102 protein-coding genes, 4 tRNA genes, 2 rRNA genes and 1 pseudogene (1 of these 109 running past the window's edge) are annotated in these 114,071 nt (G+C 70.0%); 36 read left to right on the top strand and 73 right to left on the bottom strand.

Features of this window, described 5'->3' with window-relative positions:
- The 7 genes and pseudogenes from pglX to Q343_RS0111905 form a co-directional block, all read left to right on the top strand.
- On the top strand, positions 1-2,855 hold the 3' portion of the coding sequence (gene pglX, locus Q343_RS0111940) for a BREX-1 system adenine-specific DNA-methyltransferase PglX (RefSeq protein ID WP_029253806.1). 580 nt of this gene lie to the left of the window's left edge; the window shows 2,855 of its 3,435 coding nt (coding positions 581-3,435); its start codon lies beyond the left edge, outside the window; its stop codon occupies positions 2,853-2,855.
- The gene (gene pglZ, locus Q343_RS0111935; protein WP_029253805.1) at positions 2,848-5,340 is read left to right on the top strand and encodes a BREX-1 system phosphatase PglZ type A; all 2,493 of its coding nucleotides are present in this window, start codon (positions 2,848-2,850) and stop codon (positions 5,338-5,340) included. Before pglX ends, pglZ begins: the two co-directional genes overlap by 8 nt.
- A gap of 7 nt (positions 5,341-5,347) precedes the next feature.
- A complete protein-coding gene (gene brxL / locus Q343_RS0111930; protein ID WP_052367170.1) occupies positions 5,348-7,558 on the top strand; it encodes a BREX system Lon protease-like protein BrxL in 2,211 nt (736 codons plus the stop codon).
- Positions 7,555-8,673: a DUF262 domain-containing protein gene (locus Q343_RS14170; protein ID WP_052367169.1), complete on the top strand. Its 1,119-nt coding sequence runs from the start codon at positions 7,555-7,557 to the stop codon at positions 8,671-8,673. The genes brxL and Q343_RS14170 overlap by 4 nt, the downstream gene beginning before the upstream one ends.
- Entirely contained in the window at positions 8,670-9,167 is a 498-nt protein-coding gene (locus tag Q343_RS0111920) for a HEPN domain-containing protein (protein WP_345940103.1), read from the top strand. The genes Q343_RS14170 and Q343_RS0111920 overlap by 4 nt, the downstream gene beginning before the upstream one ends.
- 660 nt (positions 9,168-9,827) lie before the next feature.
- Positions 9,828-11,118: pseudogene (locus Q343_RS14165) on the top strand (IS256 family transposase).
- Positions 11,119-11,417: 299 nt separating this feature from the next.
- Positions 11,418-12,740: a hypothetical protein gene (locus Q343_RS0111905; protein ID WP_029253801.1), complete on the top strand. Its 1,323-nt coding sequence runs from the start codon at positions 11,418-11,420 to the stop codon at positions 12,738-12,740.
- 214 nt (positions 12,741-12,954) lie between these two features.
- On the opposite strand, the gene Q343_RS0111900 is transcribed toward Q343_RS0111905, so the two are convergent.
- The 18 genes from Q343_RS0111900 to Q343_RS0111810 form a co-directional block, all read right to left on the bottom strand.
- Positions 12,955-13,764: an ABC transporter ATP-binding protein gene (locus Q343_RS0111900; RefSeq protein ID WP_029253800.1), complete on the bottom strand. Its 810-nt coding sequence runs from the start codon at positions 13,762-13,764 to the stop codon at positions 12,955-12,957.
- Positions 13,761-14,822 (bottom strand): FecCD family ABC transporter permease, encoded by a 1,062-nt coding sequence (locus Q343_RS0111895; protein ID WP_029253799.1) that lies wholly within the window; start codon positions 14,820-14,822, stop codon positions 13,761-13,763. Before Q343_RS0111895 ends, Q343_RS0111900 begins: the two co-directional genes overlap by 4 nt.
- Complete coding sequence (locus Q343_RS0111890; RefSeq protein ID WP_029253798.1) at positions 14,819-15,862, bottom strand: FecCD family ABC transporter permease; 1,044 nt, start codon at positions 15,860-15,862, stop codon at positions 14,819-14,821. Before Q343_RS0111890 ends, Q343_RS0111895 begins: the two co-directional genes overlap by 4 nt.
- Complete coding sequence (locus Q343_RS0111885) at positions 15,859-16,887, bottom strand: iron-siderophore ABC transporter substrate-binding protein (protein WP_029253797.1); 1,029 nt, start codon at positions 16,885-16,887, stop codon at positions 15,859-15,861. Before Q343_RS0111885 ends, Q343_RS0111890 begins: the two co-directional genes overlap by 4 nt.
- A gap of 122 nt (positions 16,888-17,009) precedes the next feature.
- A complete protein-coding gene (locus tag Q343_RS0111880; RefSeq protein WP_029253796.1) occupies positions 17,010-17,594 on the bottom strand; it encodes a YdeI/OmpD-associated family protein in 585 nt (194 codons plus the stop codon).
- Between the two features lie 246 nt (positions 17,595-17,840).
- A complete protein-coding gene (locus Q343_RS0111875) occupies positions 17,841-18,458 on the bottom strand; it encodes a GyrI-like domain-containing protein (RefSeq protein ID WP_029253795.1) in 618 nt (205 codons plus the stop codon).
- Positions 18,459-18,587: 129 nt separating this feature from the next.
- Positions 18,588-18,660, bottom strand: a tRNA-Ala gene (locus Q343_RS0111870).
- A 67-nt stretch (positions 18,661-18,727) separates the two neighbouring features.
- On the bottom strand, positions 18,728-19,414 hold the full coding sequence (locus Q343_RS0111865; RefSeq protein WP_029253794.1) for a histidine phosphatase family protein: 687 nt from the start codon (positions 19,412-19,414) through the stop codon (positions 18,728-18,730).
- Positions 19,411-19,845 carry a ribosome silencing factor gene (gene rsfS / locus Q343_RS0111860; protein ID WP_029253793.1) on the bottom strand — a complete coding sequence of 145 codons (435 nt, stop codon included), beginning with the start codon at positions 19,843-19,845 and terminating at the stop codon, positions 19,411-19,413. The genes Q343_RS0111865 and rsfS overlap by 4 nt, the downstream gene beginning before the upstream one ends.
- 16 nt (positions 19,846-19,861) lie before the next feature.
- On the bottom strand, positions 19,862-20,995 hold the full coding sequence (locus tag Q343_RS15210; RefSeq protein ID WP_155990735.1) for a hypothetical protein: 1,134 nt from the start codon (positions 20,993-20,995) through the stop codon (positions 19,862-19,864).
- Complete coding sequence (nadD, locus tag Q343_RS0111845; protein ID WP_029253790.1) at positions 20,988-21,590, bottom strand: nicotinate-nucleotide adenylyltransferase; 603 nt, start codon at positions 21,588-21,590, stop codon at positions 20,988-20,990. The genes Q343_RS15210 and nadD overlap by 8 nt, the downstream gene beginning before the upstream one ends.
- A 14-nt stretch (positions 21,591-21,604) precedes the next feature.
- Positions 21,605-21,760 carry a hypothetical protein gene (locus Q343_RS15305; RefSeq protein WP_172828958.1) on the bottom strand — a complete coding sequence of 52 codons (156 nt, stop codon included), beginning with the start codon at positions 21,758-21,760 and terminating at the stop codon, positions 21,605-21,607.
- Positions 21,761-21,853: 93 nt separating this feature from the next.
- Positions 21,854-23,194 carry a glutamate-5-semialdehyde dehydrogenase gene (locus Q343_RS0111835; RefSeq protein WP_081829804.1) on the bottom strand — a complete coding sequence of 447 codons (1,341 nt, stop codon included), beginning with the start codon at positions 23,192-23,194 and terminating at the stop codon, positions 21,854-21,856.
- Between the two features lie 60 nt (positions 23,195-23,254).
- Positions 23,255-24,361 carry a glutamate 5-kinase gene (gene proB / locus Q343_RS0111830; RefSeq protein ID WP_029253788.1) on the bottom strand — a complete coding sequence of 369 codons (1,107 nt, stop codon included), beginning with the start codon at positions 24,359-24,361 and terminating at the stop codon, positions 23,255-23,257.
- A 148-nt stretch (positions 24,362-24,509) separates the two neighbouring features.
- A complete protein-coding gene (gene obgE / locus Q343_RS0111825; protein WP_029253787.1) occupies positions 24,510-26,033 on the bottom strand; it encodes a GTPase ObgE in 1,524 nt (507 codons plus the stop codon).
- A 113-nt stretch (positions 26,034-26,146) separates the two neighbouring features.
- Complete coding sequence (gene rpmA / locus Q343_RS0111820) at positions 26,147-26,404, bottom strand: 50S ribosomal protein L27 (RefSeq protein ID WP_029253786.1); 258 nt, start codon at positions 26,402-26,404, stop codon at positions 26,147-26,149.
- Positions 26,405-26,460: 56 nt separating this feature from the next.
- Positions 26,461-26,781, bottom strand: a complete 321-nt coding sequence (rplU, locus tag Q343_RS0111815) for a 50S ribosomal protein L21 (protein ID WP_029253785.1) — start codon at positions 26,779-26,781, stop codon at positions 26,461-26,463.
- A 151-nt stretch (positions 26,782-26,932) separates the two neighbouring features.
- Positions 26,933-27,484 carry a TetR family transcriptional regulator gene (locus Q343_RS0111810; protein WP_052367167.1) on the bottom strand — a complete coding sequence of 184 codons (552 nt, stop codon included), beginning with the start codon at positions 27,482-27,484 and terminating at the stop codon, positions 26,933-26,935.
- A gap of 127 nt (positions 27,485-27,611) precedes the next feature.
- Between Q343_RS0111810 and Q343_RS0111805 the strand changes: the two genes are divergently transcribed.
- Positions 27,612-28,262: an NAD(P)H-dependent oxidoreductase gene (locus tag Q343_RS0111805; protein WP_052367166.1), complete on the top strand. Its 651-nt coding sequence runs from the start codon at positions 27,612-27,614 to the stop codon at positions 28,260-28,262.
- A 55-nt stretch (positions 28,263-28,317) separates the two neighbouring features.
- Here the strand turns inward: Q343_RS0111805 and Q343_RS14610 are convergent, their stop codons facing one another.
- Complete coding sequence (locus tag Q343_RS14610) at positions 28,318-31,845, bottom strand: Rne/Rng family ribonuclease (protein WP_248616825.1); 3,528 nt, start codon at positions 31,843-31,845, stop codon at positions 28,318-28,320.
- Positions 31,846-32,334: 489 nt separating this feature from the next.
- On the opposite strand from Q343_RS14610, the gene Q343_RS0111795 reads away from it, so the two are divergent.
- From Q343_RS0111795 to cydC, 4 genes are read left to right on the top strand one after another with little or no spacing between them, the layout of a single operon-like run.
- Entirely contained in the window at positions 32,335-33,831 is a 1,497-nt protein-coding gene (locus Q343_RS0111795; protein ID WP_029253781.1) for a cytochrome ubiquinol oxidase subunit I, read from the top strand.
- Positions 33,832-33,855: 24 nt separating this feature from the next.
- Positions 33,856-34,956 carry a cytochrome d ubiquinol oxidase subunit II gene (cydB, locus tag Q343_RS0111790; protein WP_052367165.1) on the top strand — a complete coding sequence of 367 codons (1,101 nt, stop codon included), beginning with the start codon at positions 33,856-33,858 and terminating at the stop codon, positions 34,954-34,956.
- Complete coding sequence (gene cydD / locus Q343_RS0111785) at positions 34,953-36,632, top strand: thiol reductant ABC exporter subunit CydD (protein WP_029253779.1); 1,680 nt, start codon at positions 34,953-34,955, stop codon at positions 36,630-36,632. The genes cydB and cydD overlap by 4 nt, the downstream gene beginning before the upstream one ends.
- The gene (cydC, locus tag Q343_RS0111780; protein WP_052367164.1) at positions 36,629-38,398 is read left to right on the top strand and encodes a thiol reductant ABC exporter subunit CydC; all 1,770 of its coding nucleotides are present in this window, start codon (positions 36,629-36,631) and stop codon (positions 38,396-38,398) included. The genes cydD and cydC overlap by 4 nt, the downstream gene beginning before the upstream one ends.
- A 10-nt stretch (positions 38,399-38,408) precedes the next feature.
- On the opposite strand, the gene mutM is transcribed toward cydC, so the two are convergent.
- The 9 genes from mutM to Q343_RS14605 all read right to left on the bottom strand — a co-directional run bounded on the left by mutM (position 38,409) and on the right by Q343_RS14605 (position 46,396).
- The gene (gene mutM / locus Q343_RS0111775) at positions 38,409-39,341 is read right to left on the bottom strand and encodes a bifunctional DNA-formamidopyrimidine glycosylase/DNA-(apurinic or apyrimidinic site) lyase (protein WP_029253777.1); all 933 of its coding nucleotides are present in this window, start codon (positions 39,339-39,341) and stop codon (positions 38,409-38,411) included.
- A 15-nt stretch (positions 39,342-39,356) separates the two neighbouring features.
- Complete coding sequence (gene rnc / locus Q343_RS0111770; protein ID WP_029253776.1) at positions 39,357-40,061, bottom strand: ribonuclease III; 705 nt, start codon at positions 40,059-40,061, stop codon at positions 39,357-39,359.
- Between the two features lie 5 nt (positions 40,062-40,066).
- Positions 40,067-40,261: a 50S ribosomal protein L32 gene (rpmF, locus tag Q343_RS0111765; protein WP_029253775.1), complete on the bottom strand. Its 195-nt coding sequence runs from the start codon at positions 40,259-40,261 to the stop codon at positions 40,067-40,069.
- A gap of 2 nt (positions 40,262-40,263) precedes the next feature.
- Positions 40,264-40,695 carry a YceD family protein gene (locus Q343_RS0111760; RefSeq protein WP_428829351.1) on the bottom strand — a complete coding sequence of 144 codons (432 nt, stop codon included), beginning with the start codon at positions 40,693-40,695 and terminating at the stop codon, positions 40,264-40,266.
- 278 nt (positions 40,696-40,973) lie between these two features.
- Positions 40,974-41,477, bottom strand: a complete 504-nt coding sequence (locus Q343_RS0111755; protein WP_052367163.1) for an ATP synthase subunit B family protein — start codon at positions 41,475-41,477, stop codon at positions 40,974-40,976.
- Positions 41,478-41,479: 2 nt separating this feature from the next.
- Entirely contained in the window at positions 41,480-41,974 is a 495-nt protein-coding gene (gene coaD, locus Q343_RS0111750) for a pantetheine-phosphate adenylyltransferase (protein ID WP_029253772.1), read from the bottom strand.
- Positions 41,975-42,024: 50 nt separating this feature from the next.
- The gene (rsmD, locus tag Q343_RS0111745) at positions 42,025-42,594 is read right to left on the bottom strand and encodes a 16S rRNA (guanine(966)-N(2))-methyltransferase RsmD (protein WP_029253771.1); all 570 of its coding nucleotides are present in this window, start codon (positions 42,592-42,594) and stop codon (positions 42,025-42,027) included.
- Positions 42,595-42,647: 53 nt separating this feature from the next.
- The gene (locus tag Q343_RS0111740) at positions 42,648-44,888 is read right to left on the bottom strand and encodes an ATP-dependent DNA helicase RecG (RefSeq protein WP_029253770.1); all 2,241 of its coding nucleotides are present in this window, start codon (positions 44,886-44,888) and stop codon (positions 42,648-42,650) included.
- Complete coding sequence (locus Q343_RS14605; RefSeq protein WP_162175486.1) at positions 44,885-46,396, bottom strand: DAK2 domain-containing protein; 1,512 nt, start codon at positions 46,394-46,396, stop codon at positions 44,885-44,887. The genes Q343_RS0111740 and Q343_RS14605 overlap by 4 nt, the downstream gene beginning before the upstream one ends.
- A gap of 206 nt (positions 46,397-46,602) precedes the next feature.
- On the opposite strand from Q343_RS14605, the gene rpmB reads away from it, so the two are divergent.
- A complete protein-coding gene (gene rpmB, locus Q343_RS0111730) occupies positions 46,603-46,794 on the top strand; it encodes a 50S ribosomal protein L28 (protein ID WP_029253768.1) in 192 nt (63 codons plus the stop codon).
- A 126-nt stretch (positions 46,795-46,920) separates the two neighbouring features.
- Positions 46,921-47,436, top strand: a complete 516-nt coding sequence (locus tag Q343_RS0111725; protein ID WP_029253767.1) for a GNAT family N-acetyltransferase — start codon at positions 46,921-46,923, stop codon at positions 47,434-47,436.
- A gap of 12 nt (positions 47,437-47,448) precedes the next feature.
- Here the strand turns inward: Q343_RS0111725 and Q343_RS0111720 are convergent, their stop codons facing one another.
- Positions 47,449-48,477, bottom strand: coding sequence for a thiamine-phosphate kinase (locus tag Q343_RS0111720; protein WP_081829812.1), 1,029 nt, complete (start codon positions 48,475-48,477; stop codon positions 47,449-47,451).
- Positions 48,478-48,533: 56 nt separating this feature from the next.
- Between Q343_RS0111720 and Q343_RS0111715 the strand changes: the two genes are divergently transcribed.
- On the top strand, positions 48,534-49,076 hold the full coding sequence (locus tag Q343_RS0111715; protein ID WP_029253765.1) for a DUF3515 family protein: 543 nt from the start codon (positions 48,534-48,536) through the stop codon (positions 49,074-49,076).
- Positions 49,077-49,090: 14 nt separating this feature from the next.
- Here the strand turns inward: Q343_RS0111715 and Q343_RS0111710 are convergent, their stop codons facing one another.
- Positions 49,091-50,221, bottom strand: coding sequence for a D-alanine--D-alanine ligase family protein (locus Q343_RS0111710; protein WP_029253764.1), 1,131 nt, complete (start codon positions 50,219-50,221; stop codon positions 49,091-49,093).
- Between the two features lie 82 nt (positions 50,222-50,303).
- Here Q343_RS0111710 and Q343_RS0111705 point away from each other — a divergent pair, with 82 nt between their 5' ends.
- Positions 50,304-51,479: a trans-sulfuration enzyme family protein gene (locus Q343_RS0111705; protein WP_043110038.1), complete on the top strand. Its 1,176-nt coding sequence runs from the start codon at positions 50,304-50,306 to the stop codon at positions 51,477-51,479.
- A 95-nt stretch (positions 51,480-51,574) separates the two neighbouring features.
- Complete coding sequence (locus Q343_RS0111700; protein ID WP_029253762.1) at positions 51,575-52,252, top strand: AMIN-like domain-containing (lipo)protein; 678 nt, start codon at positions 51,575-51,577, stop codon at positions 52,250-52,252.
- 7 nt (positions 52,253-52,259) lie between these two features.
- Here the strand turns inward: Q343_RS0111700 and Q343_RS0111695 are convergent, their stop codons facing one another.
- The 8 genes from Q343_RS0111695 to leuC form a co-directional block, all read right to left on the bottom strand.
- A complete protein-coding gene (locus Q343_RS0111695; RefSeq protein WP_029253761.1) occupies positions 52,260-53,276 on the bottom strand; it encodes an NAD(P)H-dependent glycerol-3-phosphate dehydrogenase in 1,017 nt (338 codons plus the stop codon).
- Entirely contained in the window at positions 53,273-53,995 is a 723-nt protein-coding gene (locus Q343_RS0111690) for a lysophospholipid acyltransferase family protein (protein WP_029253760.1), read from the bottom strand. The genes Q343_RS0111695 and Q343_RS0111690 overlap by 4 nt, the downstream gene beginning before the upstream one ends.
- 11 nt (positions 53,996-54,006) lie before the next feature.
- On the bottom strand, positions 54,007-55,329 hold the full coding sequence (murA, locus tag Q343_RS0111685) for a UDP-N-acetylglucosamine 1-carboxyvinyltransferase (protein ID WP_029253759.1): 1,323 nt from the start codon (positions 55,327-55,329) through the stop codon (positions 54,007-54,009).
- Positions 55,330-55,404: 75 nt separating this feature from the next.
- Positions 55,405-56,616, bottom strand: a complete 1,212-nt coding sequence (locus Q343_RS0111680) for a Dyp-type peroxidase (RefSeq protein WP_029253758.1) — start codon at positions 56,614-56,616, stop codon at positions 55,405-55,407.
- A complete protein-coding gene (locus Q343_RS0111675; RefSeq protein WP_043110037.1) occupies positions 56,613-57,233 on the bottom strand; it encodes a copper chaperone PCu(A)C in 621 nt (206 codons plus the stop codon). Before Q343_RS0111675 ends, Q343_RS0111680 begins: the two co-directional genes overlap by 4 nt.
- An 80-nt stretch (positions 57,234-57,313) precedes the next feature.
- Positions 57,314-57,916 (bottom strand): hypothetical protein, encoded by a 603-nt coding sequence (locus Q343_RS0111670; RefSeq protein ID WP_029253756.1) that lies wholly within the window; start codon positions 57,914-57,916, stop codon positions 57,314-57,316.
- Between the two features lie 120 nt (positions 57,917-58,036).
- Complete coding sequence (gene leuD / locus Q343_RS0111665; RefSeq protein WP_029253755.1) at positions 58,037-58,672, bottom strand: 3-isopropylmalate dehydratase small subunit; 636 nt, start codon at positions 58,670-58,672, stop codon at positions 58,037-58,039.
- Positions 58,673-58,718: 46 nt separating this feature from the next.
- Positions 58,719-60,200: a 3-isopropylmalate dehydratase large subunit gene (gene leuC, locus Q343_RS0111660; protein WP_029253754.1), complete on the bottom strand. Its 1,482-nt coding sequence runs from the start codon at positions 60,198-60,200 to the stop codon at positions 58,719-58,721.
- 131 nt (positions 60,201-60,331) lie between these two features.
- On the opposite strand from leuC, the gene Q343_RS0111655 reads away from it, so the two are divergent.
- The 3 genes from Q343_RS0111655 to Q343_RS0111645 all read left to right on the top strand — a co-directional run bounded on the left by Q343_RS0111655 (position 60,332) and on the right by Q343_RS0111645 (position 62,037).
- Complete coding sequence (locus tag Q343_RS0111655; protein WP_029253753.1) at positions 60,332-61,051, top strand: IclR family transcriptional regulator; 720 nt, start codon at positions 60,332-60,334, stop codon at positions 61,049-61,051.
- A 121-nt stretch (positions 61,052-61,172) separates the two neighbouring features.
- Complete coding sequence (locus tag Q343_RS15360) at positions 61,173-61,340, top strand: hypothetical protein (RefSeq protein WP_169738974.1); 168 nt, start codon at positions 61,173-61,175, stop codon at positions 61,338-61,340.
- A gap of 1 nt (position 61,341) precedes the next feature.
- Positions 61,342-62,037, top strand: a complete 696-nt coding sequence (locus tag Q343_RS0111645) for a PH domain-containing protein (protein ID WP_052367162.1) — start codon at positions 61,342-61,344, stop codon at positions 62,035-62,037.
- A gap of 320 nt (positions 62,038-62,357) precedes the next feature.
- Here the strand turns inward: Q343_RS0111645 and Q343_RS0111640 are convergent.
- The 4 genes from Q343_RS0111640 to Q343_RS0111625 form a co-directional block, all read right to left on the bottom strand.
- Positions 62,358-62,433 (bottom strand) — tRNA-Glu (locus tag Q343_RS0111640).
- A 50-nt stretch (positions 62,434-62,483) separates the two neighbouring features.
- Positions 62,484-62,556: transfer RNA gene (locus Q343_RS0111635), tRNA-Glu, on the bottom strand.
- Positions 62,557-62,636: 80 nt separating this feature from the next.
- A tRNA-Gln gene (locus Q343_RS0111630) sits at positions 62,637-62,708 on the bottom strand.
- Positions 62,709-62,854: 146 nt separating this feature from the next.
- On the bottom strand, positions 62,855-63,757 hold the full coding sequence (locus Q343_RS0111625; RefSeq protein ID WP_029253751.1) for a LysR family transcriptional regulator: 903 nt from the start codon (positions 63,755-63,757) through the stop codon (positions 62,855-62,857).
- Between the two features lie 69 nt (positions 63,758-63,826).
- Between Q343_RS0111625 and Q343_RS0111620 the strand changes: the two genes are divergently transcribed.
- Positions 63,827-64,918, top strand: coding sequence for a YeiH family protein (locus Q343_RS0111620; RefSeq protein ID WP_052367161.1), 1,092 nt, complete (start codon positions 63,827-63,829; stop codon positions 64,916-64,918).
- An 11-nt stretch (positions 64,919-64,929) separates the two neighbouring features.
- Here Q343_RS0111620 and Q343_RS0111615 read toward each other — a convergent pair whose 3' ends face one another.
- The gene (locus Q343_RS0111615; RefSeq protein ID WP_043110035.1) at positions 64,930-65,892 is read right to left on the bottom strand and encodes an aldo/keto reductase; all 963 of its coding nucleotides are present in this window, start codon (positions 65,890-65,892) and stop codon (positions 64,930-64,932) included.
- A gap of 185 nt (positions 65,893-66,077) precedes the next feature.
- Here Q343_RS0111615 and Q343_RS0111610 point away from each other — a divergent pair, with 185 nt between their 5' ends.
- Positions 66,078-69,116 carry a glycoside hydrolase family 9 protein gene (locus Q343_RS0111610; protein ID WP_155990734.1) on the top strand — a complete coding sequence of 1,013 codons (3,039 nt, stop codon included), beginning with the start codon at positions 66,078-66,080 and terminating at the stop codon, positions 69,114-69,116.
- Between the two features lie 6 nt (positions 69,117-69,122).
- Here the strand turns inward: Q343_RS0111610 and Q343_RS0111605 are convergent, their stop codons facing one another.
- Positions 69,123-69,875 carry an HAD family hydrolase gene (locus Q343_RS0111605; RefSeq protein WP_029253747.1) on the bottom strand — a complete coding sequence of 251 codons (753 nt, stop codon included), beginning with the start codon at positions 69,873-69,875 and terminating at the stop codon, positions 69,123-69,125.
- 7 nt (positions 69,876-69,882) lie between these two features.
- Complete coding sequence (gene gltX, locus Q343_RS0111600; RefSeq protein ID WP_029253746.1) at positions 69,883-71,379, bottom strand: glutamate--tRNA ligase; 1,497 nt, start codon at positions 71,377-71,379, stop codon at positions 69,883-69,885.
- Positions 71,380-71,466: 87 nt separating this feature from the next.
- Here gltX and Q343_RS0111595 point away from each other — a divergent pair, with 87 nt between their 5' ends.
- Positions 71,467-72,699, top strand: coding sequence for a hypothetical protein (locus tag Q343_RS0111595; protein WP_052367160.1), 1,233 nt, complete (start codon positions 71,467-71,469; stop codon positions 72,697-72,699).
- A gap of 65 nt (positions 72,700-72,764) precedes the next feature.
- Here the strand turns inward: Q343_RS0111595 and Q343_RS0111590 are convergent, their stop codons facing one another.
- Both Q343_RS0111590 and Q343_RS0111585 read right to left on the bottom strand, forming a co-directional pair.
- On the bottom strand, positions 72,765-73,544 hold the full coding sequence (locus Q343_RS0111590; protein ID WP_029253744.1) for a fumarylacetoacetate hydrolase family protein: 780 nt from the start codon (positions 73,542-73,544) through the stop codon (positions 72,765-72,767).
- Positions 73,545-73,579: 35 nt separating this feature from the next.
- Complete coding sequence (locus tag Q343_RS0111585) at positions 73,580-74,452, bottom strand: methyltransferase domain-containing protein (protein ID WP_029253743.1); 873 nt, start codon at positions 74,450-74,452, stop codon at positions 73,580-73,582.
- Between the two features lie 99 nt (positions 74,453-74,551).
- Between Q343_RS0111585 and Q343_RS0111580 the strand changes: the two genes are divergently transcribed.
- On the top strand, positions 74,552-75,565 hold the full coding sequence (locus tag Q343_RS0111580; RefSeq protein ID WP_052367159.1) for an aldo/keto reductase: 1,014 nt from the start codon (positions 74,552-74,554) through the stop codon (positions 75,563-75,565).
- Positions 75,566-75,574: 9 nt separating this feature from the next.
- On the opposite strand, the gene Q343_RS14130 is transcribed toward Q343_RS0111580, so the two are convergent.
- Positions 75,575-76,468, bottom strand: coding sequence for a DUF4190 domain-containing protein (locus Q343_RS14130; RefSeq protein ID WP_043110033.1), 894 nt, complete (start codon positions 76,466-76,468; stop codon positions 75,575-75,577).
- 202 nt (positions 76,469-76,670) lie between these two features.
- On the opposite strand from Q343_RS14130, the gene Q343_RS0111570 reads away from it, so the two are divergent.
- The 3 genes from Q343_RS0111570 to Q343_RS0111560 are packed head-to-tail and all read left to right on the top strand — an operon-like array spanning position 76,671 to position 78,767.
- On the top strand, positions 76,671-77,060 hold the full coding sequence (locus Q343_RS0111570; RefSeq protein ID WP_052367158.1) for a CHY zinc finger protein: 390 nt from the start codon (positions 76,671-76,673) through the stop codon (positions 77,058-77,060).
- Positions 77,036-77,944 carry a 3-methyladenine DNA glycosylase gene (locus tag Q343_RS0111565; protein WP_029253739.1) on the top strand — a complete coding sequence of 303 codons (909 nt, stop codon included), beginning with the start codon at positions 77,036-77,038 and terminating at the stop codon, positions 77,942-77,944. Before Q343_RS0111570 ends, Q343_RS0111565 begins: the two co-directional genes overlap by 25 nt.
- 22 nt (positions 77,945-77,966) lie before the next feature.
- Positions 77,967-78,767: an aminoglycoside 3'-phosphotransferase gene (locus tag Q343_RS0111560; RefSeq protein ID WP_029253738.1), complete on the top strand. Its 801-nt coding sequence runs from the start codon at positions 77,967-77,969 to the stop codon at positions 78,765-78,767.
- Here the strand turns inward: Q343_RS0111560 and Q343_RS0111555 are convergent.
- Positions 78,760-80,220, bottom strand: a complete 1,461-nt coding sequence (locus tag Q343_RS0111555) for an alanine/glycine:cation symporter family protein (RefSeq protein ID WP_029253737.1) — start codon at positions 80,218-80,220, stop codon at positions 78,760-78,762. The genes Q343_RS0111560 and Q343_RS0111555 overlap by 8 nt on opposite strands.
- A 126-nt stretch (positions 80,221-80,346) precedes the next feature.
- Here Q343_RS0111555 and Q343_RS0111550 point away from each other — a divergent pair, with 126 nt between their 5' ends.
- Both Q343_RS0111550 and ybaK read left to right on the top strand, forming a co-directional pair.
- Positions 80,347-83,010 (top strand): DEAD/DEAH box helicase, encoded by a 2,664-nt coding sequence (locus Q343_RS0111550; protein ID WP_029253736.1) that lies wholly within the window; start codon positions 80,347-80,349, stop codon positions 83,008-83,010.
- Positions 83,011-83,050: 40 nt separating this feature from the next.
- Positions 83,051-83,563: a Cys-tRNA(Pro) deacylase gene (gene ybaK, locus Q343_RS0111545; protein WP_029253735.1), complete on the top strand. Its 513-nt coding sequence runs from the start codon at positions 83,051-83,053 to the stop codon at positions 83,561-83,563.
- 40 nt (positions 83,564-83,603) lie between these two features.
- Here the strand turns inward: ybaK and Q343_RS0111540 are convergent, their stop codons facing one another.
- Entirely contained in the window at positions 83,604-84,044 is a 441-nt protein-coding gene (locus tag Q343_RS0111540; protein WP_052367157.1) for a YccF domain-containing protein, read from the bottom strand.
- Positions 84,045-84,053: 9 nt separating this feature from the next.
- Between Q343_RS0111540 and Q343_RS0111535 the strand changes: the two genes are divergently transcribed.
- Both Q343_RS0111535 and Q343_RS0111530 read left to right on the top strand, forming a co-directional pair.
- Positions 84,054-84,830 carry a YggS family pyridoxal phosphate-dependent enzyme gene (locus Q343_RS0111535; protein ID WP_052367181.1) on the top strand — a complete coding sequence of 259 codons (777 nt, stop codon included), beginning with the start codon at positions 84,054-84,056 and terminating at the stop codon, positions 84,828-84,830.
- On the top strand, positions 84,827-85,360 hold the full coding sequence (locus tag Q343_RS0111530) for a GNAT family N-acetyltransferase (RefSeq protein ID WP_043110032.1): 534 nt from the start codon (positions 84,827-84,829) through the stop codon (positions 85,358-85,360). The genes Q343_RS0111535 and Q343_RS0111530 overlap by 4 nt, the downstream gene beginning before the upstream one ends.
- A 91-nt stretch (positions 85,361-85,451) precedes the next feature.
- On the opposite strand, the gene Q343_RS15205 is transcribed toward Q343_RS0111530, so the two are convergent.
- A complete protein-coding gene (locus Q343_RS15205; protein WP_029253731.1) occupies positions 85,452-85,670 on the bottom strand; it encodes a hypothetical protein in 219 nt (72 codons plus the stop codon).
- Here Q343_RS15205 and Q343_RS14125 point away from each other — a divergent pair.
- Complete coding sequence (locus Q343_RS14125) at positions 85,648-86,196, top strand: GNAT family N-acetyltransferase (protein ID WP_081829798.1); 549 nt, start codon at positions 85,648-85,650, stop codon at positions 86,194-86,196. The genes Q343_RS15205 and Q343_RS14125 overlap by 23 nt on opposite strands.
- A gap of 91 nt (positions 86,197-86,287) precedes the next feature.
- Here the strand turns inward: Q343_RS14125 and lplAB are convergent, their stop codons facing one another.
- From lplAB to cimA, 3 genes are all read right to left on the bottom strand, one after another.
- On the bottom strand, positions 86,288-87,337 hold the full coding sequence (gene lplAB / locus Q343_RS0111515; protein WP_029253729.1) for a lipoate-protein ligase LplAB: 1,050 nt from the start codon (positions 87,335-87,337) through the stop codon (positions 86,288-86,290).
- Positions 87,338-87,407: 70 nt separating this feature from the next.
- Positions 87,408-88,118 (bottom strand): pentapeptide repeat-containing protein, encoded by a 711-nt coding sequence (locus Q343_RS14600; RefSeq protein WP_029253728.1) that lies wholly within the window; start codon positions 88,116-88,118, stop codon positions 87,408-87,410.
- 81 nt (positions 88,119-88,199) lie between these two features.
- Positions 88,200-89,807, bottom strand: coding sequence for a citramalate synthase (gene cimA, locus Q343_RS0111505; protein WP_029253727.1), 1,608 nt, complete (start codon positions 89,805-89,807; stop codon positions 88,200-88,202).
- Positions 89,808-90,181: 374 nt separating this feature from the next.
- Here cimA and Q343_RS0111500 point away from each other — a divergent pair, with 374 nt between their 5' ends.
- Positions 90,182-90,763, top strand: coding sequence for a DUF6069 family protein (locus tag Q343_RS0111500; protein ID WP_155990733.1), 582 nt, complete (start codon positions 90,182-90,184; stop codon positions 90,761-90,763).
- Positions 90,764-90,766: 3 nt separating this feature from the next.
- Here the strand turns inward: Q343_RS0111500 and Q343_RS0111495 are convergent, their stop codons facing one another.
- The gene (locus tag Q343_RS0111495) at positions 90,767-91,900 is read right to left on the bottom strand and encodes a branched-chain amino acid aminotransferase (protein ID WP_029253725.1); all 1,134 of its coding nucleotides are present in this window, start codon (positions 91,898-91,900) and stop codon (positions 90,767-90,769) included.
- Between the two features lie 153 nt (positions 91,901-92,053).
- Positions 92,054-93,097 carry a 3-isopropylmalate dehydrogenase gene (locus tag Q343_RS0111490; RefSeq protein ID WP_029253724.1) on the bottom strand — a complete coding sequence of 348 codons (1,044 nt, stop codon included), beginning with the start codon at positions 93,095-93,097 and terminating at the stop codon, positions 92,054-92,056.
- A gap of 256 nt (positions 93,098-93,353) precedes the next feature.
- Between Q343_RS0111490 and Q343_RS0111485 the strand changes: the two genes are divergently transcribed.
- Entirely contained in the window at positions 93,354-94,463 is a 1,110-nt protein-coding gene (locus Q343_RS0111485; RefSeq protein ID WP_052367153.1) for an ROK family transcriptional regulator, read from the top strand.
- Positions 94,464-94,501: 38 nt separating this feature from the next.
- Here Q343_RS0111485 and Q343_RS0111480 read toward each other — a convergent pair whose 3' ends face one another.
- The 10 genes from Q343_RS0111480 to Q343_RS0111435 all read right to left on the bottom strand — a co-directional run bounded on the left by Q343_RS0111480 (position 94,502) and on the right by Q343_RS0111435 (position 106,481).
- A complete protein-coding gene (locus tag Q343_RS0111480; protein ID WP_029253722.1) occupies positions 94,502-95,020 on the bottom strand; it encodes an ASCH domain-containing protein in 519 nt (172 codons plus the stop codon).
- Between the two features lie 69 nt (positions 95,021-95,089).
- A complete protein-coding gene (gene ilvC, locus Q343_RS0111475) occupies positions 95,090-96,118 on the bottom strand; it encodes a ketol-acid reductoisomerase (RefSeq protein ID WP_029253721.1) in 1,029 nt (342 codons plus the stop codon).
- 26 nt (positions 96,119-96,144) lie between these two features.
- Positions 96,145-96,666, bottom strand: a complete 522-nt coding sequence (gene ilvN, locus Q343_RS0111470) for an acetolactate synthase small subunit (protein WP_029253720.1) — start codon at positions 96,664-96,666, stop codon at positions 96,145-96,147.
- Between the two features lie 18 nt (positions 96,667-96,684).
- Positions 96,685-98,565 (bottom strand): acetolactate synthase large subunit, encoded by a 1,881-nt coding sequence (locus Q343_RS0111465; RefSeq protein WP_029253719.1) that lies wholly within the window; start codon positions 98,563-98,565, stop codon positions 96,685-96,687.
- A gap of 229 nt (positions 98,566-98,794) precedes the next feature.
- Positions 98,795-99,787 carry a hypothetical protein gene (locus Q343_RS0111460; protein ID WP_029253718.1) on the bottom strand — a complete coding sequence of 331 codons (993 nt, stop codon included), beginning with the start codon at positions 99,785-99,787 and terminating at the stop codon, positions 98,795-98,797.
- Entirely contained in the window at positions 99,784-100,752 is a 969-nt protein-coding gene (locus Q343_RS0111455) for an ABC transporter ATP-binding protein (RefSeq protein WP_043110031.1), read from the bottom strand. Before Q343_RS0111455 ends, Q343_RS0111460 begins: the two co-directional genes overlap by 4 nt.
- Positions 100,753-100,818: 66 nt before the next feature.
- Positions 100,819-101,184, bottom strand: coding sequence for a 4a-hydroxytetrahydrobiopterin dehydratase (locus tag Q343_RS0111450; RefSeq protein WP_052367180.1), 366 nt, complete (start codon positions 101,182-101,184; stop codon positions 100,819-100,821).
- Positions 101,185-101,225: 41 nt separating this feature from the next.
- Positions 101,226-102,956 (bottom strand): dihydroxy-acid dehydratase, encoded by a 1,731-nt coding sequence (ilvD, locus tag Q343_RS0111445; RefSeq protein ID WP_211249008.1) that lies wholly within the window; start codon positions 102,954-102,956, stop codon positions 101,226-101,228.
- Between the two features lie 37 nt (positions 102,957-102,993).
- Entirely contained in the window at positions 102,994-104,856 is a 1,863-nt protein-coding gene (ilvD, locus tag Q343_RS0111440; protein WP_029253714.1) for a dihydroxy-acid dehydratase, read from the bottom strand.
- Between the two features lie 83 nt (positions 104,857-104,939).
- Positions 104,940-106,481, bottom strand: coding sequence for a peptide MFS transporter (locus Q343_RS0111435; protein ID WP_052367179.1), 1,542 nt, complete (start codon positions 106,479-106,481; stop codon positions 104,940-104,942).
- A 100-nt stretch (positions 106,482-106,581) separates the two neighbouring features.
- Between Q343_RS0111435 and Q343_RS0111430 the strand changes: the two genes are divergently transcribed.
- A complete protein-coding gene (locus Q343_RS0111430; protein WP_029253712.1) occupies positions 106,582-107,976 on the top strand; it encodes a cryptochrome/photolyase family protein in 1,395 nt (464 codons plus the stop codon).
- Between the two features lie 21 nt (positions 107,977-107,997).
- Here Q343_RS0111430 and Q343_RS0111425 read toward each other — a convergent pair whose 3' ends face one another.
- The 4 genes from Q343_RS0111425 to gatC are packed head-to-tail and all read right to left on the bottom strand — an operon-like array spanning position 107,998 to position 111,901.
- Complete coding sequence (locus Q343_RS0111425) at positions 107,998-108,537, bottom strand: GNAT family N-acetyltransferase (protein WP_345940105.1); 540 nt, start codon at positions 108,535-108,537, stop codon at positions 107,998-108,000.
- A gap of 54 nt (positions 108,538-108,591) precedes the next feature.
- Positions 108,592-110,094, bottom strand: a complete 1,503-nt coding sequence (gene gatB, locus Q343_RS0111420) for an Asp-tRNA(Asn)/Glu-tRNA(Gln) amidotransferase subunit GatB (protein ID WP_029253710.1) — start codon at positions 110,092-110,094, stop codon at positions 108,592-108,594.
- Entirely contained in the window at positions 110,091-111,605 is a 1,515-nt protein-coding gene (gene gatA / locus Q343_RS0111415; RefSeq protein ID WP_029253709.1) for an Asp-tRNA(Asn)/Glu-tRNA(Gln) amidotransferase subunit GatA, read from the bottom strand. Before gatA ends, gatB begins: the two co-directional genes overlap by 4 nt.
- Entirely contained in the window at positions 111,605-111,901 is a 297-nt protein-coding gene (gene gatC / locus Q343_RS0111410; RefSeq protein WP_029253708.1) for an Asp-tRNA(Asn)/Glu-tRNA(Gln) amidotransferase subunit GatC, read from the bottom strand. Before gatC ends, gatA begins: the two co-directional genes overlap by 1 nt.
- An 85-nt stretch (positions 111,902-111,986) precedes the next feature.
- On the opposite strand from gatC, the gene Q343_RS14940 reads away from it, so the two are divergent.
- Positions 111,987-112,601 (top strand): hypothetical protein, encoded by a 615-nt coding sequence (locus Q343_RS14940; RefSeq protein WP_211249006.1) that lies wholly within the window; start codon positions 111,987-111,989, stop codon positions 112,599-112,601.
- On the opposite strand, the gene Q343_RS0111405 is transcribed toward Q343_RS14940, so the two are convergent.
- The 3 genes from Q343_RS0111405 to Q343_RS0111395 all read right to left on the bottom strand — a co-directional run.
- Complete coding sequence (locus Q343_RS0111405; RefSeq protein ID WP_052367152.1) at positions 112,491-113,456, bottom strand: DUF368 domain-containing protein; 966 nt, start codon at positions 113,454-113,456, stop codon at positions 112,491-112,493. The two genes, Q343_RS14940 and Q343_RS0111405, sit on opposite strands and share 111 nt — an antisense overlap.
- A gap of 121 nt (positions 113,457-113,577) precedes the next feature.
- Positions 113,578-113,694: ribosomal RNA gene (rrf, locus tag Q343_RS0111400) — 5S ribosomal RNA — on the bottom strand.
- A gap of 119 nt (positions 113,695-113,813) precedes the next feature.
- A 23S ribosomal RNA gene (locus Q343_RS0111395) occupies positions 113,814-114,071 on the bottom strand; the annotation flags it as partial.

Genomic DNA, 114,071 nt, shown 5'->3' with positions numbered 1-114,071 from the left:
TGCTCTCTGAAGAAGTGTGCCAGGACGTCGAGGTCATTGGCTGGCTTTACCAGTTCTACATTTCGGAGCGGAAAGACGAGGTGTTCGCCGGGTTCAAGAAGAACAAGAAGGCCGGCGCCGATGAGATCCCCGCCGCCACACAATTGTTCACCCCACACTGGATCGTCCGATACCTCGTTGAGAACTCCCTCGGTCGACTGTGGATGCTCAACCACCCCGAGTCCCGGCTCGTCGACCAGATGGACTACTACATCGCTCCGGTCGACGAGGAGCCCGATATTCTGGAGATCTCCACGCCAGAGGAGCTGAACGTGATCGACCCGGCGTGCGGGTCGGGCCACATGCTCACGTACGCCTTCGACCTCCTGTACGCGATCTATGAGGAGGAGGGATACACGCCGTCCGAGATCCCTAGCCTCATCCTCACGAACAACCTCTATGGCACCGAGATCGACCCGCGCGCCGGTGCGCTGGCTGCCTTCGCTTTGACGATGAAGGCCACCTCGAGGCGCAAGCGCTTCTTGAAGGACGCGGTCGAGCCGCACGTCTGCGTGATCGAGCCAGTTTCATTCAGCGCTGACGAACTGGACTTCCTTCTCAGCCTCGGTGGGGACCGTGGTGCAGAAGAAGCGTTCTGGAACCTGTTTTCTAAGGCAGACACCTGCGGGTCCTTGGTCAATCCGCCAACGGGGCAGGCGGACCGGCTTGCACGGCACCTTGGAGTACTCGGCGCCGGCGACGATCTCCTGCAATCGGACATTGTTGCACGAGCCAACCGAGTAGTTCGCCAAGCATCCTACTTGACGCCTAAGTATGCAGTCGCGATCGCGAATCCTCCGTACATGGGCAGCAAGAACATGGGCGGACCCCTGGCTGAGTACATCGCTCGTAGGTTCCCGGAGGCAAAGTCGGACCTATACTCCGCTTTCATCGAGCGCTGTCACGAACTGGTTCCACGCGGCTTCGTTGCGATGATCACGATGCAGTCCTGGACATTCCAGACAACCTTCGGCAAGTTCCGTTCCTCACTGCTCGAAACAAGCACGCTCGTCGCAATGATTGGACTCGGCACGGGTGCCTTCGATTCATTCGGCGGAGAGGTCGTTAACACGTGCGCATTCATTACCTCTCGCGGGGGTTTGCGCTCGACCGTCGGCGCATTCCACCGAATGGAGGAACACGGGGAATCCGCAATGTCACGCGAGTTTCGGCGGGCGCGGGAGACGGGGCTGCTTTCGCGGATCGCATCCTCCGAGTTCAAGTCCTTCCCGAATTCGGTGATCGCATACTGGCTTACTCCAAAGCAGGCTCACCATCTCAGCCACGATGACCCCATTTCCTCCGTAGCTGATGCTCGCGTCGGTCTGCAAACTGGTGACAATGACCGCTTTCTCCGCTATTGGTGGGAGGTCTCCTACGCGACCACACAGATGAGTCGGTCTGACAGTGACGAGGCTCGGTGGTTGCCGTATAGCAAGGGCGGCCCGTTCCGCAAGTGGTTTGGCAACATGGAAATGGTCGTTGATTGGGCGCAGGACGGCGCAGACATCAAGAGCAACCGTGATGCTGCGGGCAAATTGCGGGCTCGTCCACAGAATCAGAGGTACTACGGACGGCCAGCAGTAGAGTGGTCTGATATCGGACAGCCCGTTCTTGGCGCACGACTGCGTGATACCGGCACCATGTTTGATGTTGTATCGATGAGCCTTTTCAGCCCTAGCGACGATTATGACGACCTCCTCACGTTTCTTGCCTACCTCAACTCGTCGGTGGCTGACCTCTACATCAAAGCCGTGGCCCCAGGAATGCACGCCAATACGGGGTACGTCTCGGTGCTGCCATGGCGCAATCCCACGGAGAGATTGAGAGTAGCCAGGCGTGCTGAACACTGCATCGAGATCGCGAGGCGAAACTGGGAGCGTCGTGAGACTGCGATAGGATTCCGTGAATTGGACGTTCTTGCTGCCACGAGGGCAGCTTCGGGCGCCGTTGCGGCCGGCGCCCAGGCGGTGGTTGATCAGGTAGCTCAGGACATTAAAGCGATGGCCGCGGCTGAGACTGCCAACAACGCGGAGTTCAATGCACTCTTCCGCTTGGATGGTGAAGCTCAGGAAGAGGTGCACGTCGACGAGGTAACTCTTGACACACCCTCAGCAGCATCGTTGGCATCTGAGCTTGTGTCCGTCGCAGTTGGCTGCATGTTCGGCCGGTACAGCCTCGATGAACCCGGTCTGATCGTCGCGGATCAGGGGATGACATTGCAGGAATACCTTCAAAAGGTTCCGACGCCAAGCTTCGTGCCGGACGCTGACAACGTCATCCCCGTTGTCGACGGTGACTGGTTCGAGGATGACATCGTCGATCGATTCCGGCAGTTCCTCCGCGCAGCGTTTGGCGACGAGTACTTTGAGGCCAACCTGCGGTTCGTGACTGAGTCGCTCGGAGTGAAGAACCTGCGCACCTACTTCGTGAAGTCCTTCTACAAGGACCACGTCCAGCGGTATAGGCGGCGCCCGATCTACTGGTTGTTTTCCAGCCCGAGCGGTTCTTTTAGCGCGCTGGTATACATGCATCGGTACTCGCCGACGACGGTCTCGACGGTCCTGTCCTACCTGCGTGAGTACGTGACCAAGTTGGAGTCGACCCTGCAGCAAGTTGAGCGTGTGGGGAACGCCAAAGAAGCGGACCGGCTCCGCAAGGTACTCCTCGAGTTGAAGGGGTACGAGCACGATATCCTCTACCCTAAGGCGTCCGAGAACGTGGCGATCGCACTCGGTGACGGGGTCAAAGCGAACTACCCGAAGTTCGGTGCTGCCCTCAAGAAGGTTCCGGGTTTGGAGGCGGCCAGTGACTGATCTGACCGCCGTCCAGGAGGCGCTCCGAGGCCGTCTGGCGTCCGAGCGTGTCGTGTTTTGGAATGACCCCACTGGTGAGTACGCCGCCGACCTCGACGCGCTCGACCTTGGCGCGGTCAACGTCATCCGCGTTAAGGGCAACGAGCTCGGCGCAAAGAACACGATCATCGCCGACCACGTCAACAAGCACCTCGTCTACCGAGCCGGCGACGTCTCGCGCGGCACCGGAAACTGGCTGCTCGACCTCGAACTCGCGTACGGCGTCTTCACAGCCGACAAGACCTCGATGTTGCAACAGGAGCTTGGCCTCAACGACTCAGCCCTGCTGCCGGTCATCGAGCGGCACCAGAAGTTCTTTGCCGCGAACAGCCGCAAGCAGGCGCTGGAGAAGCTCCTCACCGACGGAGACGACGCCGCACGCCTTCGCGCCAAGATGTGCCAGGTGCTCGTCAAGGCTTCAGGGAACAAGCTGACCGACATCGTCCGCGAACTCCTCGTCGAGAATGCCGCCGGGAAGAGCGCCAAGTTCGACGACCTCGTCGCCTTCGGCCTCGACCAGTTCTTCTGGGACGGGCTCGCCAGCATCTACAGTTACCCGAGCGCGACCCCGACCATGGACGACTTCGTGCTGTGGATGTTCGGCCGCGCCATCGAAGACTTCGCCTCGGACGCGCCCGACGAGTTCCGCAACATCCGCAGTGACTTCAACGCCCTGCGCTACGACGTGCGCACGCAGTACGTGATGACGACCCTCGCGTCCCGTGCGGCCGACGCGCTCGACGTGAACTCGAAGATCGACCAGCGCGACTACCGCGAACTGGCCAAGAGCACGATCTTCGAGGAGGTCGACCGCAAGGTCATCGTCGACCTAGCTGCCGCCGTCACCACCCAGTCGGTGACGCCCCGTGAGGTCGCGGACATCGTTCGGCAGCGTCAGCACAGCCTGTGGAGCGCCAAGTACGCCAAGCTCTACGACGCGATCCAGAGCGCCTCGGAGCTGCTCGCGGCTCTCGCTGCGTTGCCGCACGCCATCGCCTCAGCCACGGTTGGGTTGGAAAAGTACCAGTCGGACTGGTTCCGCATCGACCAGCACTACCGCTGGTTCACGTACGCGCACCAGACCGCCGACTTCCACAAGCCGCTCGAAGCGCTAAAGGCCGAGGTCGACAAGCAGTACACCAACAAGTACCTCTACGACTTCGGCGGGCTCTGGCAGCAGGCCCTTGAACCCATGAGCGAGTGGAAGTCTGAGACGCTCGCGCCGCAGGCGAGGTTCTTCGACCGTCACGTCGCCCCCGTCGTCAAGGACGGTCGCACCAAGGTGGTCGTGATCATCTCCGACGGCATGCGGTATGAGATCGCCGAGCAACTCGCGTCGATGATCCGCGGCGAGGACCGCTTCGATGCCTCGCTCTCCGCTGTGCTCGGCTCGCTGCCGAGCTACACCCAACTTGGCATGGCGTCGCTGCTGCCGCACTCCAGCTTGGAACTCGACCCGGACGGCCTCCCGGTGCTCGCGGACGGGAAGCCGACGAACGGCACCGCGAACCGCGGCAAGATCCTGCAAGCGGTCAAGGGGCATGCCATGAGCGCGGCCGAGGTGCTGGCCATGCCGGGGAGCGAACTTCGCGAGCTGTACACGAAGCACCAGGTCTTCTACGTCTATCACGACCGGATCGACGCCGCGGGCGACAAGGCCCCGACCGAGCGGACCGTCTTCGAGGCTGCCGAGGAGACCCTTCGCGAGCTGCTGCTCCTGGTGAAGAAGTGGACCAACGCCAACGCGACGAACATCCTCATCACCGCCGACCACGGGTTCCAATTCCAAGACACTCCGCTGGAGCAGGCCTACTACCTCTCGGAGAGCCCGCATGGTGACGCGGTCACCAAGACCAACCGCCGCTTCGTGCTCGGCCGGTCGCTGAAGCCGTCGCCCTCCTTCATGACGTTCACCTCCGCCCAGGCAGGGCTCGCGGGAGACATCGACATCCAGATCCCCAAGTCGATCCACCGCATCCCGCTACCCGGCCCTGGCACCCGCTACGTGCACGGTGGCGCTTCGCTCCAGGAGATAGTCGTGCCGGTGATCGCGGTCAACAAGAAGCGCAAGAGCGACATCCGACCGGTAGGTGTCGACCTCATGCCCGAGACCGACAAGATCACCACCGGGCAGCTCGCCGTCAAGCTACTTCAGCGCGAGGCGGTCACCGACAAGATCCAGGCGCGCCAGGTGCGGCTCGGCCTCTACGTCGGCGACACGCTGATCTCCGACCAGCCCGTCCTTACCTTCGACAGCGCATCCGATGACCAGCGCGACCGCTATCAGAAGGCCGTGCTGTACCTGACCCAGGACGCCGACCAGTACAACAACCGGTCCGTCGAGCTGCGGCTCGAAGAGCCGATCCCGAACACGACGCAGTGGAAGTCGTTCTCGAAGGGGAACTACACCATCAAGCGGTCGTTCACGACGGACTTCGACTTCTAGGACAGCCATGACCAACCTTGAAGACGCCCTCGGCGAGATCGACTTCCTCGCCGCCGCGGAGACGACCGACGCCGCCCCGACGAAGTCTGCGCTCAACGACAAGATCAACGAGCACTTCGCCGGCGCCGTCGTCCGCAAGGACCTCGTCAAAGCGGTCCGCGGCAACGCCGTCGTGCCCTCGTACGTACTGGAGTACCTGTTGGGCCAGTACGCCGCATCCGACGACGAGGCCACGATCCAGGTCGGGATCGACAGCGTGCGGCAGATCCTCGCGACCCACTACGTCAACCGCAACGAGCACATGCTCGTGAAGTCGGAGATCCGTCGCAAGGGGCGCCACCGTGTGATCGACAAGGTCACCGTCACGCTCAATGAGAAGAACGACGTCCATGAGGCTGAGTTTGAGAACCTCCAGGTCAGCGGCGTCGTCATCGATGACGTGACGGTCAAGCAGAACCCCAAGCTTCTCGTCGGCGGCGTCTGGTGCATCTGCGACATCGAGTACTTCCACTCTGACGATCAGCGCGTCGTACCGTGGATCCTCGGCAGTCTCAAGCCCATCCAGGTCGCTGGCATCGACATCGACCACTACTACGAGGCACGCAAGGCGTTCACGACCGAGGAGTGGATCGACCTGCTCATGCAGTCGATCGGCCTCAACCCCGAGCAGTTCAACAAGCGCGGCAAGCTCATCGCCTTGACGCGTCTCATCCCCTTCGTAGAGCGCAACTACAACATCGTCGAACTCGGGCCCAAGGGCACCGGCAAGTCGCACACCTTCAGCGAGTTCTCCCCGAACGGCATCCTCGTCTCCGGCGGAGAGGTCACCGTCGCCAAGCTGTTCGTCAACAACGCCAGCGGGCGAATCGGCCTGGTCGGCTACTGGGACTGCGTCGCCTTCGACGAGTTCGCCGCCAATCGTCGCACCGACCAGAACCTCGTCAATGTCATGAAGAACTACCTCGCGAACAAGTCGTTCTCGCGCGGCACGAGCATCTACGGGGCCGAGGCGTCGATGGCGTTCATCGGCAACACGACGCACACCGTGCCCTACATGCTCAAGAACTCCGACCTGTTCGACGAGCTGCCTGACGCCTACCGCGACCCAGCGTGGCTCGACCGCGTCCACCACTACATCCCCGGTTGGGAGGTCGCGCCGATCCGCTCGGAGATGTTCTCCGCCGGCTACGGGTTCGTCGTCGACTACCTCGCCGAGATCCTGCGGGCGAAGCGGTCCGAGGACTTCTCGGACAAGTACAAGGACCACTTCACTCTCGACAACTCGATCTCCACGCGCGACCAGGACGGCATCCGTAAGACCTTCTCTGGGCTGATGAAGCTCGTGCACCCGACGGGTGAGGCCACGGAGGACGAGATCCGCACGCTGCTGGAGTTCGCGGTCGAGGGGCGCAAGCGCGTCAAGGACTCAATCCTGCGCATCGACGCCACCATGCGCGAAACCCCGGTTCGCTTCCGATACTCCGACACGTCGGGGGCGTGGTACGAGGTCGCGACGCTTGAGGAGAGCCAGCACCCGCAGCTGTATCGGCGGGACTGGGGCGCAGGGCCCGAGGGTGACGGCGAAGCAAGCCCAGGTGCGGCCACGGGGGTGATTCCGGCCCCGGTCGCTGCGTCGTCGTCCGAAACCTCGGTGACTGCACCAGAAGCGACCGGGAAGCCTGAGCCCTCAGCGTTGGCCGAGGGGCATCGAGACTTCACCGCCGGCCAGCGGGGGGTGTCCTACGAGACCCTCCTCCTGCCGTACCTTCGCGGCGCATCGAGGATCGCGATCACGGACCCCTACATTCGCATGCCGCACCAGGGCCGCAACCTCGTCGACCTGCTGAGTCTTCTTGCCGCAGCGAAGGACCCGGCTGACGAGATCGATGTCGAGCTCGTCACCGCGGAGGAACCAAACCCGGCGTACAAACAGCGGCACCTGATCATGCTGAAGGCCGTCAAGGACGCCTCCGACGCCGTGGGAGTGCGACTTGCCGTACGACTCGATGACACCATCCATGACCGCCGCATCGAGACCGATCATGGCTGGCGCATCGATCTCGGCAAGGGCCTCGACATCTGGCAGAAGCCGAGCGACAACCCCTTCGACTTCGGCCGCAACCGCCAGGAGTTCCGCCTGATCGGTTCATCGTTCACCGTGCACTACGTGAGGGTGTCTGCCGACTCCCGCGAAGCAACAGAAGGGCAAGGAGCATGACTGAAGAGCAGACAGCCGACAGACCAGAATTCCCCGAGCTCACTGAAGATGAGTTCGTCGACCTGACGGCGGCGGAGCCCGAAGCGCGATCTGTGCAGTACGCGGGGCAGGACTTCGACGTCGAGGGATTAGTTCGTCGTGTACGCAACCGAGACATTGTCGTCCCGCAGTTCGGCCACAACGATCCAGACATCGAGAGCGCTGGATTCCAGCGAGGATTCGTCTGGCGCAAGTCCCAGATGGATAGATTTATCGAGTCGCTGCTCTTGGGCTATCCGATACCCGGCGTGTTCTTCGTGCGCCAGAGTGACCGGCGCTATCTCGTGCTCGACGGGCAACAGCGCCTGCTTACTTTGCGAGATTTCTACGAAGGGACTCATGGGTCGCGAGTCTTCTCTCTGGCCAACGTCTCAAAGCGGTTCGAGGGGCTGACCTACAAGAGCCTACCCGATGACCTGCGGCGCACGTTGGACAACGCGTTCATCCAGGCGACGATCGTAGACACCGACGGAACCCCGCAGAGTCTGGAGGCGGTGTACCAGATCTTCGAGCGTCTCAACTCTGGCGGTACTCAACTGACCCCGCACGAGATTCGCGTAGCGCTCTACGCGGGGCCGTTGATCGAGTTGCTCGAGCGGCTCAACCAAGACACCAACTGGCGCGCTCTCTACGGCGGTAAGTCATCGCGTGCTCGTGATCAGGAATTGATTCTTCGAATAATCGCCCTGTACTGCGGCGCTGATCGCTACGCCAGCCCTTTAAAGAAGTTCCTCAACGACTTCGCCGGGATGCACCGTGATGCAACCTCCGAGCAGGTCATTGCAGCCTCAAAGCTGTTCGCCCGAGCAAACGCGACTATCCTCGCTGGCCCTGGGCCGCAAGCGTTGCGGAAGGGTGCCAGGCAGGTGAACGCGGCACAAGCAGAGGCAATCTACGTCGGCCTTATGCGGCACCTCGCTCAGTCTGAAATCACGCCGGAGGCTGCTGCTGCCGCAATTGACGGGCTCAAGGGCAGTGACGATTTCGAGGCTTCTACCAGTCGGGCGACGGCGAACGAGGAGCCGATGGCGACGCGTCTCCGCCTCGCAACCGAGGCGTTCGCAGACGCAGCATGAGTTGGCCCGGATCGTGGCCGACGCGGGAGATGGACACAAGTCGGACCCGCCTGGTCAATCTGCGGAAGATGCTGGACGAGTTGCCGGCGGAGCCGCCCGAAGTGGCGGCGGAGCTTGCACGCTTTCTCGTTGTGCGCTCGGCGGGGTATATCGAGAACACGTTCGAGACCTGCATCAAGCACTTCGCCGAGGCCAAGTCCCATCCCGCCATTGCACGTCACGTAGTCAATGGCTTGTTTCGCGGACGCAACCCAGCGCCCGAGGTTCTGGTGGAGCGGACGAGGAATTTCGATGAGGGCTGGGCTGTGCAGCTTGAACACCTGTTGGGAGACGACGATTCACGGATCGGTCGAGAGCTCGCCTACATGGTCGATCGAAGGAACCGCATCGCCCACGGTCGTAGCGAGACCGTCAACCGTAGGAAGGCGCTCGACCTCGCTGACATAGCCGTCGAACTCGGCGACTGGATGGCCACACTCATTGACCCGCGTTAACTGTCCGGTCAGTTTCAACGTCCTTCCGCCGGTTTGAGTGGGGCACGCAGGGAGCACGGCCCTCGGTGTGAACGTGAGCGAACGCGGATTTTCAACGGCCCCAGGCCTTCCGGCCTAGATGATTAACCTCTGATCGCTGGCGACGCTCGCGCGTCTCACCAAGAAGCCCGGCTCTGCAGCGATGCTGCTGAGCCGGGCTTCTTCGTGTCAGCGGTGCGACGACTGCAATCGAGCAGTGCATCGCCGACTGCACTCGGAGATATCTCCTGCACCAAGCTCGCGCGCGACGGACAGCGCACCCACGCGGTCCGTCGCGCGGCGACGTCGCACGTCCGATGCAGCTCCTAGGGAGCCTCAATGGCAAGGCCTGGGCCACCGACGATGGCCCTCTACGAAGACAAATTCAAGGCGAAGCCGCTGGCCAACCTCGCGAATTCCAGGTCCTCATGAGCCTCAAGGGTCTGGTGTAGCGGAACGTCCAGGCCGAGCAGGCGCAAGACGAGGCCGGCGCGAGCACGTTGCCCGAGACGTTCGCGGCTCCGGTTGAGTCCCCGATAGTGGTGTAGCGCGGTGGCCTCGTGATCGTCTCTGACGAGGACGCGGTCACCGTGTGATCCTTCGAGTGAACCTCTCACAGCACTCTCGAACGGAGTCATCACGATGACCGCTCCTCATATTGTCGACCCTCACGGCCTGCTCGGTGAAGCCCTGGCCGACGCCTCTCCGGATCTGATGCGCACGATGCTGCAACGGATCATCAACGAGCTCCTTTCCGCGGACGCTGACGCGGTCGCCGGCGCGGAATACGGCCGGCCCAGCCCCGACCGAGCGACCCAGCGCAATGGCTACCGCCACCGCGACCTCGACACGCGGGTCGGCACGATCGACGTCGCCGTCCCCAAGCTGCGTTCGGGCACTTACTTTCCGGAGTGGCTGCTCGAGCGCCGCAAACGCGCCGAATCCGCGCTGATCACCGTGGTCGCGGACTGCTACCTCGCCGGGGTCTCCACCCGCCGCATGGCTCCCCCACTGCGTGCTGCGCACTATCGCAGCGGGCGGTACCCCCAAGCTCGTCAAGACGCTCGGCATCAACTCGCTCTCGAAGTCGCAGGTCAGCCGTATGGCAGCCGATCTCGACGAGCACGTCGAACAGTTCCGCCACCGGCCTCTGGACGCTGCCGGGCCGTTCACGTTCGTCGCCGCGGACGCGCTGACGATGAAAGTCCGTGAAGGCGGGCGGGTGATCAACGCGGTCGTCCTGATCGCGACCGGCGTCAGCGGCGATGGTCACCGCGAAGTGCTCGGCATGCGCGTCGCCACCTCGGAGACCGGGGCAGCATGGAGCAGTTTCTTCGCTGACCTGGTCGCCCGCGGTCTCGGCGGGGTCCGTCTGGTGACCTCCGATGCGCATGCTGGGTTGGTCGAGGCAATCGCCGCGCACCTCCCTGGAGCGTCCTGGCAGCGGTGCCGCACCCACTACGCCGCGAACCTGATGAGCATCTGCCCGAAGTCCATGGGGCCTGCGGTGAAGGCGATGCTCCACAGTGTCTATGACCAGCCTGATGCTGCGGCGGTGACCGCGCAGGTCGATCGGTTGCTGGACTACGTGGGTGAGAAGCTGCCCGCCGTGGCCGAGCACCTTGATGCCGCTCGCGCTGACGTCCTCGCGTTCACCGGGTTCCCCAAAGACGTCTGGGTCCAGATCTGGTCGAACAACCCCGCCGAACGCCTGAACCGCGAGATCCGCCGGCGCACGGACTCCGTCGGGATCTTTCCCTCTCGCGACGCGATCGTGCGCCTCGTCGGTGCGGTCCTGGCCGAGCAGACCGATGAATGGGCCGAAGGACGTCGCTACCTCGGGCTCGACGTCCTGGCCCGTTGCCGTCTGACCATCACCACCAGCACCGTGAATGAGGTGACCACCGAGACCTTGCCCGCCCTGACAGCCTGACCCCTCTCATCGAAGGACCCCTACACCACTTCCTGGGACTTGACCAGGACTCCCGGGCGGGGGCGACACGAGGGCGCCAATGTTCGCACATCAGTCGAGCCGGGCACTCGGTGCGCAGATCAGGTTCTTGCTCGGGCGCTACCGACATCGCCTGTCCGTCGACGCCCCCGTCGACTAGGAACGTTGACGCAAATACCGCCGCCGAATTCACCCACCACGGGGGTCGAAACAGGACCGCGCGGGCAAGGCCGACATCGGGAGGGTTCTAGACTTCTGGCAGCAGCCGAACAGGAGGACCCGTGAGCGCCGAACTTGAGTTGGTCAGTGATGGCAGCGGTCTCGCTGTCGTCGGTGCGGAAGATGCGATCGAACAGTTCATGCTCGACCTCGATCTAGTCAGCGCGGAGTCGCGGTCGCTCGCCCACGTAGCCATGGACGGAGCTCACAGCGTCAGCGGCTTCGGTGGACTGGCGCTACAGGCTGGCGGACAGATCGCGGCCGAATCGGGCCGCTGGCTCAAGCTGACGGAGCAGTCCGCGGCAAAGGTACGCCAGTTCGGCCTGCAGGCAACCAAGGCCAATCCAGCGATCAGCCACGCGATGATCGGCAAACCGGGCGACGTGCAGTCTTGGATCCAGGTGGTTAGCTCGCCCTTCGCGCTCGTCACGAACCCCGCGGCCCTCGCCTCGATCGGGACGATGATGGCACAACGCGAGTTGCAGCGGTCGATTGATGAGCTCCGCGACTACCTCGCGCAGATCGACAAGAAGGTCGACGATATCTTGCGCGCGCAAAAGGACGGCGTCCTCGCCGGGATGATCGGCGTGTCACTCTTGGTCGATGACGCCATCACGATCCGTGACGAGGTGGGTCGGGTTCCGGAGATCACCTGGTCGAAGATCCAGGGCGGTGCGGCGACTATCGCCAGCACTCAGGCGTATGCGGTGCGCCAGCTCGATGGCTTGGCCGACGGTCTCGAGGCCGAACAGGATCTCGGACACTTGGTCAAAGCAACGCAGCATGTCCGCATCTCTGTCGCGGAATGGCTCGCGGTGATTGCCCGCTCGGTTCAGGTACAGGATGCGATCGACGTCCTCGAGCTCGACCGTGTCGCCGACGCAAATCCCGAGGAACTCAACCGGCATCGTGTCGGATTACGCAGGACTCGACAGAAGCGGCTGGAAGTTATCGGCGGTGCCTGCGGCGAGCTCGTCGGTCGCATGAACGACGCATCAAACAGGGCCAACCAAAAGGTCCTCTTCAACCCGTTCGTGTCACCGAAGGTCGTGGGTGCCAGCAACGACGTGGTCGGTGCTGTCCTCGAGTTCGAAAGAAGTCTCGGTCTCGTGTCGGAGGCAGAGACTGCCGAAGCACGTCGTTGGCTCGCCGCCGTGGTGGACACCCGGGACCAGACGTTCGAATCCGGGCAGGACGCAATTGGCGCCGCACGACGGCGGAGTGCACAGGCCGTCGGGAAGACCGGAGATCTTAGGGACAAGGCACTCGACGCAGGGGCTGCTAGCGTCGCTCGCGCGAGTGAGGCTACAAGCAAGTTCTTCGACGGACTCGCCGACCGGGCTCGTCGCCGGCAGGGCACCCGCGACAACCCACGGGTCGACTGAGAGGGATTGGCCCGGATTCTGTTGGCTCGCCGCGTTGACTGGTTCAGGCCGCACCCTGACCACCGAGTGGGCCTACTGCCAGGGTCTTCACCAACACAACGTACGCGCGCCCGCGCATGCACCGGGATTGCAGGGTTCAACACCCCACGACGGAACTGCCCTGGGCGGGCTCCCCCGATCAGCCAGCGATCACAAACGTCATGAACGGGACAATCTAGAGCCTGGCGACCGCATGATGCCGACCGACGGGCAGCATCAGCGGTGTGCCGGACGTGGGGTCGACGATCACCCTGCTCTCGAGGTCGAAGACCGCTCGGACGGTCTCCTCGGTGAGCACGTCGCCAGGCGCGCCGGCCGCATGGACGCGACCGTCGGCGAGCGCGATGAGGTGGTCGGCGTACCGGGCGGCCAGGTTCAGGTCGTGCAGCACCATGACGACCGTCGTCCCTCGGGCGGCGTTGAGGTCGGCGAGCAGGTCGAGCACCTCGACCTGGTGGGCGACGTCGAGAAACGTCGTCGGCTCGTCGAGGAGGAGCAGGTCCGTCTGCTGGGCGAGCACCATGGCGATCCACACCCGTTGCCGCTGCCCGCCCGAGAGCTCGTCCACGGGTCGGTCGGCGAGCTCGGCGGTACCGGTGGCGTCCAGCGCCGCGGCGACCGCGACGTCGTCGTCGTGCGACCACCGGCTCAGGATCCTCTGGTGCGGGTGCCGTCCACGACCGACGAGGTCGGCCACGGCGATCCCCTCGGGCGCCACCGGCGACTGCGGGAGGAGGCCGAGAGTACGGGCCAGCTGCTTGGCGGGCATGCGGTGGACGTCCTTGCCGTCGAGCAGGACCTGGCCCGCACGCGGGGCGAGGAGTCTCGACATCGACCGCAGGAGCGTCGACTTGCCGCAGGCGTTCGCGCCGACGATCGCCGTGATCCGGCCGGGTGGGACGTCCACCTGCAAGTCGGTGACGACGGTGCGGTCCCCGTAGCCGAGAGTGAGGTGGTCGACGGTGAGCTGGTGGTCGGTGGTCACAGCGACCCTCCCGATCGGTGGGTGCGGACGATGAGGTAGACGAGGTAGGGGGCACCGAGGACACCCGTGACGACACCGACGGGGAACCGGGTGTCGAAGGCGAACTGACCGACCAGGTCGGCGGCGACGACGAGCAGTGCGCCCACGAGCGCGGCGGGCAGCAACAACGACCCGCCGGGCCCGACGATCCGCGCCGCGATGGGCCCCGCCAAGAAGGCGACGAACGCGATGGGCCCGGTGGCAGCCGTCGCGAAGGCGACGAGTCCGACCGCCGCGACCACGAGCAGGAGCCGGGTGGCTCCCACCCGAACACCGAGGGCGGCCGCCGTGTCGTCCCCGAGCTGGAGCGCGGCGAGGTTCCGTGCCTGCGCGAGCAGGAGCGGGCCCAGCACGGCCAGGGCGACCACCAGCGGGAGGATCTGACCCCACCGGGCACCGTTGAGGCTGCCCGCGAGCCATCGCATCGCGTCCTGCAGGTCCCACTCGGACGCGCGCGAGAGCACGTAGGAGGTCACCGAGTCGAGCATGGCGGCGACCCCGATCCCGACGAGGATCAGGCGTGTGCCCGCGACGCCTCCCCGCGTGGCCGAGAGCCCGTAGACCGCGAGCGCCACACCGAGCCCGCCGACGACGGCGAGGATCGAGACCTGCGTGGAACCGAGGCCGAGGACGACGATCCCGATCACGGCGGCGGCGGACGCGCCGGAGCTGATCCCGATGATGTCCGGGCTCGCGAGGGGGTTGCGGAGCATGGTCTGGAAGGTCACGCCGGCGAGCCCGAAGGCGAATCCCGCCAGGACGCCGAGCACCGCTCGCGGCAACCGCAGGGTGCCGACCGTGAACGAGGCACCCGGCACGTCCTGGCCGACGAGCACCCGGACGACCTCCGACGGCGTGTAGAAGGTGTTGCCGACCATGAGGGTCGTGGCGAACGCGATGACGAGCAGCGCCACGAGCAGCAGGAGCACCGTGCGACGTCGTGCGGCACGGCGGGCCCGGCCTTGCGCGACGTCCAGGCCGCTCGCCGTGGTGGGCGGTGCGGTGAGTGTGGTGGTCACAGGGCGCGCACCTTCTGCCGGCGGACGATCGCGATGAACACGGGGGCACCGATCAGTGCGGTGATGATGCCGACGTCGATCTCGGCGGGGCGGGCGACGACCCGTCCGACGACGTCGGCGAGCGTGAGCAGGACCGCACCGGTGAGCGCGGAGTACGGCAGCAACCATCGGTGGTCGGGTCCGATCAGCATGCGGCAGGCGTGCGGGACGACGAGCCCGACGAAGCCGATCGGTCCCGTCACCGCGGTCGCCGCGCCGCAGAGGACCGTGGCACCGAGCGCCGCGGATCCCCGGGCGACGGCGACGCGTTCGCCGAGACCTGCGGCGAGGTCGTCCCCGAGCGCCAACGAGTTGAGCGCCTGAGCACTGAGCAGGCAGAGGAGGAACCCGGCGACGAGGAACGGCAGGACGGTCGAGACGGACTCGGCGGTCCCACCCCCGACGCCCCCGATCTGCCACGACCGCACTCCCCCGGCGATGTCGTTGCGTCCGAGGACGACCGCGCTGACGAACGAGGCGAGCGCGGCCGAGACGGCAGCACCGGCGAGCGCCAGCTTGAGGGGCGTCGCCCCGCCGCGTCCGGCGGACCCGATGGCGTAGACGACGACGGCGGTCACGCACGCCCCGGCGATCGCCCACCAGATGTACCCGGTGGCGGTGCTGAGCCCGAAGTACGCGATCCCCGTGACGACCGCCAGCGACGCCCCCATGTTGACACCGAGGATGCCCGGGTCGGCCAACGGGTTGCGGGTCACGCCCTGCATCACGGCGCCGGAGACCCCGAGCGCGGCACCGGCGAGCACGGCGAGGAAGGTGCGTGGGATCCGCTTGGCGACGGCTCCACGGTCGAACCCGTCGCTGGCCCCGCCGAGCGCCGCCCAGACGTCGTGCCACGCGACGTCGCGAGAGCCGACCGTCACCGAGAGGACGACGACGGCGACGACGAGCGCGCCGAGCCCGAGAAGGCCCGCAGCACGACGAGCCCTCGGGCGTCGCAGCGCGGCGACGCCCGAGGGCTGCTGGAGGACGGTGGTGGTCACTCGCCCTTGTCGACGGCGTCCGCGATCAGCCCGGCGTAGTCGTCGAGCACCCAGGAGATCGCCAGGGGCGTCGGGTTCGCGGCGGTGCCGAGCGGCTGGTCGCCGGGCAGGTCCACGATCGCGCCGTTCTCGACGGCGGGGATCTGGGACAGGAGCGGGTCGGACTCGAGCGCGTCCCGCAGCTCCTCGCCGCCGTAGGTGACGATCACGTCGACGTCGTCGAACATGTCGGCCTGCTCGGCGCTGATGGTGACCGAGTAGGAGTCGGTGTCGGCCGAGGCCTCCTCGATGCTCGCCGGGATCTCCATGCCGAGATCCTCGAAGAACTGGACGCGCGTGTCGTTCGCGGAGTAGAAGCTGACCTGGCTCAGGTCGCTCGGGTCGACATGGGTGAGGAACATCCCTGTCGCACCCTCGATCTGCGGGTACTCGGCGACGACGTCGGCGATCTGCTGCTCGAGGTCCGCGACAAGCTCGTCGCCCTCCTCCGCCATGCCGAGGCCGGCGGCGTTGACCTCGATCATCTCCCGCCAGGGCGTCGACCAGGGGGCCTCGGGGTAGGCGACGACCGGCGCGATCTCGGAGAGCGTGTCGTAGTCCTCCTGCGTCAGCCCCGAGTACGCGGCCAGGATCACGTCGGGCTGGCTGTCGGCGACGGCCTCGAAGTCGATGCCGTCCGTCTCGTCGAAGAGCACCGGCGTCTCGGCGTCGAGGTCGGCGAGCGCCTCCTCGGCCCACGGGTGCACCCCGTTCGCGTCGTCGTCACCGAACGTCGAGGCCGCCATGCCGACCGGCACGACACCGAGGGCGAGCGGCACCTCGTGGTTGGCCCAGGCCACGGTGGCGACGCGCTCGGGTTCGGTCTCGATCGTCGTCGTCCCGAAGGCGTGCTCGACCGTCACCGGCTCCCACGTGTTCGAGGCGGCCTCGGTCTCGCCCGCGGGCTCGTCGGAGGCGCACGAGGCGAGGCCCAGGGAGAGAAGAGCGGCGACCGGGACGGCGGCGAGCCGGGAGATGCGGGACATGGGGTCCTTCCGGGTGACGGACGGCGCGCAGCAGGTGCACGCCCCCTCAGGTGAGGTTTACCTTGCCAAGGTAAGGCACGCCTCACTCACAAATCCACCTCGGAACGCACACGTGAGACATGTCACGCGTCCGGCTGCTGCGCCCGCTCTGCCAGTCGCGCCACCTGCACACGGATCCTCGCCGCGCGCAGGTCGTCCGTCGACGCCGACACCACGGGGTGCAGCACGCTGTAGCGCTCCTGCCGATTGAGCCGCCCGAACGCAGCTGCCGCACCGGGCGAGTCCTTCAGTGCCGCCGCGAGATCGGCGGGCACCTCGATCGTCGCCGAACCCGGGTAGGCACGATCCCACCGGCCGTCCGCACGCGCCCGGTCCACCTCGCCGGTCCCCCGGGCGCGCATCCGCCCCTCGGAGACGAGCCGCGCGACGTGCTCGACGTTGCGCGCCGACCACATGCTCGCCCGACGTCGCGGGGTGAACCGCTGAAGGAACGTCGCCGCGTCCCGGCTCCGCTTCTGCCCGTCGATCCACCCGCTGCACAGTGCCTCGTCGAGCGCCTCGGCGTAGGTCAGGCGCGTGGGGTCGACCGTGCCCTTCTTCGCCAGGACGAGCCAGACACCGTCGTGCGAGTCTTCGTTCACGTCGAGCCATCCTCGCCATGCCGCCACATCGTCCACGAGCAGCTCGGGCACATCCGTCGTCACCATAGGGGCACGGTAGCCGCAGCCCCGCGCCGACGGAGCCCGACTCACGCCGGTTGAGCCCGTCCCACGCCGGTTGAGCTTGTCGAAACCGGGTCTCGACAGGCCCGACCCACGCCGGTTGAGCTTGTCGAAACCGGGTCTCGACAGGCCCGACCCACGCCGGTTGAGCTTGTCGAAACCGGGTCTCGACAGGCTCGACCAACGCCAGTTGAGTCCGACCAACGCCGGTTGAGCTTGTCGAAACCGGCGTCAGACCGGCTCGACAGGTTGCCGCAGAACCGTGCGCATCCGTTCCGGAGCCACCCGACGCGGGTCCCCGAGGTAGATCTCGTGGTGCCGTCCCCGGGGCCGCAGGCCGTGCCCGGGCATGAACTCGTCGTGCATCCGCGCCAGCACGGGGCCTTCGTCGTCGAACGGACCGACGTGGAGCGTCTGGACGACCCTGCCCTCGGCGAGCGTGTCCCAGCGGAGCTCGTCGATCCGCGGGGGCGCCTTGCGATCGCGCACCCGCTGTACGACATTCGTGATCATCCCGTCGGGGACCCACCGAGGAACGAGGAGCATCATCGTCCACCGCCATCGAGACTTGTCCCGCGCCGTCGTGAACGTCGTCATGTCGTCCGCCCACCAGAGCCCCTCCAGGGGTGGCACGACGTAGTTCCGTCCCAGCTCGTCCTTGCTCGCGAACTTGAGGGCGTAGCCGACCGGGTAGAGCGTGGCGAGAGCGTCCGCGTACCGGCTCGACGTGTTCGGGTCACCGTCCCCGTCGATCATCAGGTATCGCGTCGGTGGCACGTCGAGCAGACGGAAGTCGCCGCGGGGCGCCCGTAGATCGTCGCCCTTCTTGAAGTCCACCGTCTCTGTCATCCCTCGAGCCCGACGTCGGGCCCCTCCCCTCGGGTTCATCCTGCCTCGACGTTGAGATCCGGCAATCGCAGACGCGAGCAGACGACAAAGACGCGGGACCTCGGCGAGGTCCCGCGTCTTTGTCTTCGGTGGAGCTGAGGGGACTCGAACCCCTGACCCCCTGCATGCCATGCAGGTGCGCTACCAGCTGCGCCACAGCCCCGAACACCTGGAAACCAGATGATTGGCACTCAGGTTTCGAAGAATCCCTCGTCCCGAGCACCGCTAGTCTACGCAGGTTCTTGCCCAGGCTCCAAATTCCAGTCCGGCCCCGCGTTCCACTCGTCGAGCGGGTAGCCGGCGCCGACGTTGTGGGCCACGAGGCGCCAGTCCGGCGTCACGCCCGGCCCGGAGCGGTGCAGGTGCGACCAGTGCACGTTGTGAAGGCCCGCGACACCGCGCCAGTGCCCGGCGTCGAGTCCCAGGAGTGCCGTGATGCCGAGCGTGATCGCAGCACCGTGCGAGACGACGGCGAGCGTGTCGCCCTCGTCCAAGGCGTCGGCGTGCTCGAGGACGGCCTCGCGGAAACGTGCGGCCACGTCGACCTTCGCCTCGGCGCCCACGCTCAGCGGGTCGTCGCCGCGACGCCACGCGGCGTACTCCTCGGGCCATACTTCGCGGATCTCAGGGCCGGTCAGCCCTTCCCAGTCGCCGAAGCTCCGCTCGCGGACCCGGGGATCGAGAACGAGCTCCACCCCGAGCTGCGCGGCGTATGCCTGCGCCGTCGCTGCCGCCCGGGAGAGGTCGGACGCGACGACGGTGGTCGCGCGGTGCGCGGACGAGAGCGCACGCGCGCCCTGCTCCGCCTGCCACCGACCCACCTCGTCGAGCTCGATGTCGACCTGCCCTTGCAGACGCATCGCGGCGTTGTAGGCGGTGCGTCCGTGGCGGAGCAGGACGATCGTGCCCGCGGTCATTCGGACGCTGCTCCGGTGAACCAGGCGTCCTCGTCCTCGTCGTCGTCAGGCACGACGCCGTCCCCGCCACGAGCGTCCTCGGGCAGCTCGATCGCCGGGCAGTCCTTCCAGAGCTTCTCGAGCGCGTAGTAGACGCGGTCCTCAGCGTGCTGGACGTGGACGACGATGTCGCCGAAGTCGATGAGCACCCACCGTGCCGCACTCTTGCCCTCGCGGCGGATCGGCTTGGCGCCGACGGCGAAGAGGGCCTCCTCGACGGCGTCGACGATGCCGGAGACCTGTCGCTCGCTCGATCCCGAGGCGATCAGGAACACGTCGGTCAGGACGAGCTGGTCGCTCACGTCCAGGGCGATGATCTCGGCGGCCTTGCGGTCGGACGCCGCACGTGCGGCGATGATGGCGAGCTCGACAGCGCGATCGGTTGCAGTCACGGCGGCTTCCTCTCAGTCAGGCGGATGGCGGGCCGACGGCGCCGGTCGCCAGGGTCCGGAGGAGATCTCCGGCGTTCAGGGCCGCCGCGGGCTCGTCGGGACGAAGCACCAGCTCCCAGATGAGGAGCCCGAGCACGAAGGCGACGGCGACGAGGATGAGGTAGTGAAGCCACGTGTACGAGTACTGGGGCTCGTCCTCGTCCCAGTCGTCCTCGTCGTCGAGGTCGCGTGCCGGGGCGGGGCGGTGGGACGCGGGGATCGAGGCCGGAGCGCTCGCCTCCGTCGAGGTCGTCGCCCACGGCAGGTCGGAGTCGTCGGCGGGCGGGGCGACGGACGGCGGAGCAGTCGGCAGCGAGGGGGCCGCAGCACCCTGCGTCGGCGAGCTCGCCGGAGCGCCGGAACCCCAGGGCAGGGAGGGCGCGGGGGCCGCGGGTGCCTGCCCGGCGGAAGGCTCCGCGGGGGTCGATGCCGGTGCCGGCGGCGTTGCCCCGAAGACCTGCGTCGACCCCACGGGCTGCTGATAGGCCGTCGCGTCGCTCTGCACGGCAGCGCCGGGCCGGACGCCCGTCGAGGCACGCCTCCCGGGCGCGGACTGGGGCACGGACTGCGGTGCCGGTGAGGGCGTGGGTGCCGGTGCCGACGGGGCGCTCGGCGGCGCGGCCGGCGCCGACTGCGCGGAGGGCGGCGGGGTCGGGACGGACTGCCAGGCCGGTCGCGTCGAGGACGACGGTCGTGGGGCCGGTGTGGAGTCCCATGACGCGGGCGCACGGGTCGCGCCGGTCGGCTGCGGACGGACAACCTGCTCACCGGTCGCCTGCACGGGCGTCAGGTGCCCCCTCTCGTCGAGGCGACGTGTGCCGGCCGTCGAGGCCGGGGGGCGAACCCCGCGCGACGGAGCGGGCGTCGCCGCGGACTCCGGCTCGCGCAACGAGCGCCGGGACGGTGCCGAGTAGGTGCTCGACGCTGCGGGCGGGGTCGCCCGGGACTCACGCGGGGCCACGGGCTGCGGGCCGACGGGGGTCGGCCCGCGCGACGGCGTCGAGCTCGGGGCGGGCGCAGCACCCTCTGCGGCAGCCGCAGCAGCGCGCTCCCGTTCGCGGATCTCGCGGCGCGTCAGCGGACGCACCGGCTCTCCGGGCCGATCATTCATCGTTCAAACCTCGATACAAGCCATATTTCGCGATGTACTGGACGACCCCGTCGGGGACGAGATACCACACGGGGTGACCCGCAGCGACACGCTCGCGGCAGTCCGTCGACGAGATGGACAGTGCCGGAACCTCGACGCTCGTGACGACGTCCGCGGGGATCCCCTCGAGGTCGAGAGGATGCCCCGGACGGGTCACAGCCACGAAGTGTGCCATCCCCCAGAGCTCGGACGCATCCTTCCAGGCCAGGATCTGTGCGACGGCGTCCGCGCCCGTGATGAAGAAGAACTCCGCATCGGGACGCAGCGCACGCAGATCACGCAGCGTGTCCACGGTGTACGTCAAGCCCTGCCGATCGACGTCGACCCGACTGACCGTGAACCGGGGGTTCGACGCCGTCGCGATCACCGTCATCAGATACCGGTGCTCGGCGTCCGTGACGTCACGGTCCTGCTTGAACGTCGGACTGCCGGTCGGCACGAACACGACCTCGTCGAGGTCGAAGTGCGCAGCGGCCTCGCTCGCCGCGACCAGGTGACCGTGGTGGATCGGGTCGAACGTCCCACCCATGACACCGATGCGTGGCCTGCGCTCCATGGGGGCCGGGAAGGTCAGTGGCGTGTGCCGACGCTGCGGAACGCGTACGTCACCAGCAGCAGCGAGACGAGCGCGGTGAACCCGAGCACACCGAACATGATCGGCGAGATCGGGAGCTCGTTGACGGCCTCTGCGCCTTCCTGGGCAATGACGAGAGCGGCAGCAACCACGGTGTCCTCCATGGAGTGTTCGATCTGTACCGGACCCGATCGGGCCCGGAGGGACTTTAGTCTCTCACGACGGTCGTCGTGAGAGACCCCGGCCTACGGACGGACGTGGCCGTCCCCCGTCACGATCCACTTGGTGGTCGTGAGCTCCGCGAGCCCCATGGGTCCTCGCGCGTGGAGCTTCTGCGTCGAGATGCCGATCTCGGCACCGAGTCCGAACTCGGCACCGTCGGTGAACCGCGTGCTCGCGTTGACGATCACGGCGGCGGCGTCGACGTCGGCGATGAAACGCTCCGACGACGTCACGTCGCGCGTGACGATCGCCTCGGTGTGTCCGGACGTCCAGGTGCGGACGTGCTCGATCGCGGCGTCGATGTCGTCGACGACCCGCACCGCCATCTCGAGGGCGAGGTACTCCTTGCCCCAGTCCTCGTCGGTCGCCGGGATGACGGTGACCTCGTCAGGCGCCAGCTCCTGCACGCGTGCGTCGCCGTGGATCACCACGCCGGACGCGTCGAGGGCGTCGAGAGCGGCGGGCAGGAAGTCCTCCGCGGCACCCGCGTGGACGAGGAGCGTCTCCGCGGCGTTGCAGACACCGACGCGGTGCGTCTTGGAGTTGAGGACGATCGGCAGGGCCGTCGCGACGTCGGCCGACTCGTCGACGAAGACGTGGCAGTTGCCCACGCCGGTCTCGATGACGGGCACGGTCGACTCGGTCACAACGGTCTGGATCAGGCTCGCGCCGCCGCGGGGCACGAGGACGTCCACGAGACCGCGCGCGTGCATCAACGCGACGCCCCCGGGACGGCCGTACGCGTCGATCGACTGGACGAGGTCGGCGGGCAGGCCCTGCGCCTCCAGCGCCTCGCCGAGGACCTCGACGATCACGGCGTTCGAGCTGGCGGCGGCCGAGCCTCCGCGCAGGATGACGGCGTTGCCCGACTTCAGCGCGAGGCCGGCGGCGTCCACGGTCACGTTCGGCCGTGCCTCGTAGATCATGCCGACGACGCCCATCGGGACGCGGACCTGGCGAAGGCGCAGGCCGTTCGGGAGGGTGGAGCCGCGGACGATCTCGCCCACGGGGTCGGGCAGCGCGGCGAGGTCGCGCAGGGCGGAGGCAATGGCGCCGACACGCTCGGTCGTCAGGGCGAGCCGGTCCAGCAGACCTTCGCTCATGTTGTTGGAGCGGCCACGCTCCAGGTCCTCGGCGTTCGCCTCGACGATCCGCTCGGCGGACGCGTCGAGCGCATCCGCGAGGGCGAGGAGTGCGGAGTCCTTCGTGGCTCGGGTCGCGGTCGCGAGCGAGCGAGAGGCGACCTGCGCGCGTCGGGCGATGGCCTCGACGCCGGCGCGGACATCCTGTGGCACAGCACCCTGGCCGGGGGCCTGGGCGGTGGTGCTGTCGGCGGGGCGGGCGGTCGTGTCCAACGAAGTCATGCTTCGAGGGTACGTGCCCCACCCCGCCGACGTCACGGCGTTCCGTCGGTCGGAACGCCGTCAGAGGCGGACGCGCGCAAGCACGAGGTCGTCTCGGTGGACCACCTCGCGGTCGTACCCCTCACCGAGGCGCTCACGCAGCCAGTGCGTCGAACGGCCGATCAGCTCGGGCAGCTCTGTCGAGTCGAAGGCGACCAGTCCGCGCGCCACCACGCCACCGGCGGGGTCCACGAGCTCGACCGGGTCCCCCGCGTCGAACTCGCCCTTCACGTCGGTGATCCCGGCGGGAAGGAGCGACGCTCCCCCGCGCTTGATCGCCTGGACCGCGCCGTCGTCGAGGACGAGGCGACCGCGCACGCGTGCGGCGTGCCCCAGCCAGAGACGCCGACGGGTGGTGCGCTTGCCGGTCACGGCGAACCACGTGCCGACCTGCTCACCGGCCAGCGCGCCGGCGACGTTCGTCGCCTTCGTCAGGATGGTCGGGATTCCCGAGGTCGTGGCGATCGACATGGCGGCGATCTTCGTCACCATGCCACCGGTGCCGACGGCACTTCCGGTGCCCCCGATGTCGATGTGCTCGATCTCCTGGGGAGAGTTCACGACGCTGATCTGCGACGTGCCGGGGCGGTCGGGAGGGCCGTCGTAGAGTCCGTCGACGTCGGTGAGCAGGATCATGGCGTCGGCGCGGACCAGGTGAGAGACGAGCGCGGCGAGCCGGTCGTTGTCCCCGAACCGGATCTCGTTGGTGGCCACGGCGTCGTTCTCGTTCACGATCGGGACGACGCCGAGCTCGAGCAGGCGCTCGAGCGAACGTTGGGCGTTGCGGTAGTGGCCACGGCGCACCGTGTCTTCTGCGGTGAGAAGCACCTGCGCCGAACGCAGGCCGTGGGCCGCGAACGCCTCGGAGTAGCGGGCGATGAGCATTCCCTGCCCCACGGAGGCGGCCGCCTGGGCGGTCGCGAGGTCGCGTGGTCGGGATGCAAGGCCGAGCGGGTCGATGCCAGCGGCGACGGAGCCTGACGTGACGAGCACGACCTGACCACCTGCAAGGTGTCGGGCCGCGATGACGTCGACGAGAGCTCTCACCGCCTGGACGTCGAGCCGGCCGTCGGGGCCGGTGAGCGACGACGAGCCGATCTTGATCACGACGCGCTCGGCGTCGGGCATGTGGGATCTGTCTGCGAGAGTCACCGCACCATCATCCACCCAAGTCGCCCTCAGACCTGTCAGATTTCACGACGTGACACGCCGAGAGCGCGACGCGCCGGGCAGACGTGAGGATACTCACGGCTGCCCGGCGCGACGGCACCGGTGCTCAGTCCTCGTTCGGATCCGTCCACTGGCCGGCCTCGCGCTCGGTCCAGAGCTCCTGCCGAGCCTCGGTCTTCGCGTCCATCCGCTCGGTGTACTCGCGGCGCTTGTCCTTGCGCGTGGGGCGGTTTGACTCGTCGATCCGCAGGTCCGTGCCGCGCGGGCCCGTCAGCAGCTCGGCCCCCGCGTGCATGGTCGGCTCCCAGTCGAAGATCACCTGGTTCTGCTCGGGTCCGATCCGGACCTCGTCGCCGGCGACCGCGCCGGCCTTGAACAGACCGTCCTCGACCCCCGCGCGGTCGAGCCTGTCCGCGAGGTAGCCCACGGCCTCGTCGTTCGAGAAGTCCGTCTGGCGGACCCAGCGCTCGACCTTGCGCCCGCGGACCCAGAAGTACGGCTCCCCCGCCTGCTCCATCCGCTTGACGGTGAACCCGGACTCGTCGACCGCCTTCGGCCGGATCACCGTGCGTGTCGCCTCCGGTGCCGGGGCGGAGGCGCGGGCATGGCGGACCACCTTGGCCAGGTCGAAGGTCAGCTGACGCAGCCCTTCGTGGCTCGCCGTCGAGATCTCGAGGACGCGCAGACCTCGCGCCTCGAGGTCCGGGCGGACGAGGTCGGCGAGCTCACGCGCCTCGGGCACGTCGATCTTGTTCAGGACGACGAGGCGGGGCCGGTCCGCGATGGGCACGCGCCCGCCCTCGATCTCCAGGTCCTGCGCGTAGGTGGCGAGCTCCTCCTCGAGCGTGTCGAGGTCGCTCACCGGGTCACGCCCGGGCTCGAGCGTCGCGCAGTCGAGCACGTGGACGATCACGGCGGTGCGCTCGATGTGCCGGAGGAACTCGAGACCCAGACCCTTGCCCTGGCTCGCACCGGGGATCAGTCCGGGGACGTCCGCGACGGTGAAGCGGGTCTCCCCGGCCTGCACCACACCGAGGTTCGGCACCAGGGTGGTGAAGGGGTAGTCGGCGATCTTGGGCCGTGCGGCCGAGATCGCCGCCACGAGCGAGGACTTGCCGGCACTCGGGTAGCCCACGAGCGCGACGTCGGCGAGCGACTTGAGCTCGAGCACGATGTCCGCGGCGTCACCCGGCTCGCCCAGCAGGGCGAAACCCGGTGCCTTGCGCCGCTGCGACGAGAGGGCCGCGTTCCCGAGACCACCACGCCCACCCTCGGCGACGATGAACTCGGTGCCCGCTCCGACGAGGTCGGCGAGCACGGTCCCGTCGGTGTCCTTGACGACGGTGCCGTCCGGGACCGGGAGCACGAGGTCGCCGCCGGCCGCACCGTGCCGGTTGTCTCCCATCCCCTGGGAGCCGCTCGGAGCGTCGCGGTGCGGGGCGTGGTGGTAGTCGAGGAGGGTCGTGACCTGCGGGTCGACGACGAGACGGACCGTTCCGCCGTCACCACCGTTGCCGCCGTCGGGGCCCGCCAGCGGCTTGAACTTCTCGCGGCGGATCGAGGCGCAGCCATTGCCTCCGTCACCGCCCGCGGCATGCAGGACGACACGGTCGACGAATGATGCTGCCATGAGGAGATCCTCTCAGGGTCGCGCGGACCCAGGAAGTGGTGAGACGAAACACGGGAGGGGCGCACCCGTCAGGTGCGCCCCTCCCGAGAGGTGTTTCTCAGCCTGAGGGCTGATCAGCCCTCGACTGCGACGATGTCGACGACCTTGCGACCGCGACGGGTGCCGAACTGCACGGCGCCGTCGGCGAGAGCGAAGAGGGTGTCGTCGCCACCGCGGCCGACGTTGTTGCCCGGGTGGAAGTGCGTGCCGCGCTGGCGGACGATGATCTCGCCCGTTCCAACGACCTGGCCGCCGAAGCGCTTGACGCCCAGACGCTGAGCGTTCGAGTCACGACCGTTGCGCGAGGAGCTCGCGCCCTTCTTGTGTGCCATCTGAGATACCTGCTTTCAGTACGAGGAGTCGGTCTACCGGGAGAACCCGGGCCGGATCACTTGATGCCAGTGACCTTCAGGCGGGTGAGCTGCTGACGGTGACCCTGGCGACGGCGGTAGCCCGTCTTGTTCTTGTACCGGAGGATCGTGATCTTCGGGCCCTTCTCGTCCTGAACGACCTCGGCGGTGACCTTGACCTTCGCGAGCTTCTCGGCGTCGGTGGTCACCTTCTCCCCGTCGACGAGCAGGAGCGCGGGCAGGTCGACCGACTCGCCCTCGGACGCCTTCAGGCGATCGACGACGACGATGTCCCCGACGGACACCTTTTCCTGACGGCCACCGGCCTTGACGACTGCGTACACCACGTTGCTGCTCATCTCTCTAGATCTGCGGCGTGCTCACCACGACGGACCGGCTTGTCGACTCGTGCATGCCGCGGCATGTGAGTGCGGTACCAGACGTGGGCACACTGGAACGGCGCGCACGTGACGCACCGACGTTCAAGACTACGGTTCAGACTCCCCAGGGTCAAATGCCGGCGAGGTCGACCCTGGCAGCCACACCGTCCACCACGACGTCGACACCGAAGGCGAACTGCGCGTCGGCGTCCGCCGAGCCCCCGGCCTGCTCCTGGACCACGAACCCCAGCACGAACCCGAGGAGAGTCCGCCAGGCCCGGACCGAGTCCTCGACGGCGAACCCGGCCTCGACGAGAAGCTGCACGGGCTGCGTGATCGCGGCACGCCCGAGTTCCTGGTTGGCAAAGGTCCGGGCGAAGAGCCGAGCACCGTCCGGCCGCCGGGCGATCTCGCCCCGCATGGTCTCGGCAGACTCCCGCATGCAGGCCTCCCAGCCCGCGCCGACGTCGGTCCAGTCCGCTGCCTCCACGAGGTCGGCCAGCATCATGGCGGCCATCTCGTCGAGCAGGTCGCCCTTGTCCCGGAAGTGCCACAGCAGGGCCGGAGCCTTGACGCCCAGGTCCGCCGCGAGTCGCCGCAGGGTGAGGGCGTCGAGACCACCGTCGTCGAGCAGCTCAAGCGCGCGACGCGCGACCCGGGAGCGGTCGAGCCTCTCGGCCATGACCCTCCTCTGCTGCCTGCCTGGTGCCGGGTGGGCGCCTGCCGGACGCCTGATCGGGACAGTTGACATCCTAGCAACGATCAAGGAGCCTGAACACTGTTCAGTTGAACGTTGTTAAGGAGCCGCTGTGAAGATTCTTCTCGTCGTTGACCACCCCTACCCCGGAAGCCTCACCCGCGCCCTGACCGACGCCGTCGCCCGGGGAGCCGACGCGCACGGGCACGACGTCGACGTGATCGACCTCGACGCCGACGACTTCGACCCCGTCATGCGTCTGGCGGATCTCGCGGCGTGGCGCGGGCAGGCCACCGCGGACCCGCGCGTCGTGGACTACCAGCGCCGCATTCTCGAGGCCGACCACCTCGTCGTCGTGAGTCCCGTGTGGTGGGCTTCGCTGCCCGCACGGCTCAAGGGGTTCCTCGACAAGGTGCTGGTGCCCGGGTTCGCGTACGACGACGGGCCGCTCGACACGCTCGTCGGCCGCCTCGGGCATCTGCGCGGTGTGACGGTGATGACCACCATGACCACGCCGGTGCCGGTCTTCCGGTGGTGGTACGGAGACCCCGTGGGCCGCATGCTCGGGCGCGGCACGTTCCGGCAGCTCGGCGTGCGACACGTCCGACATCTCCGTCACGGCCGCCCGCGCGGCGTCGGTGACGCCCGGCGAGCCGCCTGGCTCGGTCGCGCCGAACGACTCTTCGGTGCGACACCCGGCCGGCCGTCGGTCGCACGCACCGCGACGCCGAGCCGCCTCACCGAGGCTCCGACCGCGTCCTGATGCACGAGGGCCCCGGAACCGCCATCGCGGTTCCGGGGTCCTCAGGTCTGCAGCGTCAGTCGTCCGAGGACGGCCCCGCAGGGGAGCCGTCTACTTCTCCCGCCGACCCGTCAGCCTCTGCCACAGGCTTCGAGGCCGCACGGGCCTCGGCTCCTTTGCGCGGAGCGGTGCCGCTCGAGCGGTCCGGCAGGACGATCCCGAAGTCTCCGCTGAGGTCTGCCGCGGGCTCGCGCTCCGCAGGCGCGCTCGCCCGGGGCAGGTCGAGGGCGGGCCTGGTCGCGGCCGGCTCGTCCTCCGCAGGTGCTGCCACGGGCTCGCCCGAGGAGGCGCCCTCGGCACCGGCCGGTGCGGCGTCTTCGCCGGCGGCGGCCGGCTCGGACACGGGCTCCGGCGCCTGCGCGCGCGTCGGTTCCGACGCGGACTCGGCCTCGTTCTCGTGCTCGTGGGCGTGCGCCGCGGCTGCGGCGATCGTCGCCAGCGTGGCCTTCACCGCGGCCCGTGCGCTGTCCTCCGGCAGGACCGGGACGGTCTCCGTCGGAGCGTCGGACGTCGACTCGTCCCCGGCCCCGTCCGAGCTGCCCGAGCGTCGCCGTCGCGAACGCCCGCGCGACTCGTCGTCGCCCTTGCGCCCCTGCTTGCCGTGGTCCTTGTGGTCCTTGCGGCCGTGGTCGTGGTCCGAGCCGCCGGACTTCTCGATCGGCTGGTCGTGGACGATGAACCCGCGACCGTGGCAGTGCTCGCAGGTCTCCGAGAACGCCTCGACCAGGCCCTGGCCCACGCGCTTGCGGGTCATCTGGACGAGTCCGAGCGACGTCACCTCGGCGACCTGGTGACGGGTCCGGTCACGGCCGAGGCACTCGACGAGGCGCCGGAGCACCAGGTCTCGGTTGGACTCGAGGACCATGTCGATGAAGTCGACGACGATGATCCCGCCGATGTCGCGCAGCCGGAGCTGGCGGACGATCTCCTCCGCGGCCTCGAGGTTGTTGCGCGTCACCGTCTCCTCGAGCGTGCCACCGGCACCCGTGAACTTGCCCGTGTTGACGTCGATGACGGTCATCGCCTCGGTGCGGTCGATCACGAGCGACCCGCCCGACGGGAGCCAGACCTTGCGGTCCATGCCCTTCGCGAGCTGCTCGTCGACACGGTAGACCGAGAAGACGTCCTGCTCGGAGGTCCACGACTCGACGCGGTCCCGCAGGTCCGGGGCGAGCTCGGCGACGTAGTTCGAGATCTCGTCCCAGGCCGAGTCGCCCGAGACGACGAGGCGGGAGAAGTCGTCGTTGAAGATGTCGCGCACCACGCGGATCGCCATGTCCGGCTCGCCCTGCAGGAGGGCCGGCGCGGAGGCGGTCTTCGTCTTCTTCTCGATCCGCTCCCACTGCTTCTGCAGGCGCTCGACGTCGGCGCGGAGCTCGGCCTCGGAGGCACCCTCGGCGGCGGTGCGGACGATCACGCCCGAGCCCTCGGGGACGACCTCCTTGAGGATCTTCTTCAGACGTGCACGCTCCGTGTCCGGAAGCTTGCGGCTGATCCCGGTCATCCCGCCACCGGGGACGAAGACGAGGTAGCGGCCCGCGAGCGTCACCTGCGAGGTGAGCCGGGCACCCTTGTGACCGATGGGGTCCTTGGTCACCTGGACCCGGACGGAGTCGCCCGACTTGAGAGCCTGCTCGATCCGACGCGGCTGCCCGTCGAGCCCCGCGGCGTCCCAGTTGACCTCACCGGCGTAGAGGACCGCGTTGCGCCCCTTGCCGACGTCGATGAACGCCGCCTCCATGCTGGGCAGCACGTTCTGCACGCGGCCGACGTACACGTTGCCGACCATCGAGGCCTGCGACTGCTGGGAGACGTAGTGCTCGACCAGGATGTCGTCCTCGATGACCGCGATCTGGGTCCGGCCGTCGACCTCACGCACGATCATCGACCGCTCGACGGACTCCCGGCGCGCCAGGAACTCGGCCTCGGTGATGATCTGGCGGCGGCGGCCGGCGTCGCGACCGTCACGACGTCGCTGACGCTTGGCCTCGAGGCGCGTCGAACCCTTCAGCGCCGTGACCTCGTCGCTGCTCGTCGACCGTGCGGACCGTGACCCGGAGTCCGAGCTGCGGCCGCTTCCGCCGCGGCGGCGACGGCGCCGACGGCGCGAGCCCTCACCGGAGCCGTCGTCGTTCGACGAGTCGTCGTCCTCGTCCGTGCTCGCCTCGGCGTCGGTGGACGAGTCATCCGACGCCGTGGCGCCGTCGGAGGCACGCGAGCCGGACCCACGGGTCTTCGAGGAACCGCCCGACGTGGCGTCGGCGTCCTCGTCGGTCCGCTCCTGCGACGTGTCGTCGTCCGACTCCTTGTCGCCGGAGCCGTCGGCGTCGCCTCCGGGGCCACGTCGACGACCGCGACCACCGCGGCGGCGACGACGACGGGGCCGCTCGACGAGCTCCTCGTCCTCAACCTCGGGCTCGAACTCCTCGGACGGCACCTCGATCCCCTCGGCGACGAGCTCGGCCTCGATCGTCTCGACCTCGGCCACCGCCGCAGCCTCGTCGCGGCTGAGCTCGACCGGCGCCTCGTCGGTCCCGGTCGACGGCGCTGCCTCGGCCTCCACCACCGGCGCACCGGCGTCGGCGTCGACCCTCGTCTCAGGCGTACCCGCGGCCTTCTCGGAAGCCGTATCCGCCGTCGGGCTCCCTGCGGGTCGGCTCGCGGCACGCTTGCGCGTGCCCCGCTTGGCCGGCTTCTCGGACCTCTGGGTCGACGCGGCCTCGGTCGTGTCAGACCCGGACGGTGCCGACGTCTCGGGCGCATCCGTCGACCCGGACGTCGTGGGCGTGGAAGCGTTGCCCCGACGAGCCGTGGCCTTGGTCGGCGCGGAGGACTTCTCTGGCGCGTCCGACGTCGTCGACGTCGCCGTCGGCCCGGCGAACTCCGGCGCGGCGGGCGTCGCCGTCGGGGCGGTCTTGGTCACGCGGCGCGGTCGGCGCGTCGGTTCGGGTGCCTGGAACAGCAGTGCCGTCCCGGCGAGGCGCGGAGCTGCCGGGGCTGTGGTCGGTGCACTCTCGGCCTCCGCCGACTTCGAGCTCGCGGACCCGTCGTCCGCGGACTTCTTCGCGGGGGCCTTCTTGGCCGGCGCCTTCTTCGCAGGAGCCTTCCGGGCCGTGGCCTTCTTCGGCTCAGCCGCGGGCGCGTCGGCGTCGGGCTCCGGCGTCTCGGCAGGCTCGTCGGTCTTCTTGGCCGCAGTCCTCTTCGCAGGCGCCTTCTTGGCCGGCGCCTTGCCGGCCGCTGACTTCTTTGCGGGGGCCTTCTTGGCCGGGGCCTTGGCGGCGGGCGCCTCGGTCGAGGCGGCGTCGGCGGTCGTCGACGCGCTCGCGTCGTCGACGTTCACCGAGGACTCGATGCTCGCGGAGGCCGTCGGGCTTCCGGCGGTGCGGGTGGCGGCACGACGGCGGCGCGGCGCGGCGGTCGGGGTGGTGTCGGCCACCTCGGTGGTCACGGTCGGAGCGGTCGCCGGCGGCGTCGCGGTCGGGGCCGACGCGGCGGAGAGATCCACCGGCTTCCCGGCGACCGGGGTGCCTGCCTCGCGCGTCACACGACGACGCGGGCGCTTTGCCGGCGTTGATTCGGGAGTGGATTCGCTGTTCTCGAGCGTCACGCGGGTGCTCCTGTAGGCCCTCTCGGTGTACCCCACATCTCGTACACCCATCAGGCGGTCAGTCGCTGCTCGGGTCGCGCGACGAAGCGCGGTGCCCGGCAACGGAAGTCGTTGGCGGCGGTCGTCGTCACCGTTCCTGCGGGCGCGCCCAGCCACTCGAGCCATTCATCTCGTGCAGCGGCGCAACCGTCGCGGTGGCGCAGACGATCACGTGGTCACGGGGCGATGTGGGTGCCCCAGTCCACTTCGAAGTATCGCACAGGACACACGCCCCGGGCGGACATGACACGTGCGGCGTCGATGTCATGTCAAGCGCCGATTACTTGTGAAGTCCTTCACGAAACCCCCCGGCGACGTTTCCTATCCCGAGACAGACGTGCAGAGTGCCCATAGCGTCTTCACTACACCGACACACCTGGAGCACCCATGGAAGCGCTGGACCTCGCACGATGGCAGTTCGGCATCGTGACCGTGTACCACTTCATCTTCGTGCCGCTCACGATCGGTCTCGCGCCCCTCGTCGCGATCATGCAGACGGCCTGGGTGCGCACCGGCAACGACCGCTGGCTGCGCCTGACGAAGTTCTTCGGCAAGCTCCTCCTGATCAACTTCGCGATCGGCGTGGCGACGGGCATCGTCCAGGAGTTCCAGTTCGGGATGAACTGGTCCGAGTACTCCCGGTTCGTCGGTGACGTCTTCGGCGCCCCCCTCGCAATGGAGGCGCTCGCCGCGTTCTTCGTGGAGTCCACGTTCCTCGGACTCTGGATCTTCGGGTGGGACCGGCTCAACAAGAAGGTCCACCTGGCGTGCATCTGGGCGGTCGCCATCGCGGTCAACCTCTCCGCCTACTTCATCCTCGCGGCGAACTCGTGGATGCAGCACCCTGTCGGGACGATCTACAACGAGGAGACCGGACGCGCCGAGCTCGTCGACATCTGGGCCGTCCTCTCCAACAACACGCTCCTCGCGGCCTTCCCGCACACCGTGACGGCAGCCTTCCTGACCGCCGGCGGGTTCGTCACCGCCATCTGCGCCTGGTGGATGGTCCGGCTCGTGCGCACCCGGCGGCCGGAGAACGTCGAGCTCGCCCGCGACATCTACCGTCCGGGCATGACGCTCGGCGTGATCACGATGCTCGTGGCCGGCATCGGCGTCGGAATCTCCGGTGACATCCAGGGCAAGATCATGTACGAGCAGCAGCCCGGAAAGATGTCCTCGGCCGAGGCCCTGTGCGACGGTGAAGAAGGAGCGGGCTTCTCGCTCATCACCATCGGTGACCTCTCCAACTCCTGTGAGGGAGTCGTCCACGAGCTGAAGGTCCCCTACCTCGCGAGCTACCTCGGGACGGGGAGCTTCACGGGCCCCGACAGCTACCTGCCGGGCGTCAACGACGTCCAGGAGCAGATGACGGAGCGCTACGGGGACACCACCCTCGACGGCGAGCCGGTCGAGTACACCCCGAACCTCTTCGTCACCTACTGGAGCTTCCGCCTCATGATCGGGCTCGCCGTGTTCTCGGTCGCGCTGGCGCTCAGCGCCCTGTGGCTCACGCGCAAGGGACGTGTCACCGACAAGGTGTGGTTCTCCCGGCTCGCGATGGTCGCCATCCCGGCACCCTTCCTCGCCGCGTCGTTCGGCTGGATCTTCACCGAGATGGGACGCCAGCCCTGGGTGGTCGCGCCGAACCCGACGGGGATCGACGCCGTCCGGCTGCTGACCGAGCGCGGTGTGTCCACCGTCGTCAGCCCCGGCATGGTGATCGCGTCGATGGTCGCCTTCACGCTCCTGTACGCCGTGCTCGCCGTCGTGTGGTTCCGCCTCATGCGGCGCTACGCCCTCGAAGGCGTCCCCGACACGGTGCGGGACGAGTCGCCCGAGGCGCAGGACGACGACGCCGACCGCCCCCTGTCCTTCGCGTACTGACGCGGCCACGAAGGAGACGACATCATGGACCTCCCCACACTCTGGTTCCTCCTCATCGCAGTGCTCTGGACGGGCTACCTCGTCCTGGAGGGCTTCGACTTCGGCGTCGGCATGCTCCTGCCGATCCTCGGGCGCAAGGACAAGGAGCGCCGAGTCCTCATCAACACCATCGGACCCGTCTGGGACGGCAACGAGGTCTGGCTGCTCACCGCCGGCGGCGCGACGTTCGCGGCGTTCCCGGAGTGGTACGCCACCCTGTTCTCCGGGTTCTACATCCCGCTCCTGATCATCCTGCTCGCCCTGATCGTCCGCGTCGTCGCCTTCGAGTGGCGAGGCAAGATCGCGAGCGCCGGCTGGGCCCGCACCGCGGACCGCGCGATCATCGTCGGCTCCTGGGTGCCGGCCGTCCTGTGGGGCGTGGCTTTCGCCAACCTCGTGCGCGGCGTCGAGCTCGACGCCGACCACCAGTTCACCGGGGGCTTCTTCTCCCTGCTCTCGCCGTTCGCCCTGCTGGGAGGCCTCGTGACCGCGAGCCTCTTCCTGATGCACGGTGCGGTCTACCTGGCGCTCAAGACCGACGGTGAGATCCGGACCAAGGCGCGGGCGGCCGCGACGTACTCCTCGATCGCGGCAACGGTCCTCACCGCCGTCTGGGCCGTCTGGGCACAGATCGCCTATTCGGTGCCCTGGACCTGGGCCGTCGTCGTCGTCGCGGCGGCGTGCCTGATCGGCGTCGTCCTCATGAACGCCCGAGGACGCGAGGGCTGGGCCTTCACCCTCTCCGCCGGCGCGATCGTCTGCGCCGTCGTGCTGATCTTCGGCTCGATGTTCCCCGACGTCATGCCCGCGACGGACCCGGCGAACTCGCTCACCATCGACAACGCGTCCTCGAGCGACTACACGCTGATGGTCATGTCGTGGGTCGCCCTGATCACGGTGCCGGTCATCGTCGCCTATCAGGCGTGGACCTACTGGGTCTTCCGCCGCCGCCTCTCGACCGCGGACATCCCCGAGCCCGTGGGGCTGACGTGGGACAAGGTGAAGGCGAACGCCTTCGGCCCTGACTCCGGCGGCACGAAGGTCGACCTCTCCCCCGCCGACGACGACGAGGCGTCGCGCGGGTGAAGCCGCTCGACCCACGCCTGCTGCGGCACGCCCGTGCGGCACGCGGGTACGTCGTCCTGACGGCCGTGTTCGGTGTCCTGACGGCGGCCCTCGTGGTCGCCCAGGCACTGCTGATCGCCGCGGTCCTCGCACCCGCGATCCAGGGCGACCTGACGACCCTGGGCGCCGCCGGGACGTCCGTCGGGCTGCTGGTCCTCGTCGTCGCGCTGCGCTCGGCGGCAAGCTGGGCCCAGGAGCGCTTCGCGGTGCGGGCCGCGGCGCGGACGATCGCCGAGCTGCGCGAGTCGGTGGTCGCCCACGCCGTGCGGCTCGGACCGCGGCGGCTCGCGGGTGGCGAGGGCGCCGATGTCGCCACCCTGACGACGCGGGGGCTCGACGCGCTCGAGCCGTACTTCGTGCGGTACCTGCCCCAGCTCCTGCTCGCCGTCACGGTGACCCCGGCGACACTGCTCGTCGTCCTGGGGCTCGACTGGGTCTCGGCCGCCGTCATCGCCGGGACGATCCCGTTGGTCCCGATCTTCATGATCCTCGTGGGGCAGATGACCGCGGGAACGTCCGAACGGCGTCTCGTCGTCGTCCAGCAGCTCGGCAACCAGGTGCTCGACCTGCTGACCGGACTGCCGACCCTGCGTGCCTACGGCCGCGAGCGCGGACCGCGAGCACGTGTCCGGGCCCTCGGCGACGCGAACCGCCGGGCCACGATGGGCACCCTGCGGATCGCGTTCCTGTCCGGCATGGTGCTCGAGCTGCTGACCACGCTCGCGGTCGCCCTCGTCGCCGTCGGCATCGGTCTACGACTCGTCCACGGCGACGGGATCACCCTGGAGGCGGGGCTCGCCGTCCTGATCCTCGCCCCCGAGGTCTACCTCCCGCTCCGGCAGGTCGGCGCCCAGTTCCACGCGTCCACCGACGGCCTCGCCGCTGCCGACCGCGCCTTCGCCGTCCTCGACGAGCCCGTCCCCCCCAGAGGGACCACGCCGGCGCCCGACCTGCGGGGGGCGATCATCCGGTTCGACGGGCTGACGGTCCGCGCCGGCGACCGTGCGACGGACGCTCCGGCGGGTCTCGACGCGCAGGTGACGTGCGACGGACGTGTCGTCGCCCTGGTCGGGCCGAGCGGCTCGGGCAAGTCGACGACGGCGCTCACGATGCTGGGGCTGCTTCCGGCCGACGCCGGCGCGGTCACCGTGACGGGAGCCGGCTCCGACGGGCCGGTCGACGTGTCAGACCTGGAGCCGGAGTCGTGGTGGCGGCAGATCACCTGGCTGCCGCAGCGCCCGCTCGTCGGTCCGGGCACGATTCTCGACATCGCCCGCGGCGCCACCGACGCGTCCGACGACGACGTGGCCGAGGCGGCCTGTGCCACCGGTCTGGACGCGGTGGTCCGCGACCTCCCCGACGGCTGGACCTCCGCCGTCGGACGGGCCGGGGCAGGCCTGAGCGTCGGCCAGCGGCAACGACTCGCCCTCACCGCCGCGCTCCTCGACCGCAGCACCCCGCTCGTGGTGCTGGACGAACCAACCGCCCACCTCGACGCACGCGGCGAGGAAGGTGTGCTGGCCGCGCTGGCCACGCTTCGCGAGCAGGGCCGCACCGTCGTCGTCATCGCCCACCGCACGGCCGTCGTCGCGCTCGCCGACGACGTCGTGCACGTCTCCGCGAAGGCTCACGCATGACATCGCTGCGCGCCCAGATCGCCGCCGACCCGCTCGTCCGGATCGCTCCCCTGCTCGAGGTCCGCAAGCTCCGGGTCGCGGTCGCCGTCGCCTGGGGCTTCCTGGCCCTCGGGAGCGCGGTGGGCCTCGCCGCCGTCGCCGCCTGGCTGATCGCCCGCGCCTCGCAGATGCCGCCCGTGCTCGAGCTGTCGGTCGCCACGGTCGCCGTGCGGACCTTCGGCATCGGCCGGGGCGTCGCCCGCTACCTCGAACGGCTCGCCTCCCACGACGTGGCCCTGCGCGGCATGACGTCACTGCGGGCGCGGCTCTACGAGAACCTGGCCGAGGGCCCCGGGGTCGCGCTCGCCCAGGTGCGACGCGGTGACCTGCTCGCCCGCGTGGGCACCGACGTCGACGACGTCGGTGACGTCGTCGTGCGCGCCGTCATCCCCGCCGGCGTCGCCGCGTGCGTCTCGCTGCTCGCGGTCGGGATCGTCGGGGTGTTCCTCCCGTCCGCCGGCGTCATCCTCCTCCTCTGCCTCCTGCTGGCCGGCGGGCTCGCGCCCTGGCTCTCGGCCCGCGCGGCCGCGATCACCGAGGAGCGCTCCTCCACCGCCCGCGCGGAGATGGCCGCCCGAACCGTCGAGCTGCTCGAGAACGCCGGTCCCGCACAGGTCGACGGGAGCCTCGAACCACGGATGCGTGGCCTCGCCCGGACCGATCGCGACCTCACCGCCGCTGCCGACGAGGGCGCGCGCACCGCAGCGGTCGCCGCCGCCCTGCAGACGATCGCCGTGGGTCTCGCCGTCGTCGGCGCACTGGCACTCGGCATCCCCGCGGTCGCCGCCGGGACGCTCGCACCGGTGGAGCTCGCCGTCGTCGTCCTGACGCCGCTCGCCGCGTTCGAGGGGGTCGGGCTCCTGCCGGCCGCCGCGGTCCAGGTACGGCGCTCGCGGAAGGCCGCGTCCCGGCTCCTGGAACTGCTCGACGAGACCGAGGAGGCGCGTCCGTCCGAGTCGCGGTCAGTGACCGAGGCCACCGACTCCACCGACTCCACTGACGAGGGCGTCCGCACGACGGCGCTCGTCGCCGGCTGGGACGGACACCCCGTCGTCACGGCGGACCTCACGCTCGCGCCCGGGCGCACGGTTGGCCTGGTCGGGCCCTCCGGCGTCGGCAAGTCGACACTGCTGGCCACCCTCGCCGGGTTGATCCCGCCCGTGGACGGCACCGTGGGCGTCGACGGGCTCGACCTCGCCGGACGACACCCAGAAGTTCTCATGGTCGCCGAGGACGGCCACGTCTTCGCCACGACCATCCTCGAGAACCTCCGGGTCGCACGGGGCGACGTCACCGAGGCCGACGCCCACGCCGTCCTGGACCGCGTGGGTCTGACGGAATGGGTCGACGCTCTGCCCCGGGGGCTCGACACGCTCCTCGGCCCGGACGGGGCGACCGTCTCGGGCGGAGAGCGTCGCCGCCTCCTGATCGCCCGTGCGCTCCTGTCCCCCGCGCGGTACCTCCTCGTCGACGAGCCCGCCGAGCACCTCGACCCTGCCACCGCCGACGCGCTGCTTCGCGTCCTCGTCGACGAGTCGCACCGCGGCGATCGCGGGATCGTCGTGGCCACGCACCGGCTGACCGGGCTGGAGCAGGCCGACGAGGTGATCGCGCTGCGCGCCGACCCGACCGGCCCGGCATACGTCGCCGCGCGGGGGACGCAGGCAGCGGTCGCCGCGTCGAACGCGGACTATGCGTGGGCGCTCGCCCAGGAGTCGGCCCGGTAGAGCCTCGGCACTACCAGCGTCCGGCGCGGGGTCGGCGCTGGCAGGTCGGGCACGTGAACGCCGACCGGTTCATGAACGAGTTGCGACGGACGAGGTCCCCGCACCGTGGGCACGGCCGCCCCTCCTGCCCGTAGACCGCGAGCGAGCGGTCGAAGTACCCGGACGCGCCGTTCACGTTCACGTACAGCGCGTCGAAGCTGGTGCCACCCTGAGCCAGCGCCTCGCGCATGACCTCGTCCGCCGCGTCGAGGAGCCGCAGGGCGTCGGTCTGACGGAGCCGGTCCGTGGCGCGCGCGTAGTGCAGTCCCGCGCGCCAGAGCGCCTCGTCGGCGTAGATGTTGCCGACGCCCGAGACGACGGTCTGGTCGAGGATCGCGCGTTTGACGCCGGTCCGACGGCGCCGGATCGCTCGAGCGGTCTCGGCCCGGTCGAGCGCGGGGTCGAGCAGGTCGCGGGCGATGTGCGCGACGGGAGCGGGAAGTGCGGTGACGGCCGACCCGAGGCCGGCGGGCAGTCCGTCGACGGTCGGGACCAGATCGGTCACCGCCAGGTGCCCGAACGTGCGCTGGTCCACGAAGTCGAGCGCGCTGCCGTCGTCGAGGACGAGCCGGACCCGCAGATGAGGTGCACGGTCGGCGACCGCGTCCCCGGAGCGGACGAGGAGCTGCCCGGACATCCCGAGGTGCGCGGTCAGCGCGGCGGCAGGGCCGTCGTCGGCGCGCGGCGCGCCGGCGGGGTCGCCCAGCAGCACCCACAGGTACTTGCCGCGCCGGACCGCGGCGTCGAGCCGTGACCCGACGAGCTGGTCGGCAAAGCCGGTGGGTCCGCCGTCGTGACGGCGGACGCTGTAGTCGCGCAGCACCTCGACCGCGGCCACGGTGCGGCCGAGGACGTGCCGCGCAAGGCCGTCGCGGACGGTCTCGACCTCGGGGAGCTCAGGCATCGGGCAGCGCTCCGGCTACCGGTCGTTGCCGAGCGGCTCGTCCGCCGTCAGCGCGCGGTACGCGGCCTCGGCAGCACCCTGCTCGGCATGCTTCTTCGCGGTGCCCGTGCCGGTCCCGCGGACCTCCCCGTCGAGCAGCACCGAGGCCGTGAACACCCGCGCGTGGTCGGGCCCCTCGGCCTCGATCTCGTAGACCGGTGCGCTCCGGCCCCGGAGTGCGGCGGCCTCCTGCAGCGACGTCTTCCAGTCCAGGCCCGCGCCCAGGTCGGCGGCACGGTCCAGCGTTCCGCGCACCAGGCGGAGCACGAGCTCACGAGAGGCCTCGATGCCGTGGGTGAGGTACACCGCCCCGAGGAGCGCCTCGACGGTGTCCGAGAGGATCGAGTCCTTGTCGAAGCCCCGCGTCCGGCGCTCGCCGATGCCGAGCAGGATGTACTGCCCCAGCTCCAGCTCACGCGCGACGGCAGCCAGCGACTTCTGCGAGACCGTCGCGGCACGCATCTTGGCCAGGTCACCCTCCGGCAGGTCGGGGTGAGCGCGGTACAGCTCCTCGGTGACGACGATTCCCAGGACAGAGTCGCCCAGGAACTCCAGGCGCTCGTTGGTGGGGATGCCGCCGTTCTCGAATGCGAAGGACCGGTGGGTCAAGGCAAGCACGAGAAGCTCGGGGTCCAGATGGACCCCGAGCTTCTCGAGAAGACCGGTCGCAGCCGGCGCCACAGGCGTCAGCCCGCGTGCTCGGTGCGCAGCGCCTCGGCGTACTGGCGACCCTTGTACGAGCCACAGGTCGGGCAGGCTGCGTGCGACAGCTTGTTGCCCTTGCACTGCGGGCAGGTGGCGAGGGTCGCGGCGGACGTCTTCCACTGCGAACGGCGCGCACGGGTGTTGCTGCGCGACATCTTGCGCTTCGGAACAGCCACGGCTAGCTCTCTTTCGTCTTGTCGGACACGTTCGAGTCCTCGAACATGCTCTGAAGTGCCGACCACCGGGGGTCGAGTATCTCGTGCGCGTGGTCCGGATCGTCCTCAAGCCGCGCCCCGCACTCGGAGCAGAGGCCGGCACAGTCCGGCGAGCACAACGGTTGGAATGGTAGTGCAGTGACCACAGCATCCCGAAGCACGGGCTCGATGTCGGCAAGATCACCGTCGAGCTCGCGCAGGTCTTCGTCGTCGTCCCCGGTCTCCTCCGCCACGTTGGCGCGGTCCGGGTAGACGAACAACTCTTGAATGTCCGCGACGATCTCGCGGCTGAACTGATCCAGGCATCGCCCGCACTCGCCGACCATCATGGTGCGGGCGGTCCCGGAGACCAGGACACCCTCCATCACGGCTTCCATGCGCACGTCAAGTGCCACAGGAGATCCCTCGGGGACCCCGACGAGCGCAGAACCCAGATCGGCCGGGGCCTCCAGGGCGCGCTCGACCGTCAGCATGGACCCGGGACGGCGCGCGAGATCGTGCATGTCGAGCACGAACGGCGACCGAGGGTCGAGCGTCGGGTGGCGGTCCACAGTGAAGTCCTGGTCTCTCAAGGGTGGGAGTTCGGCGCCGCGGGGCGCCTGACCCAGGCGAGTACACCGGGCCAACGCACAATCCTACGCCATCGTCGACGCCGGGTGCGACGAGAGAGGCGTCACACGTCGTCGCGCCGCTGCGCCAACCGAGCCCGACCCGCCTGGACCTGGGACAGGATCTTGCCCAGGTCGATCTCGAAGTCCGCCAGTCGCCGGTCGCAGTAGTCGTCCGCGTCCGCGCGCAGCTCCGCGGCGGTCGCCTCCGCCTCCTCGACGATCTCGTGGGCCTGCGAGCGCGCCTGCACGACGACCTGCTCGGCCTGCACCAGTTCGATCGCCCGGGCCCGGGCCGTCCGCACGATGTCCTCGGCGTCCCGGTTCGCGTCCGCGAGCGCCTGCTCGGCCTCCTTGAGAGTCTCGTCCGCCCGCTCGATCTCGTCCGGGAGCCCGTCGCGGATCTCGTCGATCAGGCCCAGGGCCTCGCCCCGGTGGACGAGGACGGAGGACGACATCGGCATGGTCCGCGCGTTCTCGACCATCGTCACGAGCTCGTCGAGGAGCGCCCCGACGCCAGGTGGGATCTCGGCGCCCTGGTGCCGGCGGTCGGTCGGTTGCTCAGACATGGTCATGCTCCCTTGGATGACTGCAGTGCGGCCCGGACGACGGTGCCGACCCCGGCGGGGACGAGGTCGTCGATGGGTCCGTCGAATCGTGCGACGTCCTTGACCAACGAGGACGAGACGTGCGCGAGGGCGGGGTCGGCCGTGACGAACACGGTCTCGACGCCCGCGAGGTGACGGTTCATGTGCGACATCGGCAGCTCGGCGTCGAGGTCCGCGCCGCCGCGCAGACCCTTGACGACGACGGTCGCACCGATCTCGGTGCAGAAGTCCACGAGCAGACCGGGGACGAGCGCCGCGCGCACGTCGTCCAGCCCGGCCTCTGACAGTGCGTTCCGCACGATCTCCAGGCGGGTCTCGGCGTCGAGCAGCGCCGACTTCGAGGCGTTCCGGGCCACTGCGACGACGACGTCGTCGACCACGGAGCGGGCACGCCGGACGACGTCGAGGTGTCCGAGGGTGAAGGGGTCGAACGACCCGGGGCAGACGGCGGTGGTCACGGCTCCACGCTAGTACACCGGGCGCTGCGGTGAGGCCTGCGAAGGCGTGTCTAGGCGTCCCTCGCCGGCCCGGCGAACGCGTAGTGCACGGTCGTCTCGCCGTACGCCTTGCTCACGTCGGCCTCCCACCCCGCGGGCCATGCCGGCGCGGCGCTCCGGCTCGAGCGCTCGACCACGACGAGCGTGTCGTCGGTGAGCGCACCGGTCTCGTCCAGGGCCGCGAGCAGGGCGTCGACCGTCTCGCCGCGCACGTCGTAGGGCGGGTCGCAGAAGACGACGTCCCACGGCTCGGCGGGCGCGGTGGCGACGAATCGTTCGGCCTTCTCGTGCACGGCCACGACTGCGGTCGCGCCGAGCTCCTGGGCGTTGCGACGGCCCATCTCCACGGCGGAACGCGCGGCGTCCACGAGCGTGGCGTGCGCGGCGCCGCGGCTGACCGCCTCGAGACCGAGGGCGCCCGAGCCCGAGTAGAGGTCGAGCACCCGGGCTTCGGCCAGGACGCCGTGGTGCTCGAGCCGCGAGAAGATCGCCTCGCGCACCCGGTCGCTCGTCGGGCGGGTCCCCCGCGGTGGGACGTGCAGTGTGCGGCCACCAAATTCACCGGCAACGATCCTCGTCATGCCCCGAGCGTATCGACCGGCCGACGAGCCCGGCGCACCGGGCCGGACAGCGGCTACGCGCGATCGAGGAACTCCTCGCGCTGCGGGTCCAGCTGCTGCGCGATCGCCGCGGCAAGGCCGGGGTGCCGGGCCAGCGTGGGGTCCTCCTCGACGACGGCGCTGGCGTCGCGACGCGCCTGCTCGATCACCGGTGCGTCCTTGACCACGCGGAGCAGCTTGAGGGAGCTCCCCCGCCCGGACTGCGCGGCGCCGAGAACGTCGCCCTCGCTGCGCAGCTCGAGGTCGACCGAGGCCAGGCGGAACCCGTCCGTCGTCTCCGCCATCGTTTCGACGCGGACGGCTGCGGGAGTCCCCGGCCGCGCCGTCGAGACGAGCAGGCACAGGCCGGGGTCGGACCCTCGGCCGACGCGCCCTCGGAGCTGGTGCAGCTGCGAGAGACCGAACCGGTCGGCGTCGAACACGACCATCACCGTGGCCGCGGGGACGTCCACGCCGACCTCGACCACCGTCGTCGAGACCAGGACGGGAACTGCCCCTGACGCGAAGTCGGCCATCGCGCGGTCCTTCTCGGCAGGCGACATCCGCCCGTGCAGCATCCCGACCCCGACGCCCGCCAGCGCGGGCACGTGCTCCAGCTCCGCTGCGACCTCGACCACCGCCCGGAGCGGGGCCGCGCTCGCGCCCGGGTCGCCCGCCTCCAGGAGGTCCACGAGATCGACGTCCCCCTCGGGCTCGGCCGTGACGTCGGCGGACTCGTCCGGGTCGATGCGCGCACACACCACGTACGCGCGACGCCCGGCCTCGACCTCCTCACGGATCCGACCCCACATCCGCGCGGTCCACGTCTCGTTCGCGGCGGGGACGACGACCGTCGTGACGGGTGACCTGCCGGCCGGGACCTCGGACAGAATGGACGTCTCGAGGTCGCCGAAGACCGTCATCGCGACCGTGCGCGGGATCGGCGTCGCCGTCATGACGAGCAGGTGCGGAGTCGTGCGGGCCTTCGCACGCAGCGCGTCCCTCTGCTCGACACCGAACCGGTGCTGCTCGTCGACGATGACGAGGCCGAGGTCCGCGAACCGGACCTGGTCGCCGAGGAGTGCGTGGGTGCCGACGACGATCCCGGCCGCACCGCTCGCGGCGTCCAGCAGCGCCTCCTTGCGGGCCGCCGCACCGAGCGACCCGGTCAGCAGCGCCACCCGGGTCGAGCTCTCGGCGCCGCCGAGCATGCCTGCCTCGGCGAGCGGTCCGAGCAGCCCCCGCAGGGTCCGGGCGTGCTGAGCGGCGAGGACCTCGGTCGGGGCCAGAAGTGCGGCCTGACCGCCGGCGTCGACGACCTGGAGCATCGCGCGCAGCGCGACGACGGTCTTGCCGGACCCCACCTCGCCCTGCAGGAGCCGCTGCATGGGTCGGTGCCGCGCGAGATCCTCCGCGATCTGGGCCCCGACCTCCTGCTGCCCGGCGGTGAGGACGAACGGGAGCGCGGCGTCGAAGGCCGCCAGGAGGCCGGGCGCCTCGCCGCCGCGCGGAGGCCGCGACGTCGCCTCCTCCGCCGCCGTGGCGGCGCGGCGCTGTGCGAGCGCCGCCTGCAGGACGAAGGCCTCCTCGTGCCGCAGACGATCCCGACCGCGGCGCCACTGCCTCTCGTCGTACGGCTCGTGGACGTCGCGCAGCGCCTCGAGCCTGCTGCCCCAGCCGTGCCCGTGCCGCACGCCCTGCGGGACGGGGTCCGGGACGTCGTCCTCCGTGAGCGGGTCCAGGACGGTGCGCACCGCGCGCTGGATGCGCCAGCTCGGGGCGCTCGCGCTCGCCGGGTAGATCGGGATCGGTCTGGTCGCCTCGACGAGCGCGGACTCCTCGTCGTCGGCGTCGACCCCGACGATGAGGTAGTCCGGGTGCGTGAGCTGCCGCTCCCCCCGGTAGTCGCCGACGACGCCCGTGAACAGCCCCATCCGGCCGGGCCGGAGCCGGTCCTCGTGGTGCCGCAGGACTCCCGCGCGCTTCGCGAAGAACGTCAGCGAGAGGTTGTGCGTGCCGTCCGTGACGACCGCCTGGAGCATCGCGCCTCCGCGAGACCGCATCTGGCGCACCGTGGCCCGCGCGACCCGGGCCATCACCGTGACGTGCTCGCCGATCGCGAGCGCTGCGAGGTCGCTGACCCGCCCCGGGTCGCCGTAGCGCCGCGGATAGTGCCCGAGCAGGTCGGAGACCGTCTCGATGCCCATCTTCGCCAGCGGGGCGGCACTGCGTGCTCCCAGGACGGCGGACAGGGGTTCTGTCAGTCGGTCGGTCACTCGACTCCCACCTCGATCGTTCGTCCGGGCCTCCCGGAGGCGAGGACGACGATTTCGACACCCGGGCTGGCGGCCTCGACCACGTCGGTCACGGCACGCAGGTCCGCGGGTGTGCATCCGTCGGCGTGCAGCAGGGTCAGGACCCCGATCCCAGGGTGCATCACCCCTCCGACAGTCACGGTGACGTCGCCCCCGGGCTCGACCCGGGTCGCCCGCACCGACGCGGCGGCGTGCGCCATTGCGTCGAGGACAGGGCCGTCCGCGACCTGGACGGCGGCGAGGGCTGCGACGGCGTGCAGGTCCGTGGGCGCGGGCACGACCGTCGCTCCGCGGACGTCGAGGTTCGGCCCGGCGGCGACGGCCGGGAGCACGACCGTCGTCGTGCCGCCGGCCTCTGCCAGAGCCCGGTCGAGCTCGCTCTGCTCCAGGTCTCCGGGACTGACGAGCACGACGGCGCCCGCCCGGGCGTAGTCCGTGACCAGGCCCGGGGAGGCGGTGACGACGACGACGCCCAGGCTTCCCGGAACCGCCGGTCCGGAGGGCGCACCCGCGTGATGACCGGGCAGGTCGAGCGAGTGGACGCACATCTGGCGCATTTCGGCGCCGGCGGAATCCGCCACCTCCTGACCGGCGGCGAGCGCACGGAGCGGGCGGTCGGTGTGCACGTGACCCTGCCAGTGCCCCGGACCGGCGACGACCGCCACGGAGTCGCCGCACTCGGTCAGGGCCTGCCGCAGCCCTGCGGCGACGTCGACCTCGGGCGGGGCCTCCGGCGCGGCCCGCACGACGAACATCACCTCGAACTCCGGGCCACCGCTCGGTCGGTCGACCTCGTGGTGGGGGAGCTCCGTCTCGGCCCGGGGCCGAGAGGCGCCGGCCGCCCGCGCGAGCGCTCCGAGGACGGCGGCGATGCCCGCGGCGCCCGCGTCGGGAACGTCGGCGTCCCGCAGGACCGCGAGGAGCGAGCTCGACTCCTCGACGGCGCGGTCGGCCGCGTCGGCGGCGACCGTGGCGACGCTGCGGACGGTCGGGGCCCTGTCGACCTCGCCGGCGCACGCCCTTGCCGCGGAGGCGGCAGCGTCGGCGGCGGTCAGCGCGGTCCCGGGCACGGGGTCGGCCACGGCGTCCCGGGCGGCGACGGCCCCGGCGGCGAGCGCGTCGGCGAGGTCTGTCGCGCTCGCTCCCCCTGCCGAGCCGAGGTGCCGGGCGATCCCGCCCAGGTATGCGGCCAAGATCACACCGGAGTTCCCCCGGGCCCCGAGCAGCGCGCCCCGGGCGAGCGTCGTGAGGACGGTCGACAGATCCGCACCGTGCGACGCGTCGCTGCCCGCGCGCATCGTGAGCAGCATGTTCGTCCCGGTGTCGGCGTCGGCGACCGGGAACACGTTCAGCGCGTCCAGGCGTGGACGGACCGCGGTCAGCTCCTCGACCGACAGACGGACCCACGCGTCCACGAGGGCGACGTCCACCGTGCCTGCGCCCTGATCTGTCCAGGGGGCGTCATCCATCCGTCGGATCTCCCGTATCGTTGCACCGCACTGCATTGCCTGTGTCAGGTTAGTGCGCTCATCGCGCACGAGCCGGACTTGAGTCCTCGGCCCCGGTCGGCTACTCTAAGCAGGTTGCCTGGCCTGCGCCGGGCCTCCCCCAGACCATTTGAAGGACGTTGTCGCTGCCTCGAGCCGCGGCACGTGCACGACGATCAGGAGTAACCGTGGCTGCCAACTGCGACGTCTGCGGCAAGGGCCCGAGCTTCGGGCACAGCATCTCGCACTCGCACATCCGCACGAAGCGCCGTTGGAACCCGAACATCCAGCGCGTCCGCGCCGTGGTGGCCGGTGCCCCCAAGCGTGTCAACGTGTGCACGTCGTGCCTCAAGGCCGGCAAGGTGACGCGTCGCGTCTGACGCCCACCGCACAGCACAAGGCCCGTCGGGATCTCCCGGCGGGCTTTTGTCGTCCCGGCGAGGTTCGTGCACCGCTCGCCGTCGGTGGCATGGCCAGGCCGCCTCCCAGGTGGGATAATCGGCCGTATGAACGACATCAGCGAGGTCAAGATCCGCCGTGCCCAGCCGGACGACGCTGCGGAGATCGCGACGGTGAACGTGACCTCCTGGCGGTACGCCTACGCCGGGATCGTCGCGGACGACTACCTCGCCTCGCTCGACGTCGACCACCGCACCGAGTTCTTCGCCCGCTACCTGGGCGAGGACCACCCGAGCCGCACCTGGGTCGCTCTCGCGGACGGCCGGACGCTGGGCTTCGTCGTCGTCGGTCCCGGCCGGGACGAGGACGCCGAGCCCCGTGACCAGGAGATCTATGCGATCTACCTCGACCCGGAGGCCTGGGGCCGCGGCGTGGCCAGGGACCTCATGCGCACCGTTCTCTCCGACGTCGACGCCGACGCCACGGTGACGCTCTGGACGATCGCGGACAACGACCGCGCCCAGCACTTCTACCGACGCCACGGCTTCGCACCGGACGGCGTCGAGAAGCGCGAGGAGATCGGCGGCAAGGACCTCACCCAGCTGCGCTTCCGTCGCAACTGACCCCGGGGTCGCTCAGCGGCCGCCGTAGTGGTCCCAGCCTGTCGCCGACCCCCCGGGCGGAAGACCGTCCACGGTCACCCCCTCGCCCGCCGTGACCCGTCCGACCTCGACGAACGGTGCGGGGACAGCGCCCTCGGGGAACGTCGCGAGCAGTCCGTGGTCCTCTCCGCCCGCCAGGATCCAGTCCCGCACCAGAGCATCCGTCCGCGACGCGACCCCGGCCGCGTCCGCGTCCGTCTGGGCGATCAGGGTGAGGTCACGTGCAGCGGGCTGCAACGCCGCCACGTCCGCGTCGAACGCCCCGTACCGCAGGTCGATCGCCACGTCACTGGCACGCGCGATCCGCGCGGCGTCGCGCAGCAGCCCGTCCGAGACGTCGAGCATCGCCGTCGCACCGGCGTCCGCGGCGACCGGACCCGCCGCAAGGGGCGGCTCGGGACGCAGGTATCCGGCGGTCCGGGCGTCGCCGGGGCCGACGACGCCCGCCTCCAGGAGCGCGAGGCCCGCGGCAGAGCGGCCGCGGACGCCCGCGTACGCGAGGACGTCGCCCGCCCGGGCGCCCGAGCGCAGCACCGGTGCGCGGCCCTCGAGCGTGCCGTGCACGGTCACGGACACGACCACGACCGGCCCGGACGAGAGGTCGCCGCCGACCACGGCCGCACCCACGGGGCCACACCCGGCAGCCAGGCCGCGCGCGACGCCCAGCACCCACTCCACCGGCAGGTCGGCGGGCGTCACCAAGGAGACGACCAACGCCGTCGGGCGGGCTCCCATCGCCGCGACGTCGGCGAGGTTCTGGGCCGCGGCGCGCCGTCCGACGTCCTCGCCGCTCGACCAGCGTCGACGGAAGTGCCTGTCCTCGACCAGGACGTCCGTGCTGACCACGAACCGTCCGTCCGGCGCAGCGACGACCGCGGCATCGTCGCCCGGCGGGACGATCGTCGCCCGCCCCGGCGGCAGCAGCGGGAAGATCTGGCGGAGCAGCTCCTCCTCCGACGTCTGGGCCACCGTCTGCGTCTGGTCCGCTCGCTCTCCCGTCACGCACGTCACCCTAGTCCGCGTACGGGTCGACGCTTCCGGGCGGATACGGTGGAGCCGTGCACGCCCACCACACCGTCGCCCGTCCGTCGCGACGCTCGGCCGCCGCCGTCCTGCTCGTCGCGACGAGCGGCGTCGTCCTCACCGGATGCGCGCCCACGATCGGTGTCCCCGCGGCGGAGGACGCCACCGACCCGGTCTGCGCCAGCATCGTGCTCTCCGTCCCGGACGAGCTCGCCGGCCTTCCCCAGGTGCCCACCAACAGCCAGGCGACGACGGCCTGGGGCGAGCCCGGAGCGGCCATCACGCTCCGCTGCGGCGTGGAGCCCCCCGGACCGACGGCGGAAGCCCCGTGCCTGACGGTCGAGAGCTCCTCCGGAGACGTCGACTGGCTCGCCGCCCCGGACGACGAGGGCACGTGGACCTTCGTGACCTACGGCCGTGACCCGGCGGTCGAGGTCCAGGTACCGCCGGCGATCACCGAGGACCGGTCGACCTCGTTCGTCGCCGACCTGAACCGCGCCGTCTCCGAGGCGCCGGCCACGCGGACGTGCGTCGGTCTCGAGGACGTCCAGACCGCTGCCCCCGACGCCGAGGAGTAGCCCCGGCGAGCGCGTCAGCGCAGACCGGTCGGGCGTTCCAGGGCGAGCGTGAGCAGCTCGTCGACGAGCTCGGGGTAGGAGATCCCCGTCCGCTCCCACATGCGCGGGTACATCGAGAACGGCGTGAAGCCCGGCATCGTGTTGATCTCGTTCACGATCACGCGCTCGTCCGGGGTCACGAAGACGTCGACCCGGGAGAGGCCCTCGGCACCGACCGCCTCGAAGGTCCGCACTGCCAGCTCCCTGATCTCGGCGGTCACGTGCTCGGGCAGGTCCGCCGGGCATGCCAGCGTGACGCCCGACTCGTCGAGGTACTTCGACTCGAAGTCGTAGAAGCTGTGCTCGTCGGAGGTCACGACGATCTCCCCCGGCAGGGACGCACGCGGGCGTTCTCCGGGACGGGCACCGAGGACGGCGCACTCGATCTCCCGTCCGACGATCCCGGCCTCGACGATCACCTTCGGGTCGTGCTCCTGCGCGGCGGCGACGGCGGCCGGGAGCTGTGCCAGGTCGTCCACCCGACTGATCCCGAGACTCGACCCGGCGCGCGCCGGCTTCACGAAGACGGGGAGGCCGAGGCCCGCGACGGTGTCCGTCCACGTCTGCGGCGACCGCTCCCACTCCCCCGGCCGGATGACGACGTACGGCCCGACGGGCAGGTCGGAGCCCGCAAGGACGAGCTTCATGAAGTGCTTGTCCATCCCGACCGCCGACGCGAGCACGCCGGCGCCGACGTAGCGGAGGTCGGCCAGCTCGAGCAGGCCCTGGACCGTGCCGTCCTCGCCGAAGGGGCCGTGGAGCAGGGGAAAGACCACGTCGACGGCACCGAGCTGCTGGGGCGGCGTCTCGCCGTCGGCGAGGCGCACGACGTCGTCGCCCGCCGCCAGCGGGATCGAGATCTCCTCGGCGGCGTCGAGCACCTCGGGCAGCCGGCCTTCGCCGAGCTTCCACGCGTCAGGATCGTCCACCGCCCGGACCCACTTGCCCGCGCGGGTGATCCCCACGGGGAGCACCTCGTAGCGGTCGCGGTCGATCGCCTGGAGGACTCCGGCCGCGGTGGCGCAGGAGATGGCATGCTCGCCCGAACGCCCTCCGAAGAGGACGAGGACTCGGGGCTTGCGCGGGGGCTCAGAGTGGCTGGACATCGGGGCCGAGACTACCCGACCGGAACCGTCCTGCCGAGACACGAGATGTCCTCCGGCGCCTCTGCGGTCGTACCCTGGCTCCATGCCGACGCACCCCGACGAGTCCTCGTACACCGCCGCCACGGTCGCCGTCAGCGGCGGCCGACCGCCACGTGAGCAGGGCAGTCCCGTGAACCCGCCGGTCGTCCTCTCCTCGACCTACGTGTCGCACGGCGTCCCGCAGCCCGGTGAGCCGCTCTACACCCGGATGGACACCGAGACGTGGCACCCCTTCGAGGAGACGATCGCGGCGCTCGAACGCGCGAGCGAGCCGGGAGTCGTCTTCGCGTCGGGCATGGCCGCCATCGCGTCGGTCTTCTCGTTCGTCCCCGTCGGGGGCGTCGTCGTCGTCCCGCGCCACGCGTACCAGGTGACCCTCGGGTTCGCCGACGACCTCGCTGCCCGCGCCGACGTCACGGTCCGCCGGGTCGACGTCGCGGACACCGACCAGGTGGTGGCCGCCCTCGACGGCGCCGACCTCGCGATCCTCGAGTCGCCGACCAACCCGATGCTGGAGGTCGCAGACCTCCCGGCTCTTCTCGACGCGGCGCGGCAGCGCGGCGTGCTGACGGCGGTCGACAACACGTTCGCGACGCCGCTCGGCCAGCAGCCGCTGGCCCTCGGCGCCGACCTCGTCGTGCACTCGGTGACGAAGTACCTCGCCGGGCACTCCGACGTCGTCCTCGGTGCGGTCGTGACGGACAACCCGGAGCTCGCCCGCCGGGTCCGTGCCTACCGGACGCTGCACGGAGCCATCCCCGGGCCCTGGGAGGTCTGGCTCGCCCTGCGCGGTGTACGCACGCTGGCGCTGCGCGTCGAGCGCTCCCAGACGACAGCCCTGGAGCTGGCACGACGTCTCGAGAAGCATCCGGCCGTGCTCGAGGTGCGCCACCCCGGCCTCGAGTCGGACCCCGGCCATGCCCGCGCCGCGCGGGACATGCACGGGTTCGGGTCGATCATCGGCCTGCGGCCCCGGGGCGGCCGGGAGGTCGCGGACGCTCTCGTCGACGCCGTACGCCTCTGGGTCCCCGCGACGAGCCTCGGCGGGGTCGAGTCATGCCTGGAGCGCAGACGTCGGTTCCCCACGGAGTCGACGACCGTGCCCGACGACCTGATCCGGATGAGCGTCGGCATCGAGGACGTCGAGGATCTCTGGGCCGACCTGCGTCGGGCCCTGGACCGGGTTCCCCTGGAGTCGTCAGACGGGGCGCCCGCCTGACTGGGCGACGAGCGACAGGCAGAACATCGAGAAGCCGGGCATGCTGGGACCCTGCCGGCAGACCGATCCCGACAAACTGCCGCGAAGGGACACCCGTGCACCACCGACGAACGGCCCGACTCGCCGCCGCCGTCGCCCTGACCGGTGCCGTGCTGGCGGCCTCGGGATGCTCCGACGACCAGGCCGCGCCCGAACCGACCGCGACGGGCACCGCCACGTCGTCGGTCGCCGAGGACACGGAGCCCGCGCCGACGACCCAGGACGCGGACGAGACCGAGCAGGACGCGCCGACCGACGACGCGACGACCGAGGACGACGACTCCGACGTCCCGTTCCCTGCGACGACGGCGGTCGACACGAGCGACGCGAGCGGTGACGCCGCCCTCACCGTGACGGACATCCGTGTCGGCGTCCACGACGGATACGACCGCGTCGTCCTCGACCTCGGCGGTACCGGAACCCCGGGTTGGCGCGCCGAGTACGTCGACAGCGCCGTCCAGGACGGCAGCGGTGTCGAGCTCGACGTCGAGGGCGAGGCGATCCTGCAGGTCACCGTGACCGGCTCGGCCTACCCGATGGACTCAGGTCAGGAGGAGTATCCAGGCCCCGACCGGGTCGCGGCCGCCGGGACGGCCGTCCTCGAGGAGGTGCGCTACGACCACATCTTCGAGGGCCAGACGCAGGTGTTCGTCGGCGTCGACGCCGAGGTGCCGTTCCGGGTGTTCTCCCTCGAGGACCCGACCCGGGTGGTGATCGACCTGCGGGACGGCTGACCGCCCCTCAGGCGCGGGTGTCGGTCGTCTCGTCCTTCTGCGGGCGAGAGAGCAGTGCCCGCGCCATCTCGTCGACGCCGAGTCCGTCGCCGAGAACCGCTGCCACGCCCTCGACGATGGGCATCTCGATCCCTGTCTTCGTGGCGAGCTCCAGGACGGACCGGCAGGACTTCACGCCCTCCGCGGTGCCACCGGTGGCCTCGACCGCCTCCGCGAGCGTCATTCCCCGACCGATGTTCTTGCCGAGGGTGTGGTTGCGCGAGAGCGGGCTCGAGCAGGTCGCGACGAGGTCTCCCATGCCGGCGAGTCCGGCGAAGGTCCGCTCGTCGGCGCCCAGGGCCTTGCCCAGGCGGGTGATCTCCACGAGGCCGCGCGTGATGACCGTGGCGGTCGTGTTGAACCCGAAACCACGCCCCTGGGCCATGCCGACGGCGAGCGCGATCACGTTCTTCACGGCGCCGCAGAGCTCGACACCGATGACGTCGGCGTTGGTGTACGGGCGGAAGTACGCCGTCGTGCACGCGTCCGCGACGACCCGCGCCACCGCAGGGTCCGGCGCCGCCACGACCGTGGCCGTGGGCTGGTGGTCCGCGATCTCGCGTGCCAGGTTCGGCCCGGAGACGACCGCGACGCGCTCGGCGGAGATCTGCAGGGCCTCGGCCACCACCTCGCTCATCCGCAGGTCCGTGCCGAGCTCGACGCCCTTCATCAACGACACGGCGACGGCGCCCTCGGCGACGTGCTCGGCGAGCGGCGTCAGCGTGGCACGGGCCGACTGGGACGGGATCGCGATGACGACGATCGAGGCGTCCGCGAGGGCCGCGACGACGTCGGTGGTCGCGTGGATCCCCTGCGGGAGATCGACGCCCGGCAGCCGGCGCGTGTTCCGTCGCTCGGCGTTGATCTCGGCGACGGTGGTCTCGTCACGACCCCAGAGCCGGACGTCGCAGCCCGCGTCCGCGAGCACGGCCGCGAACGTCGTCCCCCAGCTGCCCGCACCGAGTACCGCTACCGTCGTCGTCATCTGTCCTCCGTGGAACGCGCCGCGCGCGGGTCGAATGGTTCGGGGGGCGTCTCACCGCGGATGCCTGCCTCCAGGTCGGTGATGGCCTTCATGATGCGGGCCGTGGCGTCCTTCAGGACGAGACCGTCCACCGGCCGGTCGCGCAGGTCGTCCAGGTCCACGGGCGGCCCCGCGTGGACGGAGACGTCCTTGCGCGGAAAGGGCCGGAACTTCTTGGAGTACGCCGGAAGGATCTGGTGCGCGCCGAACTGCGCGACGGGAACCACGGGCGCTCCCGACATCAGCGCGAGGCGCGCCGTCCCGGTCTTGCCGACCATGGGCCACAGGTCGGGGTCACGGGTGACCGTCCCCTCGGGGAAGACCGCGACGCACCGGCCCTCCGCCAGGCGGTCGGATGCCGTCTCCAACGACTCCAACGCGGCAGAGGATCCGCGGCGGACCGGGATCATCCCGGTGTTCGTCAGGATCGTGCCCAGCACCGGCACGTCCCACAGGGAGTGCTTGGCCATGATCGCCGGGGCGCGGCCCTGGTCGTAGAGGAAGTGGGCCAGGGTGAGCGGGTCGAACTGCGTCACGTGGTTCGCGGCCACGATCACGCCGTCGGACCCGGCGAGGTGCTCCGAGCCCTGCCAGTCGCGGCGGGTCATGGACGACAGGATCGGACGCAGGAACACCGCTGCCGCACGGTACGTGCGGTTCACGGGGCGGGCGGAAGTCACGGGCGCAGAGCCTACAGGCTGCCGCGGGAGACGTTGGCGCCGAGCGCCTCGAGCTTGTCCTGGAAGTGCTCGTACCCGCGGTCGATCAGGTCGATCCCGCGCACGGTGGAGGTACCGGTCGCCGCCAGGGCAGCGATCAGGTGCGAGAAGCCGCCCCGCAGGTCGGGAACCTCGATGTCCGCGGCGTGCAGCGGCGTCGGACCCGAGACGACGGCCGAGTGCTTGAAGTTCCGCTGCCCGAACCGGCAGGTCCCTCCGCCGAGGCACTCGCGGTACACCTGGATCGTGGCGCCCATCCCGCGCAGCGCCTCGGTGAAGCCGAACCGGTTCTCGTAGACCGTCTCGTGCACGATCGACACGCCGGTCGCCTGGGTCAGGGCGACGACGAGGGGCTGCTGCCAGTCGGTCATGAAACCCGGGTGCACCTCGGTCTCCAGCACGATCGACCGCAGCCGGCCTCCCGGGTGCCAGAACCGGATCCCGTCGTCGCGGACGTCGAACTGCCCGCCGACCTTCCGGAACACGTTGAGGAACGTCATCATCCCCGGCTGCCCGACTCCCGCGACGAACACGTCACCACCGGTGGCCAGCGCGGCCGACGCCCACGACGCCGCCTCGATCCGGTCACCCAGCGCGGTGTGGCGGTAGCCCTCGAGCCGGTCGACCCCCTCGATCCGGATGACGCGGTCGGTGTCCACCGAGATGATCGCGCCCATCTTCTGCAGCACGGCGATCAGGTCCATGATCTCGGGCTCGATCGCGGCGTTCGACAGCTCGGTCACGCCCTCGGCGCGCACGGCCGTCAGCAACAGCTGCTCGGTCGCCCCCACCGAGGGGTACGGCAGCGAGATCTTGGTGCCCCGCAGACGCTGCGGAGCGGTGATGTGGATCCCCGCCTCCCGCTTCTCCACGACGGCACCGAACTGCCGCAGGATCTCCAGGTGGTAGTCGATCGGCCGGTCGCCGATGCGACATCCGCCCAGGTCGGGGATGAACGCCTCGCCCAGACGGTGCAGCAACGGCCCGCAGAACAGGATCGGGATACGGCTCGCCCCGGCGTGCGCGTCGATGTCGGCCACGTGCGCGGACTCGACGTCCGTCGGGTCCATCGACAACGTGCCGGCCTCCGAGTCCGCATCCACCTTCACCCCGTGCAGGGACAGCAGACCGGTCACGACGGCGACGTCACGGATGTCCGGGACGTTCCGCAGCTCGCTCGGCGACTCCCCCAGCAGCGCGGCCACCATCGCCTTCGAGACGAAGTTCTTCGCCCCCCGCACCCGGATCGACCCGTTCAGCGGTGTCCCGCCGTCTACGTACAGCACGTCGCTCATGACCTGTCCTCATCGATCGGGTGTGTGACTCGGACGATTATCCACGCCTCGAGCGCCGGGGGCCTCGTACGCGGCCTACGACTCGAGGAGCCGCTGCCCGAGATACTCACCCGCCCGCGCGCCGCCGGGGACGAAGAAGACGGCCGAGCCGATCGGGGTGGTCCACTCGTTGAGCAGGTCGAGCTCGTCGAGCCGCCGTTGGATGGGTATGAACTGGGTGTCCACGTCCGCCTGGTAGGTGGCGAAGATCAGTCCCGACGACGACAGCTCGCCCGGTGCCGGGGCCTCGTCGTAGTTGTACCCCCGGCGGAGGAACCGCTGTTCGGGGTGCTCGTCGTCTCGCGCCCGTCGTACATGGGCGAACGGGGCGATGACGGTGAGACCGTTCGCGTCGACGGCGTCGAGGTCCGGGACGTCGTGCTCCTTGCTCCCGGTCAGCGGCGCTCCCGTGTCGAGACGCCGGCCGACGGCCTTCTCACGACCGTCGCGGTCCAGCTCGTCCCAGGTGTCGAGGTTCATCGCGATCCGGCGGACGACGAGCGAGGTGCTGCCCGCGAGTGCGTCCGAGGCACCGTCCGGCTGCCACACGAGCCCGGGCTCGACGCCCAGGTCAGGGTTCCTCGTCCCGTCGACCTGACCCATGAGGTTGCGCATCGTGGTCCCCGGGGGCGTGCTCCCCGGGGTGCTCCGGAACCCGCGCTGCAACCACCGGACGGTGACGAACGTGCGTGCGTCCTTGACCAGGAGCCGCACCGCGTGGGCGACGGTTGTCTCGTCGTCGGCGCAGACCTGAAGGATGACGTCGCCGTCGTTCCAACGATCCTCGAGCCGGTCGACGGTGAACGCCGGCAGCGGGCGCAACCAGGCGGGCGCGAGCCGTTCGAGCCCCGCGGCGCGGAAGACCGCCGGGCCGTAGCCGACCGTGACCGTGAGCCGTGCCGGGACCGCACCGAGCTCGGGCTCGGTGTCGGCGAGCGGAGCGCGACCCTGCGAGAGCCGCTCGATGTCATCTGTCCAGATCCTCATGAGCCGGACGAGTGCGTCGTGGTCGACGTCCGACCTCAGGTCCAGCGCGACGAACGACGCGAAGGCCTGGGGTCGTGTCGACACTCCGGCCTGGCGGATTCCGCGAAACTCCTCGGTGGCCTGCCCGACGGCGTCGGGCGCGGGCATCGGGACGGGTTCCTCGTCCCAGACGGCCCGTCCACCCAGCGCCAGGGCGGCGCCGCCGATCGCGGCGGCGCCACCCGTGAGGAAGGACCGACGGTTCAGTCCTTCCCGGCTCATGATGCGTCGGCGTCCATGTCCATGTCGCCGTGGTCCATGTCGCCGTGGTCCATGTCCGCGTCGTCGCCCGAGTCCTCGCCGTACGACTCGTTGGCGCCCGAGTACGACCGGGCCGGCGCGACGACGTCGAGGGTCGAGCCGTCGTCGAGCGTGAGGGTGACGTTGACGTTGGCACCCGGCTCGATCGCCTCGGTGACACCCATGATCATGACGTGGTCCCCGCCCGGCTCGAGCGTGATCGAGCCTCCGGCCGGGACGAGGAACCCGTCCTCGACCTCGGTCATCACCATGTCGCCGTCCTCCCCCTCGGCCATGGTGTGCAGCTCGGCGGTGGGACTGGCGTCGGTCGTGGCGGAGACGATGCGGACGTCGGCGTCACCGTCGTTCTCGATCTCTCCGAACGCCGCCGTCATGCCGGTGTCCGTGGCCTTGGTCCAGGGGTCCGTGACGGTGAGCGCGTCGGCCTCGGCGGTGGTGGCCGTCTCCGCGTCCGACGCCGCGGCGTCCGCGCCGTCGTCGGCGCAGCCGGCGAGCAGTCCGGCGGCGGCGACGAGACCGACGACGGCCAGGCTGCGGGAGGTCGTGCTGGTGCGGTTGTTCAGGGTCGTGCGAGACATAGTCATGCTCCATGTGGTCAGAGGGGTTCCAGAAGACTCGATGCGCCCACGCTGGTGCGGGCGAGACGTGCCCGACGTGGTCAGGCGGCGTGGAGCTCCGGGGGCCCTCTGCGTTGCACGCAGCGGCGGAAGGCAGGGGTGAGCGCGGGCACCTGCGGACCGCGCGGGAGAACCGCGCGGAGTCGTGTCGGTAGAGGAGAGACCGCGGGCACCGCCGGGACGAGCGCGCTCCACCATCGTGCGGCGGCGCGCCCCGCTCGGTCGCTGGAGGTGATGAGAAGAGCGGCGACGAGCGCGGCAACCGCGTGCGTGACCGTCATGAGGGCGGACGTGGAGTGGTCGTGCCCGGCGGCCGTCGCGGTCATCGTCCCGAGGTCCACGGTCGCCCCGTGGTGCGCGTGATCAGCGCCCGTCGCGGAGCTCGTGCTCCCCGTCCCGAGGTACATGAACGCGTGGTGCAGCGCGTACTGCGATGCGACCATGACCGGACCGAGAACTGCGAGACGCGGCCTCAGGCGCGCGAGCGCACTCGCGACGGCGAGGGTCAAGGACGCGAGCGCGGCCAGCGCCAGGAGCGACGGGAGCGCCCCGCCACCCATGACGTGAGCCCCGGTCCCGGCTGCCAGAACGGTCGACGAGATCGCGAGCGCGCGAGCGCCGTTCGTCGTCTGTTCGGTCAGCACGGGAGTGAGTGTACCCAGCGGACTCGACGGTCTGTCAGCACGATCAGCCGGGTGGTCGTCAGAACGACGAGAGTCCCGCCCGCAGCGCGGACGGGCCTCTCGTGCCGGGACCGGCGTCGATCAGGCGGGGCGAGCCGCCTCGATCTCGACGGGCGGGAGGTGCTTGGCGGGAAGCGTCTTCGGGCGCCACGACGCGCGCGTGGCCTCGAACGTGGTGATCTCCTCCTCGTGCTGGAGGGTCAGGCCGATGTCGTCGAGGCCCTCCATCAGACGCCAGCGGGTGTAGTCGTCGACCTCGAAGCGCACGACGACGTCGTCGGCCGCGACGGTCCGCTCGACGAGGTTCACGGTGAGCTCGGTGCCCGGGTTCGTCTCCAGGATCTTCCAGAGGAGCTCGACGTCCTCCTGCGCGACGATGCCGGCGAGCAGACCCTGCTTGCCGGAGTTGCCGCGGAAGATGTCCGCGAAGCGCGAGGCGAGGACGACCTTGAACCCGTAGTCCTTGAGCGCCCAGACCGCATGCTCGCGGGACGAGCCGGTCCCGAAGTCGGGGCCCGCGACGAGGACCGATCCGCTCGAGTAGGCGGGCTGGTTGAGCACGAACGACTCGTCACCGCGCCAGGCGGCGAAGAGCGCGTCCTCGAACCCGGTGCGGGTCACGCGCTTGAGGTAGACGGCCGGGATGATCTGGTCGGTGTCGACGTTGGTCCGACGCAGCGGGACGCCGACACCGGTGTGGGTGGTGAACTTCTCCATGAGGTGCTCCTGAACGTGAGAGGGGTGCTCGATCGGCGGCGTGGACTCAGACCTGCAGCGGGACGCGCGGGTCGAGCGGGGCCAGCGGCGTGCCGTCGAAGGTCGTGATGTCGACGTCGTCGCCCAGGTCGAGGTCCTCGAGCGAGGAGAGCGTGCCCCGGATCGCCGTCGCGGCCGCGACGAGAGGCGAGACGAGGTGGGTCCGCCCGCCCTTGCCCTGACGCCCCTCGAAGTTGCGGTTCGACGTCGAGGCGGACCGTTCGCCGGGCGCCAGCTGGTCGGGGTTCATGCCCAGGCACATCGAGCAGCCCGCGTTGCGCCACTCCGCACCGAAGTCGACAAAGATCTGGTCCAGCCCCTCGGCCTCGGCCTGCAGCCGGACGCGTGCGGAGGCCGGGACCACGAGCACGCGCAGCGTCTCCGCCTTGCGCCGCCCCTGCAGGACCTTGGCGACCGAGCGCAGGTCCTCGATCCGACCGTTGGTGCACGAGCCGATGAAGACCGTGTCGATCGCGATCTCGCGCAGCGGCTGACCGGCGGTCAGCCCCATGTACTCGATGGCGTGCTCGGCGGTGACCCGCTCGCCCTCGTCCGCGATCTCGGCCGGGACGGGGACGTTCGCCGAGAGCGGCAGCCCCTGGCCGGGGTTGGTACCCCACGTGACGAACGGCTCGAGGTCGGACGCCGAGAGGTGGACCTCGGTGTCGAAGACCGCGTCGTCGTCCGTCCGCAACGTCTTCCAGTACTCCAGCGCCGCGTCCCAGTCCGCACCCTCCGGGGCGTGCGGGCGGCCCTTCAGGTACTCGAAGGTCGTCTCGTCCGGCGCGATCAGACCGGCGCGGGCGCCGGCCTCGATCGACATGTTGCAGATGGTCATGCGGGCTTCCATCGACAGCTTGCGGATCGCCTCGCCGCGGTACTCGAGGACGTACCCCTGCCCGCCGCCGGTACCGATCTTGGCGATGATCGCGAGGATGATGTCCTTGCTCGTCGCGCCCGGGGGCAGCGCGCCGTCGACGTTGATCGCCATGGTCTTGAACGGGGCCAGCGGGAGCGTCTGCGTGGCCATGACGTGCTCGACCTCGGACGTGCCGATCCCGAAGGCGAGCGCACCGAACGCGCCGTGGGTCGAGGTGTGGGAGTCGCCGCACACGACCGTCAGGCCGGGCTGGGTCAGGCCGAGCTGCGGACCGACCTGGTGGACGATGCCCTGGTCGGCGTCGCCGAGCGAGTGGATCCGCACGCCGAACTCGCGCGCGTTGTTGCGGAGGGTGTCGATCTGCGTGCGGCTGGTGAGGTCGGCGATCGGCAGGTCGATGTCGAGCGTCGGGGTGTTGTGGTCCTCCGTCGCGATCGTGAGGTCCGGACGACGGAGCCCACGCCCGGCCAGACGCAGGCCCTCGAAGGCCTGCGGGCTCGTCACCTCGTGCAGCAGGTGCAGATCGATGTACAGCAGGTCTGGTGCTCCGTCGCTCCCGCGACGCACGAGGTGTGCGTCCCAGACCTTCTCCGCCAGCGTCCCGGCCATGGTGTTCCTCTCCTACCTGCGTGGCTGCCGGGCCCGCGAGATACTTGCTGTGCGCGGCCCGACACGGTGGTCACGTCGACTCGCCGGAAGCCCGGCTAGCATCTCACGAGGCGAGACGCTAATATCGACCTATGGACAATACTAGCGGAGTCGGCGTCCTGGACAAGGCAGCGTCCGTGTTGGGCGCCCTGGAGTCCGGACCCGCGACCCTCGCACAGCTGGTCACGTCGACCGGGCTTGCCCGGCCGACCGCCCATCGACTGGCCGTCGCACTCGAGCACCACCGGCTCGTCGCGCGTGACATGCAGGGACGCTTCGTCCTCGGACCACGCCTGAACGAGCTCGCCACCGCAGCCGGCGAGGACCGCCTGCTGGCCGCCGCGAACCCGGTGCTGACGGCACTGCGGGACCACACCGGCGAGAGCGCACAGCTGTACCGACGGCAGGGCGACCACCGCATCTGCGTGGCCGCGGCCGAACGCCCCATCGGGCTCCGCGACTCGATCCCGGTCGGCGCGACGCTCACGATGCACGCCGGCTCCGCGGCCCAGGTGCTCCTCGCCTGGGAGGAGCCGGACCGCCTGCACCGCGGACTCCGCGAGGCCCGCTTCACGGCGACCATCCTCTCCGGCGTCCGACGTCGCGGCTGGGCGCAGTCCGTCAGCGAGCGTGAGGTCGGGGTCGCCTCGGTCTCGGCCCCGGTGCGCGGCCCGTCCGGTCGCGTCGTGGCCGCCGTCTCGATCTCCGGACCGGTGGAACGGTTGTCGCGCCAGCCAGGTCGCCTGCACTCGGGCTCGGTCGTCGCAGCGGCGAACCGTCTGACGGAGGTCCTGCGCCGCTCCGGCGAGTAGGGGCACCGCCTCGCGACACGCCCAGGACAGCACGATGCCTGGTTCGCCCGAATGGCTACACTGCCGATGACTGGTGCCGTTCGTGGTGCCCTCTGCCCATTCGACCGAGGAGCTCATCCGTATGCCGCACAAGGTCAAGCTGCTCGTGGTCTGGCTCATCGTCGGTTTCGTGATCTACGCGATCGTCACGAGCCCGGACCAGGCCGCCGGCGTCCTGCGCGGCGTGTGGAACGTCATCGCCCAGGGCTTCGCCAGCCTCGGCACGTTCTTCTCGACGCTGCTGGCATGACATGAGGCCCGAGGACGTCCCCGCGTCGGTCAGGCCGTACGTCCTGCGCGACGAGCGTGTCGTCATTGCCGCGCGCCGACACTGGGCGTCGGTGGCCGGGCCCGTCGGCCTGGCGGTCGTCGCACTCCCGGTCGCGGCGATGCTCGTCGCCTGGCTCGAGCCGATCGTCGGTCCGCTCGCCCAGGGGTTCTGGGTCCTGTGGCTTCTCGCCGCGGCGCGCGCCGCCTGGCGGTGCCTCGAGTGGCGCGCCGACATCTTCGTCGCGACGGACAAGCGCGTCCTTCTCGTCTACGGGCTCATCATCCGCAAGGTCGCCATGATGCCGATGCGCAAGGTCACGGACATGAACTACTCGCGCTCCGTCCCCGGGCGGGTCCTCGGGTACGGGACGTTCCTCATGGAGTCGGCCGGCCAGGAGCAGGCGCTCCGCAAGGTCGACTGGGTGGCCGACCCCGACGCCACCTACCAGAAGCTCTGCGACACGCTCTTCGGCAACGGCGGCCCGGGGACGAAGGTTCCCGAGGAGGACCAGCTCCCGTCGGACACAGTCGCAGGCGACGGCCCCGCGTCCGGGGACGCCGCACCCCCGCCCCCGCCGCCGCCCTCACGCTGGGACAGCTACTCCGGCGCGGCCACGCAGCCCTTACAGACGAGCGTCCCGGGCGAGCAGCCCCCGTCGTACCCGCCGGGGCCCTGAGTCGCCCGAGCCCGTCGAGATACGGACGCCCGTCGAGGCACAGGCGCCCGTCGAGCCTGTCGAGACGCGGCATCAGGCCTCGACAAGCTCGACCAGCGTGAGGCAGCTCGACCAGCGTGAGGTCTCGACAAGCTCGACCAGCGTGAGGTCTCGACAAGCTCGACCAGCGTGAGGTCTCGACAAGCTCGACCAGCGTGAGGTCTCGACAGGCTCGACCAGCGTGGGGCAGCTCGACCACCATCAGGTCTCGACAGGCTCGACCAGCATCCTTGAGCGGAAAGACGAAGAACCCGACCGGCGCCTGCCGGTCGGGTTCTTGTTGGTACCCCCAACGGGATTTGAACCCGTGTTACCGCCGTGAGAGGGCGGCGTCCTAGGCCGCTAGACGATGGGGGCCAGAACTTCCCGGGCGAACCGGGAGACGCACCACCGAGGTGGTGCGGTCGTACCCCCAACGGGATTTGAACCCGTGTTACCGCCGTGAGAGGGCGGCGTCCTAGGCCGCTAGACGATGGGGGCCTAATGGTTCGACGTCCGAGGACGTCGCGCCGGAGAGAACTCTAACCCATCCACCGCGGTGAATGCGCCAGCGCTCTACGCTGGGGTACCAGGACTCGAACCTAGACTAACTGGACCAGAACCAGTCGTGCTGCCGATTACACCATACCCCAATGGTCCGACTCGCCCGATATGCCCAATCCTCCAGGCACCCTCCGGCGGTCTCACCGAGCGTGAACATTACCGGAGTCGGGACCCGCAACCAAATGCACGCCTCCCCCTGTGAGCAGCGACACCACGAATCGCGGACGGGTCGTTGTCAGGCTGCGGCCACGGCGGCGATCCGACGCGTCGGACCGCTGAGCTCCACCCCGTCCTTCCAGACGACGCGAAGCCTCCGGCCAAGGTCGAGGGCCGGGACAGGGACGCGCACGAGGGCGCCGCGGGTCAGGTCGTCGGCCACCGTCAGTGACGAGAGAACCGCCACCGAGCCCCCGTGCCGCACCGCCGTGGCGAGCGCCGCGGTCGACCCGAGCGACGGCAGCCGGCTCGGCAGCTCCTCCCCCACGGCCTGGAGCGCGCGCTCGAGGATCTGGCGACTGCCGGAGCCCTCCTCGCGGACGACCAGCCCGCCCGAGATCAGTTCGGTCGGGGTGATCGAGCGACGCCGCTCCCACGGGTGGCCGGGAGCGACGACGGCGACGAGCTCGTCCTGGGCGACCACCCGGCTGCGCAGGCCGCGCCGCACCGTCGCGCTCTCGACGAAGCCGATCTCGGCGTCTTCCGCCAGCACCATCTCCATCACGCGACGTGAGTTGCGGACGACGAGCTCCACCTTGGGCCCGTCCGCGTCGACCGCCAGGGTCGCGAGCCACCGCGGCGCCAGGTACTCGGCGATCGTCAGGCTGGCCGCGATCGTCACGCGCGCCTTCGGTGCGGCACGGAGCGCTGCGACACCGGTCTCAAAACGGTCGGAGGCCGCGATGACCTCCCGGGCCCACGCCGCCGTCGCGTGTCCGGTCTCGGTCAGCCGCGCGCCCCGGGTGGTACGGAGGATCAGCTCGAGACCGAGCGTCCCCTCCAGACGGCGCAGCCCGGCGGACGCCGTCGGCTGACTGACACCGAGCGCCCGGGCCGCGGCACTGATCGACCCGTGCGAGTCCATCTCGACGAGAAGCTCGAGCGTTCCCAGCGAGACCCTCTCGCCCCGAGTGCTTGCCATAGGGCTAGGCTATACCTCGGTAGGAACCTGGGCCTTCCGGACGACCGCCGCCTCACGCAGGCTGGCACCATGGCTCAGACGACCCGCCCCGGCCCCGCACACCTGGACGCCGCCCCCCGCACACCGTCCCGCACCCTCGGGATCCTTGCCGTCGCCGTCGCCTCGCTCGCGGTGATCTCTGTCGCACGGTTCGCCCCCACGGTCTCCCCCATGGTGATCGCGCTCGCCGTCGGGGCGATCGTCGGCTCGGCGCTCGGCGCCCGCTCCAACCCCTCCGGTCGCCGCGGGGAGATCATCGGCTCGACCCGGCCCGGCACCGACTGGGTCGCCACCAAGGTGCTGCGTCTCGCGGTGATCCTCCTCGGCATCCAGCTCTCGATCCCCGACCTGCTCGCCCTGGGCTGGGAGGGGCTGGCCATCGTGCTGGCGACCGTCACGGTCACCTTCACCGCGACCCTGGCGATCGCCCGACTCCTCAAGCTCCCGCGGGTCACGGGACTGCTCGTGGCCACCGGGTTCTCGATCTGCGGCGCGGCGGCCGCCTCCGCGATGAAGGGCGTCGTCGACGACGCCTCGTCGCCGGACCAGGCCGAGGAGAACGACGACGCGATGGCCGGAGCCCTCGCGCTCGTGACGATCTACGGCTCGCTCGCGATCGTGGTACTCCCGTGGCTCGCGGATCTGATGTCCTTGAACGACCACATGGCCGGCCTCTGGATCGGCGTCAGCACCCAGGAGGTCGCCCAGGTCGTCGCGGCGGCAGGAACCATCTCGACGACCGCTCTCGCGACGGCGACCGTCGCCAAGCTGGCCCGCGTGGCCCTCCTCGCCCCCCTCGTCACCGGCGCCGGGATCGTCGCGGCGCGCCGTCACCCGGGCACGGACACGACCGGCTCGAGGCGTCGCGTCCCGGTCCCCGGGTTCGTGATCGGGTTCGTGATCGCCGTCCTGATCCGGAGCACGGGAATCCTCCCCGACTCGTGGATCACGGTCATCGTGGCCACGACGAACGTGCTGTTCGTCGCCTCGATGTTCGCGATGGGGCTCAACGTCGACCTGCCGCACCTGCTCCGGACGGGCCGCAAGGTCCTCCTGCTGGGGTTCCTGTCGGCCTGCGTCGTCACCGTCACCGGGCTTCTCGCCGTCCTGCTCCTCGCGTAGCCCGGCAGCGGTCAGCGCGAGATCGCGACGTCCCGCGCGCTGCGCCACCCGGAGGTCGGGGTGAAGGCGGCCGAGACCTCGTCGAGCGCGCGGACCTCGTCCGTCGCGAGGTCGAGCTCGCCGGCCTCGACGTTCTTCTCGAGCTGTTCGACGCTCGACGCCCCGGGGATGGCCGCCACGTTCGGCCGCGAGACAATCCATGCCAGGGCGACCTGCGAGGACGTGACGTCGTGGGCGTCCGCGACGTCACGGAGCACGTCGAGCAACGGCCGCACCCGGTCCAGGTTCTCCCGCGTGAAGAGCGGGTTCACGCGACGCACCCCGGAGCGAGGCCGGTTCGACGCGTCGTACTTGCCCGACAGGAGCCCCTGCGCCAGCGGGCTGTACGCGATGACGAGCCGGTCGTTCGCCTGGGCAAACGGGATCAGGTCTGCCTCGGGGTCCCGGTGCACCAGGCTGTACTGCACCTGGTTGGAGAGGACGGGGGCACCGAGAGCGGAGTCGGCCTTCTGCCAGCGGTCCAACGAGTAGTTGCTCACCCCGACGGCGTCGACGAGACCCGTGCGGCGCAGGCTGGCCATCCCCGGCATGGTCGAGCCGTCCCGGATCACCGGGTTCGGCTGGTGCACCTGGTAGAGATCCATCTGCTGCACTCCGAGCCGGTCGGCACTCGCGACCGCGCGCTGCTGGGTCACGGAGCCCGTCGGCCACACCGGGAAGATCTTCGACGCGACGAGCGCCTCGTCGCGTCGGTCCCCGAGCGCCTCGCCGAGGATCCGCTCGGACCGGCCGAAGCCGTACATCTCAGCGGTGTCGAAGAGCGTCACGCCCAGGTCCAGCGCTCGCTCGACGATGCGCCGTGCCTGGTCGGTGGCGTACCCGTCCCCGTACCCCCACTCCTTCGACCCGAACTGCCACGTCCCTACCCCGATGACGGACAGCGGCTTCTTGAGACCAAGATCGATGTAGCGCACGAAGACTCCTTCGATGGTGTGACGGACACGTACCCGGCACAACGGTCCAGCCCCGCAGCCATTCCCGCACGCCGACCGTTGCTGTAATCTTCGTCACATCACGCAGTTGCACGCCTCCACCCCCGCACGGATGGGAGCGCTTCCACGCTGCGTGTGCCCGAGTCACCGACGACTGAGAGGTTCCCGTGCACCGCAGACAGAGAACACGCCTGGCCGGAGCGGCCATCACGTCGGCCGCTCTCGCCCTCGCCACCATCGCTCCCGCGAGCGCCGACGTCGCCAACGGCGACTTCTCGGCCGGTCTCGACGGCGGATGGTGGTCGACCGCCAACCTGCCCGTCGACGTGGTCGACGGCGCGCTGTGCGGCGACGTCCCTGCCGGGACCAGCAACCCGTGGGACGCGATCGTCGGCCAGGACGGACTGGACCTGCCCGCCGGCGACTACGTCTTCACCTTCGCCGCGTCCGGCACCGGTCCGGTCAAGGGCATCGTCCAGGACCCGGTGACGTACGCCGAGGCCGCGAGCGTGACCTCCGCCGTCGCCGGCGCGGACGGGTTCGTGACCCACGAGGTCGCGTTCACGGTCGAGGAGGAGACCGACGACCTTCAGCTCGCCTTCCAGGTGGGCGGGTCCGCGGACGCGTGGACCTTCTGTGCCGACGACGTCGCCGTGACCCCCGCCGGCACCGAGCTCCTGGCGACGACGACGTTCGAGGACGGCACCGCACCGTGGTTCGTCTCGGACCCGTCCCTGCCGAACGACGTCGTCGACGGCTCCTGGTGCATCGAGGTTCCCGGCGGGACCGAGGACCCGTGGGACGTCATCGTCGGGTACAACGACCTGACGCTCGCCCCCGGTGACTACGCGCTCGCGTACGAGGGGACGGGAGCGGGGCCGGTGCGCGCCCTGGTCGGCCTGCAGGTCGACCCGTACACGGTGTACGGCGAGACGTCCGGCATGCCCGGCGCAACCTCGTTCTCGGTCTCCGACGCCGGCGGTGACCGTACGCAGACGCAGGTCGCCTTCCAGATCGGCGGGGCCGCGGAGCCGTGGACGTTCTGCCTCGACTCCGTGTCGCTCCTCAGCGGGACGACGCCGGAACCGTACGTCCCGGAGACGGGCCCACGGGTCCGCGTGAACCAGGTCGGCTACCTGGCCCAGGGCCCGAAGCGCGCGACGGTCGTCACCGACGCCGCCGACGCGCTCACCTGGAGCCTCGTCGACGGGTCAGGCGACACCGCGGCCGAGGGGACGACCGTACCGACAGGACTCGACCCGTCGTCGGACCAAGCGGTCCACACGATCGACTTCTCCGAGGTCTCCGTCCCGGGCACGTACACGCTCACGGCGGACGGTGAGACGTCGTACCCGTTCGAGATCGGGACCGACGCGTACGAGAGCCTGCGGACCGACGCACTGAACTACTTCTACCTGGCACGCTCCGGGATCGAGATCGACGCGGAGATCGTCGGCGCTGACTACGCGCGCCCAGCTGGCCACGTCAGCGCTGCGGGCGGCCCGGACACGAACCAGGGCGACCGGGACGTCGCGTGCCAACCCGTCGAGGAGTCAGTGGCGGTGTACGGCGAGCCGTGGACCTGCGACTACACGCTCGACGTCGTCGGCGGCTGGTACGACGCAGGCGACCACGGCAAGTACGTCGTCAACGGCGGTATCGCGACCGCGCAGCTCCTGCAGACCTACGAGCGCACCAAGACGGCGGCCAGCACGGACGCGGGCGCGCTCGAGGACGGGACGCTCGCGGTGCCCGAGACCGGCAACGCGGTGCCGGACGTCCTGGACGAGGCACGCTGGGAGCTCGAGTTCATGCAGTCGATGATGGTGCCGGACGGGGAGGAGCTCGCCGGGATGGCGCACCACAAGGTGCACGACTACGGCTGGACGGGGCTGCCCCTCCTGCCCCACCGGGACGGGCAGACCCGATACCTGCACCGCCCCTCGACCGCCGCGACGCTGAATCTCGCGGCGACGGCCGCCCAGGGTGCCCGCCTCTTCGCCCCGTACGACGGGGAGTACGCCGCCGCGCTGCTCGACGACGCCCGTACGGCATGGAGCGCCGCCCTCGAGCACCCCGACCTGTTCGCCCCGGCGGCGGACGGCAACAACGGCGGCGGCCCGTACGACGACGACGACGTCTCGGACGAGTTCGTCTGGGCCGCGGCAGAGCTGTTCCTCACGACCGGCGAGCAGGCGTTCGAGGGGTACCTCCTCGAGCACGACGACGTCCTGGCGACCTCGGTCGACGTGGAGGGCTTCAGCTGGGGATCCGTCGGTGCGCTGGCCGTGATGGACCTCGCGACGGTGCCGAACGACTACGCGGGACGCGACGACGTCGTGGCCACGTTGCTCGCCGGGGCAGACGAGATCGCGGCCGTCCAGGCGGACCAGGCCTACGGGATGACCTACGCGGGCGCCGAGGACGGCACGTGGGTCTGGGGCTCGAACTCCAGCGTCCTCAACACGATGGTCGTCCTCGGTGCCGCGTACGACGTCAGCGGTGACGACGCGTACCGCGACGCGGTCGTCGAGAGCGCCGACTACCTGCTCGGCCGCAACGCCCTCAACCTCAGCTACGTCACCGGGTACGGCGACGTCTACTCCCAGAACCAGCACAGCCGGTGGTTCTCCGCCCAGCTGAACGCCGAGCTCCCGCACCCGCCGGCAGGGTCGGTCGCCGGTGGACCGAACTCGGACAGCCCGACGTGGGACCCGACGCTCGCCGCCCTCATGACGGACGGCTGCGCACCCCAGTTCTGCTACGTGGACGACATCCAGTCGTGGGCCTCGAACGAGATCACGGTGAACTGGAACTCGGCGCTCTCCTGGGTCGCGTCATTCCTCGCGGACCAGGACCAGGGAGCGCCGACGGCGGAACCGAGCTGCGCCGTCGAGTTCATCGAGCACGGCACCTGGCCGGGCGGATCGACCAACCAGATCTGGGTCACGAACACCGGGACGTCTCCTCTGACCTGGTCCAGGCTGATGTGGTCCTGGAGCGCCGACCAGTCGGTGACACGACAGGCCTGGAGCGCCGGCTGGTCCCAGGAGGCGTCGCACGTCACCGCGCAGAGCATGTCCTGGAACGCCACGATCCGGCCTGGCCAGCGGGTCACGATCGGCTTCGTCGGCGATCCGGGCTCGCTCGCCTCGGCGACCCCTGAGCAGTTCTGGCTCGACGGAGCACCCTGCTCGACGTCCTAGCCGCGCCTAGCGTCGCAGGGCGTCCGTCAGGTCGGCCAGCGAGGAGATCACCGTCACACCCGACGCGCGGGCCGCCTCCGGATCCTCCGGGTGCGGCCCGCCGCGCCGGGCCCCGGGACGGTCGATCCAGACGCCGTGGAGCCCTGCGGCGATCGCACCCCGGGCGTCGACGTCGAGCTCGTCCCCGACGTAGACCGTCCGGGCGTGCTCGGTCCCCAGAAGTCGGCACGCCTCGTGAAAGACGCGAGGGTCAGGCTTGCCCACCCCCAGGTCGTCGACGGCCACGAGGAGCGGCACCAGGTCCGCCAGGCCGGTCCGGGCGATCTTCTCGACCTGCATCTCGCGGGCGGCGTTCGTCAGCACACCCACCCGGAATCCCCTCCGGACGAGCTCCTGCAGGGCCGGCGCCGCGTCGTCGTGCGCCACCCAAGCACCACGGAACGCCGCGGAGTAGGCGTCCCGCCACCGCGCGTACGCGGCGTCGTCGAGCTCGACGCCGCCGAACGCGAGCTGGAGCTCATTCGCCCGGAGCATCCGCTGCGCGTCGAACGACAGCTCCCCGCGCGTGTAGGCGCGGTACCTCCCTGAGACGTCCGCACGCCACGTCGCGACGACCTCCGGGTGACGGTCGGCCGGAAGGTGCGGCAGATACGTCGTCGCCACCGCACCGATCGCGGCCGCGAAGGCGACCTTCGTGTCGACGAGGGTGTCGTCGAGATCGAAGACGACGGCCTCGACCTCGTCGAAGCCCCGCCTCACCGCGAGATCACAGCGTCGAACGGAGGCTGCGGAGCCGCGCGAGCGTGGAGTCCTTGCCCAGGATCTCCATCGACTCGAAGAGGGGCGGGGAGACGCGGCGGCCGCTGACCGCGACGCGCAGCGGAGTGAACGCGAGGCGCGGCTTCATCTCGAGGCCCTCGACGATGGCGGCGTTCAGCGCCGTCTGGATCGGCTCGGCGGTGAAGTCGTCCAGACCGTCCAGGGCTGCGACCGCGGCGTCGACGACCTCGGCCGCCGACTCCTTGAGAGCCTTGCGGGCGTCGTCCTCGACGACGAGGTCGGCGTCGTCGGTGAAGAGGAAGCCGAGCATCCCCACTGCTTCACCGAGCAGCGTCATGCGCTCCTGCGTGAGCGGTGCGGCCGCCGTCAGGACCTCCTGGTCGCGCGCGCCGAGGTCCGCGAACGAGTCCGCGGGAACGACTCCGGCCGCGTGCAGGTAGGGCACGAGCCGGTCGCGGAAGTCGTCCGCCTCGAGACGCCGCACGTGCGTGGCGTTGATCGACTCGGCCTTCTTGATGTCGAACCGGGCGGGGTTGGCGACGACGTCGTGGATGTCGAAGGCCTCGACCAGCTCCGTGACGGTGAAGATGTCGTGGTCCGGCGAGATGGACCACCCGAGAAGTGCGAGGTAGTTGAGCAGACCCTCCGGCGTAAAGCCGTTGTCCCGGTGCAGGAAGAGGTTCGACTCGGGGTCACGCTTCGAGAGCTTCTTGTTGCCCTCGCCCATGACGTACGGCATGTGGCCGAACTCGGGGACGTCGTCCGCGACACCGATCGCGACGAGCGCCTGGTAGAGGGCGATCTGACGAGGTGTCGAGGAGAGCAGGTCCTCGCCGCGCAGCACGTGCGTGATCTTCATCAGCGCGTCGTCGACCGGGTTGACGAGCGTGTACAGGGGGCTGCCGTCGGTCCGCACGATCGCGAAGTCCGGGACGGTACCGGCCTTGAAGGTGATCTCTCCGCGGATCACGTCGGTGAACGTGATGTCCTCGTCCGGCATCCGCAGACGGAGGATCGGGGTCCGCCCCTCGGCACGGAAAGCCGCCTTCTGCTCGTCCGTCAGGTCGCGGTCGAACCCGTCGTAGCCCTGGGTCTTGATCCCCCGGGCGGCGTTGCGGGCCGCCGTCTCCTCCGGCGTCGTGAACGACTCGTAGGCATAGCCACCCTCCACGAGCCGACGGACGACGTCCTGGTAGAGGTCACCGCGCTCCGACTGCCGGTACGGCGCGTGCGGGCCACCGACCTCGGGGCCCTCGTCCCAGTCGAGCCCGAGCCAGCGCAGCGCCTCGAGCAGCTGCTCGTAGCTCTCCTGAGAGTCGCGCGACGCGTCCGTGTCCTCGATCCGGAAGACGAAGGCACCGCCGGTGTGACGTGCGTACGCCCAGTTGAACAGGGCGGTCCGGATCAGCCCGACGTGCGGGGTGCCCGTCGGCGAGGGGCAGAAGCGGACACGGACGGGGGCGGTACCGGGTGCAGGGATCACACGGCGCAGTCTATCGACCGCTCACCGCTGCTCACGTCGCACTATTGCGATTCGTTCTCGACTTCTGCTTAGATCCTCCTCATGCGAATGATTCTCACTACAAAGAAGACGGCCGCCCTCCTCGCCCTCTCCGTCGTGGCGCTCACGGGCTGCGCCGACGACACCACCGGGGTCGCGGCGTCGTCGGACACGACCACCGCCGCGACCGAGTCCGACGAGCCACAGGCCCGGCTCGTCGTCGCCCACGACGGTGGCGTCGTCGTCCTCGACCCCGCCGACGAACTCGCGGAGATCGCCCGGTTCGACACCGCAGAACGGCCCCGGCTCGCCGTTGCGTCCGACGACCGCCACGTCTATCTCACCCAAGCGGAAGAGGGCACGATCACAGCGCTCGACACCGGCACCTACGGCCAAACGCACGGTGACCACGACCACTTCTACGTCCAGGAGCCCGCGCTCCGGGAAATCCAGCTCTCCGGGGACAGACCCGTCCACGTCGTCAGCCACGACGGCCGCACCGCCGTGTACTTCGACGGCACCGGCACTGCCGAGGTCTTCGACGACGCCGGACTCGTCGACGACCTGCTCGACACCACCACCGTCGACTCGGGCACCGTGCACCACGGAGTGGTCGTCCCGTTCGGCGACGGGACACTCGTCAGCGAGGTCACCGGCGACTCGCCGCTCGCCGACACCGTCGCCGTGCGCGACGCCGACGGCGAAGAGGTCGCCCGGCACGAGAACTGCCCCATGCTGCACGGTGAGGCCACGCACGACGACACCGTCGCATTCGGGTGCGCAGACGGGGTGCTGCTCGTCACCACCGAAGGGGCCTCGCTCGTCCCGAACCCTGAAGGTTCGGGCGACGACCGCGTCGGCAGCCTCTACGCCTCGCAGGCCTCGGACGTGATCGTCGGGAACTTCGGCGAAACCACTCTCTCGCTCCTCAATCTGGCGAACGCAACTCTCACGACCGCTGACGTCGGCGGTGCATACCGTCCCATCGCTCGCGGCGAGGACGGGTCCGCACTCACGCTGCGTCTCGACGGCGTGCTCGTCGGCATCGACCCGGAGACGGGCGAAACGCTCGGCACGGTCGAGGCGATCGATGCCTACACGATCCCCGAGGGCCACGGTCAGGTCGCGCCGACACTCGCCGTCGTCGGACATACGGCATATGTCACGGATCCTGCCGGGCAGCGCATCGTCGCCGTCGACACGGAGACGTGGACAGTCAGCGGGGAGTTCGCACCGGGCGTCGCGCCTGCCCAGGCCGTGGCCGTGAATGCTCCTGCCGGCGAGGCCGGGCACGACCACTGAGCTCGAGCCCCGGACGTACCCTGCCGTGAGGCGGCAGGAGTGCGAGCCGACCCGGTGGTGCGTCGTTAGCGGCGCACCACCGGGTTCGCGAGCACGCCGAGGCCCTCAACCTCGCACTCGACGCGGTCCCCCTCGACGATCGGTCCGACTCCCGCGGGGGTACCGGTCAGGATGACGTCGCCAGGAAGCAGCGTGAACGCCTCGGAGATGTACGAGATCAGATAGGGAATGTCGAAGATCATGTCGCGCGTCCGGCCGTCCTGGCGAGGAGTGCCGTTCACCCGTGACGAGACGCCGACGTCGTCCGGGTCGAGGTCCGTGTCGATCCACGGTCCGAGCGGGCAGGCCGAGTCGAAGCCCTTGGCGCGTGCCCACTGCCCGTCGCCGCGCTGCGCATCCCGGGCGGTGACGTCGTTGGCCACCGTGTAGCCGAGGACGTAGGTGAGCGCGTCCTTGGGATCGACGTTCTTCGCGAGCCGCCCGATGACGACGGCGAGCTCGGCCTCGTACGAGACCTCCTGCGTGAAGTCAGGAAGCACGATCGGGTCGTCGGGGCCCACGACGGCCGTGTTGGGCTTGAAGAAGATCAGCGGCCGCTGCGGGAGGTCGTTGCCCATCTCCTTGGCGTGGTCGGCATAGTTGCGGCCGACGCCGACCACCTTGGACCGGGGAATGACGGGGGCGAGCAGGCGCACACCGTCGCCGAGCTCGATCCGCTCCCCCGTCGGCATCGCCGGCTGGTACAGCGGGTCACCGCTCAGGACGGCAAGGAAGGTCTTGTCGCCCTCCTCCTGCACGAAGGCGTAGCGGGGGTCGTCTCCAGTGGTAAATCTCGCGATGCGCACGGAACCAGGTTATCCCCCGTGACGCGCGGTCATGCTCAGGCGCGGGCGAGCACCTCGCCGTGCAGCACGGCGAACCACCCCGCGGGCTCCTCCGCCCAGTGCAGCCAGTCCTGCGCGAGCTGCTCGAGCGCGACGTCGTCGGCGAGCCCGGACTCCTTGGCCTGGACGGCAAAGTTCGACTCGATGCACCGCTCGGCCCAGAGTCCGCCCCACCAGCGACGGTCGGCCGGGGTCGAGTAGCTCCAGACACCCGCCGAGGGCGTGATCGTCTCGGCCGGAAAGCCCGCCTCCTGGACCCAGGAGAGCAGCCTCCGGCCCGCGTCCGCCTCGAAGCCGTAGGCGCGCGTGACCTCGTGGTAGAGCTCGTTCCACTCCGTGAGCCCGTGGGAGTCCGGGTACCAGGTCATCGCCGCGTAGTCCGACTCCCGGACCGCGACGTACGCACCAGGCTTCGCGACCCTGCGCATCTCGCGCAGCGCGGCGACGGGGTTGGACAGGTGCTGGAGCACCTGGTGGGCGTAGACGACGTCGAACGTGTCGTCCTCGAACGGGAGGTGGTAGGCGTCGGCCCGCCGGAACTCGACGTTCGAGACCTCGGTGTCCGCCGCGTGCTCCCGTGCCGCCGTGAGCACCTTCTCGGACGCGTCGACGCCGACGACGCTCCCCCCGGGGACGTGCCGCGCGAGGTCGACCGTGACCGTGCCGGGGCCGCAGCCGACGTCGAGAACCGCGGCCTGCTCCGTCAGGTGCGGCAGCAGGAAACCGGCAGAGTTCTCCGCGGTCCGCCATCGGTGGGAGCGCAGGACGGACTCGTGATGCCCGTGCGTGTAGGACTCGGACTCCTTGCTCGGAGTGCTGCCGCGAGCCCCGGTGGGGGCGTCGAGCGGCTCGGCGGAAGAGTTGGTCATGTCCTTACAGTATGGCGACGCCTCCCGAACGCAGGCCCGTTCTCGCATGCTGAGCGAGTGCCAGTCATGCCCTCCGCCGAGCGACGCTATCGTCGGATCATGACGGCGCACGCAACCTCGACGAACCCCGCCCCCCGGCTCGACCTGAACAGGCTGGGCCGCTCGGGCCTGGCCGTCACCGGAGTCGGTCTCGGCTGCAACAACCTGGGCCGGACCAATGCCGTGACCTCGACGTTCGAGGGAAGTCGCGACGTCGTGCACGGTGCGCTCGACGCCGGTGTCACGTTCTTCGACACGGCCGACAACTACGGCGCCCGCGCGGGGCTCAGCGAAGAGTTCCTGGGTCGCGCCCTGGGTGCGCACCGCGACGAGGTCGTCGTCGCGACGAAGTTCGGGATGCCGACCCGCGGTCTGAACGGGCCGGACTTTCGCGCCCGAGGATCCCGCCGCTACATCGCCAAGGCGGTCGAGGGCTCGCTGCGCCGCCTGGGCACCGACTACATCGACCTCTATCAGTTCCACACCCCCGACGACGAGACTCCCGTCGACGAGACGCTCTCCGCCCTCGACGACCTCGTCCGTCAGGGCAAGGTCCGGTACGTCGGGCACTCCAACCGCGCCGGGTGGCAGATCGCCGACGCCGAGCACGTCGCCCGGTCGCAGGGCACCACCCGGTTCGTCTCGGCCCAGAACCACTACAACCTTCTCGACCGCCGTGCCGAGCTCGAGGTGCTGCCCGCGGCGCAGGCGTACGGCATCGGCGTGCTTCCCTACTTCCCGCTCGCCAACGGCCTGCTGACCGGCAAGTACACGAGCGGCAACCGGCCCGAGGACAGCCGCCTCGTGCGGAACAAGCCCGGACTGCTCGAGACCGCACCGTGGGAGCAGCTCGACCAGCTCCACCAGTTCTGCGTCGAGCGGGACGTCACCGAGCTCCAGGTCGCCTTCGGCTGGCTCCTCGCGCAGCCCGCCGTCGCCTCGGTCATCGCAGGGGCGACCACGCCCGAGCAGATCGCCCAGAACGCGGCGGCGTCGACGTGGCGACCGAGCGACGACGACGCCGCGCGCCTGGACGAGATCTTCCCCCGGCCGGAGAAGATCGCGCTGTTCTGACGACCAGGATCAGGAGGCGACGAGGATCTCCTCGTGCTCGAGGAAGTCGGGCGAGACCTCCATCGTCAGGTCGTCCGGGTCCTCGACCCCGTAGCCGACGACGAACGAGACGCTCTTGCCCGGCATCACCTTGGTGTCGGGCGAGCCGCTGATGTCGTCGTCGTAGACGGAGTCGCTCTCGGCGCCGCCGGACGCCAGGCTCGTCGTGAACAAGGACGGGTCGAAGGGCTCGTCGGTCCCGTTGTCGACGGTGATCGTGAACTTCACGTGCGCCGGAGCGTCCTCGCCCCCGAACGCCCACTCGCCGGGCGTGAACGACTCAGGCTCGGAGATCGTCACCGCCAGCCCGTCGTCGTACGTGTAGGTGCTGCCGAAGGAGGCGTTGTCGCTCTCGCCCGAGGTGTCGTCGGCCGGGGCATCCTCGGTCGAGCCGTCCGTGGAGTCGTCGGGGGCTGTCTCCTGCCCCTCGTCGTCGCCGGTCGACGGGGCGGTCTCCTCGACGTCGGACGTGATCTCGTCGATCGCCTCGCCGTAGGCCGACTGCGAGGCGAGCACACCGATGCCCGCGGTGATCGCAAGGACGATCCCCGCGATCGCCATTCCTCGACCACCCCTCCCCTTGCGGATCGCGCCGACGAGGGCGACGACGCCGAGCGGGAGCCCGACGAGCGCGAGCACCATCGCGAGGTTGTTCACGATCGGGACGAGGCAGAGAACCACCGCGATGATCCCGAGGACGAGGCTCGCGACGGCGAGTCCGGACCCTCCCTTGTCGGCGGGCTCCGCCGACGGCTCGACAGGCTGCCAGCCACCCTCGGTGAGAACGTGGCCGTTCACCACCTCTCCGAGCTCGTACTGCCGGGGCGTGTCCGTCGGCTCGGCGGGCCTGCTGCGGTCGTCCATGTCTCCTCCTGGTGTCGGGTGGCGCGCTGCCGTCGGGACCACGCGCGGCGTGGGCGAGACCCACATTTCGATTGTGCGGGCCGAAGCAGTCGGGAACTCGTGATCACCGGCGGCACACAGGAGATCTGCCCCTGACCCGTCCGGCGTCTGCGCACGCCGCTCACACGGACTCCACGGCAGACCCGTGCGATAGGTTGCGCCCGTGACCGGCCCACACCCCCTCCGAGGCTGCCCCGTCGACGACCAGAGCCGATGCGTCCACCACGGCGGGCCGCTCGACGTCGTCGCTCTGCACCTCGTGTGCTGCGACGCCTGGTTCCCGTGCCACGCGTGCCACGAGGAGACCGCGGACCACACCGCCGTTCCGCGTCCTGCCGACCGGTTCGACGAGCCCGCCGCCCGGTGCGGCGTGTGCGGCCGGACGATGACGGTCCCCGAGTACCGCGGCGTGACGTCGTGCCCGGGGTGCGAGGCGTCCTTCAACCCGGGATGCGCGGCCCACGCGCACCTGTACTTCGAGATCGACGACGACACCGGCCGACGCTGGCATCGTCCTAGGCTGGAGGCATGCTCCCCTCGACCACCGCCGTGATTCCGGCCGCGACCTGGCAGCCCGCCGCGGCCGACCACGCGAGACGCGCCGACGCGCTGACAGCCACCTGGCGAGCGTCCCGCGACCGCGGTGAGAAGCACGCGATCGAGGACTTCCTGTTCTCCTACTACCCCACCCGCGTGAGCCACCTGCGCCGGTGGCACCCGGGCGTCGGCAGAGCTCTCGCCGGCGACGGGACCGGCGCGGCAGAGACCGACCTCGCCGAGCGCAGCACGTGTCGCTGGTACGCGCGCCTGCCCGACGCGACGGTCGCGCTCGACGCGGACGCGTTCGTCGCCGAGCGTGGCGGGACCGTCCACCGCGTCAGGGCACTGCTCGTGGCGACGGCCGGACGACCGGGCCACTTCGGCTGCTTCGGCCTGCACGAGTGGGCGATGGTCTACAAGGACCGCGCCGCGGGTCGCGACCAGCGGCACCCGCTCCCGCTGAGGCTCGGTCACGAGGGCACCGACGCGGTCGTCGAGCAGCACCCCGTCCGGTGCTCCCACTTCGACGCGTTCCGCTTCTTCACGCCCGAGGCCCGCGACCACAACCAGTGGCGCCCCACCCGGGAGAACCAGCCGGCGACGGAGCAGGCCGGGTGCCTGCACGCCGGGATGGACCTGTACAAGTGGGCGACGAAGCTCTCCCCCGCCGTCCCCGGGGACCTGCTCCTGGACTGCTTCGAGCTGGCACGGGACATCCGCTACCTCGACATGCGCGCGTCCCCGTACGACGTGTCGTCCTACGGGCTCGACGCCGTACCGATCGAGACGGCGTCGGGCAAGGCCGAGTACGTGCGCTCCCAGCGCGAGTTCGCCGAACGAGGGCAGGCGCTCCGGGGACGGCTCGTCGAGGTCTGCGACCGACTTCCGTTGATCTGACCCATACGCCACACTTGCGCTCATGACGGTCATCGCGGGCCCACCTTCCGGGCCGGTCGCTCTCCCGCCCCACGTGACGTCCCTGCTCACCCTGCTCGGGGTCGCGACCGACGACGTGGTGCCGGTCTGGCAGGGCACCACCGGCGTGCTCACGTTCCGAGCGGGCGCGCACCACGTCAAGTGGGCCCCCGCATCCTCGGGGATCGACGTCACGGTCGAGGCCGACCGGATCTCCTGGGCGGCCCCGCACGTGGCGGTGCCCGAGGTCGTCGGGCAGGCATCCTCGCCCGAGGGGTCCTGGATGGTCACGCGGACGCTTCCCGGGTCCAGTGCCGTCGCCGAGCGCTGGCTCGCCGACCCCGAGGCGGCTGCGCGCGCCGTCGGACGGGGGCTGCGCACGTTCCACGACTCGCTGCCCGTCGAGACGTGCCCGACGGAATGGTCGATCGCGGCGAGGGTCGCCAACGCCCGGACGCGCGTCGACCGCGGAGACTCCCGCGCGCTGTGGGCACCGGAGCACCGCGGGTACAGCATCGGCGAGGCGCTCTCGCTCCTCGCCTCCCCGCCTCCCCTCGACCTCGTCGTCTGCCACGGCGACGCGTGCCTGCCCAACACCCTGCTCCACGACGACGGCGCGCTCGCCGGGCACGTCGACCTCGGGACCCTGGGCGTGGCGGACCGCTGGGCGGACCTGGCCGTCGCGGCCTGGAGCACGGGGTGGAACTACGGCGAGGGGTACGAGGACGCGCTGTACGCCGGCTACGGGCTCGCCCCCGACCCCGCGAAGATCTCCTACTACCGCCTGCTCTGGGACCTCAGCTAGACGAGCTGCCCGTCGAGGACTCCGACGGCGTCCAGACGTCCCCGGGCAGGTCCCCCGGAAGGTTCGGGTTCCCGACCCCGACGAACTGCTCGTCGACGCCGCGGCGGCGCATCGACTCGTAGTCCTTCAGCGCCCCGATCGCCCATCGGCCGAGCAGGACGATCGCGACGAGGTTGACGAGGGCCATGAACGCCATCGCGACGTCCGCGAGCGCCCACGCGGTGGTGAGCGTGGCCAGTGCCCCGACACCCACGCTGGCGAGGACGAGCGTGCGGAGCCCGGTCAGTGCCCGACCCCGGACGCCCAGGAACGTCAGGTTCCCCTCGGCGTAGGAGTAGTTGCCGAGGATCGAGGAGAACGCGAAGACGAAGACGAGGATCGTCATGGGCCAGGTGGTCCACGTACCGAGCTCTGCGGCGACCGCAGCCTGGGTCAGCGACGCCCCGGCGGCCTCCCCCGTGACGCCCGGCTGGTACACCGACGGGCCCGCGATCAGGATGATGAAGGCCGTGGCCGAGCAGACCACGATCGTGTCGACGAAGACGCCGAGCGACTGGACCAGGCCCTGCTTGGCGGGGTGGCTCACCGTGGCGGTGGCCGCGGCGTTGGGGGCGGACCCCATCCCGGCCTCGTTGGAGAAGAGCCCTCGCTTCACGCCGTTGAGGACGGCGGCGAGAACTCCACCGGCCGTTCCGGCGAGCGCCTCGTCGAGCCCGAACGCCCCGTCGACGATCTGGCGGAACACCTCGGGGACAGCACCGAGGTTCGTCAGGACGACGACGAGGGCGAGCAGGAGGTAGGCACCGGCCATGAACGGCAGCACGTAGCCGGCGAACGTCGCGATGCGCCGGATGCCGCCGTAGAGGATGGGCGCGACGATGATCATCAGCAGGACGGCCGTCCACGCCGGGGAGACGGCGCCCGTGGCACCGAGGACGTCGGAGATCGTGTTGGCCTGGACCATGTTGAAGGCGAACCCGAACGCGAAGATGAGGAGGACGGCGAAGACCATCCCCCATCTCCGCGACCCGAGACCGCGCTGGATGTAGTAGGCGGGGCCACCGCGGAACGACCCGTCGTCGGAGCGCACCTTGTACATCTGGCCGAGCGTGGCCTCGACGAACGCCGTGGCCATCCCCACCAGCGCCACCATCCACATCCAGAAGATCGCACCCGGGCCACCCAGTGTCAGCGCGACCGCGACTCCGGCGATGTTCCCGGTGCCGACGCGCGAGGCCAGGCCGACGGCGAACGCCTGGAAGGACGAGATCCCGTCCTTGGCGTCGTCCGTGGATCCGCCGACCACACGCAGCATGAGGCCGAAGAGGCGCACCTGGACGAATCGCGTCCGGATCGTGAAGTACACGCCCGCGCCGAGCAGCACGTAGATCAGGACATAGGAGTACAGCAGGTTGCTCAGCGGGTCGATGACCGCCTCCTGGAACGCCTCCACGGAGTGCCTCCTGTCTCGGATGGTGACGCCGGGTGCGTCCAGCCGTGCAGGCGACGCTAGGGCAGAGCAGCGCTTCGCGCTCGTCCGCGCCGTCCGTGTCCCCGCCAGGTGGGAGGATGGGCGGCGATGACGACGACGCCCCGCCCCGCCAGCCTGGCCAGTCACCTGCCCGAGCAGGTGATCGGCATGCGACCCGACCCCGACGAGCTGTACCTGGGCTTCACCGGCTGGGCGGAGGCCCGGGGCATCGACCTCTACCCGCACCAGGACGAGGCCGTGATGGAGATCGTCTCCGGCTCGCACGTCATCCTGGCGACACCGACGGGGTCGGGGAAGTCGCTCGTCGCGGTCGCGGCACACTTTGCCGCCCTGGCCGCGCACCGCAACCGGCGGACCGGTCGGACGTTCTACACGGCCCCGCTCAAGGCCCTGGTCAGCGAGAAGTTCTTCGATCTCGTCGCGGCCTTCGGCTCGGAGAACGTCGGGATGATGACCGGCGACTCGTCGGTCAACCCGGGTGCGCCCATCATCTGCTGCACCGCCGAGATCCTCGCGAACATCGCCCTGCGCGACGGCGACCAGGCCGACGTCGGCCAGGTCGTCATGGACGAGTTCCACTTCTACGCCGACCCGCAGCGCGGCTGGGCGTGGCAGGTCCCCCTCCTCGAGCTGCCGCAGGCGCAGTTCGTGCTCATGTCGGCCACGTTGGGCGACACCTCGATGTTCGTCGAGGACCTCACCGAGCGCACCGGCAGGCCGGTCGCCGAGGTCACGAGCGCCGACCGCCCCGTGCCCCTCACGTTCTCCTACGTCCTCGACCCGGTCGGCGAGGTCATCGAGGAGCTGGTCACGACCCACCGGGCGCCCGTCTACGTCGTCCACTTCACGCAGAAGGACGCGATCGACCGCGCCCAGTCGCTGCTGAGCACCAAGCTCTGCACCCGCGAGCAGAAGGACGCCATCGCCGCCGAGCTCGGCGACTTCCGGTTCGGGACCGGGTTCGGCAAGACGCTCAGCAAGTTCCTGCGCCACGGCGTGGGCGTCCACCACGCGGGAATGCTCCCGAAGTACCGGCGCGTCGTCGAGCGCCTGACCCAGGCGGGTCTGCTCAAGGTGGTCTGCGGGACGGACACGCTCGGGGTCGGCATCAACGTGCCGATCCGGACCGTCCTGCTCACCAGCCTCGTGAAGTTCGACGGCGAGCGGATGCGGCACCTCACGGCGCGCGAGTTCCACCAGATCGCCGGTCGCGCCGGACGCGCCGGGTTCGACACCCTCGGCGAGGTGCTCGTGATGGCGCCCGAGCACGTCATCGAGAACCGCAGGCTCGTCGCCAAGGCGGGCGACGACCCGAAGAAGCTCAAGAAGCTCGTGCGCAAGAAGGCACCCCAGGGCGCGGTGAACTGGACGGACGCGACGTTCGAGCGACTCCGCGACGCCGACCCGGAACCGCTGACGAGCCACTTCACGGTCAGCCACGCGATGGTCCTCAACGTCCTCGCCCGTGGTGTGGAGGACCCGTTCACCGGACGCGAGGCACGCGACCCGATCGCCGCGATGCGCCACCTCCTGACCGCCAACCACGACACCGAGGCCCAGCGCGACCGGCACGTGCGCCAGGTCTTCCGGATCTACCGGTCGTTGCGGATCGCCGGGATCGTCGAGCGCTACCGCGTCACAGACCCGTCGCACCCGCGCGGGGAGAGGCCGGAGGTCCGGCTCGTCGTCGACCTGCCGCGCGACTTCGCCCTCAACCAGCCGTTGTCCCCGTTCGCGCTGGCTGCCCTCGACCTGCTCGACGTCGAGTCCCCGACCCACGCGCTCGACGTCGTCTCCGTCCTCGAGTCCACGCTCTCGGACCCGCGCCAGGTGCTGATCGGTCAGCAGCACCAGGCACGCGGCGAGGCCGTGGCCGCGATGAAGGCCGAGGGCATCGAGTACGAGGAGCGCATGGAGCTGCTCGACGAGGTCACGTGGCCCAAGCCGCTGGCCGACCTCCTCGAGCCTGCGTTCCAGACCTACAAGAAGGCCAACCCCTGGGTGGCGGACGCCGAGCTCTCGCCGAAGTCCGTCGTCCGCGACATGCTCGAGCGCGCCATGACGTTCGGCGAGTTCGTGTCCGGCTACGGGCTCGAGCGCACCGAGGGCGTGGTGCTGCGCTACCTCGCGGACGCCTACCGCACGATGCGACAGACCGTCTCCGAGGAGCACCGCACCGAGGACGTCCACGAGGTCACCGAGTGGCTCGGCGAGCTCGTCCGCGGCACGGACTCCTCGTTGCTCGACGAGTGGGAGCGCCTGGCGAACCCCGTCGACGACGACGCGGACGGCGCGACCGGAGACACCCCGCTCGCCGGTGCGGACACCGACGAGCCGGTGCGCCCGGTGACGGGCAACCCGCGCGCGTTCCGCCGACTCGTCCGCAACGCGCTCTTCCGCAGGGTCGAGCTCGCCGCGAACGAGCGGTACGAGGCGCTCGCCGAGCTCGACGGCACGGACGGCTGGGACGCCGACGCGTGGGGCGAGGCCCTCGACCCGCTCTTCGAGGCACAGGGCGACGACGCGATCGGCATCGGCCCCCAGGCTCGCGCGACGTCGATGATCCACATCCTCGAGTCGGGCACGACACCGGCCGGGACGTCCGTCGAACGCGGGACGTGGTGGGTCCGGCAGATCCTCGACGACCCCGACGGCGACCACGACTGGGCGATCACCGCCGTCGTCGACCTCCCGGCGAGCGACGAGGCCGGCGAGGTCGTGCTGCGCGTGGAGTCCGTCGGGCCGATGTGACGCGGTCGCACGGGCCGCCCGGCCACGGCATGATCGGCACGTGAGCAAGAAGAAGCAGATGCCGCACGCAGGGACTCCCGCCGTCACGGCGCTCGACCGCGCGGGTGTTCGACACACGCTGCATCCGTACGAGCACGACCCGTCGAGCACGCTCGGGTACGGGCTCGAGGCGGCGGCCGCGATCGGCGCGGACCCTGCCTGCGTCCTGAAGACGCTCATGGCGCGCGTGGACGGCCACCTCGTCGTCGCGGTCGTGCCCGTCACCGGATCCCTGGACCTCAAGGCCCTCGCCCACGCGGTCGGGGCCAAGAAGGCGACCATGGCCGACCCTGCCGACGCCGAGCGCGCGACGGGCTACGTCGTCGGGGGGATCTCGCCGCTCGGACAACGGCACCCGCACAGCACGGTGATCGACGAGAGCACCCGCGAGCACGAGACCGTCTACGTCTCCGGCGGGCGACGCGGGCTGGACATCGGCCTCTCCCCGACTGACCTCGCCCACCTGACGAACGCCGTCGTCGCGCCGATCGCCCGCTCCGACACGTCGTCCTGAGCGCCGCGCCGGTGGCGGTCAGCGGCTGATCAGCAGGCGGTCAGCGTGTCGGGTACTGCGGGTTCTGCGGGTACTGCCCTGCCGGAGGCGTGTACGCCTGGTACCGCGCGTCGACCGGGACGATGTCCTTTCCGAGCGGGAGCAGCGAGACCGGGATCATCTTCAGGTTGGCGATCCCGAGCGGGATCCCGATGATCGACAGGAACATCGGGATCGAGGTCAGCACGTGGCTGATGGCCAGCCAGATCCCCGCGACGAGGAGCCAGATGACGTTGCCGATCGTCGACCACGCCCCCGAGGTCGGCTTGTCGACGACGGTGCGACCGAAAGGCCACAGGGCGTATCCCGCGATGCGGAACGAGGCGATCCCGAACGGGATGGTCACGATCAGGATGCAGCAGACGATCCCCGCGACCACGTAGCCCAGCGCGAGCCAGACCCCGCCGAAGAGCAGCCAGATGATGTTCAACAGTGTGCGCACCCGTCCATGATGACACCCCGGGGCACCTACACTCGGCACGTGTCCTCCGTAGCCGACCGTCTCGACCAGGTCCACGCGCGCGTCGAGCGGGCCGCCCGCGACGCCGGCCGCGACCCCGCCGAGATCCGGGTCCTCGTGGCGACCAAGACGCAGGACGCCGACGCCGTCCGGGAGGCCGTCGAGGCCGGGGCCACGTTGATCGGCGAGAACCGGGTCCAGGAGCTCACGGCGAAGGCCCCCGAGCTCGCCGATCTTGTCGCGGCCGGGGCGCTGACGGTCCACCTGATCGGGCACCTGCAGAAGAACAAGATCAACGCCGCTCTCGCCGCGGCGTCCGGGATCCAGTCCGTCGACTCGCTCGCGCTGGCTCGCGCCCTGTCGACCCGGTGCGAGCGTTCAGGGCACGACCTCGACGTCATGATCCAGGTCAACGTCTCCGGCGAGGCGTCCAAGTCGGGTGTCGCCGCCGACGACGCGAGGCAGCTCGCGCTCGAGGTCGCCACGCTGCCGTACCTGCGCCTCAAGGGGTTCATGACGATCGGCGCCAACACCGCGGACGCTGCCGTCGTCCGAGCCGGCTTCTCGCGGCTGCGCACGATCCGCGACGCCGTGCACGCCTCCGGTGCCCCCGGAACCTCCGAGGCCCGAGAACTGTCCATGGGGATGAGCCGCGACCTCGACCTCGCGATCGCCGAGGGCGCGACCGTCGTCCGCGTCGGGACGGCCGTGTTCGGCCCACGCCCCACACCCCCGACCTCCACACCGATCACAGGAGACCCCGCATGAGCGACCGCCCCGCACTCCGCCCTGCCACCGAGGCCGACGTCGCGGCTCTCGTCGAGCTGAACAACGCCGCCTACCCGGCCGTGCCGACCATGTCCGCCGAGGAGATCCGTGATCTGCTCGCCGTCGCCGACGCCTCGCTCGTCGGCGTGGACCCCGCCGAGCCCGAGACCCCGCGTGCGCTGCTCGTTCTCGTCACCCCCGGCGCGGCATACGCCAGCGAGAACTACGCGTGGTTCGAGGAGCGCGAGGCGTCGCACCTCTACGTCGACCGGATCGTCGTCGCGGAGGACGCACGCAACCAGGGATGGGGTGCCGCGCTCTACGAGGCCGCGTTCGCGGCGGCGGCGGACCGGGGCCTGGCGGTCGTGACCTGCGAGGTCAACCTCGACCCGCCGAATCCCGGTTCCCTGCGCTTCCACCACCGGCTCGGCTTCGAGCGCGTGGGCGAGCAGATCACCAAGGGCGGGACGGTCACCGTCGAGATGTTGCGGGCGGACGCCGGTCGGGGCGAGGCCTCGGCGGCCGAATGATCAATCGGGCTTGACTAACGATTGACACTTCTTCTATGCAGGTCCGGTGTCGGTCCGCGATCGTTCTCGCTATGCTAGCGAGGATGGACGGTCAACGTTCGCCCCGCGATGCTGCCAGCAGGACGAGGAGCACCAGCGCGGAGCCTCCACCGATCGTCCTCGCGGGCTCCAGCGCCTGACGGCGCGGCTGCACCAGGCCCGTGGAGCGGAGCAGGCAGCAATCGTGCTGCGTGCGCCGCGTGCGCTCCTCACCCGGGCGCACGAATCCGCCTGAGGAGAGGAACCAGATGACGAGCACGACCGCAGACATCGCAGGGCGCACCGTGGAACCCGACGACGTGGTTCTCCGGCCAGCACGCACCGATGACATCGAGCGGATCGTCGAGCTCAACAACGCATCGGCCCCCGCGGTGCCGATCACCCCGATCGAGGACATGGCGCGCCTCGTCGAGGACTCCACCCTCACCCTCGTCGCCGCGGCCCCTGAGTCCGACGAGGCGCTCGGATTCGTCGTCACGTTCGACGGCGGCATCGACGACTTCGACGCCGAGAACTACACCTGGTTCGAGGACCGCGACTTCTCGCACTACTACGTCGACCGGATCGTGCTGGGCGAAGAGGCCCGCGGCCTGGGGATCGGGCAGCAGTTCTACGACCGGATCTTCGAGATCGCCCGAGCCGAGGGGCGCGACGCGGTCACCTGCGAGGTCAACATCGACCCGATGAACGCCGGCTCGCTCCGGTTCCACGGCCGCCTCGGGTTCGAGGGACACGGCGAGCAGCGGATCCACGAGAACACGGTGACGGTGCGCAAGCTCGCAGCGCCCGTTCGCTGACACCGGCTGTCACAGCAAGAACGACGCGGTGCCGCGCAGCCTCTGCTGCGCGGCACCGCGTCGTTCGTCCCACGGTCACGGATGCCCGGTCTCAGGGCACGCGCGCGGTCCACTCGGGCGTCGCGAACTTGAGGCGTGCGAGCTCCTCGGCGCGAGCCCGCTCCTCGGGCGTCACCGAGCTCTCCTGCGTGCGATAGCGGCCGCGGAAGTGCGACTTGAACGCCTCGATCACGTCCTCACGGGCCATCCCGGTCTGCGAGCGGACCGGGTCGACGCGCTTGTTGGCGCTCTTGGTGCCCTTGTCGCTCATCTTCTCCCGACCGATGCGCAGGACGTCGAGCATCTTGTCCGCGTCGATGTCGTACGCCATCGTCACGTGGTGCAGCACCGCTCCCCCTCGAAGCCGCTTCTGCGCGGCACCCGCGATCTTGCCGGCGGGCGAGGCGATGTCGTTCAACGGCTGGTAGGTCGCCTGGACACCGACGTCCGCGAGCGCCCCGAGCACCCAGTCGTCCAGGAACGAGTACGAGCGCTCGAAGCTGAGGCCCTCGACCAGCGACCCGGGGACGGTCAGGGAGTACGTGATCGTGTTGCCAGGCTCGATGAACATCGCGCCACCGCCCGAGACGCGGCGGACGACCGTCACGCCGTGGCGGTCGGCAGCCTCCGTGTCGACCTCGTTCTTCAACGACTGGAACGAGCCGATCACGACGGTCGGGTCCGCCCACTCCCAGATGCGCAGCGTCGGGCCACGACGCCCCTCGTCGAGCTCCTCGGCCAGCACCTGGTCGATCGCCATCTGCATCGCCGGGTTCTCCGGGCCGTCGTGGATGATCTCGAAGACGTGGTCGGACCAGTCCGTGGCGTGCCCGAGCGCGCGACGTACCGCGATCGCGACCGCCTCGGGGGTGAACCCGACCATGGTCACGTCGTCGCCGAGCACCGACTCGACCGCTCCGGCGAGCTGTGCGACCGTCGCGGTCTCGGGCATGCCCAGGAGGGCACCGTCGATGTCCTCGAGCGCGTCGTCGGGCTCGAGGAAGAAGTCGCCGCTGACAGCAACTCGGGCCAGCCGCCCGTCCTCCGTCTCCACGTCGACCGCCACGAGCTTTCCACCTGGGACCTTGTACTCTCCGCGCATGTCGACAGCGTATTGCCCCGTCGGCACGACGGCGAGAGGCTGACCTGTCTCCTCGGTCACCCTCGGGCGATCAGTCCGAGTCGTCGAGCGGTTCGAGCAGCAGCCCGAGGTCCTGCTCCGAGATCCGCAGCGCCTGCGCCACGGCGTCACAGGCGCCGGCCGCGACCGCCCCCGGGTCGGCACCGCTCGGCCATGTCGTCGACTCGTCCCAGCAGGTCGACCCGCCCGGCGTCCCCCGCAGGTCCGCCTCGCTGAGGTCAGCCCCGCGCAGGTCGACGAGATCGAGTCCCGAGACGTCGAGCGTCGCACCGACGAGGACCGCGTCGCGCATGTCGCTGTACGTCGGGCCCACGGCGTTCGCGAGCTCCGCGCCGGCGAGCACGCTGCCGACGAACGTCGCCCCGCGCAGGTCCGCACCGGCGAGGTCGACACCCGCCATCGAGGCGCCGGAGAAGTCGACGAGCCGCAGGTCCCAGCACCGCTCGTTCGCGGCACGAGCCCCGTCGTCGCCGACCTCGGAGTCGTCCCCGCACGCCATGTCGAGGCCGCTGAGCTCGGCCCCGGCCAGGTCGATACCGACGAGTGACGGGTCGGTGATGTCTCGCACCGAGAGCTCGCGCACCCACCGGGTGTTCTCGGCGACCTCCTGACGCTGGGCCACACGGTCCTCGATCGTCGCCGCCAGCCAGAGCCCGAACAGAGCGAGGAGGGCGCCGATCGTCAGATCACGCGTCCAGTCGTTGTCACGGAACCACCGCAACGCCCCGCCGACTCTCCCCATCGGTCGATCCTGGCGCGGATCATCCGTGACCGCGAGCGGGCGGAGCGTCGCTGCATCCGGTTCCCGGACGCGGCCGGCGGCCTAGCGGGGTGTGACGCCCGCGTGGATCAAGCCGTAGATCGCCGAGTCGGTCAGCGCCTCCCACGACGCCTCGATGAGGTTCGGGCCGACGCCGACCGTCGACCACGAGGTGCTGCCGTCGGTGGACTCGATCAGGACGCGCGTGGTCGCGTCCGTCCCGGCGTCGGTGTCGAGGATCCGGACCTTGAAGTCGATGAGCCGGAACTCCTCGATCTCCGGGTACACGGCCGTCAACGCCTGACGGAGAGCGTGGTCGAGGGCGTTGACGGGCCCGTTGCCCTCGCCGGTGCTGACGTGGCGTTCGTCGCCGGCGTGCAGCTTGACCGTCGCCTCGGCGGTCGCCTCCGCACCGCGGGAGCCGGCGCGCTCGACGATCGTCCGCCAGCTCTCGACGCGGAAGAATGCGGGCCGCTCCCCCGTGATCTCCTCGCGCAGGAGGAGCTCGAAGCTGGCATCCGCGGCGTCGTAGGTGTACCCGCTCGCCTCGAGGTCCTTGACCCGCGTCGTGACACGGGTGAGCAGCTCTCCCTGACCGGTGAGGTCGAATCCGAGCTCTCGCCCCTTGAGCTCGATCGAGGCCCGCCCGGCCATGTCCGAGATGAGCATGCGCATGTCGTTGCCGACGGCGCGCGGGTCAATGTGCTGGTAGAGGTCCGGGTCGACCTTGATCGCACTGGCGTGCAGACCTCCCTTGTGCGCGAACGCGCTCGCACCGACGTACGGCTGGCGCCCGTACGGCGAGATGTTGGTGATCTCGGAGACCGCGTGCGCGATCCGCGTCGCCTCGGCGATCCCGCCTCCGCGCAGCAACGTGCGGCCGTCCTTGAGCTCGAGGTTCGCAACGACCGCGACGAGGTCGGCGTTCCCGGTGCGCTCCCCGTAGCCGTTCAACGTCCCCTGGACGTGGCTCGCCCCCGCCTCGACGGCGGCGATCGAGTTGGCGACGGCACAGCCCGAGTCGTTGTGCGCGTGCATGCCGAGGCGATATACCGAGTCCTCGCCGTGCCCCAGCGCCTCGCGCAGCTCGGTGACGATCGCGGTGACCTGTCGCGGCAGCATCCCACCGTTGGTGTCGCACAGGGTGACGACCTCGGCGCCCGCCTCCACGGCCGCGACCACGGCCGAGCGCGTGTACGCCGGGTCGAACCGGTAGCCGTCGAAGAAGTGCTCGGCATCGAGCACGACGCGGCGGCCCTCGCGGGTGAGGAACTCGATGGTGTCGCGGATCATCGCCAGGTTCTCGTCCGGCGTCGTGCGCAGCGCGCGCTCGACGTGCCGGACGTCGGACTTGGCGACGAGCGTGACGACGGGAGCCTGCGAGTCGAGCAGCGCGCGGACCTGCGGGTCGTCGCCCGCGCGCCTGTCGGCCCGTCGGGTGGAGCCGAACGCAGCGAGGACGGCGTTCTTCAGGTTCAGCTCCCGGGCCGCCCGTCCGAAGAAGTCGGTGTCCTTCGGAATCGCTCCCGGCCAGCCACCCTCGATGAACCCGACGCCCAGCTCGTCGAGCAGAGGTGCGATCGCGATCTTGTCCGCGACCGTGAGGTTCATTCCCTCTTGCTGCGCACCGTCGCGGAGCGTCGTGTCGTAGACGTCGAAGGTCGGGTTCATCGGTGTCACTCTCCGTTGGGGCGATGGACGGCCGCGCCGCGTCGGGTTCGGCGAGCCCACTCTAGGGGTCGAGATGCGGACGCCGTGGAGCATCCGTGACCGAGTACTTCTCGCCGTTGCTGCCGTGTCGCCCTCGTGAGGCCGTGCGGCACCAGGATCTGGGTCGGACAGGGGTGGCGTCCGGCCACAAAAAAACCCCCCGGGGTGCGGGAGGTCAGCGCGTGCGATCGGTTGGATCGGACGCGCTAGGCGATAATAAGCGAGACGATGTGTGTCACGCTCCACATACTGCCACACTGCGGACCACCACCTCGCGAGCGTCCAGCCCGCGGGCATGACAGCGAGTTCGAGCACCGAACCGCCAAGGAGAGACGATGAGCTATCCGGATGAGGGTCCAGAGCCCACCCGCCGAATCCCGCGCGTCCCCGCGAACGAGAACCCACCGGCCAGCTACCCGGCCGAGTCGGCCGTACCCCAGCAACAGCCTGCGCCGACGCAAGAGCCGGAGGAGTTCGTGTCGACACCGTCGACCCCGGTCATCGACGCGAAGCGGTTCGTCGGCGGGACGCTTGCGACGGCCGCCGTGGCCGCCCTCGTCGGATATGTCGCCACCGTCGTCCTGGAGTCCGTCTTCAACCTGGACGTCATCGCGCCGCCGAACCCGTTCGGCGCGAGCACCGACGCCGGTGCGTTCGCGGTGGCCGGAGCGCTCCTGACGTTCCTCGCGGCCGGGGTGCTCGTCCTGCTCGCCCTGATCGCACCGCGACCACGACTGTTCTTCGGCTGGTTGATGTTCCTCGTCGTCGCACTGACGGCGTCGCTGCCGTTCGCCTGGACCGACGACACGATCACGGCCGCGTTCACGTCCGCTCTCAACCTCTTGATCGGCATCGCCGTCTGGTCGCTCCTGACCGGAACTGCGGCGAAAACGATCCGTCCTCGCCGCAGTTACTAGCGGTCAGACGAGCCGACGCAGCCACCCGTGCCGGTCGGCTGCGCGGCCGTACTGGATGTCGGTGAGCTCGCCACGGACCGACATCGTGACCGACCCCGCGCCACCGTCGGCGATCGTCTGGTCGAAGGACGTCCCGGCGAGGCGACCGATCGGCGTCACGACCGCCGCGGTGCCGCACGCGAAGATCTCCGCGACCGACCCGTCGCCGATGCCCTCGAGCAGTTCGTCCAACGGGATGCGACGCTCCCGGACCTCGTGCCCCGCGTCCTGGAGGAGCTGGATGATCGACGACCGGGTCACGCCCTCGAGGATCGACCCCGTCAGCTCGGGCGTCTCGACCGATCCGTCGGTCTTGACGACGAAGACGTTCATGCCCCCGAGCTCTTCGAGCGCGGTACCCGTCGCGGCGTCCAGGAAGCAGACCTGGTCGCAGCCGTTCTCCTGCGCGATGGTCTGCGGGAGCAGGCTCGACGCGTAGTTGCCGCCGCACTTCGCGGCACCCGTACCGCCGGCACCGGCGCGCGACAGGTCACGCTCGATCCAGATCGAGACGGGCTGCACGCCGCTGGCGAAGTAGGGCCCGACCGGGGAGGCGATGACGAGGAACTCGGCCTCGAGGCTGGGACGGACGCCGAGGAAGGGCTCCGACGCGTACATGAAGGGCCGCAGGTAGAGACTCGACTCCTCCCCCGACGGCACCCAGGCGGCGTCGACCCGCACGAGTGCCGCGACCGCCGCGATGAAGTCGTCGATCGACAGCGACGGAAGCGCGAGGCGCTGCGCCGACCGCGCGAAGCGCTGCGCGTTCGCCTCGGGGCGGAAGGTCCATACCGAACCGTCAGCGTGACGGTAGGCCTTCATCCCCTCGAAGATCTCCTGCGCATAGTGCAGGACGGCCGTGGCGGGGTCCATCTGCAACGGACCGTAGGGCTCGACGCGACGGTCGAACCACCCGTCGGTGGCGTTCCACGTCACGCGCGCCATGTGGTCCGTGAAGACCGTGCCGAACCGGGGCGCGGCGAGCGCCAGCTCCCGGTCGGCGTCTGCCATGGGCGCGGCCGAGGGCCGGACGTCGAAGAGCTCGACGAGATCTTCGAGTGACTGCGAGAGGGGGTGCTGCGGAAGCGAGGTGCTCATGATCGATAGGGCCTTTCACCGGACGACCCCTGTAGTTTTCCACGACCGCAGCGATAGAACGACCTCGCGGTCCGGCACACCCACAGCGGACGTCCGTGCGCTGATGGACGGACGACGACGGGTCGGACGGCCGAGTACGGTCGCGCGAAGCGCTCAGCGCGCGATGCGCTGAGCGAGATCGCGCCCCACCTCGGCCGTCGACCGTACTCGACCGCCGCGCTCGACCAGGTCGGCGGCGACAGCGGCCTCGACCCGCGCCGAGGCCGCGGAGAGGCCCAGGTGGTCAAGGAGCATGGCGACCGAGAGGACGGTCGCTGTCGGGTCGGCCTTTCCCTGCCCGGCGATGTCGGGCGCGGACCCGTGGACGGGCTCGAACATCGACGGGGCCGTGCGGTCCGGGTTGATGTTGCCCGAGGCCGCGAGACCGATGCCGCCGGTGATGGCGGCAGCCTGGTCGGTGATGATGTCGCCGAACAGGTTGTCCGTGACGATCACGTCGAAACGCGACGGGTTCGTGGTGAGGAAGATCGTCGCGGCGTCGACGTGAAGGTAGTCCGTGGTGACGTCCGGGAACTCGGCGTTGATCGCGTCGACGGTACGGCGCCACAGGTGCCCTGCGTGGACGAGCACGTTGTGCTTGTGGACCAGCGTGAGGTGCTGGCGCGGACGCGCCTGAGCACGGGCGAAGGCGTCGCGGACGACTCGCTCGACGCCGAACGCCGTGTTGACCGAGACCTCCGTCGCGATCTCGTGCGGGGTCCCCACACGCACCGCACCCCCGACGCCGCCGTAGGGGCCCTCGGTGCCCTCCCGGACGACGACGAAGTCGACGTCGCCCGGGTCGGCCAGCGGTGACGTGACGCCGGGGTACAGCTTGCCAGGGCGCAGGTTGACGTAGTGGTCCAGCGCGAATCGCAGCTTGAGCAGCAGGCCGCGCTCCAGGACGCCGGAGGGCACCGTCGGGTCTCCGATCGCCCCGAGCAGGATCGCGTCGTGGGCCCGGATCGACTCGAGGTCCGCGTCGGTGAGCGTCTCGCCTGTGGCGTGCCAACGCTTCGCGCCAAGCTCGAAGGGTGTCGTCGAGATCGCGACGTCCTCCCCCGCGACCGCGACCTCGAGGACTGCGAGCCCCTGGTCGACGACCTCGGTCCCGATGCCGTCGCCCGCCACCACTGCCAGTTCGATGTTCCGCGTCATGCTCGGGAGGCTACTCGCCGGTACCACTAGGCGATACGGCCGTCTCGCCTCTCGGACACCACCCGCGCCGACCTGCCCGGGCGCGTCGGGGACAACCGCCTTGCCAGTTTGGAGAATCAGCCGGTGTGACGCGATGATCAGGTCGAGAATCCGGTCTGAACGGCGGCGCGACCATCGGGGGTCGCGCCTCGGACCACGCGGAAGGGACATCGTGACGACGAACCGTCAGTCCGGCATGCCAAGCACGGTCCGGACCATGAACGACCGGGCGGCACTCGAGATCCTCCTCGACGTCGGCCCGCTGAGCAGGTCCGGCATCGTCCGTGAGCTCGGTGTCTCCCGGCCCACCGCCTCCCAGGTCGTCACCCGCCTGGAGAGCTCGGGTCTCATCGAGCCGCACGGCACCGCCCAAGGCGCACGCGGCCCGCTCGCCGTCACCTACAGCGTCCGCATGGACGTGATCGTCGGCCTCGCTCTCGACGTGGACCCCGACGGCATCGACGCGTCCGTGGTGGACGTCGCGGGGCGCGAGCTCGGCAGCGCGCGCATCAACGCCGGCCCGGGCCGCGACGCGGCGACCGACGTCCGCCAGGCGCTGACCGCCGCGTGCGCGAACGCAGGGGTCCCCGAGTCCCGCGTCGGCGTCGTCGTGATCGGCCTGCAGGCCGCGGCGGACCCGGCGACGGGCGACATCTCGCTCGTCGGGCACCTCCCGGGCTGGCCCCGGACCGGACTGCGCGACCTGGTCGAGAACGAGATCCGGATTCCCGTTCTTCTCGAGAACGACGTCAACCTCGCCGCGATCGCCGAGCACCACCACGCGTCGCCGAGCGAGTCGTCGTTCTCGCTGCTCTGGCTCGGGCAGGGCATCGGGCTCGGCAGCTGGATCGGCGACGACCTCCACCGCGGGGCCTCCGGCGCGGCCGGTGAGATCGGGTACCTCCCGATCGCCGCCGAGGTGGCCGACCTCGACGACTCCACGATCGCGCAGGACCTCATCGGCGGTCGACGCGTGATCTCGCTCGCGCACGACGCCGGGGTCGAAGGGTCGACCCTCCCCGCGGTTCTCGCAGGGCTGCGGGAGGACGAGAACGCGCGACGCACCGTGGTCGAGGCGCTGGCGCCGCGGGTCGCCTCCGTGCTACGGCCCGTGGTGGCCGTCATGCAGCCCGCGCTCCTCGTGATCGGCGGGCCCGTCGGCATCTGCCTCGGCGCCGAGCTCGCCGACGCCGTCGACCGTGAGCTCGAGGGCACCGAACTCCGGGTTCCCCTCGCCCCGTCCCTCGTCCCCGACGCACCGGCGCTCGCCGGGGCTCGGGCCGTCGCCGCCGCACGGGTGCGCGAGGGCCTCCTCACGCACGTCTAGGTGGAGGAAGTGACCGCGAGTGCGCGCTGCGGCGCCGTTCAGCGCGGGTAGAGGAGCGTGAACCGCTCGCAGAGCACGGGCATCTCGGACGAGAACTCACGCCCGACGCCCAGCGTGCGCCGGAAGAACTCCTCGTGACCGGCACGCCAGGACGCCAACGTGCGGTCGCCCTCGCCCTCGGCCCGCGCGAAGTCCTCGGTGACCTCGTCGAACGCGACCACCTCGACCTCGGAGGTCCGGATCAGGGCGCGCGGCGCGCCGTCCGAGTCGAGGATGATCGACAGATCACCCTTCTGCGGAAGCGGCTCCCCGTCGTCCTCGTACGACCACACGGCCGACGAGGTGGCGGTCTTCGTCCCGTCGAGCACCAGGTTCAGCAGCCGGTCGGCCATCTCGGGCTCGTCGCCGAAGGCCCAGGCCACCGGCGGCACCGCGGTCTCGTTGCCGAAGCCGGTCACCGTCCCTGTCCGGCCCAGGCCGGCCTTGATCCGCCCTGCCTCCCAGAACTCGACGAGCTGGGCGGCGTTCTCGGCGTCGACTGCGGTGAGTTCATCCATCCGGCCATCATTGCCCGGGCACCGCGACGGCCGCCACCCCGCAGGAGTGGCGGCCGTCACACCTGAGGGTCAGCGTCCGGCCGAGCCCTCGACGTAGTCGTTGTCGACGTCCTGCGTCCAGGCGTACATCTTGCGCAGGTCGCGGCCCGTGACCTCGATCGGGTGGGTCTCGCCCTTCTCGCGCAGAGCCTTGAACTCCGGCCCGCCGGCGTCCTGGTCGTCGATGAATCGCTTGGCGAAAGCGCCGTTCTGGATGTCGGCGAGAACGGCCTTCATGTTCTCCTTGACGCTCGGGTCGATGACGCGCGGCCCGGAGACGTAGTCGCCGTACTCGGCGGTGTCGGAGACGGACCAGCGCTGCTTGGCGATGCCGCCCTCGATCATCAGGTCGACGATCAGCTTGAGCTCGTGGAGGACCTCGAAGTAGGCGATCTCCGGCTGGTAGCCGGCCTCGGTCAGCGTCTCGAACCCGTACTGGACGAGCTGCGACGCGCCACCGCAGAGCACGGCCTGCTCACCGAACAGGTCGGTCTCGGTCTCCTCGGTGAACGTGGTCTTGATGCCGCCGGCACGAAGCCCGCCGACTCCCTTGGCGTACGCGAGCGCGGTGTCCCAGGCCTTGCCGGAGGCGTCCTGCTCGACCGCGACGATGACCGGCACACCACGGCCGGCCTCGTACTCACGGCGGACCGTGTGGCCCGGGCCCTTGGGGGCGACCATGACGATGTCGACACCCTCGGGCGCCTCGATGTAGCCGAAGCGGATGTTGAAGCCGTGCGCGAAGAGCAGGGTCGCGCCGTCCTTCAGGTTCGGGGCGATCTCGTTCGCGTACAGGTCACGCTGGGCCTGGTCGGGAGCGAGGATGACGACGACGTCCGCCGCCGCGACCGCCTCGCCCACGGGCAGGACCGCGAGACCCTGGTCCTCGGCCTTGGCCTTGGAGGAGGAACCCTCGCGCAGGCCGACGACGACGTCGACGCCCGAGTCACGCAGGTTCAGCGCGTGGGCGTGGCCCTGGCTGCCGTAACCGATGACGGCGACCTTCTTGCCGGCGAGCACGGCCAGGTCGGCGTCGTCCTCGTAGAACATCTCAGCCATGTGAATCTCCTTGCTGGTGGGGTGGCTCAGGCGGTCCGGGCGCGTTCGAGCGCCCGGTCCGTGATGGAACGGGCACCGCGGCCGACGGCCACTGTTCCCGACTTGACGATCTCGCGGATCCCGTACGGCTCGAGCGCGCCGAGAAGCGCGGCCAGCTTGTCGGGGTTCCCCGTGGCCTCGATCGTCACGGCGTCCGGGACGACGTCGACGACCTTGGCGCGGAAGAGCTGGACGACCTCGAGCACACCCGTACGGTACGCGGCATCCGCGCGGACCTTGACGAGCATGATCTCCCGCTGCACCGAGGAGGACGGCTCGAGCTCGACGATCTTGAGGACGTGCACGAGCTTGTTGAGCTGCTTGGTCACCTGCTCGAGCGGGCTCTCCTCGACGTCGACGACGACCGTGATGCGCGAGATGTCGTCGTGCTCCGTCGGCCCGACGGCGAGCGAGTGGATGTTGAAGGCACGGCGCGCGAAGAGACCGGCGACGCGCGTGAGCACGCCGGGCTTGTTCTCGACGAGCACAGAGAGTGTGTGACGGGACATGACAGGTCTCCCTCGGTCTCAGTCTTCGCGGTCCCACGCGGGTGAGATCCCGCGTGCGTACTGGATCTCGTCGTTGCTCACGCCGGCGGCCACCATCGGCCACACCATCGAGTCGCGCGAGACCCGGAAGTCCACGACGACGGGGCGGTCGTCGATCTCGTTCGCTCGCTTGATCGCGGCGTCGACGTCGCTCGCGTGCTCGACTCGGATCCCCTCGCAGCCGTACGCGTCGGCGAGCTTCACGAAGTCGGGGATCTGTCGCGTGCCGTGCCCGGTGTGCAGGTCCGTGTTCGAGTACCGCGACTCGTAGAAGAGCGTCTGCCACTGCCGGACCATGCCGAGCGACGAGTTGTTGATCACGGCGACCTTGATGGGGATCTCGTTGATGGCGCAGGTCGCGAGCTCCTGGTTGGTCATCTGGAAGCAGCCGTCGCCGTCGATCGACCACACCGTGGCGTCCGGGCGACCGACCTTCGCCCCCATGGCGGCGGGCACCGAGTAGCCCATCGTGCCGAGCCCCCCGGAGTTGAGCCAGGTCTTGGGGTGCTCGTAGCGGATGAACTGCGCCGCCCACATCTGGTGCTGCCCGACACCGGCGACGTAGATCGACTCAGGACCGGAGAGTTCCCCGATGCGGGAGATGACGTACTGCGGTGACATGTGGCCGTCGTCCGGCTGGGCGTAGCCGAGCGGGTAGGTCTCGCGCCAGTCGTCGATCTGCCGCCACCAGGCTCCCAGGTCGGGACGGCCCTTCGACTCGTGCTCGCGGGCGAGCTCCGGGAGCAGGTCCGCGATGACCTCCTTGAGGTCACCGACGATCGGCACGTCGACGGCCTTGTTCTTGCCGATCTCGGCCGGGTCGATGTCGGCGTGCACGATCGCCGCGTGCGGCGCGAACGTCGAGAGCTGGCCCGTCACGCGGTCGTCGAACCGGGTGCCGAGCGCGACGATGAGGTCGGCCTTCTGGAGGGCGGCCACCGCCGGCACCGTCCCGTGCATCCCGGGCATGCCGAGGTTCTGCGGGTGGCTGTCCGGCAGGGCGCCGCGGGCCATCAACGTGGTGACCGTGGCAGCGCCGGAGGCGTCGACGAGCTGGCGCAGCTGCTCGGACGCCTCCGCCCGGATCACCCCGCCGCCGACGTAGAGCACCGGCCGGCGGGCCGTCGCGAGGAGGCGGGCGGCCTCCTTGATCTGCTTCGCGTGCGGCTTGGTCACCGGGTGGTAGCCCGGGAGGTTCAGGTCCTGCGGCCACGAGAACGTGGTCTGCGCCTGCATCGCGGACTTCGCGATGTCGACGAGGACCGGACCTGGACGGCCGGACCGGGCGATGTGGAAGGCCTCCGCGATCGTCCGGGGAATGTCCGCCGGGTCCGTCACCAGGTAGTTGTGCTTGGTGATCGGGAGGGTGATGCCGACGATGTCGGCCTCCTGGAACGCGTCGGTGCCGATCGACGACGCCGCGACCTGACCGGTGATGGCCACGAGCGGGATCGAGTCCATGTTCGCGTCGGCGATCGGTGTCACGAGGTTCGTCGCCCCGGGTCCGGAGGTCGCCATCGTGACGCCCACCTTGCCGGTGGCGTGTGCATAGCCGGACGCCGCGTGCCCACCGCCCTGCTCGTGACGCACCAGGATGTGGCGGATCCGCGAGGAGTCCATCAGCGGGTCGTAGGTCGGGAGGATCGCACCGCCGGGGATGCCGAAGACGACGTCAGCCCCGACCTCCTCGAGCGACCGGACGATCGACTGGGCGCCGGTGACCGACTCGGCCGGCACGGAGGCGCCTCCGCTCGTCAGTGGTGCCGGGGCGGTCCGTGCGCGCTGCGCTGCGGGCTTCGCGAAAGCTGCGGGCGACGGCGCGCCGGACCGCGGAGGTGCGGGGTGCGGGACCTGTCCCATCGGTATCTCCCTCGGTGATGACATGAAAAAACCCCTCGTACCCGGACCGGGTTCTTCGAGGGGTGAGCGCGCTGACGAAACCTGAGTGGTGGCTTCAGCCTGCGCGCCCAGTAAGTACTACGAGAATGTTCGTCTGCACAGCGCACACGTTACGCCGCCGCCCTCTGAATGTCACCTGGCGGGCCGGGTGTCCCACATCGTGGGACACCCGGCCCGAGGTCGAGACCGGTCAGGCGACGTCGCGCCGTCGGAAGACGAGCCAGGAAGCCAGGACGATCGAGGCGACCACCGCGGTCAGGATCAGTCCACCCTGGGCCTGCGAGACGGGGTGCTCGACCCAGTCGCAGAGCATGCCGCTGTCGTCGGTCGCGTCGCACTCGGTGACGTAGACCGCCGTCCCTCCCTGGATCCAGGCGTTCATCGAGGTGACGAGGGTCCACGGCTTGATCGCGTCGAACACGTTCGCCGCCACGGCCTCGACGAGGATCGCCCAGCCCGCAACCACGCCGATCACGATCGCCGTGTGCCGCAGGAGGGAACCGAGGGCAGCACCCAACGCCGCGCACCCGAGCGCGAGCACCGCGGCACGGAACCCCATCTCGACGTAGGGCCGCAGGTCCTGGTCGAGGTCGAACCGCCCGAGCGCCCCGTGATGGTCGTACGCCCACAGCGAGCCTCCGGCGATCAGCCCCACCATGACGACCGTGACGGGCACGACGCCGAGGACTGCGGCCACGACCTTTGACCAGTAGACCCTGGAGCGTCGAGGCTCGAACGTCAGCCAGTTCCCGATCGCGCCGGAGGTGTGCTCCGCGGAGACGAAGGTGACTCCGACGCCGAGGGTGAGCAGCGCGACGAGGAGCAGACTGAGCTGCACCGTGGACAGCCCCTCGCCCGCGAAGGTCGCGAAGTACGCGTAGTCCGCCCACACGGGCGGACCCATCTCGTCGCACTCGTAGTCGAGCGGTTCGCCGAGCTCCTCTGCGTCCGCCTTTTCGGCCGCGAGACAGTCCGCGACGTACGTCTCGCCGTTGTCCTCCCAGTCCTTCACGGAGGCGTCGAAGTCAGCCTGCATCGACGCCTGGACCTCGTCGGGCGGTGGCGTGGACGTGCTCCAGGAGCCGAGCACGACCAGGCCCGCCACGACGAGTCCTGCCACCATGGCCCACCGGATCAGGGTCCGCGCCCAGAAGCGCATCGACTCTGCTCGCAGCAGCCTCATCGGGCCACCCCCTCGGTCGGCTCGCCGGACTGTCGCTCAGCCGTGCCGGTCAGCTCGAGGAACACCGACTCGAGATCCGCCTTGTGCGGGACGAGCGCCGAGACGTAGCTGCCCTGCAGCGCGAGCGTCCGGGTGACGTCGGCCGGGTTCTCCACGCCCTCGACGATCAGGGCCTCGCCGTCGCCGCGAACGACGAACCCGGCGTCCTGAAGGATGTTGAGCGCGCGAGCCGGGTCGGCGACCAGGACGCGTGCGGTCGCCGCGGTGCGACTGCTGAGCAGGTCTGCGACGCGCCCCTGCGAGACGATCGTCCCCTCGGAGACGATCGACACCGTGTCCGCGACCTGCTCGACCTCCGCGAGGATGTGGCTCGAGACCAGCACCGTCTTCCCCTCGACCGCGAGCGCCCGCATGGTCTCTCGGATCTCGCGGATCCCCGCGGGGTCGAGCCCGTTCGTCGGCTCGTCGAAGATCAGGAGGTCCGGGTCCTTCAGGAGCGTCGCGGCGATCGCGAGCCGCTGCTTCATGCCCAGCGAGTACTTGCGGAACGCGTCCTTGCCCCGGTCACCGAGACCGACGCTGTCGAGCACCTCGTCGACGCGTCGGACCGGCACGCCGATGCCTGTCGCCAGGATCTGCAGGTTCTTGCGCCCTGTGAATGCCGGGTAGAACTTCGGGTGCTCGACGATCGCGCCGATGCGCCGGACGACAGCGGGGAGCCGGTCGGGCACCTCGTGCCCGAAGATCCGCATCTCGCCCTCGTCGGCACGCACCAGCCCGAGCAGCATCCGGATCGTGGTCGTCTTCCCGGAGCCGTTCGGCCCGAGGAACCCGTGGACACCGCCGACCGGGACCTCGAGGTCGAGGCTGCGCACCCCGACCGACGCACCCCGACGGCTCCGATAGGTCTTCCGTAGTCCCCGCGTCTCGATCGCTAGATCGTTGGCCACACTGCCTCCTGACATCTTCCGTCAGCGCCCCCTGGCGCTGACGAGAGCATAGGGGAGGAAATCGGCGGAGGTGTCGGGAATCTACGTTTCGGGCGGCGAGGGCGGGACGGCAGATTCCCCGGCCGCGCGCGCCTGGACGCCGAGGCCCGCCGCCACGGTGGAGATCTCCTGCGCGAGCCGGACGTCCTTCGTGGTCAGCCCGCCGACGTCGTGCGTCACGAGGCTGACGACGACCTCGGGGTAGCCGAGCTCGAGATCGGGGTGGTGTCCGGCGGCCTCTGCCCTCTCGCCGACGAGCGCGACGAAGCGCAGACCGGTCGCGAACGTCCCCGTGGCGAAGACCGCCCGGGCACGACCGCCGACGACGCTCCAGTCCGGCGTGCGCACCTCCGCCAAGAACGTCTCGGACGAGATCCGTCCGTCCGCCGTGTCTTCCGTGCCTGCCATGTCCGCCATAAAACCAGGGTGCACCAGCCCGGTGCCACCCGCTACATCAGGACGGCGCCGGTCGAGGCCGACTGCACGAGCCGCGAGTACTTGGCGAGCACCCCGCGCGTGTACCCGTGGCCGAGCGGCGCCCAGCCCTCGCGGCGAGCCTCGAGCTCGGACTCGTCCACCAGCAGGTCGAGCGTCTTGCTCGCGACGTCGAGCCGGATCCGGTCTCCGTCCCGGACGAACGCGATCGGGCCGGCGTCGACCGCCTCGGGCGCCACGTGCCCGACGCAGAGCCCCGTCGTCCCGCCCGAGAACCTTCCGTCGGTCAGGAGCAGGACGGACTTCCCGAGCCCCGCGCCCTTGATCGCTCCGGTGATCGCCAGCATCTCCCGCATCCCGGGTCCGCCCTTCGGGCCCTCGTACCGGATGACCACGACGTCGCCGTCGGTGATCGTCCCGTCGTCCAGCGCGTCCAGCGCCGCGCGTTCGCGCTCGAATACCCGGGCGGTGCCCTCGAAGACGTCCTCGTCGAACCCGGCCGACTTCACCACGGCGCCGTCGGGGGCGAGCGAGCCGTGCAGGATCGTGATCCCGCCGGTCGCGTGGATCGGGTCGTCGAGTGCGCGCAGGATCTTGCCGTCGGGGTCGGGCGGTGCGACGTCGGCGAGGTTCTCGGCGACGGTCCGGCCCGTGACGGTGAGACAGTCACCGTGCAGCAGCCCGGCGTCGAGCAGGGCCTTCATCACCACCGGGACCCCGCCGATACGGTCGACGTCGTTCATCACGTACCGACCGAACGGCTTGAGGTCGCCGAGGTGGGGGACCTTGGCGGCGACCCGGTCGAAGTCGGCGAGGGTCAGCTCCACCTCGGCCTCGTTGGCGATGGCGAGAAGGTGGAGCACGGCGTTCGTCGAGCCCCCGAAGGCCATCACGACGGCGATCGCGTTCTCGAACGCCTCCTTCGTCATGATGTCGCGGGCCGTGATGCCACGGCGGAGAAGCTCGACCACGGCCTCCCCCGACGCACGGGCGAACGCGTCGCGGCGTCGGTCGGCCGACGGCGGTGCTGCGGAACCGGGGAGCGACATGCCCATCGCCTCGGCGACCGAGGCCATCGTGTTGGCCGTGTACATGCCGCCACAGGCGCCCTCTCCCGGGCAGATCGCGCGCTCGATCCGGTCGAGGTCGCCCCTGCTCATGAGTCCGCGCGAGCAGGCTCCCACGGCTTCGAAGGCGTCGATCAGCGTGACGTCCTTCTCGGTGCCGTCCTCGAGCTTGACCCAGCCCGGCATGATCGAGCCGGCGTAGAGGAAGACGCTCGAGAGGTCGAGCCGGGCGGCCGCCATGAGCATGCCCGGGAGCGACTTGTCGCAACCGGCGAGGAGCACGGAGCCGTCGAGACGCTCCGCCTGCATCACGGTCTCGACCGAGTCCGCGATCACCTCGCGGCTCACGAGGGAGAAGTGCATGCCCTCGTGCCCCATCGAGATGCCGTCGGAGACCGAGATCGTGCCGAACTCGAGCGGATACCCGCCCCCGCCGTGCACGCCCTCCTTCACGGCCTTGGCGAGCCGGTCGAGCGAGAGGTTGCACGGGGTGATCTCGTTCCACGAGCTCGCGACGCCGATCTGCGGCTTGACCCAGTCGTCGTCGCCCATGCCCACGGCCCGGAGCATTCCTCGCGAGGCCGTGGCCTCGATCCCGTCGGTGACCTGCCTGGATCGTGGCTTGATGTCCGGTGTGCTCATCGTTCGAGTGTGGACCGGGACGGCCCCGAACGCCATACGCGTCCGGGGCCGTCTCACTGGGCGAGCCCGGCCGCTACCGCTGGGGAAGCCTGGACACGTCGCGGACCGCACCCTTGTCGGCGGACGTCGCCATCGCGGCGTAGGCCCGCAGCGCCGGGGAGACGTACCGGTCGCGGTCGACGGGCTGCCACGGCCGTTCGGAGGCCTCCATCTTGGCGCGCCGTTCGGCGATGACGTCGTCGGGCACGTTCAGGCGGATCGCGCGCGTGTCGACGTCGATCTCGATCTCGTCACCGTCCTCGACCAGGCCGATCACCCCGCCCGCCGCGGCCTCGGGCGAGACGTGTCCGACGGAGATCCCCGACGACCCTCCCGAGAACCGGCCGTCCGTGATGAGGGCACAGACCTTGCCGAGTCCGCGACCCTTGATGAACGACGTCGGGTAGAGCATCTCCTGCATGCCTGGCCCCCCGGCAGGTCCCTCGTAGCGCACCACGACGACGTGACCGGGCTTCACCTCCTTGCGGAGGATCTTGTCGACGGCCTCGTCCTGCGACTCGCAGACCAGGGCGCGGCCGGTGAAGTGGAAGACGTCGGGGTCGACCCCCGCGGTCTTGAACACGGCGCCGTCCTCGGCGAGGTTCCCGCGTAGCACCGCGAGCCCTCCGTCGACCGTGTAGGCGTGCTCGACGTCGTGGATGCAGCCTTCGGCAGCATCGGTGTCGAGGCTCTCCCAGCGGTTCGTCGTCGAGAACGCCTGCGTGGTCCGCACACCACCCGGTGCCGCGTGGAAGAGCTCGACCGCGCGGTCCGTGGCCTTGCCGCCCCGCACGTCCCAGTCGTCGAGCCAGGCACCGAGGGTCGGGGTGTGGATCGAGGTCACGTCGCGGTTGAGCAGACCGCCCCGGTCGAGCTCGCCCAGCAGCGCCGGGATCCCCCCGGCACGGTGGACGTCCTCCATGTGGAAGCTCGGGTGGTTCGGCGCGACCTTCGATAGGCATGGCACCTGACGGCTGATGCGCTCGATGTCCGTGAGGTCGAAGTCGACCTCGCCCTCCTGCGCCGCGGCCAGCACGTGGAGCACCGTGTTCGTCGAACCGCCCATCGCGACGTCGAGCGCCATCGCGTTCTCGAACGCCGCCTTCGTCGCGATCCCCCGGGGCGACGCGGTGTCGTCCTCGTCGTCGTAGTACCGACGGGCCAGGTCGACGACGGTGCGACCGGCCTCGAGGAACAGCTCCTTGCGGGCCGCGTGGGTCGCCAGCGTCGAACCGTTCCCGGGCAGGGAGAGCCCGAGAGCCTCGGTCAGGCAGTTCATCGAGTTCGCGGTGAACATCCCCGAGCACGAGCCGCACGTCGGGCACGCGTTCTCCTCGACCTGCGCGAGCGCCTCGTCGCTGACGCCCTCGTCGGCCGCGTAGTTGATCGCGTTGACCAGGTTCAGCGGCGTCCGCGCGACGCCGTCCGCCACGACGGCCTTGCCCGCCTCCATCGGGCCTCCCGAGACGAACACGACGGGGATGTTCAGTCGCAGCGCCGCGTTGAGCATCCCCGGGGTGATCTTGTCGCAGTTGGAGATGCAGACGAGCGCGTCGGCGCAGTGCGCGTTGACCATGTACTCCACGGAGTCGGCGATCAGGTCACGGCTGGGCAGGGAGTACAGCATGCCCGCGTGCCCCATCGCGATGCCGTCGTCGACGGCGATCGTGTTGAACTCCTTCGCGACGCCGCCGGCCTCGCGCACGGCTCCGGCGACCAGGTCGCCCATGTCCTTGAGGTGCACGTGTCCCGGGACGAACTGCGTGTAGGAGTTCGCGATGGCGACGATCGGTTTGCCGAAGTCGTCGGCACCGGTCCCGGTCGCGCGCCAGAGCGCGCGGGCACCGGCCATGTTGCGGCCGTGGGTGGACGTCCGAGAGCGCAGGGGGCGGCTCATGGGTGAACTCCTTTGACGTACGGGTCCGTCGTGCGACGGCTCGCAGAGCCTACGTCCGTCTCGCCATTCGGCGGACACGGTGCTCACACAGCGGACGGAGCCTCGTCGCCACCGTCGGACCGCTTGGCCTCCAGCGCGTCGGCGTGCCGGATGTGTCGCGTGATCCACGGCGAGAGGAAGAGCAGCACGACGGCGACACCGACCGCCACCAGACCGGTCCACCCGAAGTACGCGACCTGGCTCGCACCCTCGGTCGCCTGGACGAGCTGGGCGGTGATCGCCTGGCCCGCGGCCGGCGCGAGGAACCAGAGCGCCATGGCCTGGTTGCGGAACGCCTTCGGCGCGAGAAGGGTCGTCGCGGCCAGACCCACGGGAGACAGACAGAGCTCGCCGAGAGTCTGGATCACGTACACCATCGCCAGCGTCCAGGCCGGAGCGTCGGCCCCGTCCATGACCACGATGACCCCGGCCAACCAGAGGAACGAGAGTCCCGCGAAGGTCAGGCCGATGACGAACTTGTAGGCCGTCGGGGGCTGGTCCTTGGTCTTCTTCCAGATCCACGCGAACAGCGGGGCCAGGATGATGATGCTGGCGGGGTTGACCGACTGGAAGAACTCCGGGTTCACCTCGGTGCCGAGGAACGTCAGGTCGGTGCTGTCCTTGGCGAACTCCGACAACGTGGTCGCCGCCTGCTCGAAGATCATCCAGAAGAACGTGGCGGCGACGAACAACGGGACGTACGCCAGGACGCGCGGTCGCTCGTAGTCCTCGACCTTCGGCGAGCGGTACATCAGGGTCAGGTAGAAGATCGGCGCGGCGAACGCGAGGTACGACATCCCGTCGATGAACGCGTCGATCGACCAGCCACCACCGGCCCACGTCCCCAGGAGCATCGCCACAGCGACGGCGAGCAGGAGCAAGAGCCCACCACGGACCAGCCCGGGCGCCTCGTCACGGGTGATCGGGTTGGGGACGTCCTTGCCGGCGTCGCGCAGCAACTTCCCGCCGGCGACGTAGAAGACGAGCGCGATGGCCATGCCGATCGCGGCGACCGAGAACCCTGCGTGGTACCCGCCCCACTCGCGCACCCAGCCGACGAGGAACGGGGCCGTCAGGGAGCCGATGTTGATCCCCATGTAGAAGATCGTGAACGCGGCGTTGCGACGGTCGTCGTCGCGCGCGTACAGGTCGCCGACCATCGACGAGACGTTCGGCTTGAGCAGACCCGTGCCGAGCGCGACGAACGCGATTCCCGACATCGAGAACCCGACCCCGGGGATGGTCAGCAGGACGTGACCCGCCGCGATGATCACACCGCCGTAGAGGACGGCACGCCGCGCTCCGATGACGCGGTCCGCGAGCCACCCACCCACGATCGTCAGCAGGTACACCGAGGTGCCGTAGATCGACACGAACGCGAGGCCCGTGGCGTCGTCGAGCCCGAGGCCGCCGTTCGCCGCCGTGTCCGTGAGGTAGTACAGCAGGATGGCGCGCATCCCGTAGTAGCTGAACCGCTCCCACATCTCCGTGGTGAACAGCGTCATCAGACCACGGGGGTGGCCGAAGAAAGTCGGCTCGTCCGGCTCCGCGCCGGTCGTGCCTCGCGCGGGGCGGTCGTCCGTCATGAAGGCGATCATGCCATTCCTGTGAGGCGACTGCGCGGGCGCTGAGGGCACGTCGCGCGAGACTTCTGTGAGGTTCGCGTGGAGGCCGTACCGTGACCGCATGACGACGTTGCACTGGTTCCGTCGAGACCTGCGTGTCGCGGACAACCCTGCCCTCGCCGCGGCGTCGGACGCAGCCCGTGACGCGGCGTCCGACGTCGTCCCGCTCTTCGTCCTCGATCCCGCGCTCTGGGCGACGGCCGGGGTACCGCGCCGCTCTCACCTCGCCCGAAGCCTCGCCCGGCTGGACGAGGCTCTCGGCGGCGCGCTCGTCGTCCGCCTGGGCGACCCCTCCGAGGTGGTCCCCGCCCTCGTCGCCGAGCTCGACGCCGAGGCGGTGTACGTGACCGCGGCCCTCGAACCGTACGGACGGCGTCGGGACGAGCAGGTCGCAGCGCGCCTCGGCGACCTTCGGGCCGAGCTCCGCCCGGTCGGGTCGCCCTATGCCGTCTCCCCCGGACGCGTGCGCAAGTCCGACGGCGACCCGTACCAGGTCTTCACACCGTTCCACCGTGCCTGGCTCGATCACGGGTGGCGCACCCCGGCCGCCGCTCCCCAGGACTCCCCGTGGGCCGACGTGCGCAGCGACTCGCTGCCCGAGCCGCCCGAGACCTCTGCGGATCTTCCCCCGGCCGGCGAGGAGGCCGCCCTCGGACGGTGGCACGACTTCCTCGCCGACGAGCTCGTCCACTACGTCGAGGACCGCGACGTCCCGGGTCGTGCGACGTCGGGGCTCTCGACCGCGCTGAAGTGGGGCGAGATCCACCCGCGCACGATGCTCCGGGATCTCGCGCAGCTCGACGCGAACACTGCTCCTCCGGAGGTGGTCGCGGCATATCGCCGGCAGCTCGCGTGGCGCGACTTCCACGCCGACGTCCTGTTCCACCACCCGTCGGCCCGCACGCGCTCGCTCAAGCGTGTCGTGCCGGACGACGCGTGGGCCACGGGAACCGAGGAGTCGGAGGCCCTCGAACGCTGGGCCACCGGCACCACCGGGTTCCCGTTCGTCGACGCCGGGATGCGCGAGCTCCTCGCGACCGGACGCATGCACAACCGGCTCCGGATGGTCGTGGCCTCGTTCCTGGTCAAGGACCTGCACGTGCGGTGGCAGCGCGGAGCAGAGCACTTCATGCGGCACCTCGTCGACGGCGACGTCGCGCAGAACCAGCTCAACTGGCAGTGGGTCGCCGGCACCGGGCGGGACGCCGCCCCGTACTTCCGGGTGTTCAACCCCGTGACCCAGGGGCTGAAGTTCGACCCGGACGGCACGTACGTGCGGCGATGGGTCCCCGAGCTGCGCCACCTCTCCGGGAAGTCGGCCCACGAGCCGTGGAAGGTTCCGGACGACCTGTTCGCGGCCCCGGACCCGGCCCTTCCGGCCTACCCCGAACGCATGGTCGACCACGCGCACGAGCGCGAACGGACGCTCGAGGACTTCGCACGGCGCGACGGGTAGCAGGCGGACCGGGCCCTGCGCCTACTCCATGGCGTCGAACTCTTCCGAGAGGATGCTCATGACGATGCCGTCGCACCACCCGTCACCGTCCCGGTACGCGTCCCGTAGTCGCCCCTCCTCGCGGAATCCGAGGCTCTCGTACAGCATCACGGCGCGCGGGTTGATCGCGAGGACGTCGAGACCCACCCGGTGCAGGTCCGCCCCCTCGGGGGAGAACGCGAACTTCAGCACCTGATAGATCGCCTCGCTGCCGTACCCGCGCCCACGGTAGTTCGGGAGCATCAGCATGTGGATGTTCGCGGACCGGACGTCCTCGTCGATCTTGTCGAGGGTGATCTCGCCGATCATCTCGTCACTGACCGGCTCGCCGTCCCGGATGGCCCCGGGCGTGATCGCCCAGTCGAACCGACCGGGCATGTCCGAGACCTCGGCGCACCAAGAGTCGATCTCCTGGCGCTCAAAGACTCGTGTCCGCCCGGTCTGGCGCATCGTGTCGGGGTCCTGGACGGACTCCCACATGCGATCGGTGTCTCGCGGTTCGATCGGCCGGAGACGAACCATCTCCGCCTGCACCGAAGGCCCCCGTGTCATACCGCGACTCCCCTCATCGTCCGTTCAGCTCACTCGTTCGAGGACGAGCTCGCGCACGCGGCCCGCGTCTGCCTGGCCGCGTGTCGCCTTCATCACGGCACCGATGATCGCCCCCACCGGTCCGAGGTTGCCACCACGGATCTTGTCGGCGATGTCCGGCTGCGCGGCGAGCGCGGCGTCGATCGCCTCGAGGAGCGGACCGTCGTCCGAGACGACCTCGAGCCCCCGGGCCTGGACCACGGCGGTCGGGTCACCCTCGCCGGCGAGGACGCCCTCGAGCGCCTGCCGGGCGAGCTTGTCGTTGATCCGACCCGAGTCGACGAGTCCCTGCAGCTCGGAGATCTGCGCCGGGGTCACGGGCAGGTCGGCCAGCTCGACCTCGTCGGACTTGGCCTTGCGGGCCAGCTCACCCATCCACCACTTGCGGGCGCCGGCGGCACTCGTCCCGGCGGCCACGGTCGCCTCGATCAGATCGAGTGCTCCCGCGTTGACGACGTCACGCATCTCGGCATCGGCGTATCCCCACTCGGCGTGGAGCCGACGACGACGCTCGGCGGGCAGCTCGGGCAGAGCTGCACGCAGCTCTTCGACCCAGTCGCGGCTCGGCGCGACGGGGACCAGGTCGGGCTCCGGGAAGTAGCGGTAGTCCTCGGCGTCCGACTTGGGACGTCCCGACGAGGTGCTCGAGGTGTCCTCGTGCCAGTGACGGGTCTCCTGGACGATCGTGCCCGACGCGTCCAGCACGGCCGCCTGGCGCGATACCTCGTAGCGCACCGCGCGCTCGATCGAGCGGAACGAGTTGACGTTCTTGGTCTCGGTCCGGGTGCCCAACGGGGAGTCGGGCGTGGCACGCAGCGACAGGTTGACGTCCGCACGTACGTTGCCGCGCTCCATCCGCGCCTCCGAGACGTCGAGCGTCCGGAAGATGTCGCGAAGCGCGTGCACGTAGGCTCGCGCGACCTCGGGCGCCCGCTCCCCCGCGCCCGTGATGGGCCGCGTCACGATCTCGACGAGCGGGATGCCGGCACGGTTGTAGTCGACGAGCGAGTACTCGGCGCCCTGGATCCGGCCGCCCGTCCCACCGACGTGCGTGTTCTTGCCCGCGTCCTCCTCCATGTGCGCGCGCTCGATCTCCACGCGGAAGATCTCGCCGTCCTCCAGCTCGACGTCCAGCCAGCCGTCGAAGGCGATCGGCTCGTCGTACTGCGACGTCTGGAAGTTCTTCGGGTTGTCCGGGTAGAAGTAGTTCTTCCGCGCGAACCGGCAGCTCTCGGCGATCTGGCAGTTGAGCGCGAGACCGATCTTGATCGCCGACTCGACCGCGGTCCGGTTCACGACCGGGAGCGCGCCGGGAAGGCCGAGCGAGACCGGGGTGACCTGGGTGTTCGGCTCACCACCGAACTCGACCTCGGCCGGGCAGAACATCTTCGTGCGGGTTCCGAGCTCGACGTGCACCTCGAGCCCGATGACCGGGTCGTAGCGCTTCAGCGCCTCCTCGAACGGAACGAGATCAACTGCGGCGCTCATGCCTTCTCCTCCAGCTCGGGGGCCTGCTCGAGGAGCGGGCCACCCCATGACTTCTCCAACGCCGTCTCCAGCGCGGCTCCGACCCGGTACATCCGGTGGTCCTGCTTCGCGGGTGCGAGGATCTGGAATCCGACCGGCAGCCCGTCGTCGGACACGCCGTTCGGCAGCGACATGCCCGGAACCCCTGCGAGGTTGGCGGGGATCGTCGCGATGTCGTTCAGGTACATCGCCAGCGGGTCGTCGAGCTTGGAACCCAGCTCGAACGCGGTGGTCGGTGCCGTCGGCGAGACCAGGACGTCGACCTGCTCGAACGCCGCGTCGAAGTCCCGCTGGATCAGGGTGCGGACCTTCTGCGCGCTGCCGTAGTACGCGTCGTAGTAGCCCGCCGAGAGCGCATAGGTACCCAGGATGATGCGGCGCTTGACCTCGTCGCCGAACCCGGCGCCGCGAGTCGCCGACATGACACGTTCGGCCGTGACGGGCCCCTCGTCGGGCTCGACCCGCAGACCGAACCGCATGCCGTCGAACTTCGCGAGGTTGCTCGACGCCTCCGCCGGCATGATCAGGTAGTACGCGCCGAGCGCGTACTCGAAGTTCGGGCACGAGACCTCGACGATCTCTGCGCCCAGACCGCGCAGCACCTCGAGCGACTCCTCGAAGCGCGCACTGACACCGGCCTGGTAGCCGTCGCCGCTCAGCTCCTTCACGACGCCGATCCGCACACCGGCGAGGTCGCCCGACGCGCCCTGGCGTGCCGCGTCGACGACCGGCGGGACGACCTCGGGGACGGAGGTCGAGTCGCGCGGGTCGTGACCGCCGAGCAGCTCGTGCAGGAGCGCGGAGTCGAGCACCGTCCGGGTGACCGGCCCTGCCTGGTCGAGCGACGACGCCATGGCGATGAGCCCGTACCGTGAGATGCCCCCGTAGGTCGGCTTCACACCGACCGTCCCGGTGACCGCACCGGGCTGACGGATCGACCCACCGGTGTCGGTACCCACGGCGAGCGGCGCAGCGAAAGCGGCGACCGCAGCCGCCGAACCCCCGCCTGAACCGCCTGGGATCCGGGTGAGGTCCCAGGGGTTGCGCGTCGGCCCGTAGGCCGAGTGCTCGGTCGACGACCCCATGGCGAACTCGTCCATGTTCGTCTTGCCCAGGATCGGCATGCCGGCGGCACGGACGCGCTCGACGAGCGTCGCGTCGTAGGGCGGCACCCAACCCTCGAGGATCTTCGAGCCGGCGGTCGTCGGGATGCCCTGCGTGACGACGACGTCCTTGATCGCGATCGGCACCCCGGCGAGCGGGTGCAGGTCCTCGCCCGCGGCACGACGCGCGTCGACGTCGCGGGCGGTGGCGAGGGCCTCCTCGGCGTTGACGTGGAGGTAGGCGTGGACGTCACCGTCGACCGCCGCGATGCGATCCAGGTGTGCCTGCGTCAGATCGACGCTCGTCACGGTCCCCGCCGACAGTCGTGCGGCCATCTCTGCGGCCGTCAGGCGCGTCAGGTCGGTCATCAGTCCTCCCCCAGGATCTGCGGGACGAGGAAACGGCCGTCGAGCGCCTCGGGGGCACCCGCCAGCACGTCCTCGACCGGAAGCGCCGGCTCGGGCACGTCCTCGCGGTAGACGTTCGTCAGGGGCAGGGGGTGGCTCGTCGCGGGAACCTCGGGCGTCGCGACCGCACTGACCTGGGCGATCGCGTCGACGATGACGTCGAGCTCACCGGCCAGGCGCGTCACCTCGTCGGGGCTCAGGTCGATGCGGGCGAGCGCCGCGACGCGCGCGACCTCGTCACGGGAGATGGTGGACATGAGAACAGTCTAGGGCGTGCCCGCGACACCACGACGACCGGTCGAGCACTTCCTACCCGTATACCCCAGGGGGTACCCTGGCGCGATGGACCCCAAGGCCACGACCACGCTCACCTCGCCGTCTCCGCCACTGTGGAGAGAGGTTGCTTCGTGGTCGGCGCGCCGGTGGTGGACCGCGACCGCGACCGCACTCCTCACCGTCCTCGTGATCGGCATACCGACCGACCTGATCGACACGCCGTGGTTCGGACGGGAGACCCCTCCGACGTCGTGGGCGTGGCCCGCGCTCGTGGCCAGTGCGACGCTCACCGGACTGTTGGCCGCCACCTACGTCGCTCCCCCACCGGCCGTCGACGGAACCGCCGACCGCCGCGGTCTGGTCGGCGCCACCGTGACCTTCTTCGCCGTCGGGTGCCCGGTCTGCAACAAGCTCGTGCTGCTGGCGCTCGGGTACAGCGGCGCCGTCGCATGGTTCGAGCCCGTACAGCCGATCCTCGCAGTCGGCTCGGTGGCCCTCCTCCTGTGGGCGCTCGCCACCCGGGTGAGGCGCGAGAGAGCCTGTCCGGTCGAACGCCGGCCAGGCGGAGCGTCAGCTCGTGGACGCGGTCCGGGCGACGATGACACGCTCGAGGACGATGAGCGCGACGACGACCACGAAGCCGGCGGCCGCGAAGGCGACAGCCGTTCCGAGGTCCTCTGACGGCGCCTGCAGGCCGCGGTCGTCGTCCTGCCACGGCCAGAGTGCACGGAGACTGCCCGCCATGACACCTGTCAGGACGGCGAGCGTGACGCGTCGACGGTGCTCCAGCAGCCACTGAAGGAGCTTCACGATCGACGCCAGCCCGAGGACGGCCCCGAGCGCGAAGAGTGCGAGGTAGCCGAGATCGCGGTCGTTGACTGCCCCGAGGGTCGACTCGTACAGCCCCATCGTCAGCAGCAGGAAAGAACCCGACAGTCCTGGGAGAACCAGTGCGGTGACGGCGATGAACGCCGAGACGACGATGACGACGGGGGTCGGCTCGACCTCCCCCGCCGGCAGACCGACGACGACGAGCGCGACGACGGCTCCCGCGACAGCGGCTGCTCCGTCCTTCCAGCTCCAACGGGAACGGCCCCGGGGGCGTGGTTCCGCTGCGGCGGACAAAGAGTACGGCACCCAGAGCGAGGCGAGAACCAGACCGAAGAAGAGTGCGTTCATCTCGAAGGGGTGCTCGGTGACGACCTCCTCCATCACTCCTGACATCACGACAAGCGCGATCGCCATGCCGACGCCGAGCGGGAGGAGGATGTCCCAGCGGACACGGTCGAGGTCTTCTCGCGCCCTGTCGAGGCCGCGGCCACGGACTCCGTCGGTCGCGGCGATCCGCAGTCCCGAGAGCAGGTGACCGGCCGAGGTCAGAAGATCCTCGTACACACCCACCATCAGCGCGATCGTGCCGCCACTGACTCCCGGGACGGTCTCAGCAGTCCCCATCAGGCCGCCACGGACGACGTTCAAAGCAACCGAGCCGGCGCGGCGCGGGCCACGGTCCGACGGGCGGGCATGTGTGGGCATGCAGACTCTCCTCTGGGGGCGATCGACCGCTCGAGCCTAGAGCATCGGGCACCACCAAGATGACGGCGTGGGGGTATGCCAAAGGCCCACCCCGGTTGGGGTGGGCCTTTGGTGAATGGTTGTCCGGCGGTGTCCTACTCTCCCACCCCGTTCCCAGGGCAGTACCATCGGCGCTGAAGGGCTTAGCTTCCGGGTTCGGAATGGGACCGGGCGTTTCCCCTTCGCTGTGACCGCCGTAACTCTATGGAGATGTTGGGTTTCCTTCCCCCTTGGGTGGCCGCGTGTGTGCGGTTTGAGGGGGTTGGTGGTGCCCGTGTCTCGGGAACCGCATAGTGGACGCAAGCATTGAAGTGTTGGGTTGTGAAGTTGTTGGCTGATTAGTACCGGTCAGCTGCGGCAGTCTTTAGTCCTGCCTTCCACGTCCGGCCTATCGACCCAGTGTTCTGGCTGGGTGCCTTCCACCCCGTGGGGTGTGGAAACCTCATCTTGAAGCAGGCTTCCCGCTTAGATGCTTTCAGCGGTTATCCCTTCCGAACGTAGCTAACCAGCCGTGCCACTGGCGTGACAACTGGCATACCAGAGGTTCGTCCGTCCCGGTCCTCTCGTACTAGGGAC

Source organism: Paraoerskovia marina DSM 21750, from assembly GCF_000701465.1.
In the GTDB taxonomy this organism is placed as follows: Bacteria; Actinomycetota; Actinomycetes; order Actinomycetales; family Cellulomonadaceae; genus Paraoerskovia; species Paraoerskovia marina.
The sequence above is the reverse complement of the archived record's forward strand: the minus strand, read 5'-3'. Positions and strand labels throughout refer to the sequence as shown.

Excerpts from the sequence above, each read along its gene's own strand:
- Q343_RS0111585 (WP_029253743.1), bottom strand. The coding sequence starts at position 74,452 with ATGACCAACTCTTCCGCCGAGCCGCTCGACGCCCCCACCGGGGCTCGC.
- Q343_RS0111430 (WP_029253712.1), top strand. The coding sequence starts at position 106,582 with ATGACGACGTTGCACTGGTTCCGTCGAGACCTGCGTGTCGCGGACAAC.
- Q343_RS0111580 (WP_052367159.1), top strand. The coding sequence starts at position 74,552 with ATGACGGCGCACGCAACCTCGACGAACCCCGCCCCCCGGCTCGACCTG.
- cydB (WP_052367165.1), top strand. The coding sequence starts at position 33,856 with ATGGACCTCCCCACACTCTGGTTCCTCCTCATCGCAGTGCTCTGGACG.
- ilvD (WP_029253714.1), bottom strand. The coding sequence starts at position 104,856 with ATGAGCCGCCCCCTGCGCTCTCGGACGTCCACCCACGGCCGCAACATG.
- gatC (WP_029253708.1), bottom strand. The coding sequence starts at position 111,901 with ATGTCCACCATCTCCCGTGACGAGGTCGCGCGCGTCGCGGCGCTCGCC.
- cydC (WP_052367164.1), top strand. The coding sequence starts at position 36,629 with ATGACATCGCTGCGCGCCCAGATCGCCGCCGACCCGCTCGTCCGGATC.
- rpmA (WP_029253786.1), bottom strand. The coding sequence starts at position 26,404 with ATGGCACACAAGAAGGGCGCGAGCTCCTCGCGCAACGGTCGTGACTCG.
- Q343_RS0111725 (WP_029253767.1), top strand. The coding sequence starts at position 46,921 with ATGAACGACATCAGCGAGGTCAAGATCCGCCGTGCCCAGCCGGACGAC.
- Q343_RS14170 (WP_052367169.1), top strand. The coding sequence starts at position 7,555 with ATGACTGAAGAGCAGACAGCCGACAGACCAGAATTCCCCGAGCTCACT.
- Q343_RS0111835 (WP_081829804.1), bottom strand. The coding sequence starts at position 23,194 with ATGACTTCGTTGGACACGACCGCCCGCCCCGCCGACAGCACCACCGCC.
- Q343_RS0111705 (WP_043110038.1), top strand. The coding sequence starts at position 50,304 with ATGCCGACGCACCCCGACGAGTCCTCGTACACCGCCGCCACGGTCGCC.
- gatA (WP_029253709.1), bottom strand. The coding sequence starts at position 111,605 with ATGACCGACCTGACGCGCCTGACGGCCGCAGAGATGGCCGCACGACTG.
- Q343_RS0111810 (WP_052367167.1), bottom strand. The coding sequence starts at position 27,484 with ATGGCCGAGAGGCTCGACCGCTCCCGGGTCGCGCGTCGCGCGCTTGAG.
- Q343_RS0111680 (WP_029253758.1), bottom strand. The coding sequence starts at position 56,616 with ATGAGCCGGGAAGGACTGAACCGTCGGTCCTTCCTCACGGGTGGCGCC.
- Q343_RS0111655 (WP_029253753.1), top strand. The coding sequence starts at position 60,332 with ATGGACAATACTAGCGGAGTCGGCGTCCTGGACAAGGCAGCGTCCGTG.
- Q343_RS0111795 (WP_029253781.1), top strand. The coding sequence starts at position 32,335 with ATGGAAGCGCTGGACCTCGCACGATGGCAGTTCGGCATCGTGACCGTG.
- Q343_RS0111530 (WP_043110032.1), top strand. The coding sequence starts at position 84,827 with ATGAGCGACCGCCCCGCACTCCGCCCTGCCACCGAGGCCGACGTCGCG.
- Q343_RS0111435 (WP_052367179.1), bottom strand. The coding sequence starts at position 106,481 with ATGACGGACGACCGCCCCGCGCGAGGCACGACCGGCGCGGAGCCGGAC.
- Q343_RS0111455 (WP_043110031.1), bottom strand. The coding sequence starts at position 100,752 with ATGTCAGGAGGCAGTGTGGCCAACGATCTAGCGATCGAGACGCGGGGA.
- Q343_RS0111645 (WP_052367162.1), top strand. The coding sequence starts at position 61,342 with ATGAGGCCCGAGGACGTCCCCGCGTCGGTCAGGCCGTACGTCCTGCGC.
- Q343_RS0111920 (WP_345940103.1), top strand. The coding sequence starts at position 8,670 with ATGAGTTGGCCCGGATCGTGGCCGACGCGGGAGATGGACACAAGTCGG.
- leuC (WP_029253754.1), bottom strand. The coding sequence starts at position 60,200 with ATGGCCGGGACGCTGGCGGAGAAGGTCTGGGACGCACACCTCGTGCGT.
- obgE (WP_029253787.1), bottom strand. The coding sequence starts at position 26,033 with ATGGCAGCATCATTCGTCGACCGTGTCGTCCTGCATGCCGCGGGCGGT.
- Q343_RS0111695 (WP_029253761.1), bottom strand. The coding sequence starts at position 53,276 with ATGACGACGACGGTAGCGGTACTCGGTGCGGGCAGCTGGGGGACGACG.
- Q343_RS14940 (WP_211249006.1), top strand. The coding sequence starts at position 111,987 with ATGGACCCCAAGGCCACGACCACGCTCACCTCGCCGTCTCCGCCACTG.
- rsmD (WP_029253771.1), bottom strand. The coding sequence starts at position 42,594 with ATGACGAGGATCGTTGCCGGTGAATTTGGTGGCCGCACACTGCACGTC.
- Q343_RS0111880 (WP_029253796.1), bottom strand. The coding sequence starts at position 17,594 with ATGGTGACGACGGATGTGCCCGAGCTGCTCGTGGACGATGTGGCGGCA.
- gatB (WP_029253710.1), bottom strand. The coding sequence starts at position 110,094 with ATGAGCGCCGCAGTTGATCTCGTTCCGTTCGAGGAGGCGCTGAAGCGC.
- Q343_RS15210 (WP_155990735.1), bottom strand. The coding sequence starts at position 20,995 with ATGAATGATCGGCCCGGAGAGCCGGTGCGTCCGCTGACGCGCCGCGAG.
- Q343_RS15360 (WP_169738974.1), top strand. The coding sequence starts at position 61,173 with ATGCCGCACAAGGTCAAGCTGCTCGTGGTCTGGCTCATCGTCGGTTTC.
- ilvD (WP_211249008.1), bottom strand. The coding sequence starts at position 102,956 with ATGGCGTTCGGGGCCGTCCCGGTCCACACTCGAACGATGAGCACACCG.
- Q343_RS0111405 (WP_052367152.1), bottom strand. The coding sequence starts at position 113,456 with ATGCCCACACATGCCCGCCCGTCGGACCGTGGCCCGCGCCGCGCCGGC.
- Q343_RS0111560 (WP_029253738.1), top strand. The coding sequence starts at position 77,967 with ATGACGGTCATCGCGGGCCCACCTTCCGGGCCGGTCGCTCTCCCGCCC.
- Q343_RS0111495 (WP_029253725.1), bottom strand. The coding sequence starts at position 91,900 with ATGAGCACCTCGCTTCCGCAGCACCCCCTCTCGCAGTCACTCGAAGAT.
- Q343_RS14600 (WP_029253728.1), bottom strand. The coding sequence starts at position 88,118 with ATGGGGAGAGTCGGCGGGGCGTTGCGGTGGTTCCGTGACAACGACTGG.
- leuD (WP_029253755.1), bottom strand. The coding sequence starts at position 58,672 with ATGGAGAAGTTCACCACCCACACCGGTGTCGGCGTCCCGCTGCGTCGG.
- proB (WP_029253788.1), bottom strand. The coding sequence starts at position 24,361 with ATGCCCGACGCCGAGCGCGTCGTGATCAAGATCGGCTCGTCGTCGCTC.
- Q343_RS0111675 (WP_043110037.1), bottom strand. The coding sequence starts at position 57,233 with ATGTCTCGCACGACCCTGAACAACCGCACCAGCACGACCTCCCGCAGC.
- Q343_RS0111465 (WP_029253719.1), bottom strand. The coding sequence starts at position 98,565 with ATGGGACAGGTCCCGCACCCCGCACCTCCGCGGTCCGGCGCGCCGTCG.
- rplU (WP_029253785.1), bottom strand. The coding sequence starts at position 26,781 with ATGAGCAGCAACGTGGTGTACGCAGTCGTCAAGGCCGGTGGCCGTCAG.
- brxL (WP_052367170.1), top strand. The coding sequence starts at position 5,348 with ATGACCAACCTTGAAGACGCCCTCGGCGAGATCGACTTCCTCGCCGCC.
- Q343_RS0111485 (WP_052367153.1), top strand. The coding sequence starts at position 93,354 with ATGAACGACCGGGCGGCACTCGAGATCCTCCTCGACGTCGGCCCGCTG.
- Q343_RS0111710 (WP_029253764.1), bottom strand. The coding sequence starts at position 50,221 with ATGTCCAGCCACTCTGAGCCCCCGCGCAAGCCCCGAGTCCTCGTCCTC.
- Q343_RS0111490 (WP_029253724.1), bottom strand. The coding sequence starts at position 93,097 with ATGACGCGGAACATCGAACTGGCAGTGGTGGCGGGCGACGGCATCGGG.
- Q343_RS0111500 (WP_155990733.1), top strand. The coding sequence starts at position 90,182 with ATGAGCTATCCGGATGAGGGTCCAGAGCCCACCCGCCGAATCCCGCGC.
- Q343_RS0111460 (WP_029253718.1), bottom strand. The coding sequence starts at position 99,787 with ATGAGGCTGCTGCGAGCAGAGTCGATGCGCTTCTGGGCGCGGACCCTG.
- Q343_RS0111885 (WP_029253797.1), bottom strand. The coding sequence starts at position 16,887 with ATGTCCCGCATCTCCCGGCTCGCCGCCGTCCCGGTCGCCGCTCTTCTC.
- ilvN (WP_029253720.1), bottom strand. The coding sequence starts at position 96,666 with ATGTCCCGTCACACACTCTCTGTGCTCGTCGAGAACAAGCCCGGCGTG.
- Q343_RS0111425 (WP_345940105.1), bottom strand. The coding sequence starts at position 108,537 with ATGGTTCGTCTCCGGCCGATCGAACCGCGAGACACCGATCGCATGTGG.
- Q343_RS14125 (WP_081829798.1), top strand. The coding sequence starts at position 85,648 with ATGACGAGCACGACCGCAGACATCGCAGGGCGCACCGTGGAACCCGAC.
- Q343_RS0111535 (WP_052367181.1), top strand. The coding sequence starts at position 84,054 with ATGACACCCCGGGGCACCTACACTCGGCACGTGTCCTCCGTAGCCGAC.
- Q343_RS0111565 (WP_029253739.1), top strand. The coding sequence starts at position 77,036 with ATGCTCCCCTCGACCACCGCCGTGATTCCGGCCGCGACCTGGCAGCCC.
- Q343_RS0111620 (WP_052367161.1), top strand. The coding sequence starts at position 63,827 with ATGGCTCAGACGACCCGCCCCGGCCCCGCACACCTGGACGCCGCCCCC.
- Q343_RS15205 (WP_029253731.1), bottom strand. The coding sequence starts at position 85,670 with ATGTCTGCGGTCGTGCTCGTCATCTGGTTCCTCTCCTCAGGCGGATTC.
- Q343_RS0111550 (WP_029253736.1), top strand. The coding sequence starts at position 80,347 with ATGACGACGACGCCCCGCCCCGCCAGCCTGGCCAGTCACCTGCCCGAG.
- Q343_RS0111625 (WP_029253751.1), bottom strand. The coding sequence starts at position 63,757 with ATGGCAAGCACTCGGGGCGAGAGGGTCTCGCTGGGAACGCTCGAGCTT.
- cimA (WP_029253727.1), bottom strand. The coding sequence starts at position 89,807 with ATGAACCCGACCTTCGACGTCTACGACACGACGCTCCGCGACGGTGCG.
- Q343_RS0111450 (WP_052367180.1), bottom strand. The coding sequence starts at position 101,184 with ATGGCAGGCACGGAAGACACGGCGGACGGACGGATCTCGTCCGAGACG.
- ilvC (WP_029253721.1), bottom strand. The coding sequence starts at position 96,118 with ATGGCTGAGATGTTCTACGAGGACGACGCCGACCTGGCCGTGCTCGCC.
- Q343_RS14605 (WP_162175486.1), bottom strand. The coding sequence starts at position 46,396 with ATGGATGACGCCCCCTGGACAGATCAGGGCGCAGGCACGGTGGACGTC.
- Q343_RS14130 (WP_043110033.1), bottom strand. The coding sequence starts at position 76,468 with ATGGACGACCGCAGCAGGCCCGCCGAGCCGACGGACACGCCCCGGCAG.
- Q343_RS0111480 (WP_029253722.1), bottom strand. The coding sequence starts at position 95,020 with ATGGATGAACTCACCGCAGTCGACGCCGAGAACGCCGCCCAGCTCGTC.
- Q343_RS0111865 (WP_029253794.1), bottom strand. The coding sequence starts at position 19,414 with ATGACCGCGGGCACGATCGTCCTGCTCCGCCACGGACGCACCGCCTAC.
- lplAB (WP_029253729.1), bottom strand. The coding sequence starts at position 87,337 with ATGCGCGGAGAGTACAAGGTCCCAGGTGGAAAGCTCGTGGCGGTCGAC.
- murA (WP_029253759.1), bottom strand. The coding sequence starts at position 55,329 with ATGAGCGACGTGCTGTACGTAGACGGCGGGACACCGCTGAACGGGTCG.
- Q343_RS0111595 (WP_052367160.1), top strand. The coding sequence starts at position 71,467 with ATGATTCTCACTACAAAGAAGACGGCCGCCCTCCTCGCCCTCTCCGTC.
- Q343_RS0111755 (WP_052367163.1), bottom strand. The coding sequence starts at position 41,477 with ATGTCTGAGCAACCGACCGACCGCCGGCACCAGGGCGCCGAGATCCCA.
- nadD (WP_029253790.1), bottom strand. The coding sequence starts at position 21,590 with ATGGAGCGCAGGCCACGCATCGGTGTCATGGGTGGGACGTTCGACCCG.
- Q343_RS0111875 (WP_029253795.1), bottom strand. The coding sequence starts at position 18,458 with ATGACAGAGACGGTGGACTTCAAGAAGGGCGACGATCTACGGGCGCCC.
- mutM (WP_029253777.1), bottom strand. The coding sequence starts at position 39,341 with ATGCCTGAGCTCCCCGAGGTCGAGACCGTCCGCGACGGCCTTGCGCGG.